Origin of the sequence: Candidatus Enterococcus ikei (genome assembly GCF_017316105.1) — a bacterium.
GTDB classification, from domain to species: domain Bacteria; phylum Bacillota; class Bacilli; order Lactobacillales; family Enterococcaceae; genus Enterococcus_L; species Enterococcus_L ikei.
Window position 1 is genome coordinate 57,672 of record NZ_JAFLWD010000015.1, and the last position, 108,086, is coordinate 165,757.

A 108,086-nucleotide genomic window follows, 5' to 3' on the forward strand; every position below is an offset into this window, starting at 1 on the left:
CAACCGCATTCATTACTGCACTTTTTGCATCTTTGCCCCAAGTGAATGGTCCATGTCCATGAAGTAAAACGCCTGGAATTTCCAACGGCTTAATATTTCGTTCATTAAAGGTTTCAACGATCACATTACCTGTTTCAGCTTCATAACCTTTGTTGATTTCTTCCTGACTTAAAAATCGTGTACAGGGAATTGATCCGTAAAAAGTATCTGCATGAGTCGTCCCCATTGCAGGTACATCCAAGCCAGCTTGCGCCCAAATCGTTGCCCAGGTCGAATGAGTATGAACGATTCCACCGATTTCTGGAAAGTTTTGATATAATACTGCATGTGTGGCTGTATCAGATGACGGATTTAGTTTTCCTTCGACAACTTGTCCCTTCAAATCACAAACAACCATATCTTCAGCGGTTAATGTTTCATAGTCAACGCCGCTTGGTTTGATCACAAAAAGTTCTTGTTCATGATCGATCGCACTAACATTTCCCCAAGTGTATTTGATTAATCCATGTTTCGGTAATTCGAGATTTGCTTGAAAAACTTCTTCTTTAAGCTGTTCTAACAAAATAATTCCCTCTCTTTCTACTGCAAAAACTCAACAGCTGCTTGTTCGATAGGCAGACCTTTTTTGTATCGTTCAATAAAATGCTCAAAACCGACAACTTCCGCTTCAATCGGAACGGCTGTGGCTTCTTTTATATTGTTGAATACTTTTTGTGTGAGAAAATCTACTAATGTCTCATCTACTGATTTTTCTCTCATAAAAGCTGCTAACAGTGCAATCCCCCACGCTCCGCCTTCTCCTGCATTTTCCATCACAGAAACAGGTGTATTCATTACCGAAGCAACGGCTTTTTGTCCAACGTCTTTGGTCTTAAACAAACCACCATGACCAACAATACTATCGATCTGCACTGCTTCCTCTTTTAACAGAATATCCATACCAATTTTCAAGGCACCAAAAGCTGAATACAAATAAACCCGCATAAAATTTGCAAGATTGAACCTACTTTCTGGTGTGCGGACAAACAACGGACGCCCTTCTTTGATATCTGTAATATTTTCTCCAGAATAATAACCATAAGAAAGCAATCCACCACAATCGGGGTCACCCTCAAGTGATTTCAAAAATAAAGTTTCAAATAAATCTGCGGTCGTGATTGGAATCCCCATTGTTTCAGCAAATTCTTTAAATAATTGGACCCAAGCATTAATATCCGATGAACAATTATTCGCATGAACCATTGCAACCAAATTACCTGACGGAGTTGTTACAATATCGATTTGAGGATAGACTTTTGTCAACGGTTTATCCAAAACGATCATGGCAAAAACAGATGTCCCAGCTGAAATATTCCCTGTATGTTCAGCTACACTGTTAGTGGCAACCATACCAGTTCCTGCATCTCCTTCTGGTGGACACATTGGAATGCCGGCTTGAAGTACACCACTACTATCAAGTAACATGGCTCCTGCTTCTGTTAATTGCCCAGCTTCAGCACCAGCTAAAGCTATTTCTGGTAAAATTTCGGTAATGTCCCACGGGTAATTTTTATCCAGAATCGCTTCATCGAATTGTTTCATCATCTGCCTGTCATAATTTTTTACGACCGCATCAATTGGAAACATCCCTGATGCATCCCCGATCCCTATAACTTTTTTGCCAGTCAATTGCCAATGAATGTAGCCAGACAATGTTGTTACATAAGCAATGTCTGCAACATGCTTTTCATTATTCAAAATAGCCTGATATAAGTGTGCAATACTCCATCTTTGAGGAATATTGTGATCAAATAAAGTCGTTAGCATTTTTTCCGCTTGTTCCGTTGAAGCATTTCTCCATGTCCGAAAAGGAACTAACAACTCTCCAGTTTTATCAAAGGCTAAATACCCATGCATCATCCCGCTAAAGCCGATCGAACCAATTGTTTTGAGTACTTCATCAAATTTTTCTGACACTTCTTTAGCCATTATTCGATAACTTTCTTGCAACCCTAACCAGATAGCTTCAATTGAATATGTCCAATTGCCCGCTTCCAATTGATTTTCCCATTCAGAACTGCCTGAAGCGATTACTGTATAATCGGAGCCGATCAAAACAGCTTTGATTCGAGTCGATCCAAATTCAATTCCTAGCGAGGTGCGGCCGTTTCTAATGTCCGCTTTGATGCTGTTATTCTTATCATCCACATTAACCCCTCCAATATTATTATTTCATTATTGATTTAACGAACTGGTTCTCCAAATACTGGAAATCCTTTCTCATCCCATTCAAAAAGTTGCGCTCTAGCATGACGGTTTGGATTATTCAAAGGATCGCCTGCCTTGTTGGGCTCTGGTCTGGCATGATAAACGATCACATCTTGTTTTCCATCTTCGCTTATAGTAAATGAATTATGTCCTGGCCCAAATTGTTGGTTTTCAAGAGAACTTTTAAATACAGGTTCCACCGCTTTATTCCAAGAAAAACCATTCAACAAATCGCTATTTTCATCTGCCCATAATAAACCCATTGCATAATTTTCATCCGTTGCACTACCTGAATACGTAATAAAGACTTTGCCATTTCGAATAATAGCTGCCGCTCCTTCATTGACAGAAAAACCAATTTTTTCCCAAGCATATTCTGGTACAGATAATAGGGTTTGTTTGCCTTTTAAAGTCCACGGATTTTCCATCTCTGAAATGTATAGGTTAGAATTACCTGGAATGACAGGATCTTGCTGCGCCCAAACGTAATACAGTCGATCTTGATGTTCAAACATAGTACCGTCCAGGCTAAAACTTTCAAACTGAGTCTTGATTTGCCCTTTTTCTACCCAATTTGTATTCATAGGATCTTCACTTGAATTTTCAATGACAAACATCCGATGATGATGGTTTTCATTGCGAATTTCCTCGTTGTCACTTGCGGCAAAATAGATATACCATTTCCCACGTACAAAGTGGATTTCAGGTGCCCAGATCAAACAACTCATTGGTCCTGTTTTTGGTGCATGCCAAACGGTTACTCTTTCTCCTTTTTCTAACTCATTCAGTGCTTTAGCCCGGCGTAGCTCAATTGATTTATAACCTGGTACTGAACCAGTAAAATAATAATAACCATCATGATGCTTATAGACCCAAGGATCGGCTCTTTCTAAAACAATTGGATTTGAATAGTTTTCTTGCGGATTTTTTCCTGACATAGACATTGACTCCCTTATTTTCCAACTCTGATCGTATTCCAAGAATAAGGTGCGATAGTAAGCTTGATTTGTTGATCTGATAAGCTGACGCGTCCTTTCACTTCTTTCGGTTGAACACAAGTTGGATTCTCTCTTGTATTTTTATCTTCCAAATTTTCACTGGATAACTCTGAGTGACTAATCACTCCTGAAAAATCAATTGGTGTATTCAAGACAATACGCTCTTCTTCACATGAACGATTCACAATAAAACAAATCAATTCAGTCTGCGAATCAACAACTACTGCATCGATATAAGGTACATTTTGATATTCGTCTGTATTATAAGTAGCGCCCGTTGTAACATTTTGCAGGACGGTTCCTTTAGCTAGATTACTCAAATCTTTCATCACAAAATACGTTGGATTACACCACGACTGTCCCATGGCGTCAGTCAATATCAAAGGAATCGTATTAACTAATAAAGACTGACATGTGATTTTGATTCGATCTGCTCTTCTTAAAATTGCCAAACCCATTGAAGCAAATAGTAACGTATCTTCCATTGAAAAATGACACCAATCAACTGGGCTCCCCAGTTCAAAATTCCGATGCTCTTTTTCTGGAAAATTATGAACATTCCATTCATCAAATGCCAAATACATCGTTTTTTCGCTACGAACTAGCGCTTTAACATAATCACAAGTGGCAATCACAGCCTCAATTTGTTTATCAAATTCAATCGAACGGGCTAAGTAAGTTGGCGTATTATCAGATTCTCGCGGCATTTTTTTACTTAAATCTTCATCTTGACAGCGATCAATATAATTATGCAGCGCTAAATAATCAACGGTCTCATAGGCTTGCTCCAAGCTCACTCGATCCCATTCTGGATAGGAATCTAATTTTGGTGTGGAACTACCGACTAAAACGGTTTCAATCGAATCATCGACTAATTTCATTGCTTTTGACGCCTCATTTGCTAGACGTCCGTATTCATAAGCTGTTTTTCTCCCGACTTGCCAAGGTCCATCCAGTTCATTCCCTAAACACCAGACTTTGACATCATGTGGTTTCTCAATCCCATGAGATTTTCGTAGATCACTCCAATAAGTTCCTTCAGGAAAATTACAATATTCAACAATATTACGGGCATCATCAATTCCTTTTGTCCCAAGATTGATCGTCATCATCGGTTCAGAACCAACTAATTTGAGCCATTGAAAAAATTCATTTAAGCCAAATGTATTCGGTTCGATTCCCCGCCAAGCTAGTTCCAATTTCGTTTTCCGATTTTCTATTGGTCCGATCGTATCAGTCCAGTCATAACCAGAAGTAAAATTTCCACCAGGATAACGGATGATTCCAAGATTTAAGGCTTTGATTTTATTTAACACATCTAAACGAAAACCATGTTCATCTGCATCTGGGTGTTCTGGCTCATAAATACCTGTGTAAACTACACTTCCCATATGTTCGATAAAAGAACCAAATAATCTTGGACTGATTTCCCCCACTTTAAATTGCTTATTTATTTCGATGGTTGTTGCCATGCTTTGCCTCCTCCAAATTTAATTGATATGGATCAATATTTTCTTTTTACTACTTAATTTATAGATCCCTATTGCAGATATGATCGGAGTAAAAAAGACAGTTACAGGTAATAAAAAGATTAGGAAACAATTACTTAAAATGAGCAAAAGAATCAGTAAATCAACAAGAAAATTCGTGTATAAACTGATTACTGCTCCCTTAAACAGCTCAACTATATTTGCTCCTTTTGTTACCCCATCGATAAAGCTCATATTGACAAAAAGCAACGCCATTATTAAACCTGTCACAATCAAACCAATAACGACTATTTTATCGTCTGAAAACATGCTGGATAATAGTGAAAAGTCAAAATAAATCACACCGAAGCTAAGTAAAAATAAGCAAGAAATCAGGATTCTACTGATGAACTTTTCTTTGAATTTAGTAAAAAACAAACGCATGATACTGCCAGATTCTCCACATTGCCATTGATCGATTACATTAATTAGCGAAACCGATGCGCCATACAGCGTAATCAGTGGAAAAGAACAGATCAACCACAGTAAACCTAGTAACAAATAATCCGTAATCACCATCATCGCCCCATAAAAACGACTGTTGATCAATTTCATGTTCTCACTCCTATTCTTTCATCCCAGACATTGCTGTACTTTGTACAAAGTATTTTTGAGCAAACATGTAGATGATCAGTAAAGGCAGCATAGAAATAACCGTTCCAGCCATGACTGGACCATAGAATGAAATGTTTTGACCCGTAAATAAAGCTAACCCAGCTGGTAGCGTTCTCATCTTAGAACTACTTGTTAAAATCAACGGATACAATAAATCATTCCAACTATTCATCAATGTGAAAATCGCTAAAGATAACATCGTTGGTTTGCTCAATGGCAACATGATTTTTAAAAATATTTTGAATTCATTCAAACCGTCTACACGAGCAGCTTCTTCTAAATCCTTCGGTAAAGTTACAAAGAATGAGCGCATCATAAATATCCCAAAGGCACTTGTCATTTTAGGAATGATCAGTCCAGCATAGGTATCAAGTAAACCCAGTTTATTGATTTCAATAAATAAGGGAATCATAAATACTTGAAAGGGAATCATCATCGTTAATAAAACAAAATAGAAGAGAACCGATTTTCCCTTGAAATTCATACGGGCAAATGCATACCCAGCTAATGAATCAAAGAAAACAGACGTCAACACAACGCCACCTGAGAAAATAACCGTATTTTTGATATAATCTAATAACGGAATTGTTGACCAAACTTTGATATAGTTTTCAAAAGTATACTTATCAGCAAGAATTTTAGGTGGAAAAGAAATAATGTCTTTTTCATATTTAAATGATGAAATAACTAGCCAAATAAAGGGAAAAGCAATAATTACTAAAATGATCGTCATCGCAATTTTTGTAAAAATCGAATTTTTATCCTTTTTTTTCGGCGACTTCCTAAATTTTTTAGCAGGACTTCGATCAAGTGTTGCAGTAGGTTCTACAAGTTCTGTCATTTTTTTCATCTCCTATTTCATTTGACGTTCTTTTCGTGTCATGTAGACATTTGCCGTAATAGCGATAACTGCGACTAATACAAACAACACGGAAGATAATGATGAAGCATAACCTAGCTCATAAGGGGCAGAAAATCCACGGCTATAAATATATTGAACAGCTGTTTCTGTTTTAAACTGAGGTCCCCCGCCTGTCGCTACATATACTTGGTCAAAGACTTGCATCGAACCGATCAAATTAGTCAAAATACAAAAACCTAATGAAGGTACGATTTGCGGTAATGTAATATTGAAAAATTGTTCTTTTTTGGTTGCGCCGTCCATTTCAGCTGATTCATATAATGAAGGCGAAATTCCTTGAATACTTGTTAAAAGAATCGTCATTGTCACACCAAAGTTTTTCCAAACCGTCATAAAAGCAACAGTTGGCATTGCTAACGTTGGATCTCTGAAAAATTGCGGGATCGGCATTCCTAATTGAGAAAGTACGTAAGGAATAGCACCAATATTTGGATCTAACAACATTGAAAATATAATAGCGATTGATGTCAGTGAACAGATAACTGGAATATAAAACGTTGACCGACAAAAGCGATTGAATCTGGTGTTCTTTGATAATAAAACCGCAAATAATAGTCCTACGATGATCTGAGCTGGCGTTTCAAGTAGAGTAAAATAAAGCGTATGGATCAATGATCGAACAGCCCGCTCATCTTGAAATACACGGATAAAATTATCAAAACCAGTAAAGGTCGTATTCGTAAAAAAGATATTGATTTTAAAAAAGCTAAGTGCAAATGTGCCAATCAGTGGAATCACCGTAAAAAACAGTAATACCAAGATTGAAGGTGCGAGAAAAAGATACCCCGCTCGACTTGGTTTATTCCAATAAGTTGAAAGTGATGTCCTATAGTTCTTCATCTTTTTTTCATCCCCTTTTGCGAGTATGTAGTGAAACGATTAAGCGAAAACACACTCATTTTTTCCTCTTTATATGAGTGTGTTATTCGCAAGTTGTATTTAATTGTTTGCTAACATATCATTAATTGCTTTATCTGCATCTTTCATTAATTTTTCAGGATCGTCGCCAGCTAATAATTTTTCAATCAAAGGATTCATGATATCATTATTGATAGAAGGAAGTTGATCGAATCCAGGTAAAAATGGTTTAGCAAATGTAATTTGTTTTCCTAATTCTGATACGATTGGGTCAGCTTTCACTTCAGCATCTTCACTAACAGATTTTAAGTAAGGTGGGAAGCCATTTTCCATGCTCCATTTTTTACCGATTTCTGTTGTATTCCAGTATTTAATGAACTCGTAGATCGCATCTTTCTTAGAATCATCTGTGCTGGCAGGAATACCAAAGCCGACACCATCTAAAATTGCATGTTCATCTTTACCTGCAATAAGTTGAGGAATGGTCGTAACACCATAATTGATTTCATTTTTCTTCAATCCATTGTTCAACCAAGGACCATTTAATTCGATTGCTAATTGTCCAGCGTTCATCAAGTTATCCATTTCAGCACCAGAAATCGATTCTGGACCAGTTTTATCCGTATGAATCATTGTTTGAATTTTTTTCAGTACTTCTAATGTTTTAGGTGAGGCAAATTCTGATTTTGTGTAATCATCGTTTACTAATTTTCCACCATTAGCTAAAATCCAGTTATATAAAGGAGCAGTACCATCTTTATTAAAAACAAAACCAGAAACATTTTTAGAAGCATCGGTTAATTTAGGTGCCATTTCAGTTAACTCGTCCCAAGTTTTAGGTGGTTTGTTCTCATCTAACCCAGCAGCTTTGAACAAATCTTTGTTCCAATAAGTGTACATTCCTTGAACTTGCATCGGAATATAATATTGCTGTTCATCGATCGTTCCTAATTCCAAAGCTGTTTTTGTGAAGTCAGATTTGTCCACACCTTTATAATCCCAAAAATCATCTAATGGTTGAACTGCACCATTTTTAACATATTGAGCAAAGTCGCCGTAGTTCAGCAACATAAAATCAGGACCTGTTTTTGATGAAATTGCAGGAGGAAGCTTTTCATTTAAGTTCGCCCAAGTCATGACATCCATTTCGATTGTGATCCCTTTGTCATTTTCTTTGTTAAAATCATTTACGATTCCTTGAAGTATCTCCCCATCAGATGCTGTAAAACCATTCCAGAATGTCAATTTCGTTTTTCCGTCGGCAGATCCAGAAGCTTTTTTATCGCTGCCTCCTCCACAAGCACTTAACAATAGTAGACTGCATCCTAACACAAGTGACGTTCCTAAAATTTTCTTCCATGCTTTCATCTTTTTCTCTCTCCCTAGTTAATTTAGTAGTTAAACCTTAGCCAAAATCATTAACTGAAACCTAAACTTACCTCCTTCGTTTCATTTACAACTAAATAATATACCTAATTGCAAACGCTGTCAATAATAATAATGCGAATAAAAAAACTAATATTCAAATATGATTAATATTTATATTAAACATTTACAAAGTATAGTTCAGATGTTACCATGTACATAAATAAAACTATGAATAGGTGGGGTTGTATGCAACTAGATATTTCAGATGAATCTTTATTAACGTATGAAGCGTTAGCAAGTTCAGTCAGATTACACATCATTCGTTTGCTTTCAGAGAAAAAAATGAACAACAAAGAACTAGCCAAGGAATTAAATCTAAGCAGCGCAATTGTAACAATGCACATCAATAAACTAGAAGAAGCCCGTTTAATCAAAACTGAACGCGTTGGTCAGCAAAAAATTTCTAGTTTAAAAGTTGATAACATTGAAATCAGTTTTCCTGAAAAAATCTTTCATGCTTTCGATACATATGAAACGTCGATCCCTGTTGGTCTCTACACCAACTACCAAGTAAAACCGACCTGTGGCTTGGCTACAGAAACACACCGGATCGGTATTTTTGATGAACCTAAATACTTTATGGACCCAGAAAGAATGAACGCTAAAATTTTATGGTTTACCGAAGGTTTTGTGGAATACCAGATCACCAATTTTTTACAACCAGAAGACACCTTGGAGATGCTGGAAATTTCTTTTGAGATTTCTTCAGAGTTTCCATTTGCCAATAACGAATGGCCTTCTGATATTACTTTTACGTTGAATGATGTTGAACTTGGGACTTGGACTAGTCCAGGAGATTTCTACGATGCTAGAGGAAAATTCACGCCTGACTGGTGGGAGGACCACCTCAATCAATATGGCCTGCTAAAAACGATCCGAATTACTAATCACGGGACAAATGTAGATAGCAATATCCTTTCAGAAGTCAAAATAGCAGATATCAAAAGTGAAATGGATACATGGAAATTAAAAATAGAAGTTAAGGAAGATGCAGAAAATATGGGTGGCTGTACTTTGTTTGGTCGCGGGTTCGGTAATCACGATCAAGATATCAAAGTCAAGATGTATTATCGCTAAAAAAGCGTTTGATTACTAAAAAAATGAGTGAGACATAACTCTTCGAGTCATATCCCACTCACGTGAAATCCGGATAAACGATGGAGCAGAAGCAAACCCGAGAAATAAGCTTCTGCCCCAACCTCTTTTTTTAGTCAATTGATCAGGAATCTATCACCAATAACCAACAGGACAGTTCTTATCTGCTAAACTAGCACGAAATTCAAAAAAACAACCGCATTTTGAACATGTATGAGCAACTCTAAAAGGGCATGTCTCACATAATTTTATTCGTTTTTCTTTCGTTTGTTCTTCAGCCAAGTTCTTTTCAACAAGTAATTGTTCCTCAATCAGCTGCTGTACATCCAGATTTGCAGCAGATTCTTTGATTTCACAACCAATACAACCCATCAGCTATTCAACTACAAGCGTAACAACAGACATCGGTGGAACTATAGCTCTAAGTGTTGTCCCCGTTATCGATAGGTCCTCAAATATTTTAATCGCAATCGTTTCTGGGTGATCAAAATCATTGTGAGCATCCATTGTTTCTGCTGTAATATAACTTGCATCTACCAGCGTTAAATCAGTGTTTCCGTCAAAAGAAAGTTCTTCTGATTCCGTTAATGAAAAATTACAGATAGAAATTGTCAATTTATCTGCTTTTTTAGAAATTGTATAAGAGATTGATTCCTTTTCATCTCCATAACTATCAATCAATTCTCCATCTTGATGATTTTTATACAAATCAAACACATGATAAGTTGGTGTTTTAACCATTTGATCTCCGTCTGTTACTAACATTGCTTGAAGTACATTGACCGTTTGTGCGATATTAGCCATGTGTACACGGTCAGCATGTTTATGAAAAATATTCAATGTGACCGCCGCAACCATTGCATCTCTGATCGTATTTTGTTGATAAAGAAAACCTGGGTTTGTTCCTGGTTCTACCGCTAACCAAGAACCCCACTCATCTACAATCAAACCAATACGTTTTTCAGGGTCATATTTATCCATAATCGTGCTATGCTTCGTAATCAATTCATCCATTTTTTGAGCACTAGCGATCAATGACCACCATTGTTCCTCTGGAAAATTTAATGCTGGACCTTTATCTTCCCAAGCACCTGTTAAAGCATAATGATGCAAACTAATTCCGTCCATAAAAGGCGAAGCAATTTTCATTACTTGCTCCATCCAATTGTAATCATCAATATTAGGTCCACAAGCAATTTTATAGATTTTATCTTCACCGTATTGTCTGACATATGTTTGATAGCGACGATACAGATCCGCATAATATTCAGGCCGCATATTTCCACCACAGCCCCAGCTTTCATTTCCTACACCGAAAAAAGCAACTTTCCAAGGCTGTTCCTGATGATTTTCTTTTCTTAAATTGGCCATAGGTGACTCACCATCCATAGTCATATATTCAACCCATTCTTGCATTTCTTGAACGGTGCCACTACCTACATTGCCGTTGATGTACACTTCACAACCTAGTTGTTCCACCAACTCGAAAAACTCGTGTGTCCCAAAATGATTATTTTCTGTCAATCCGCCCCAATGGGTATTGACCATTTTCTTACGCGTTTTTTTTGGTCCGATACCGTCTTTCCAATGATATTCATCAGCAAAACACCCTCCTGGCCAACGTAAAACTGGTACTTGAATATTTTTTAGTGCAGCTACTACATCTGTTCTTATCCCATGTTTATTTGGAATTGGTGAACCTTCCCCTACCCAAATCCCTTCATAAATACAGCGACCTAAATGTTCGGCAAATTGACCATAAATATACTTGCTGATTTTAGTGCCTGATTTATTGGGTGTCATGATAATCTTCATTTTATTCATCCTTTGCATTGGCTTTATTTTTTACTGCCCCAAATTGTTTCGTTATTATTGCCGATTGCTGAAAAAGTCACAACAATTTTAGCATTGGCGCTCTCATCGTTTTGTTTCGTCAAAATGCCTGTATAGGTTACACCATTGATCAATAACTGAATACCCGACCTTGCTGAAGTTTGCTTCCATGTTCCATTGACAGCACCCGTTATTTTCCCATCTGCCGTTAATTGGATCATTTTTGTTGGTAAAACGATTGTACCGTTATCGGTTCCATGCTGAATAAACTGATAGGAACCAGCAATTTCTGAAGCAGCAACGGTTCTTGATTCCCCTTTTCGATATTCGTAAGGTGTAACGACTGGCCAGCCAGCTTCATTCATATACATGGTATGAATCCTCACCTCATGATTTTCCGCTCCTGTATTAAATCTTGTGTGATAAGCTAAATACCATTGCCCATTTTGACTGATGATCGCTGAATTGTGTCCTTGTGCTTTGTATGCCGTTGACAGTTGTTCAAATTGGTAATTACCCATTACTTTTACACCATAATTGCTGTTAATTGAATCTTTTGTGAAAATCGGTGTATTTCCTTTGGCATCAACATATGGCCCATCTGGATTTTTAGAACGGAATAAACGCATATTATACCCTCCGTCAGCAAATAATCCGCCGTAGGTTTCAAATAAATAATAATAACCAACAGATCGATCATACACAATAAAAGGTCCCTCACCAGATTGGTGATAGCCTCCTGCTAATTTCACACCAAAATAACGATCGATCGGCTGTCCTGATGTTTTAACAGAATCCTTGCCAGGATATATTGGATTACCTGTTTTTTGATCGATTTCTAACAGAAAAATCCCGCCTGACCATGAACCGTACGTCATCCACAATTTTCCATTTTGATCATGGAAAAGAGCTGGATCGATCGCATTTGGCGCATAATCAGTATTGTATGTTAGACCGTTATCTTTGCTCCAATTTTGACTAAATCCAGAGACTTTGCCATTGTTAATCAACTGACTCACGTTGGTATTTTGATAATTTGTATTACGAGTACTGCCATCGGTGGAATCTTTTTCGGTAAAACCAGAATAAACAATCGTATTCCCATACGTATAAGGTCCTTCAATCGTTTTAGAAACAGCATATCCAATACAAGAACGGCGCCATGTAGAAGAAGTTGAATAATAATACATATATGCACCTTTATCACCATTTGACCATTCGTACTTTTCATTCCATATCACATCAGGTGCCCAAATCGCATAACCGCCTTTTGAATTTGCATCATCATAGCCAGCCCATTTGAATGATTCTTTCAAGTTTTCTTTTAAATTCCCCAACATCAAATTATTACTTGGATTTTCATATTCCGTCGTAAAAGGAATATCCCAAGTTTGAAAATTGGTCGTTTTCGCTTGAGCTAAGTGACTGCCAAAAATATAAAAGGTTTCTTTACCATCTTTAACGATGGAAGTAATCGATGGATCGTGTACAGAAACTCTACCAGCAGAGTGCGTTTGCCATGCTTGAGCGGATGCTTCACTTACTCGCCAAGCACTCAAGATAAGCCCACTTAGAGCAACAAAAATCACGCCAAATACCATTTTTTTCATTTGAATTCCTTCTTTCCTTTTTAGTTAGCACATGATTGTTGTTGAATCATCATGCGAATTGCTTTATTTTTTGAACAATACAACACACTTGCAACTAAATAAAAAACAAGACCGATCAAGTCAAAAGATAGCACTTGAATACCTGTCACGATCCATAGCCAAACAATGACCTTTTGATCGATTTGATTTCCCTTCAAACTTTTCGCAACAAATAGATTAATGACCCCAATCATTAACATAAGTAATCCAAAAATCATGATCACTTTGGTAATGGAATCCACCATCGTACTGTTAACATAGGTTAGCTGGTGATTTTTTTCTAAAGCTTGGATGCCAGACTTTTTAAACCAGGAAGAATAGCCTACAATCGTACAACTAGCTGTAAAAATATTCCAAATAGCACCACAATACACTAGTATTTTCTCTATATTTCTGTTCATCTGAATATTCACCTAGCCCTTCACACCAGCGTTTAAATTCATAGACTGGACAAAATACTTTTGAGCAAATAAAAACAATAGCATCGTTGGAATAATCGCTAAAAATGCCGAGCCCATCAATTGACCGATCATTCGATAATTTCCATAAATATCCTGCAACAATAATAAACCCGCTGTGATCGGCATTTTTTCAACATCGCTATAAACGATCACCGGCCATAAAAAATCATTCCAAGAACCTGTGAAAGAAAATAATCCCGTCACGATCAATACAGGTTTGATCATTGGCAAAATGATACGAGAATAAATTGTAAATTCTCCTGCCCCATCGACTCGTGCAGATTCATCAAATTCTTTTGGAATCCCTTTCATAAATTGTCTAACTAAAAAGATATTCCCCATCCCAGCAAGTCCAGGAATGATCATCGCTAAAGGCGAATTGACCCAACCAAAAGTTTCGATGATTTTATATGATGGAATCAAATTCACAACACCTGGAAACATTGAAATGCCTAACAATAAAAAGAATAGCTGATCGCGATATTTAAACCGTAACCTTGAATAGCCATATGCTGTTAAAGAAACAACGATCACAACTAAAATCGTATGGCTAACTGCTATGAACAGCGAATTACCTAACCATTGTAAAATCGGAGCTGTCGAAGTATTTTCTAAAATCGCTATGTAATTATCCACGATCCAGTCAACTGGCAACAAACGAAACCCAGAAGAAACTACCTCACTTTGAGAACGAAATGACGTCATCAAACCAAAAATAATCGGCACGATCCAAATAACACAAAGAACACTTAAAAATAGATAGGCGAGCCATTTGCTGATAGTTCCATTTTTTTTCATTTCTTTCCCCTCCTAATCCGCATTTTTGTTCATGATGTAATATTGAAAACCGGAAATAACTAAAATGATCAAGCCTAAAAGCACCGCCATCGCAGAGGCCATCCCAGCAATTGATTCACCATGCCCAAACGCAAGTGTGCGAATATACATCATCAAGACATGTGTACTTTGTTTAGGTCCACCTTTGGTCATCATCAGCGGTTGGGCAAAAACATTAAAACACCCAGCTGTTGTCATGACTAACGTATAAATCAAAGGAAACTTGATCGATGGCAATGTGATATTCACAAATTTTCGAAAAGAACCAGCTCCATCGATTTCAGCGGACTCATATAAATCCGGAGAAATTCCAGCAATCGCTGCCCGATAAATGATCATATTTCCACCAATACCCCCCCATAAACTCACGATGATAACTAAAAACCAAGCAAATGGCTGCTCAGAGGCCCACGAAATATTTAACCCAAATAAATTATTGGCGATCCCAAGTTTTGAATGAAACATCAACGACCAAATCAGCGCAGCAGCTGAGATCGAAACAAGTCCTGGAATATACAAAATCCCTTGAAACACACTTTTGAAGTGAACGTTTTTATTTTCTAATGCAACAGAAATCAACAAAGGGATCAGAATCAGCAACGGCACCATTAAAATTACGTACAACAAAGTATTTTTTAATCCATTAGTAAATTGAAAATGAAACGTAGAGGACTCATCAAACAGAATTGTTTTGTAATTATCTAAACCAACCCACTGCGGATCTCCAACTAAATTCCATTTTGTAAAAGAGGCATAAATCCCATAAATGGTTGGTAGACAAATAAAAACAAAAAATAATAACAAATGTGGTCCAATATATAAAATCGGCTTTAGATTCGCCTTTTTTTTCATAGTAAAAATACTCCTTTCTTTGAGAAAAGATAGAAAAGCAACTCTTAAAAACGACTAGAAAAAATCAAGAGCTGCTCCATTTTTTAGATACCAGTTTAGTTCATACAATAAATAAACTTATTTCCCTTCACTACTATCACCTTCAGCAATCTTATCTTCTACAAATTTCTGCATTGTTGTTAAACCTTCATCGATGCTTGTTTCACCATAAATAATATCTAATCCATACGTATCAAGCGCTTCTTGAATATACGGATAATATTCATAGGTAAAAATATGCAGCGAATCTAGTTCTTTTGGATTTGAAGTAAAGTAAGATTGCTTATAGTCTTTAAATTCTGGGCTTTCAACAACTTCTTTACTCGCCACGATTTGTCCTGCTTTCGCCCATTCGATTGAATGCTCACGAACATATTCCAAAAACTCTGCGATGCCTTTTTCTTTTTCATCTGTTCTTGCTTCATTTTTAAGCATTGAAAACATATGTGAAGAGGCTCTGTTAGTGAATTTATCAGGAGAAAAAGCATAAATATTGGTTACGCCGTAATTCAACCCATCCACTTCATCATGAGCTGTTGAGGTCCAAGTTCCATCTGTCGAAAACAAGACATTTCCTGATTGAAACATTAAATACCCATCTTCGCCATTTGGTGTCATCAGTCCTGCATCGACAATTTTTTTGATTGACTCCAATGCTTGTTTCATTTCAGGTGTATCAACTGCTGGTTGACCATCTTTTTGAATATCACCGTTCAAATTGATTACCTCAGCTAAAATCACCCAAGAAAGCAAGGCATTATTTACTAGATAATCCCCTTCATCTAGCTTGCCTTTTAACGACATCATTTCATCAAAGGTTACGACATCATCATCTAAGAAATGCTCAGCGCCATATTTTTTTAATAAATCCTTGTTATAATACATCGCACTTGAATGAATATCTAAAGGCACTGTATATTGAATATTTTCTACGGAACCAGCCGACCAAGCTTGGGGAAGATAATTTTCAGCTTTGATTTCTTTCTTTTCTTTTAGGACATCAGTCATTGGTTCTAACATATCTGCTTTGACAAAACCTGGCACACGATCTGCATGGATCAACGTTAAGTCTGGAACATCTTTTTTAGAATTCAGTACAGTATAAATTTTCGTATACATATCAGATGTGACTACTGACTTCACAGGAAATTCAGGTTCAGTTTTATTATAGGCTTTGACCATGTTATCCATGTAAGCCCCATCGTCTCCTGTCAAAGGATTCCAAAAAACGATTGTATTAGGATCTTCCTTTTCCCCACAAGCTACTAACAATATACTAGCTGACAAAGCAATGACACCTAAACGAATCCATTTTTTTAAGTTCATCTTTATCTCTCCTTTTTTTAGACTTCACAACGGATCATATTCCAAGAAAGTGGGGCAAGTTCGATTGATAGCTTATCATTAGCCAATTCATAATGCTCTGATTGTTTTGGTTTGATCCGCTCTTGATCAGCTGTATTGGTTTCTTTAATGTCAAAACCAGTCATTTCTGTAAACTCAATTATTTTCTTGATTGCAAAATCGGTTGTTTCAACAGAGAAATCCATTTTTTCTTGGCTTCTATTTACAGCAAATAGGATGACTTCCTTTTTTTCTTTATTTAAAACAGCAATTGTTTCTAAATATGGTACTGCATCAAAGTCTTTTGTCTTATATGTTGGTGCTTCAATGATTGGGGTCAAAACGGTTCCACGTCCATAATTTGATACTTGCATAAAAGGATAAAAAATCGTTTGTCGCCAAGCTTTTCCATCAGCTTCTGTCATGATTGGCGCAATGACATTGACTAATTGAGCAAGACAGGCAATTTTTACTCGATCAGAATGTTTTAACAATGTGATAAGCAAACAGCCTAGTAGTAAAGCATCTTCAAAATTATAATGATCTTCCAATAAGGGCGGTGCTACTTGCCAAGGTTTTACTTGTTCATCGTGTTCATTTGAGTGATACCAAATATTCCATTCATCAAAAGATAAATTGATTTGCTTTTTACTGTGTTTTTTTGCTTTCACCGAATCACAGATTGCAACGACTCCTTGAATAAATTCATCCATATCTAGTGAACGAGCGAGATAATTTTCCAAGTCATCATCTGGATTTCCGTAATATTGGTGTAATGACAAGTAGTCGATCTGTTCATACGCATGATCTAAAACAGTTAATTCCCATTCACCAAAAGTCGGCATATGACTATTAGAACTGCCGCAAAGAACAAGTTCAATCGAATCATCGACTAATTTCATCGCTTTTCCAGCTTCTTCTGCCAAACGGCCATACTCATCAGCTGTCTTATGTCCAATCTGCCAAGGTCCGTCCATTTCGTTCCCTAAACACCATGTCTTGATTCCAAATGGTTTTTCTTGTCCATTTTGTTTACGCCTTTCACTCCAATAGGTGCCACCTTCAAAATTGCAATATTCCACAAGGTTTCGTGCTTCATCGATTCCTCTGGTTCCTAAATTGACAGCCATATTGATTTTGGAATCAACTAATTCCATCCAGTCAGCAAATTCATGCATCCCTACTTCATTTGTTTCTAAAGAACGCCAAGCTAAATCTAATCGTTTAGGTCGCTGTTCTTTCGGTCCAACACCATCTTCCCAGTTATAACCAGAAAGAAAGTTTCCTCCAGGATAGCGAATCAAAGGAATATTCAACTCTTTTACTAATTCAATCACATCCTGACGAAATCCTTGTTCATTTGCACTGGGATGTCCCGGCTGATAGATTCCCTCATAGACCGCTCTGCCCATATGCTCAATAAAAGAACCGTAGATTCGTGGATCGATATCAGAAACTTCAAATCGCCTCGAAATTATTAATTTACTTTCCATTTCATCACCTCATTATTTATTTACAAACAAATAATAATCCATTTTGAAATCGCTGTCAACGATATTAATGTTAATAACTATTTGAAAAATCAAGATATAAATTAATGTTATTATTAATAACGAGTAATAATAAGTTTACCTGTTTACACATATTTCCATATATGTTAATATATATATAAATATAAAATGGTGGTGGTTACTATGCAACTAGAGATTTCTGAAGAAGCATTACCCGTTTATGAAGCATTGGCTAGTTCTGTCCGTATCCGGATCATCAAACTACTCGCCAAACAAAAAATGAATATCAAAGAAATCGCACATGAACTCGGATTAAGTAGTGCAATCGTCACTATGCATATAAAAAAATTAGAAGACGCTAATATCATCAAGACCGAGAAAATAGGCCAACAAAAGATTTCAAGCCTACGCGTCGATAACATTGAAATTCACTTTCCTGAAAAAATCTTTAACGCTTTTGATACTTTAGAAACAACGATTCCTGTCGGTCATTATACCAACTACTCTGTTGAACCGACCTGTGGGTTAGCAACGGCTACTCACTTCATTGGAAAAGTAGATGAACCAAAATATTTTATGGATCCCAGCCGAATGGAAGCTCAAATTTTGTGGTTTACCAAAGGCTACTTAGAATACCAAACACCAAATTTTCTGACGTCTGACCAAAAATTAGAAATGATCGAACTTTCTATGGAAATTTCTTCTGAGTTTCCCTTTTCTAATGACAATTGGCCTTCTGACATTACCTTTTCTCTAAATGGTATCGAGCTTGGGACCTGGACCAGTCCAGGAGACTTTGCAGATATACGGGGCAAGTATACACCGGATTGGTATCCTGATAATCTTAATCAGTATGGGTTATTAAAAACGATCCGTATCATGAATCATGGCACTTACATGGAAGGTGAGCCTCTCTCAGATGTAAAATTAGCTGATATCGACGAACGAACGGATACATGGCAATTACGCATCGAAGTCAAAAATGACGCTGAAAACATCGGTGGCTGTACGTTATTTGGTAAAGATTTTGGGAATTACAATCAAGATATTAAAGTAAAAATGTACTATAGTTAACCACAGGCTTAACTCAATAAAAAGAAGCAATCAAGATAGTTTTCTTATCCTGATCGCTTCTTTTTTATGAATACTCTAACTCTTTTTTTGCTAATGCCAGACAACCAATCGTTCCAGGGTCATCTTCTAGTTTTGGTGTCACAATATATTGTTCTAATGGTGGTGTTTTCACATAACCATTGATCAGCTTTTCAAACTCATGATGGACTTTCGCTAACATATGGCGCTGCTTCATCACTCCTCCACCAAAAATAATCACGTCTGGCGCCAGAATTAACGTGGTATTATAGGCTGCTTGGGCAATATAATAGGCTTCAATAGCCCAAATTGGATCTTCTTCTGTTAATTCTTGCCCTTTTTTCCCAGCTCTTTTTTCAATCGCAGGTCCAGCCGCCATTCCTTCTAAACAATCACTATGAAACGTACAGCTTCCTTCAAATTGATCTTCTGGATGACGCTTCACGACCATATGACCCATTTCAGGATGGCTAAATCCTTCGATAAAATACCCATTCTGAATAGCTCCCGCTCCCACACCAGTTCCAATCGTATAATACACACAGCTAGACAATCCTTTGGCACTACCAGCCACATATTCTCCATATGCCGCCGCATTCACATCCGTTGTAAAAGCAATCGGCACATCAAATTCTTTTTTCATAGCGCCAACAATATCATAGTCCTGCCAAGCCAGTTTTGGAGTAGAAGTAATATGTCCGTAAGTAGCTGAATTTTTATGGATATTGATTGGTCCAAATGAACCGATTCCAATTGCTTTTAAGTTATATTTCTTAAAAAAGCTAATCACCAAAGCCATTGTTTCCTCAGGTGTCGTTGTAGGAAAACTAACTCTTTCAATAATTTCAAGTTGATCATTACCTATGCCGCATACAAATTTTGTGCCGCCAGCTTCAATGCTGCCTAAAAACATCTCTGTCATTTGTGTCACTCCTAAGTATATTTTATCCATCAATTACGTAAAATCATAAATGCTTTACTTGATTTTAAAAATTGTTCGACTTTGGTATGGCCCATCTGGATATAATTCAATATTGCCAAAACCTTCAAATTCAACCGCTCCAGGACTAACTTGAGTTTCTAACGTAATCCCACCATGATTGGCTAATTTTTGTCCGCGAACTTCTGGACCTTCGTCGCCAAACTGCGCTGTAAAAATGACAACTGCTGGTCGATCAGTATACATCTCAACTGTAAGATCCTTTTCTGGCGCTGTAATAATTGCTTGAGGAGCTTCAAAACCTGTTTGATTCAGCATAAAGGGATGATCCAATCCATCAACTAAACTATTTTGCTCATAAGTCGTCTGAAACACCTGCTCCACGCTCTTTGTTCCCCTGAAATCGAAAGGTGTCTCTTCAACTGAGCGTAACTCACCTGTAACTGTCGTATCTTCATCTACCACAGCAAATCGGTCAGCATCTACAAATAACTCATGCTCCCCAACCGATTGTGTCATATCTCCTGTCAAATTAAAATAAACATGATTTGTTGGATTGTACAACGTTGGTTGATCTGTTTCAGCTTGATAATCAATGATCCATTCATTTTCATTTGTTAACGAATAACTGACATAAGCTTTTAATTCTCCTGGAAAACTATTTTCGCCATCAGGACTCACATAAGAAAAGGTCACAGAAACTTGGTTGGTTGTTTCTTCTATTTCAGCATCCCAAAGTTTTGTCTCAAAACTTTCCGTTCCGCCGTGCAAAGTATGTCCATTTTCGGGACTAACTGGTAATTGATAGCTCTTACCATCTAGTGAAAATGATCCATGTTTAATTCTTCCCGCAACACGTCCAATTGTTGCGCCAAAATAGATATCTTTTGTTAGATATTCTTCCGCAGATTCAAATCCTAAAACAATATTCCGCTCTTCTCCATTAACAGGTACGATCAAATCAACGATTCTGGCTCCTAAATTTGTAACATTCATTGTCAGACCATTATCGTTAGTAAGCGAATACAAAATAGCTGTTTCTCCAAATTCTTGTTTATTGATTTTCAATACTTTCATCTCTCTTCCATTTGAAGTCGATTTTTTCAACTGAGTGAACTAAAACTATTTTATCATCTTTCACAGCATTTTTTTCTTCAAACTTCATTTTAAACTACTTTTGTTTATATTTACAATTTTTTTGTCAGGTTGCACTTCCTAAAAAAGCTATTCGCTATTGGTAACGTAACCGTTTTTTTGTTAAATAAAAAAAGGGTGTTCCGTTTTGACTAAACAGAACACCTCGTTAATTTTTTTCGATTACTATAATTTTTTCAGTTTTCGTGTGATTAGTTTTTCAATCTCTACAACTACAAAGACAACAATTCCTGAAAGTAACGCCAATTTTATATAAGGCCAGCCAATAGCTGCTGTTCCTAAAGCAAGATGCATGATCGGCGTGTAAATCAACAATCCTTGTAAAATCAATAAAACCAGCAAAGACAACCATAAAACTTTGTTTGAGAGTATACTTTTATTGATTGAAAATTGATAAATTTCTCGACAATTAATCATATAAAAGACTTGACCAAACACGATCGTTGTAATCAATGTCGTCTGCATAACTGCTTCAGATGCGTTACGACCCGCTAAAAATCCATTGACTAAAAATCCTAAGGCTGCTAACAAGAGAGAAACGTAGACAATACGGAAAACAGCATATCGATCTAAAATATTTTCTTTCGGATTACGAGGCGGCTGATCCATTCCATTTTTTGCTAACGGTTCAAAACCTAAAGCAAAGGATAACGTAATCGTTGTTACCATGTTCAGCCACAAAATCTGTACAGAAGTTAACGGTAACGGTCTATCTAACAATAAGGAAACAACCACTAATAACCCTTGTGCAAAAGCCGTCGGTAAAGAGAAGTAAATTGTTTTTTTTAAGTTCTCATAAACGCGTCTACCTTCTTTGATCGCAACTGTGATGGTCGCAAAATTATCATCTGCCAAGACCATGTCCGCCGCATCTTTGGTCACCTCAGTCCCTTTGATTCCCATGGCAATACCAATATCAGCTTGTTTAAGTGCTGGTGCATCATTGACTCCATCCCCAGTCATTCCAACGATTTGCCCATTTTTTTGAATAGCATGAACTAAACGCAGCTTATGCTCTGGCGTTGTTCTAGCATAAACATCATTCGTTAAGACAACATTTGCCAGTTCGTCATCACTAAGTTGTTCAATATCTTTTCCTACCAAGGCATTTTTATAATTTTCAAGACCAATTTCCTTTGCGATTGCCACCGCAGTATCTTTGTGATCCCCTGTAATCATTTTTACTGAGATACCTGCTTTGCGGCTGATTCGAACTGCTTCAATTGCTTCTTTTTTCGGAGGATCGATAATGCCAAACAAACCAGCAAGGATCATCCCACTTTGTAGATCTTCGTGAGCAAGCGTCGTTTGAGCTTTCGTTACTTCTTTAAAAGCTGCGGCTAAAATCCGTTGTCCCTTAGTCGCTTGTTGGCTGATTTTTTGTTGCCAATAAGGTTCATCGAAAGTTTCTGATCTTTCATCCGTTAGCTGATAGTCAACCATATTTAATAAAACATCTGGCGCGCCTTTTAGATAAATATAGCGTTTATCTTCTATATCTACTAATGTAGCCATGTATTTATACGATGAATCAAAAGGAATCTTGCTGATATCATGCTCGTCTTCCACAAGGGACGTATGATTGGCCCAATCCAGTAAAGCACCTTCAGTTGGATTACCAATCACTTCTCTTACACCATTTTTATAAGTGATTTTGGTGTCATTACAATAAGAGGCAATTTCTGCCATTTTCCTTACCGTATCATCATGTTCGACTTGGCGAATAGATTCTGAGTCTGTATCTTTTACTGTTGTATCAATTGTTTCCTTTGACGTAACCAGTGCTACAACTTCCATTTCGTTTTTTGTTAACGTTCCAGTCTTATCAGAACAAATAACACCCATGCTGCCTAACGTTTCCACAGCTGGCATTTTCTTGATAATTGCGTGCTGACGCGCCATTCGTGTCACACCAACTGACAAAATAATAGATAAAACGGCTGGCAATCCTTCTGGCACTGCCGAAACAGCTAACGCAATCATAGAAGAAAGTAATTCACTTGCCGATAAATCGCGGAAAAATAAACTAAATAGAACAAGAAAGAGAATCAAAGCCATTAAAAATAGAAAAATTTGTTTATTCAATTGTTTCATCTTTTTGATTAATGGTGTTTCATTACTACCTACGTTTTTCAAATGCTGATTGATCTTGCCAATCTCTGTTTCATCACCGATTTGAACGACGATTCCTTTACCAGTTCCACTATTGACCAATGTACCAGAGTAAGCCATATTTATGTGATCACCCAAATCAGCTTCTTCTTCAAGCGTGCGATTACTTTTCTCTACTGGGGTTGATTCACCTGTTAAAATAGCTTCATCGATCACTAAATTATACGCTTCGATCACACGAAGGTCTGCTGGAACGATATCTCCTGGACTTAAATAGACAATATCTCCTGGAACTAAAGATTCGGCTTTAACGGTTTCCTTTTCACCTTCTACCAAAACAACTGCTTCTGAGCTCATCATAGAGGTAAGGCTTTCTAAAGAGTCAGTAGCTTTTGCTTCTTGTACGTAACCGATAACTGCATTGATGATCACCACAAATAAAATAATCGTCATATCTACAAATTGCCCGCTAAAGCCTTTTAACACAGCTGATACAATCAATACATAAATCAACAAGTCATGAAAATGATGAAAAAACTTTTGCAGCTTACTCGCTTCTTTTTCTTTGGAAAGAGCGTTACTGCCTTCTTCTTGTTTCGCTTTTCTTAGAGTTCTGTCGAGTCCATTTAGACCAGATTGTAATGCTTTTAGCACTTGTTCTGTTGTCATTTTATACCATATCATAACGACTCCTCCTCAATAATTACTTCATACTTTATTAAAGTGTACAAAACTAGAAAACTAATTCATAGTAAAAAGCTTTTTAACTAAAAAAAATAAGACCCAACTCATAAATGAGCTGTGCCTTATAAACATTGCTGCTTGAATTAAGCTTCTGGGTTTGCATTGGTATCTTTGATACCATACTTTTTGTTGAAACGGTCCACACGTCCGTCTGCTTGTGTAAATTTTTGACGTCCAGTGTAAAATGGATGAGAGTCAGATGTAACTTCGACACGGATTACTGGGTAAGTATTTCCGTCTTCCCACTCAACTGTTTCGTCAGAATACTTAGTAGAACCTGACAAGAATTTAAAACCAGTTGTTGAGTCCATAAAAATAACTGGGTGATATTCTGGATGGATATCTTGTTTCATAGTCTTTTCGCTCCTTTGCCCTGATCCATTTGCTGCATCAGAGTTTATTTGTCGGTATACAACAGTACTATAATAGCATGATTCGTTTATCGATGCAATTATCTTTTAATATTTTTTTTCGCTTGTCTACCAAAAGAGACATCATGGAAATCTTCAAAGAATTTTTGATTGCTTTTCGTTTTACGTAAAAATTTAACGAATTGTTCCGTATATTCTAAAGAATCACCTGTCATATGATTACGCAGTTTCCATGTTTCTTCTAACTGCTCTGCTGACATTAGTAAATCTTCTTTACGCGTACCAGATTTTTTGATATCGATCGCAGGGAAAATACGACGGTCAGCCAAGTCACGTGATAAGTGCAGCTCCATATTTCCTGTTCCTTTGAATTCTTCGAAAATAACGTCATCCATTCGACTTCCCGTATCCACTAAAGCTGTGGCAAGAATCGTTAAACTCCCGCCTTCTTCGATATTTCTAGCTGCTCCAAAGAAACGCTTAGGTTTGTAAAAAGCTGCAGGGTCAATCCCACCGCTCAGTGTACGACCACTAGCTGGAATCACTAAGTTATACGCACGAGCTAAACGAGTAATACTATCCATTAAAATCACGACATCTCGTTTGTCTTCAACTAAGCGCATCGCGCGCTCTAAAACCAATTCAGAAACACGTGTGTGATTTTGTGGTTGCTGATCAAAGGTTGAAGAAACCACATCGCCATTAACACTGCGTTCTAGATCCGTCACTTCTTCTGGTCGTTCATCGATCAAAAGAAGAATCAATTCTACATCAGGATAATTTTCTGAAATACCGTTAGCAATCTCTTTCAACACGCTTGTCTTACCTGCTTTAGGCGGCGCTACGATCAAGCCACGCTGACCAAAACCAACAGGAGAAAAAATATCGATCATGCGTGTCGATAATCTGCCGGGAGTTGTTTCTAATTTGATTTGTTTTTCGGGGTAAAGCGGTGTTAATGCTGGGAAATGCGGACGTTCTTTTGCCTCTTCAGGGTCTTTCCCGTTGACACTTTCAACATGCATCAAACCATAATAGCGTTCTGATTCTTTTGGAGGACGCGCTTTTCCAGCGACTTTGTCTCCATTACGTAGACCAAATCGGCGGATTTGAGAGGAAGAAATATAAATATCTTCTGCGCTAGGTCCATAATTGATCGGACGTAAAAAACCATAGCCGTCTTGAGAAACAATATCCAAAATTCCTTCCATGAAGAAAAATCCTTGTTTCTCAGCTTGTGCTCTGATTACAGCTAAAGATAGCTCTTTTTTATTCATTTGACTATAATAAGGGATTTTGAACTCTTTAGCATAAGAATAAATATCCTTTAATGTACTATTTTCAAGTTCCGCCATCGTTAAATAGTCACTCATTTAGCCACCTCGATTTCTTCTTCCGTTTCGATCATTTGAATATCTGCACCCAGTGCTGTTAATTTTTCGATAATGTGGTCATAGCCACGTAAAATGTATTCAACATTGTAAATCGTTGTTGTACCAGTCGCCATTAAGCCAGCTATCACTAAGCAAGCACCCGCTCTAAGATCAGATGCAACAACTTCTGCTCCATGTAATTGCGTTGGACCATTGATTACGATCATATTGCCTTCAATCGATGCATCTGCACCCATTCGTACAAGTTCTGGAATATGTTTTGTCCGTTGTGCATAGATACTATCAATAACCTCACCTGTACCTTTGGCTTTTAACATTAATGGTGTGATCGGTTGTTGTAAATCTGTTGCAAAACCTGGATAAGGATAGGTTTTAACTGTCGTCATTTTCAAATCATGAGATGGGTGTACTTCGATCATATCTTCTTCGATCGTCATTTTAACGCCCATTTCTTGTAATTTAGCAATAAAACTTTCTAGATGCTCATATATCACATTGCGAACTTTTACACCCTCACCCATTGCTGCAGCTAAGGCTAAATAAGTACCAGCTTCAATTCGATCTGGAATGATCGAATGACGGCAGCCATGTAATTTTTCGACGCCTTCGATTCTAATAATATCTGTTCCAGCACCTCGAATGTTTGCTCCCATATTATTCAATAACGTTGCTACATCGATGATTTCCGGTTCACGAGCCGCGTTCTCAATAATCGTTTTCCCTTCTGCTTTTACGGCAGCTAACATGACATTGATTGTTGCGCCGATCGAAACCATATCCATAAAGATTCTAGTTCCATGAAGCCCGTCTTTCGTTCTTAAATACATAGCACCATGCTCATTTGTTACATCGGCGCCTAGCGCTTCAAAGCCTTTGATATGAAGATCAATTGGACGAGGACCCAAATAACAGCCACCAGGAAGTCCAACAACACCTTCGCCAAATTTACCAAGTAATGAGCCCATAAAGTAATAAGAAGCACGAAGACTATTGATTTTGCCTTTAGGCATTGGAACAGAAACGATTTCTGTTGGATCAATGACTAGTGTATTATCAGTAAAGGTTGTTTTAGCACCCATAATTTCTAAAATTTCTATTAATGAATGAACATCTTGAATATCAGGCACACCATCTAATGTTACTGGTGAATCGGCTAAGATAGCCGCTGGAATCAATGCAACTGCACTATTTTTTGCTCCGCTGATACATACTTCTCCTGTTAATGGACGATTGCCATTGATTACGATTTTTTTCATTTATTATTCTCACCTATCTATGTAAAACAAATAGTTTTATTTTTTTGTAATATACCCAAACTATTCTAACACATTCAGAGACAATAAAAAAGCTAACAGCTGATGCATTTGGTAAGTTTTTCATAATTCAATTCTTTTTTCTCGATTTTTTGAACATTATTGAACAAAATAAAAAGGACAGAACAAAAGTAAAAATACTTTTATTCCGTCCTTTTTAATGATTATAGAATTGAATTATGCTTTGTTAGCAGAACCGAACCATTCGATACGTTGTTCTACTAATTCAGTAACAGCTTTTGTTCCTGGTGCTAATAATTTACGAGGGTCAAAGCCTTTACCTTCAAGGTCTTTACCTTCTTCGATGTATTTACGTGTTGCAGCTGCAAATACTTCTTGACACTCAGTGTTCACGTTGATTTTAGAAACACCCATAGAGATTGCTTTTTGAACTTGCTCTAAAGGAATACCTGATCCACCGTGTAATACTAATGGAATGTCACCAACAGCGTCAGCGATTTCTTGTAAGTGGTCAAATGCTAATCCAGTCCAGTTATCTGGGTATGAACCGTGGATGTTACCGATTCCGCAAGCTAGGTAATCAATACCAGTTGCTACCATTTGTACACATTCTTGAACGTCAGCTAATTCGCCAGAACCGATGATTCCGTCTTCTTCGCCGCCGATTGAACCAACTTCACATTCTACAGAAACGCCTTTAGCGTGTGCTTTAGCAACAACGTCTTTCGCTTTTTCGATATTTTCTTCGAATGGTAAATGAGAACCATCAAACATTACTGAAGTGTAGCCGATTTCGATACATTCTAATGCATCTTCATATTCACCATGATCTAAGTGAAGAGCTACAGGTACAGTAATACCCATTGAATCGATCAAGTCTTTCACTAAATCGTAACATACTTGGTATCCGCCCATGTATTTAGCAGCACCCATAGAAGTTTGGATCAATACTGGCGCTTTTTTAGCTTCTGCAGCTTCAAGAATCGCTTTTGTCCATTCTAGGTTGTTTGTGTTGAATCCGCCAACACCGTAGCCGCTTTTACGAGCTGCTTTAAGAAATTCTGTTCCTGATACTAATGGCATAATAAAATTCCTCCTAAGTTTTAAAAAAACTTTATTTGTTAAGGGTATCCCTTAACCAACAGTTATATTTTAGCAGACTTTTTAGTACTTTTCTACTAAAATTAACTTTTTCAGAAAATTTTTGTCCAGACTTTCACAAAAGTGTAGACACTTGCTGCTTTTTGTCCAAAAAATGGGCGAATTACTGATAAATAAAGCCCTCACATACTAAACATTACAATGATCAAACAATATCTTACTCATTATTGTTAAATTAACTACAAAAAACTATATTTTTTTAGTAACTTTTTCGTCTAATCTATACTACATGAAACAAAGAGGAATAAATAATACGCATCACAATTTTGTAAATAACTTTTATTTCCCCTTAGTTGCCTTGTTTAAAGCTACCTAAAAAAACTGCCTGAATTGCAAGAAAGTACTTCTCACAACTCAGACAGATTATTTACTTTTTTTATGTTTTTTTAATTCTGGAAAGCTCCCAGTACGTTTAAAAATCCGTTGTTCATCTTCATTCGCAAATCTTCCCAATACGGAATGCGTAGGAATTATATTCATAAAAGCATTCTCATCCACTTCATAGACAATTTGCTCTAAATCATAGAGTTCATAACGCGTGATCACGATCATGATCATTCGTCCTTCTACACCAGAATAGCCACCCATAGACGGTAACAATGTCATTCCTCGAACCATTTGTTTTGAAATTGCTTGAGTAACAATTTCTGGATTTACCGTCACGATCATAGCAGTAACTTTTTGATGACTTGTATGAATCATATCGACTACTTGAGTCATACAATAAATCGAAATAATTGTATACAATGCACTTTCCCAATCAAAAACAAAACCCGCAATCACAACAATGATCCCATTTAGCATAAACATATAATTTCCAACCGTTTTACCAGTCGTTTTAGATAAAACCAGCGAGATAATATCCATACCACCCGTAGTAAACCCCATTTTAAGCGATAATCCTGCACCAATCCCTATCAGAACTCCACCCGCAATCGCGTTCATCAACGGATTCGTTGTGATCACTTCAATTGGAATCAAAATCGTTGTCAACGAAACCCATGCCACATTTAAAAAACTATAAATTGTTGATACTTTTCCTAATTTTAAAAACCCTAGAACAAAAATTGGAATATTTAATAACAAAATAAAAAGACCAGTATCAATCGTGATCCCAAGATTTGTATGCAATAACGTTGCAATAATCTGTGCCACACCATTCATTCCAGCAGAAAAAACTTTGGCCGGAATCAAAAAAAAGTTTAAACTAATCGCTACTAAAATACCCGTAACGAAAATAACAGCAAATTTTTTCAACGTTTCACTTTGTTTATATGAAATAACCCACTTACTCAATTAGATCCTCCTCTTTAAGAAAAGCTGAACAGTCGTTCCAGCTTTGATCCATCACTTATTTAACAGTAAAATTCTCCTGAATTAGAATAACAGCTCGCTGTAAAAAAGAAAAGAAAAATTGATTAAAATGAGGATTATTTTATTCTACTTTGGGCTCACAACATCACTTGATTCCTCTATTCTTCAAAAATTGTTTTTCTACTTGTTTCTTCGCTATTTAATGGTACTATAAAAGTAAGAAATAATGAGAGGAGCAATTTTAATGGCAGCAAAAGAAGCAAGTTTCGATGTAACATCTGAAATGAACATGGAAGAAGTCAAAAATTCGATCCAAATCGCATTGAAAGAAATCAAAAATCGTTTTGACTTTAAAGGTTCAATTGCAGATATAAAATTAGAAAACAATAAATTAGTGGTAGTTGCAGAAGATGACTACAAAATCGAACAGGTCAAAGACGTTTTGTTCAGCAAGTTAGTCAAACGAGAAGTTCCTATTAAAAATATCCACTTCTCAACAAGTGAAAAAGCGCTTGGTGGTTCTGCCCGCCAATACGGTGATTTGATTAGCGGAATCGATAAAGATAACGCTAAAAAAATCAATGTAGCAATCAAAAATTCTGGTATAAAAGTCAAATCACAAATCCAAGAAGATCAAATCAGAGTAACTGGAAAAAGCCGTGATGACTTGCAAAAAGTGATTACTTTGCTTAGAAATTTAGATTTACCAGTAGAATTACAATTTACCAATTTTCGCTAATATAAACGCATAAGCCGCTGGAGGAAATTTCCCCGCTACTTATGCGTTTTTCTACAACTGCTTGTTGTTATTTTTCCAGATAATCCATTACTACTGCCCTCACATAAATCCGCAATATCTTTCCCCATTTTGTGTTCTTGAAAAGATAGTTCAGATATTAATGACGGTAATTGCTGATTTCCATTCTGTTTCATTTATCTATTCACTCAAAAACTCTGACAACTCTTGCTGATTTTTACCACTGTTTAAACCAACGATCAAGCGAATACGTGCTTTTGGTCCATTTAGCCCTCTAGAAAAAATAATCCCCATTTTCTTCAGATTAACTCCGCCGCCTTCATAGTCATAAATATCTTCAGCAATTCCATTAGAACAACGAGAAACTAAAACAATTGGAATCTTTCTTGTTAAAAGTCTTTCTATTGCAGGCAGTGTTTCTGGTGGAAGATTGCCTGCCCCTAAAGCTTCAATCACAATCCCGTTGGTTTGGTCATTATCAACCAAATCAAATAAACTACCGTCCATGCCAGCATACGCTTTAATAACGTAAACTTCTCCAGTAACACTATGAATATCACAAACTTCTTGAGGACGAACCTCACTGGCAAAAAACGTTCGCTCCTTAGCGATCATACCAATAGGTCCAAATGTCGGCGTACGGAAGGTCGCAACATTTGTGGTATGCGTTTTTGTTACATAACGAGCGGTGTGAATCTCATCGTTCATCACAACAAGCACACCTTTTCCATAAGAATCATCAGAACACGCTGTCCAAACGGCACTAATAAAATTATATAAACCATCTGTCCCGATTTCATTACTTGAACGCATGGCACCAGTTAGCACAACAGGAATTTTACGTTCCAAGGTAATATCTAAAAAATAAGCAGTTTCTTCTAATGTATCTGTTCCGTGAGTGATTACAACGCCATCAACATCTTCTGAATAAGCCTTCTGGATACGTTGTTTTAATTCTAGCATTCGTTCCAAAGTCATGTGAGGTGAAGGGATATTGAAAATCGGTTCTACAACCAAATTGACTTTTCCTGCTAATAGTTCTTCTTGATCAAGCAATGGATTCATATGATTGGTCGTAACATTTCCATCTGCCTCTTTTGACATGGAAATTGTGCCGCCTGTATGCAAAACTAATATTGTTTTCATTTTTAGTCCCCTTATGATTATTTTGTTTATGCAGACTTAAGGTCTACTACTCAAAAAAGAGCCGATAATCAGAAATTCGGCTTTTTCTATACTAATTATATTTACACAAAAACATTTTTTTATCTCTCAATACTTCTGTTAGTATACCAGTAAGTGTCGTTTTTTTCTATTGACATTATTCAATTCAACTGCCAAAATCGCTGCATCAACTGCTTCGTCTGTTCAGGTGAGTAACTGGTTTGAACCACATTCCAATGTGGTGGAAATAAACGTTGAACAGGCGCTGATGAAAAACGTTGATCCAAAAGTAAAACTACTCCTTGATCTGCTGCATCTCTAATTACGCGACCTGCCGCTTGTAACACTTTATTCATCCCAGGAATCTGGTAAGCAAATTGGAACCCTAGATGTTTTTCTAGATCATAATAACCTTTGATCAATTCTTGTTCATGATTGATTTGCGGTAAACCGACACCCACAATTGCAGTCCCAATCAAACGGCTTCCTTTTAAATCAATTCCCTCTGAAAAGATACCGCCTAATACGCAAAAAGCAACCAATGTTTCTTTGGGCTCTGAAACAAAATCAGCTAAAAAATTTTCCCGTTCCGCTTCATTCATCATCGTTGCCTGAATTTTTGTTTTGACTGTAGGATTTTTTTGTCGGAACATTTCATAAATAATATCCATATAAGAATAAGATGGAAAGAAGACAAAATAATTTCCCTTTTTTTGTTGGATCATATTAGTCAAGCTTTCGATAATTTTGTTATAACTTTTCTCTCGTTCTTTATAGGTTGTCTGAATGTACTTTTCGATCACCAATAATTGATTTTCTTTTGGAAAAGGACTGGGAATTCGATAGCGCAAACTTTCTTCCCCACCACCTAAAACCTCCTGATAGTAATCCAATGGCGTTAAACTCGCTGAAAATAAAATACTTGCTTTTCCTTTATCCAATTTTTGCTGTAAAAGGTACGATGGATCGATACAAAATTGCTTAACACTAATATCGTAGTTTTGACAATTTACATAGGTACAATAATGATCATCATAGCTATCACTTATTTTCGTATAATTCAGTAAGTCAAAGTAAATAGTCAACACTTGATTCAGCTCAGTATGGTCTTGATTTTCCGGCAGCCATTCTTTTATTTTTTCAGCTAACGAATAGGCAACTTTGACCAGAGAATCGATAGGTTCTTTTTGGTGTAAAAATTCTGTAGCTTCATCTTCACAAACTTGTTTGATACGATCAAACTCTTTTTCAATTTTGCTAATCCCTCGGATCAATTTAGTTTGTTTTTTATCAAGCAGTGCTTTTAGTGTAGACAGTTTACTTTTAGACAAAACCGCTGAGTACATTTCCCGTGAACGATTAACTAAATTATGGACCTCATCCACTAAGAAGATATTTTCTTTCACTTCTGTTTGCTCTTCAAAGAAACGTCTTAGATAAACGACAGGATCAAATAAATAGTTATAATCACAAATCACTAGATCGCACCATAAACTAACATCTAAAGACAATTCAAACGGACATAAGGTGTGTTTACGTGCATATAATTCAATCACTTCACGTGTAAATTGATTTTCATTATTCAACAGGTCCCAAAGTCCTTCATTTAATCGATCATAGTAACCGTTCGCAAATGGACAAGCTTCTGGTGTGCAATTTCTTTCTGTTAAAAAACAAATTTTATCCTTTGCGGTTAATGTAACACTCTTTAACTTCAAGTCTTTTTGTTTCATGGCTTCTACTGCATCTTCTGCCACTTGTCGCGTGATCGTTTTAGCTGTTAGGTAAAAAACTCTTTCTGCTTGCTCTTCACCAATCGCCTTTAATGTTGGAAATAAGGTAGAGATCGTTTTGCCTGTCCCAGTTGGTGCTTCAACAAATAGTTTTTGGTCGCTTAAAATCGTTTTATAAACAGCGACTGCTAATTCTCTTTGTCCTGCCCGATAATCTCCATATGGAAAAGGCAGTTTTTTTAATGATTGATTTCGAATCGTTCGCCAGTTTGCTTTAAAAATCAACCATTGTTCATATCTTTGTGTCAGGTCATCAAAAAAAACTTTTAGTTCTTCCTTAGTAAATTCCTTTTTTTGTCGAGTGATTTCTTCTGTTGTTGTTTGATAATAGGTCAATTGTAAGGTGATCATATCCAACTCTTCCTGCTGGCAATAAATATGTCCATAACACATTACCTGATACCAAAACATATCTATTTGCTCATCCAACAACTCTGAAAATGCAGGTTCAGATGTTTTGATTTCATCGATTACGGTTCTTTCTTGCTCATCAATAAAAATCCCGTCTGCACGACCTTCGATTATGTATGTTTGTTGGTTTAATTCTATGTCAATTGCTAGTTTGATTTCTTTTTGATATGAATCTCCGGCTGCTTTTTGAAGCTTCCGATGGATTTTAGCTCCTTCTAACGCTGTATGTTCACTTGTATTTGTATATCTAGCATCAATGCTACCTCTGCGTAAAATAAACTCCACTAATTTGCGGACTGCGATTCTTTGAGTATTCGGCATGTTCCATCCCACCTATCATTTATTTATTATAGAACATACATTCGCAAAATGAAAGAGGAGCGAACAAAACTTTTTCAGTCCTGCTCACTCCTCTTTCAAAAACATAGTGACATGCTTCGATTCTGATAGGATAAGATATCACTACGTCGAATAATCACTATTTATTTTGACATATTCATAACTCAAATCACAGCCAATTACCTCAAAGCTTTCTGATCCTTGATGAAGATCTACCGTTAAATAGATATCTTCATTTTGTTCAATGTACGCTGCAATCTGACTGACGTTTTGCTTTTCTTCATTATTATTTGAAAAAATAGGATACTTGCCATAATAGATTTCTACTTTATTCTGGTCAAAAATCAAACCCTCTGTTTTTCCAAGCGCCATTGCGATACGGCCCCAATTGGGATCATTGCCAAATAAAGCAGTTTTTACTAACGGCGAGTTGATGATTGATTTTCCAGCTTTTTTAGCTTGTTCCTGACTTTCAGCATTCTTAACTGTGACAAACATGGTTTTCGAAGCACCTTCAGCATCCTTTACAACATCTAAAGCGAGTTCTTTACAAATTTGATTTAGTCCTGCTTGCAAGTCTGTTTTTTCAACTTCATAATGACCACTAGCTAAAAAAGCGACCGTATCACTTGTGCTTGTGTCCGTATCAATACTAATTGTATTAAAAGACTGATCGACTGCTGTTTTTAGCATCGGATAAATGGCCTCTTTACTTATTTTAGCATCCGTTAAAATATACGCCAACATCGTCGCCATATTTGGTTCAATCATTCCAGAGCCCTTAACGATACCTAAAATCGTTCCATCATTGACTTTGATACTGCGAACCTTGATTCGTTGATCCGTTGTTAAAATAGCTTGTGCAAAATTCTCGTAAGTACTTTCCAATGCAAGCGAATTATTCTCCAAAAAATCTTCGATCAGTTCGATTGGCAATTGAGGCCCGATCAAGCCTGTTGAAGAAGGCAAAATAGTTTCCTTTTTAATTTGTAGCTTACTGGATAATTGTTCTAAAATCTTATATTCATTTTCTCTACCAATTTTCCCAGTGGCTACATTAGCTATGCCACTAGTCACAACAACTGCCTGCAATTCAGCATTTTTTACATGCTCTTTACCGATCGGTATACATTCACCGCAAAACGTATTCTTGGTAAAGACAGCTGCCCCATGACACAGCTCGTCTGCTACGATCAAGCCAAAGTCTTTTTTTCTTTTTTTTATCCCAACATGTGTGCCATAAAATTTAAATCCTTTTGGTATTTTTTCATACTCTTCCATTTTTTACACCATCCCGTAGATTATTAACTGAACATTAGTAAATCTATATATATTTCTAATTTTATAAAAGTATAAATCAAAGAGAACGGATAGTCAATGGATTTTTAATCAAAAAAATACCTTTAAAAAGAATTTTAATACAAAATATAACCGATTTTCGTATAAAAATCTATATCACGCATAAAAAAACAGTATTCAGATTTCTCTGAATACTGCTCAATCAAACTCTTTAATTAATTATTTTTACCAAAAATACGTAAAAATGCTAAGAACAAGTTAATAAAATCAAGATATAATTGTAATGCGAAGAATACAGCTATTCCTGTTCCTGCTTGTCCGCCTGTTTCATTGTATACTTGACGAATTCTTTGATTATCATATGCGGTAATCCCAGCAAAAATCAAAACCATCAAAATCGAAATGAAAAATGACACTGCACTACTGCGTAGGAAAAAGAAATTAATGACCATTGCAATAATAATACCGATCAAGGCACTATAAGCCGCATGTCCCATTGCTGATAAATCTTTTTTCGTAAACATTCCAACTAATGACATCGCCCCAAAAGTTGCGGCAGCGCTGATAAAAGCACTGACTACTGTTGCTTGAGCGTACATTAGTAAAGTAGCAGAAATCGTCACACCATTTATAATGGAATATGCTATGAAACCACTGATTGCCAAACTAGGATTCTTCTGTGCTTTAAACCCTAAAAATAAAACCAAGCCGATCTCCACAAGCCATAAACCAAAAAATAAACCTGGGGACTTTAATAGTGCAACTAAAACTCCTGGAAAAGCAGTCAATATTAGATATGACACAAGAGCACTTACACCAATTCCCATCGCTAAAAATGCATAGATTTTTGAATAAAACTTGTTTATTCCCGCATTTACAACTGCTCCATTATTCATTTATATTACCTTCTTTCTCTTCTAATTCAGCTAATGTGACCTGAGGCGGCTGAACCATTACGACCGCATCAAGAACACGATCCTCTTCCTCATTGACCACTTCAATCGAAATTGTCACCACATCTTTCATCTTATCCACCTTAATGACTTCAAACTGAAAAGTCAGTGTCTCATAATGAAAAACTGGTTCAACAAAATTCACCGAAAAATTGACTACATGTGAGCCTGGTCCTGGTAAATGTTTTGAAATCGCGCTAGTGATAATTCCCATCAGCATGATTGATGGTACGATTGGTTTGCCATATTCTGTTTTTTGGGCATAATCATGTTGGATATATAAAGGATTGGCGTCGTTGGTTAAGCCCAAATAAAGAAGTAGATCTTTATCTTCGATCGATTCGGTTAAAGACAGCGAATCGCCTTCCTCAATATCTTCGATGGTTTTGCCTAATTTTCTCGGTTTTCCGATATTCAAATTAGTACACCTCCACTAATGATAAGATAATTGTACCAAAATGACAGTAAAAGGCAAGTTAAAAAGAAGAAGCTTCAACAAATCACAAAATGTGTCGTTGAAACTTTTCCATCAAACGATCTTGATCAATCATTTAGTTTATAAAACACTTCTAGTTGTATTACTTAATAGGGTTTCGTAAGCTTGTTCAAATTTTTGAACATCTCCTGCTCCCATAAAGACCATTACGGCATTTTCATGATCTAAAAGAGGAGATACATTCTCTTCTTTGATAACTTGTCCACCTTTTTTAATTTTATTGCCTAAATCTTCAATTTTGACATCGCCTTGTTGTTCTCTTGCTGAGCCGAAAATATCACAAAGATAAACAGCGTCAGCAAGGTCCAATGCTTCCGCGAACTCATCCATCAATGCAATCGTCCGTGTAAATGTGTGCGGTTGGAAAACAGCAATAATTTCTTTATCTGGGTATTTTTGGCGAGCACCATCAATCGTTGCAATGATTTCAGTTGGATGATGTGCATAATCATCTACGATGATCATGTCAGAAACTTTCTTTTCGGTAAAGCGACGTTTTACCCCTTCAAAAGTCAACATTTCATCTGCAACTTTTTTCATATCTAATTTTTCAAAGTAAGCTACCGCAATCACACCTAAGGCATTCATAATATTATGTTGCCCAAAAGCAGGTAAAACAAAGTGCCCCACCAAGTTCTCATCATGATAAACATCAAAAGACGAGCCTTGTGTTGTTCGTTGGATATTTTTAGCCTGGATGTCATCGTCATCTGCTAATCCGTAGTAATAAACAGGTACCTCTGTTTTCAATTGGCGTAAGTATTTGTCATCTCCATAAGCAAAGATAGCTTTTTTCACTTGTTCAGCCATTGTTTGAAAAGCAGAAAAAACATCTTCAATGCTCTTAAAATAATCTGGATGATCAAAATCAATATTCGTCATAATCGCATAATCAGGAGAATAAGCGAGAAAATGACGGCGATATTCACACGCCTCAAAAGCAAAAAATTCAGCATTGGGATCTCCGTGTCCAGTACCATCACCTATCAAATAACTAGTTGGTGCAATCCCTGTTAAAATATGAGAAAGTAAACCTGTTGTACTTGTTTTCCCATGAGAACCAGTTACTGCAATGCTTGTATAAGGTTGAATAAAACGGCTAATAAAATCATGATAACGAATAATTTCAGCACCTAATTCTTTGGCACGAACTAATTCTTCATGCGTGTCTGGGAATGCATTGCCTGCAATAATAATCATATCTTTCGTAACGTTATCAGCATTGAAAGGTAAAATCGTAATACCAGATTTTTCCAAATCACGTTGTGTAAAAAAGTATTCTTTCACATCTGAGCCCTGTACCTTATAGCCTTTTTCAAATAATACCAAAGCTAATGAACTCATTCCTGAACCTTTTATCCCAACAAAATGATGTAACTTATTCTCTAAATTGCTCATTCTAATCCTCTTTTCTTATTCCCTATATAAAACAATTAATTCGCTATTTTATTAAAATCATACTTTTCCAATTATCGTATAAAATCTAAAAATAATCAACCCAAAATGATCGAACATTAAAGGATATAAAAAATGATCCTTAAAAAAAAAGAAAATCAAAAATTCAGAAAATTATCCGCAGTATTTTTCTTATCTCACCTACTTTTTAACTATTTAATTCACAGAAAAAAAGATAAGAGCCAAAAGTAAACATTACTTTTATCTCTTATCTTAAATAAATGGTAGAAGCAAAACGAATTCCTTCTTACTCTCTGGAAATCAAGCTTGTTTCACCCATTCTCTTTTCATTATTTCCTATGATTCGATCCAATGTTTGACTGTATGGTATTTGATCGAACCATCCAAAAATGTTATGGCGCATCCTCAATAATCCACATAATTTCGCTGTTGTAATCTGTATCTGCTCGTACACTTCCTGGTAAAACTTTCAATAGAATTTGTGGTCCCTCCTGTTGATTCAACGTCACTTTGACGTCTCTATTTGAGTCTATTTTTTTTTCTTCATAAAGTACTACAGTATCTTTCGTCGTAATCGGTAGCAGTTGATCTTCATCTTTATAAACCAACCCTGTAGTAGTTGATTCATCCTTGTTATTCTGAAATGGACGTTTCAGTTTCGTTACTAAACGCCAAGAACTTCTTTGAAATCGACTATCCTTCATCGTTAAATCAATTCCTAATTTGCTTGTTACATATTGAGTATTTGATTTAATGATTGGTTCTCCAAAAGAAACTTGTGTAGGAATTTTTTCAAGAGTTAATTCTCCTTTTAATAACTCAACATGGATCGTTTTCTTCAACTGGTTTCCGCTAATTGTAACAGAGTAAACCCCCGGTTCACTTTTTAATGATCCAACTTCAATTTGAAACGTCGTTTCTTTTACTGACCAATCCTCTTTATCCCATACGGTAGCCTTACTTTTATCTAAAATGTATTTTTTTTGATCCTCTAAGTCTTTTGGAAAATCAATCGCCAAAACAGAAAAGTCCTCTGCAAAGAAAATATCTTGATCATTTTCGATTATTCCCTCTGTATAAACAAAGATCGGTACAGTGACAACTAATTTATTTTTGGCTTTATCTGTCAGAGTGATTTCGACTTGTGTTGCCCCTACCTTTGATAGATCCGCTTCTTTGGTAATTGTCATTGTCAATTGATCGACTCCAGCATTATCATCAATGTCTGTCAATAATTCAGTAATCTCCGGCAACGGATCGCCTAGTTTAATTCGTTGCTTTACTGGTGTTGCTTTAGGTGGAAGTGTATCTTTTACTTCTTGTATATCTGATTTTTCGCTCACATTTTTTCCTGCATCGGTTGCAGTAACATAATACCGCTTGTAAGGTTTATATCCGTCTGGTACGGTTAGTGTGAATTGATCGCCCGTTTTTCCTTTCACGGAAGTGATTTCTTTATCATCAGAGGCATCATAGAGTTTAACGGTAGCATCGGTTTCAGCACTTCCTGAAATTTCCGTATCGGTATCTTTCAACGGATTCAACGTAGGTTTAAATGGAGCAACCTTGTCAGTTACTGTCTTTGAGACAGTCTCTTCCTTTCCATTCAAAGCACTTATAATCGTAATTACTTGTCCTCCTCTAAAGTAGTTTCCTTTAGTAAGCTTAAACTCAAAAGCGCCTTTGCTATCAGCTCGAATTAAATATTTTCTTTTATCATCAACCACCCCAGATGAAAGCGTTCCTTCTGTAATTCCCTCATGCCCTGAAAAATACAGAAAAGCTTCTGGGTAAGTTGTCCCCTTAATAGTTTGACTGGATAAGGTTGTTCGATCATCTGTTAATTCTTCTACAGTTAATTTTAATTGTATTTTATCCATCAAATTTTGGGCCTTGGTGATTTCTGCTAATAATGCCGTTTTCGTTTTTTCGTCAAATAATTCTTCTACTCTTGCTTTTGCCTTATCAATTATTGCTTGTGTAGTACTTAACTTGATTGAATTATGAGTTGTATCCGTAAATAAATCCTCTACTAATTTTTTAGATTCAACGATACCATTTTCAAAATCAATAAATGATATATCAGACCAATAAGCCCCATTCGCATTTATCTGATCGTTACTTAGAGCAGAGAGTTCAATTGTCGTTTTATCCGATTTCGCTTTAAATGTTACTCGATCGGTTCTATCCTTCCCCTTGGCCGCATCGCTCTCCGTAAAAGAATTGTTTACCCGAGTATATTCCACAGGAATAAGTGAAGTTTGATCTCCCTCAGATATTCCACCATCTAAAATATCAAATCCATCGGCAGCTTTGTAAGTTTTGCCAGTTGTTTTGATGACTGCAGATTTTGTTTTAACTGAAAATTGATAAGAACGTCCTTTAACAGTTGCTATCTGTTGTCTTACTCCCATGTTCACTCTCGCGTCTATTGATTGTTCAATCGCGACCGTATTCTTTTCACGATTATATAGAAATTTTGCAGAATTTTTCTCTCCATCCCCTTTATACATTACTTGTGGTTCCGTTAAAACAGGAATTGTGGAGATTTTTTTTCTAGCAGACATGGGACTCCATTGATCCCCTTTTAAAAGTGAGTATTTCATCAATGTTTCATCATCTTTTACAATAGTATAATTCTCAGTTTGATTTGTTTCATTTGCTAAACTAGTATTTATATCTTTCAAAAAAACGATACTAACTATCCCAAAAATGAAAAAAGACCAAAAAATTTTTTTCCTCAAATTCCTCATATCCTCTTATAGTTATTTTTTAAAATACGCTTAACTATAGTATACTCAAAGAACGTTTTCAGAAAAAATCAATCTGTGGTCATATTATTAACCAGCTTAGGATAATGAAAGAAATAATTAACTATACTTTTTATTGACCAAGTCCTCTTCACTATAATGATGATATGCAATATCAGGCTTTTATATACATGAATTATTGATATAAAAACAAGGGACTGAGCCATAACTCTTCGAGTTATGGCTCAGTCCCTTAAATTCCAAATAAACGTTAGTAAAAAAGTAGTGACTTTGGAAATAAGATTATTCTACTATCCAAATCAGAATCTAGATTTAATAGCAATTATTTTCAAACCTAACTATTTCTAACCTAATTTTAGTGTAACATTATACAAAATACTTACTATTTTTCAATTCATCACTAGAATCTTCAATAATGCCACTTAATGATTTATCTAAAATTCCACGTTTTTTCTCTTGCTCCGCTTCAGCTACTTTTTGTCCATAGGCTGTTTGACTTTTTGCGTTTTCTTTTGCCGTCTTCAACTCTTTTCTAGAGCGAGGCAAAGTGTGACTAATATCCTCTTCTTTACCAAATCGCTCCATCTCAGGTTTGATTTGTTGGTACTGTCGTCTAGTTACCGGGATTTCAGGTGACTCTTTAGGAATATTAAATTTTTGAACCGTTGGATCTTCATTCCCCTTTGCTTGAAATGCAGCTGGTTCATCGTCAAAGAGTAAATAGGAACTTTTTTCTTTTTTCATAGCTGCAGCTAGTTCTTGCTCTGTCAAAACCGGAGCAGTTGTTTCAGGAATAACCGATGCTGGAATATACTTAGGTACGAAATATGAGCGTGTATCATAAGTAAAATCCTTAGAAAAAGCCGCTTTATTTTTGTTTGGCATTTGTTGAGAACCAAAACCATATGAGCTTTTTTTAGGCATATTGCCGAAGAGATTCGTTTTTTGCTTGGTTGTGCTTGGTTTATTATGAGTCATCATATAATTGGGCAAATTAGATTTGTGGCGTGCTAATTCTTCCATCTGCTCTTGACTATGAGTAACATGTTGATTATTTGTTTGCGTCGGCTGTTTAGACAACACTGGTTGAACCGTTATCGGATCAATCACTGGTGCACTATGATTTTGTGTTATTTGTGTCGTCGTGTTTGTCATTACTGGTTCATCTTGAAATAATGTACGTTTATTTTCAGAAACTAATTTCACGCCTAATTCATCGTCATAGGCTGGAAAACGAAAATGTTTTCTTTTAACTTGTGTTGGGTTTTCCATTCGAGTCATTCCTTTATTCTACTTTCTGTCAATTTTACCATAAAAAAATGGAATTCTAAACAATTTACTTTATCTTTTCTAATTTTGTATTGATATTTTATCTGAAACATTCATTCTCAATAAAAAAACAGTCGTTGAAGCAAAATACGTCACTTCAACGACTAACTGTATGATTATTTCTATGGATAGATACGATTTAATAAACGTGGGAATGGGCTTGCTTCACGAACATGTTCGATTCCAGCCAACCAAGTAACTGTACGCTCTAAACCTAAACCAAATCCTGAATGTGGTACAGAACCGTAACGACGTAAATCTAAATACCAAGAGTATTCTTTTTCGTCTAAATTGTGGTTACGAATTTGTTCTAATAAGTAATCATGGTCAATGGCTCTTTCAGAACCACCGATGATTTCTCCATACCCTTCTGGAGCGATCATATCAGCACAAATCACTACGTCATCACGAGTTGGGTGTGGTTTCATATAAAATGCTTTGATTGCTTTTGGATAGTTTAAAATAAAGACTGGGCGGTCAAATGAATTGGCAATAAATGTTTCGTGTGGTGAACCAAAATCATCACCCCACTCGATATCATCAAATCCATTTTTCTTCAATAGCTCAACTGCTTCATCATAAGAAATACGTGGGAATGGTAATTGTGTATATTTCTTCAAGACTTCTTTATCGCGTTCTAATACATCTAAAGCTTGGTCACAATTGTCCAGCACGCTTTGCACAAGGAAAGCTACATATTGCTCTTGAACTTCTAAGCTTTCTTCTTGATGCATGAAAGCCATCTCAGGCTCGATCATCCAAAATTCAATCAAATGACGGCGTGTTTTCGATTTTTCTGCTCTAAATGTTGGTCCAAATGAGAACACTTTACCAAACGCTAAAGCAGCAGCTTCCATATATAATTGTCCACTTTGAGATAAGTAAGCTTTTTGATCAAAATAATTTGTTTCAAATAAATCAGTTGTTCCTTCAGCTGTGCTGGCTGTTAGAATCGGTGGATCAATCTTAACAAAGTTATTGTTATTGAAAAATTCATAGGTCGCACGAATAATTTCGTTACGGATTTGCATGATTGCATGTTGACGAGAAGAACGTAACCATAAGTGACGGTGATCCATCAAAAAATCTGTTCCGTGTTCTTTTGGTGTGATTGGATAATCATGACTTTCCCCGATGACTTCGATTCCTGTTACACCGATCTCGTAACCAAATTTTGAACGGCTGTCTTCTCTGATTTCCCCAATGATCCAAACTGATGTTTCTTGATTTAGACCTTTAGCCAATTGGAAAGTTTCTTCCGGTACTTCACTTTTAACTACAACTCCTTGAAAATATGCTGTTCCATCGCGTAATTGTAAAAAAGCGATTTTACCGCTTGAGCGTTTATTAGCAATCCATGCACCTATTTTTACTGTTTCGCCTACATGATTTTTTGAATCGATAATTTGAATTTGTTCCACAATCGTCTCTCCGTTCATTTCTTTTTTGCCTATCCCGAATTAAGTGTTTTATCTAATTGATTTTTTTTCGATGAATGCTTTGATTCGTTTGACCGCTTCTTCTAATGTTGCAAGATCTGTCGCATAACTGATCCGAACATTCTCAGGAGCGCCAAAGCCTGCACCTGTAACTAAAGCTACTTGGGCTTCTTCTAGTAAGTCATTCACCCATTTTGTTACATCTGTATATCCGCAAATAGTTAATGTTTCTTTGATGTTAGGAAACAGATAAAAGGCCCCGTGTGGTTTTTGCAGGTTAAATCCTGGTAAAGCGGCAAATTTAGGATAAACCTTGTTCAAACGCTCTTCAAAAGCTTGACGCATGACTTCTACGGTTTCTTGATCTCCATTTAACGCTTCTAGTGCTGCATATTGACTGACAGCTGTGGGATTACTTGTTGACTGAGAAGCGATGTCATTCATCGCAGCAATGATCGTTTCATCTCCAACGGCATACCCGATACGCCAACCAGTCATCGCATAACTTTTAGACACACCATTAATGATGATCGTCTGTTTGCTGATCGCTTCAGAAATTGTTGCTATCGGTGTAAATGTAGCGCCATTATATACCAATCTACCATAAATATCATCAGATACAATCAAGATATCATTTAAAACTGCCCATTCGCCGATTTTACGTAATTCTTCTTTTGAATAAATCATTCCGGTTGGATTAGAGGGAGAATTTAAAATTAAGAGTTTTGTTTTTTCCGTTCTGGCTTGTTCTAATTGTTCCACCGTTACTTTAAACTCTTTTTCTTGGTTACACGAAATGAACACAGGCACACCCTCAGCCAGTTTAACTTGCTCACCATAACTTACCCAGTAAGGGACTGGAATGATGACTTCATCAGCTGGATCAAGGACTGCTTGAAAAAGTAGATACAAGGCAAATTTGGCTCCATCTGTCACAATGACATTCTTTGTCTGATAGCTTAATTGATAATAGCGAGCAATATAGTCGACAACAGCTTCTTTTAACTCTTTGATTCCACCAGATGGCGTATAATAGCTAGCTTTACCATTTTCGATCGCTTTGATTGCTGCTTGCTGAATATTTTTCGGCGTGGTGAAGTCTGGTTCACCAACCGTTAAACTTAATACATCTTTTCCTTCTGCTTTTAACGCATTTGCTTTCGCTGATGCAGCTAGGGTCACAGAAGGTTCTAGTTTTTGGGCACGTTTTGATAATTCCATACTATTCCCTCCATTTATTTTTTGCCTTGTTACATCAAATATATTAATTTGTCTCGTCAGACATTTTTAATGATCATGATTTCTTCGGCCTTTTCAAATGACAACAGATAATAACTTAGTAAGCCGTCATCATTTTTTGTCACTATCTCCCAGGTAGGTTTGTCATTATACAAGCCTAAACTGATTTTTTGAATATTTTTTTCTTTGTACTCTGTTTCAATAATTTGGCGAATGTGTCCTTCTTCCACGCCGTCTTTTTGGTTGAGTACAGTGACTTTTTTTCCTGATTTTGGGATGATTACAACTAGGTCTTCCCCTTTATCATTTTTCCCAGTCACACTAAAGTAGGTTTCCTTTCTGGTAAACCAATAAAACTTATCAACTGATTCCAGATGTGCGTATTCTTTTGCAATCTCAGTTGCTTCTTTTTTCGCTTGTGTTCTTGGATGTGTTGAGCGAACATAGAAAATAGTGATCATCACAATAATTGCTAATAATATTGCGATTATACTTAAAAGAATCTTCGTTTTTCTTGTTTCAATTTGATCTTCTTGCACTCGACTCGCCCTTTCCAAACTTACTGGCTATCATTATAGCAGAAAATCAGTTTGATTTAATAGATAGCAGGCAAATTTATTTCATTTATTTGTTTAAAAATTCGTTTAGTTCGGAAGTTATCTCCTTTAGTGATTCTTCTTTGATCGGCAAATTTTTAGGCAATGCTTTTAACATCCTCTTACCGTACTTAGCTGTCACTAAACGTCTGTCTAATACAATCAAAGCTCCTTTATCGCCATCAGAGCGGATCAAACGCCCTAAAGCTTGGCGTAAACGTAGAGCTGCTTTAGGCAATGCTTCATGAGTGAAAGGATTAATTCCTTTTTCTTCGAGGTAATCATAACGAGCTTTGACAAAGGGCCGTTTCGGGTTTTCAAATGGCAAGCGTGTCACAATCAAAATCGACAGCGCTTCTCCTGGCAGATCTACACCTTCCCAAAAGCTGTCAGCACCTAATAAGATACTATTTTTAGAATGAGCAAACCGTTTTAAGATTTTTTCCCGGCTGCCGCTGATTCCCTGAGCTAAGAGCTCTCTACCAGCATTTAGAAACTGCGGATGCAGACGGTAATAAACACTGGATAAAATCTCATGTGATGTGAATAAAACTAGCATAGAACGATTCTGGCTTTCTGACAACTCTTTGATCACAGAAGCAATATAAGCCGAAAATTCTGCAGCGTCAGCTTGACTGATTGCAACCGCTTCTGTCGGAATATATAAGCTGGCATTTTGTTCGTAGTCATAGGGATCAGGCAGCGTTTTAAACAAAACATCGGTCAATCCTAATTTATTGGGCAAGTATTTTTTATCATTACCAAATTTCAAAGTGCCGCCCGTATATAAGATTCGCTGATAACGGTCATACCAAGTTGTTTCAGGTAAAATACTTGCTTCTAAATCATTGATGGCAAGTAAGCCATAGCCTTGAGGAGTAAGACTATATTCTTTGATCCAACGCGGATGCCATTCATTGACATAAATATCAAAACACTCGTAAACATATGCGATTCGTTCAAAGAATTGCAGTAAACTAACAAATACGATCCGCTGAGAGGCTGTATATTTTTCCAACTCATCGACAAGCGATCGTTGCAATCTATTTTGAATTTCCTGCATCTCCGTTAAAAGAATCTCGATTTTTTGAATTGACGTCTCTCCGTTTAATGACAAATGATCAAATAATGGTTTCGTTAACAACACAGCTTCAGCAGTCCGCTGCTTATCATTTTTAAACAGCTGGTTGATCTCATAAAACAAATCGCTAAATTCTTCAACTAAATCATTCAGTGCTTTAGAATAAATACGCAATAATCGCTGTACTTGTGTTTCTGATTCAAATATTTGGTTCACCTGATCAAACAACTGATCTTCTTCTAAATACAGACTTGCCTGCTTTTTAAATGAAGCATAATTAAATTGACGATTAGCAATCTTTCCAGCAATATCCGGCAAATGATGCGCTTCATCAATGATCAGATACGAGCTTTTAGGAAGAAGTGGGACTTCTCTAAGGGTTTCTTGTGCTAAAAAAGCATGATTAACAATCAATACATTACTTTGTTTAACTTTCTTATATAAAAATCGTACAAAATCTTCTTGATACAACGGATCTTGTTCGGATAAAAAATCGATGCCACGATGAGCAACATTGCGCCAAAAAACATGGTTGAAATTCGTTAATTGTAATTCATCAAGGTCACCAGTCTTTGTTTCTACTAGCCAAACGAGGACTCCCATTTGATACAATGCATATTGTTTTTGCTGGATTGGATTTTTCAGCGTAGCTTTAAACCGCTGTAAATCAATATAATGGCGATGACTTTTAATGATCGTTGCTTGTAACGGTTTAGGACAAACCTGATTTGCTAGCGGAATATCTTTTTCAGTTAATTGATTTTGTAACACGATAGAAACTGTACTGATAATAACAGGGTTCTCTGGTGTTGCCAAATAACTCAACGGAAATAAATAGCCTAAGGTTTTTCCTGTTCCCGTAGCTGCTTCAATAAATAAATTTTTGTTCTCATCATTCGTAAAATGATCATAAACTAAATTCATCATCCGACTTTGCTCTGAACGATAGCCGATTTTTTCTGCAAAAACTTTTTCTTTGGCTTTCTTCTTTTGCGGAAAAATCGATTTTCCATATAACTTTTCTTCGTATAGTGGAATTTCTTTTTTTCTCAAAGCAATTCCAGACACAACATGCTGGTCTTTTGCTAAAGGTTGAATATCCTGCTTCATTTCTTTATATATATGATGAATATAAGAGCTCGTATCCATCCCTGTTTGCTGACTTAAACGGTCGATTACTTCCATTGTAATCAGCGGCAATCGTCGCATTTTTTCTTCAATCAAAAGCAGAAGTTCAGCCGTCACCTGTGCATCACTATCCGCTTGGTGAGGATTATCATGGATCAGTCCTAAACTTTCAGACAAATCACCTAAACGGAAACTCTTTTCAGTCGGCAAGAAAATCTGAGCTAATTCGACTGTGTCAATTCCAGGTATTTTCAACTTAGGCGTGCCACATCGTACCAACTCCTGCGTTAAAAAGGAATAATCAAAATAAATATTATGAGCAACAAAAACCGTATCAGCCAATAAATTATAAATTGTAAGTGCAACATCTTCAAAATAAGGTGCTTTTTGTACACGTGCATTACTAATACCAGTAAGTTGCTGAATTTGTTTAGAAATAGCTTGATTGGGATTGATGTCAGTAGCAAAACGGGAAATGATCTCCCCTTTTTGAACCAGCACACAGCCGAATTGAATGATCCGGTCTACGCTTGGATCTGTTCCTGTTGTTTCTATATCAACGACTGCATAGGTCTGACTTTTATTCATTGACTTCCCACCTTTCCCCTATCCTTGAAAATTATACTACAAAATCAACTTTTTTTTTAGTGTTAGTTTGAAAGGTTGTAAGATGAAGGGGATTTAGTTGTTTTTGAGGCTCTTCTTGTTCTATTTAAGTTGGGAGTTTGATTCTTTTTCTGCTTAATAAAAAAGGAATCATTCGCAGTAGGTTCGCAGAATGATTCCTTTGATTTTATAAAGTTTTTCTTTTTTGTTACACCAACTACAGATTCAATTTCCCCAATTTGGATTATGGAATCCAATTAAATAATGCAGAGTTAAAAAAATAAACCACAGCATAATAAGTGTCATTATGATAGCTCTAAAAATTTTATTTCCTCCTTTTATAAATACACACATAAATATGATTATACAAGGTACGCTATAATTCAAAAGTATATCACTAAAAGAAACAGCATATTTTCTATTTACCAAAAAACTTATCGGAACTACACTAACTAATATTAAGTAAAATACTACTTTTGATTTAGTGATCATTAAATCACTCCTCTTCATATCCCATACATCTTCTTTCTAATTACTGATTCTTCTTGGAAAATTATTTCCAGAAAAAGTTTTGTTCTTTTAGGTATTTTAAATTAGTCATTTGCCATTTAGAAGTCAGTACCACTTGTGGTGTTTTAATTAGCAATTTTATATCATCGGACTTAAAAGTAATTTTTTTCTGCATTAGTCCATTCTTGCATTTAAATATTGAAAACAGCCCATCCCTCAGGCCTTATTTGATTGAGTTCTATGAGTTTATACACCTTTTGCACATTCACTTTACTCCAGAGGCTATTAGACTTGCGTGGAGTAAAACGAATTTTATAGCTATCTTCATCAACCGTTTTTCGTATCCCATCAATCCAACCAAACGACAGTGCACAATCTACTGATTCAGGCCAAGTAAGACTTGCTTTATTGGTCTTTTTCTTAAAAAAACGACCCAAATTTCACTAGCTGTTTGGTGATGAATAGTCAACCAATTAATAAATTCTGTTTGATTACTAAAAAATAGAACTTCACTCATTTTTTCAGCCATTCTAAAATTATTTGATTGAGCTCAACTGGTCTTTCTTCTTGAATCCAATGACCAGCATTTAAACTCTTAATGTCTATATTAGGGACAAAATCTTTGATATTTGGAAGCGGCGGAATAATATCTTTCTCACCGTAAACCATCAATGTTGGCTGATGAAGGACAGGCGATACATCAGCTAATAAATGCCAATTACGATTTAAATTTCTGTACCAATTAATGCTTGGAGTAAATCCTGTCTTATTGAAGGCTGTGATATAAACAGCAATATCCTCATCGCTCATAACAGGTTCACCTAATGGTTTGGTTGCTTTAGCTAGACGAATCATTTCCATTCCTTCACTAGGACCTTGTGCTGGCACATTTTTGCGATATAAGTTATGAAGAAATTGTGAGGCATTTTCGTCCAAGATAGCATCTGCAACACCTGGTTTTTTGTTGAAATGAACAAAATAGTAATCATCTCCAAAAACTTCTTCCATAAAATCAATCCAAGGTTTCTCTCCACGAACTTGGTAGGGCAAGCATAAGTTAATCATTTTACGAACACGTTCTGGATGTAGCAAAGCCATACTCCAAACAACACTTGCACCCCAATCATGCCCCATAAAAATGGCGTCTTTGTATTGGTAGTGATCCAACAGAGCAACAAGATCACCCGTTAAATATTCAATATCATATTGTCCGACTTCTTTTGGACAAGAAGATTTCCCGTAACCTCGTTGATTAGGAATAATCACGTGATAACCTGCTTCTACAAGTGGAGTCACTTGATGTCTCCAAGAATAGGCATGCTCTGGCCAGCCATGACACAGAACGATAGGTTGCCCCAAATTTTGTTGTCCAGCTTCAAAAACCTCTAGCTCTACTCCATTCACTGAGATAAGTGTTGGTGTTAGAAATTCATTATTATTTTTCATTTGATATCCTCCTAATTTAGATAAAACTGTCTTACAAGAACAATAGTATCATGGAGGTTTGACAACAGTCTGTCAGCTTTGAGAAACGTACTTAATGATATTTTTCAGCCATCAATTTGAGTTTGGTAGCCATTTTTTGGCGCATTTCTTCTGGCGCTAAGATTTCTATATGCTCTCCAAAACTAAATCTGAGAGAGAACAACCATTCTTTTTCGGGGAATGTAGCAGTAACCAGAAATTCACCCGTGTCTAACACTGCTACATCTTCTTTATTAAAAACATCCTCCACACGAGACTTCATATTAGAAGAAATTTTCAAGACAATGGTGGTCATTGTTGTTTGCTCATTTAATAATGCCGTAATCTCGTGATAGGATTTTTCTCGGCGTTCAAATGTTTGGTTTTCAATGTGAAAATCACTGATACGGGTAACTCTAAATATTCGAAAGTCTTCTTTTAAAAGACAATAAGCAAATAAATACCAAGTGTAATTTTTAAATACAAGAGACATAGGTTCAACTTGTCTTTTGCTGACGATATGATCATAATTTCTGTAGTCAATCGTCAGTAACTGAGTCTGTGTAATAGCTTTTCTTAGCGTCTTAACTAATACTTTTTGATCTGGAGAGTCTCCATAAGGATGGACATCAATGATGATTTGCTCCATATGCAACTTTAGATAATCTGTCTTGTTTTTAGGGATGATATTTTGTAGTTTTTCTATAGATGATTCTAACTCAATGTCTGCAACTGTAGCATTAATATCCTTAAGAACAGAAAGAAGGTAGGACAAATTATTAAGAGTCAGTACTTGATGATTTAACTTATAACTCTCATAAATACTGAATCCACCGTTGTTTCCAGAATGGGAGATGATTGGGATTCCTGCTAGATTGATTGTTTCGATATCTCGGTAAATAGTCTGGACTGACACTTCAAATTTCTCAGCCAATTCATTTGCTGTTATACGATTTCTATTAAGTAACATCACAATAATGGTTAGCATACGTTCTATTTTTATCTTGTTCTCCTTAAAAATGTACTTCTTTTATATAGTAAGAGCAATTAATCAAATGTTTTGTTTTAGCGTTGTTAGGATTCTTCTTGGTTGCCTTAAAGGTTCTATACGGATTTTATACAACAACTATTTCAAATAATTTTATTTAAGTCTCGAAGCTACCTATATCGTTCCACCTGTAATTATAAAACTCAGCAAGATTAATATAACACTTTTAAAGCTTCTGTTGCAAAGCTTTCCCAAAAAGGTATACATTGAGTTATAGCTATTTTTCAGAAATCCTTCGTGAACGCAGAAATGCCCGATTTTATTCAGTCAATACATTTAAATTTGATAAAAAAACAAAAAAGACAATCAATTAAGATTATCCTTTCTGTTTTATTTTTGTTCACTTTTGAACATTAATTCAAAAAACCACCATGAATAATTTTAAAACTATCTTCCTCTTTTTCTAAAATCCAATAAAAATTTTTATAAACCGATAACGGAGATAACGAATCTGAAAATAGGTTTGTTCTGATATCAGAATCTAAAACAATTAAATCTTTTTTTAGGTCAACTGAATAATCTTTAAGAACTCTATCAGATGTTTCTTGATTCAATGTTAAAACTATTGGTCTACCAACAGATAAAAACTCTTTATACTCTTTTTCCACTACAGATATTGCATTTTCTATATCTTTTTTTGAGTAATCATCTGATTCACCTATATTCTCTTCTATTGGAAAAGAACAAGCCGTTAAAATTATAAATGGGAACAATAAAAATATCCGTTTTATATGATTCATAGACTGTATCCTATCATAACAAAACCTTCACCCTTTTATTATTAATACGAATTGTACTAATAATAAACAAATACCATCGATATTACAATATGTTTTTTATAAATGCTTCATCGTAATCATCAACTATTGATGAGATGTGAACTATAGATTGTTTCATAATAGAAAGCTCCTTTTCAGTTTAAAATTTTCTAATTCATTCTTTTAAGCTGATCCGTTTTCCTAAGCTCTATTTTGATTTCTTACTAGAATTTTGTACTGCGTCAAACAGGGTTTTAAATTGCCCTTTAAACGTCATTGTTTGCTCAAAAATGTCTTCTCCATCGTTTAACATTTTGACAGTAACCCAACCAAGCGTTTCTGTAATCGTGCTGGCAACAGTCGCATTGATGGCAGCACCCGCAACGGTTCCTACTCCGGGAATAAATTTTATTATATTGCCCACTGCACTTTTGCCTAATCCAACAACGACAATTTCTTTCCCTATACTTTTGCCCATACTTTCAGACCAAGATTGCCCAAATATTTTATGCAAACGAGCCATCATTGTTAACTGAATAGGAACAAGTAGAAATGCATCTGAAAAAGGAATTGGTGAACAGCCTACGATTGCAGCTGTTAAGGACGCTGCATGAACCGTTTTGTGGCATTTTTTACGAGTATCGTCATCTACGCCTTTCAAAAATTCATCGAAGATACTACCGAATTGATTTTTACTTTTAGCCATGATTTTTTCAGCACGTTCTTTTGATTTTCCATAACTGTTAAGGATAATTGATGATGTTTTCTCAGGAAATTTTTTTATTACTTCAGAGAAAAATGATTCAAATTCTTTTTCATCTGCTTCATTATCCATATTTACGCTCTTGTTTTCTTTTAGTTTGTCACTTTTTCCAGCTTTTTTTAAGGGTGAGTTTTTTTCGTCTGCAGTTTTTTTCTTAAAAAATTTCTTCATATTATTTACCTCCACTATGATTAACTATTATAGGCTATGTATAATCCTATTAAGATTGTGCTGTATTCTAATCATACATTAGAAGTCATATTTAACCAATTAACAGCACTTTACTCTAAATTATATATCTATCAAAAATAGACTAAAGCAAAGCTTATAAAGCTTTACCTTAGTCTATTAAAAGTCCATTCACTTTTTTATCATGCCAACTATTCTTCAACTGGCATCAAACTTAAATTTTGCATATATTGGTCCATTAAAATATACCCATCTAAACGGCGCAATAGGTCAACAGAACAGCGAACTTTTTTACCAAATAATGAACGGCTATACGCAATTGCTCGCATTTCTTTTAAAAATTCGTCTAAAGATGCGACTAAACCACCACAACTTAAGCGACCGCAAATCAAGACATCTTCTTTACGTTGTCTTAATACTTGCCCCCAAGAATAATTTAAATATTCTGCTTGACTAATTTGAGCTAGCAATTCCGAACGTAAGACTCTTTTTTTCTGTACATGACTTTTCTTCGTTGCTAAACGCATCCGCTTGTTCATAAAACATAAATAGATTTCGTCTTCTAAATTTTCCATTTCACTCTTAGTAAAACTAGGGACTTTTTCTGGTGCTTCAATTGTTTTGCTTGCTTTTAACAGCCTTGAAAAACGGGGCCAGTTACTTGGTGTTGTTTTTTTCGTTGCTTTTTGATCCAATACCAAGCGTGTAATATCTACTGGCTCAGGCGCTGTTACTTCTTGTTCCGTATCTTCTTTCACAGCCTTAGATTTTGTAGTCTGCTCTGCTTGTTCACGTTCTAACTGTTTTCGTTTTAATCTTAGTGAAGTGCGTGCTTGTTTTACTGGTCTATCTTGATTTGATTCATTGTTATCTTCTTGTTCCAGATTTAGATAATCTATAGGTTCTTCTTCTGCTTGGAAATCGTCTTGAATTGGTTTTTTCGCCAATTCCTTCTCCAACTTTTTTCCTATCGCTTGACCGTCTTCTTCCTTTGTTTCTATTGATTCATCTATTTTTTCTGATGTCATTTCTGGCACAACATCGTGCTTGTCATCGGCAAAAAGTTCAACTTCTATATCAGCTGTAGTGGAGTCAGTCACTTCTGTCCTTTTATTTTCTTCGACCATTAAAGGATGGGCTCTTTTCAGATGAATAGTCTGAATGCTTCTAGAAATGATTGGATTACTCTTAGCTATAAACATCTCGTTTTTCTCATGTTTGATCGTTTCAGTTAAGTCACTGATCATTTTGCGTAAACGAAAAATCTCATTTGACGTTTCAAGCATCTGCTTCATCATTCTTTGAACTTCCCCAGAATTCAATGTGTTTTCTCCACGAGAAACCAGTGCACGATCTTGTTTTTCAAGAGTAATTCCTTCGAGCCATTGTTTCAGGTTCATGCGAAGGGCTCGTCTAGTTGGTTCAAAACTTCCCATAAATAATGTGTAATAGATTATCTCTGTCTCAACATACATATAAATCTTTTTAACTACTAGCTCTTCAAACTCTTCTATTTCATCCCAGCTATCACAGATTGCATCGAAAAATGCTTCCCCTTCAGCAAGATTTTGGTAATCTTTTGCTAGATTCAACTTTCGAACTAAATAAAATGTATATGGAGTATCAACATCATCCGCGTAAATCTCACGGCCTAGATAATCGGGGTCAACTTCTTTACAAAGATACGTTAATCTTTCTTCTTTTTCTGATTGATGTTGTCGCTTACTAATTGTTCTCACTTCCTCAATTTTTTTCCTGTATAAATCGTATCATTTTTTTAGAAAAAAGAACAGACTTCTCCTTCTATTATACCGATAAAAAGGAAGAAATGTTCTCATTTTTTTAGAAATATTCTAAATTAAAAGAAAAACATCAAGTGAAATATATTTTTAAACCACAATAATCCAAACATACTAAATATTTGATTAATAATACTAGTTAGAAAAGCCATAACTAAAGACAGCAATAAAAAAGTTGACTAGTCCCCTATAGATAAAAAGAGAGAAAAACACTCATAGTGAGCATTTTTCTCTCTGCTATTAATTAACTTGTGCTTTCTTCTTATCACGACGAGCAAGCGCTGGTAAAATCATACCTAATAAAATCAACACAACTGGTGTAATAATATTAGATGCTAATTGGAAAAACCAAGCTTGAGGATCTGTCGTAAAATCAACCTTTGGTACCATTCCTAAAATACAAGCGAAAGCTGTAAATAGGAAACACCATAATCCGAAACCAAAAGCAATCTTTGGATTTTTGATAAACTTATATTCTGACGTATAATTTTTATACGCTTTATTTAGCATCATATATGCGAAGAATACCCATAGATAACGCATTGGCATTACAACTGAATTCAAGTTAGTCAACCATTTGACCAATTCTTTGATATTGTCTATACCAAACATTGGTAATACGATGATAATACTTACTAAAATACCTGTTAACAAGTAACCATTGACCAAAGTTCCTTTTTTACTTCTTTTACGAAGAGCTGCTGGAATATAATCAGGATCAGCATCAGCTAAAAGAATTTGAAGTGGCGCATCGATTGAAAAGGCTAAAGCTGAAATTTGTCCAATTCCGTTTGTAATTGCGTAAATGATCATCAGCAAGTTACCCACACCATAATATTCACCTAATAGTTGGAATGCTGTGTATGCACCATTAGCCATCAAATCTTCTGGAATATTATTACTTGCAAATAACATCCCCATAGCAAATGAGCCTAAAACTGCTGAAACGCCAACCATTGCTGCTAGGAAAATCATTCCTTTTGGAAATTCTTTCGCTGGATTTCTCATTGAATTTACATATGGCGAAATTTTTTCCGCACCGCCAACGGCAAAGACCAGCATTGAAACCGTCGTAAAGTAACTAAAATCAAATTTAGGTATATACGTACTGATTTTATCCATATGAGGTGTAGCAAATTCAAATGTAGAATTCATCATTGGTGCGCCAACTGCCAATAAGATAAACAGCATAGACATCACAAAAATCGCCGTTCCAGCCATTCCACCAATAACTTTTAAAGTCATCAAACCTTTTGTCGATAAAAGCAAGAATACTAAGAAAATAGCTAAGGAAATCAAGGTAATTCCTACAACTGAGAAGTTATTGACAATGTCTCCATTTCCTTGGATCGCCCAGCCAAAAGCAATCAGAACTAATTGCGGCTTTTGAGCTAAGTACGGAATATGCACAACCCAATATGTCCACGCAGCATAATAAGCTAAACGTTTTGTACTTGTGTTTTGAACCCACGAACTAACTCCTCCGCTGCTGTCTTTGAAGGTTGAACCAAGTTGTCCCACGATCAACGCGTAGGGAATAAAATATAAGACCAAAATCAAAACCCATGATGTCACAACTGAAATTCCTTGTTGTGCATAGTTATTCACGACGTTACCTAAGCCCCAGACCATGTTGAAAGCGATCAGACCTACGGTAAACCATCGTAGTTGCTTTTGTTCCATCAAAACACTCCAATCATAATTAAGTATAAAATATCTTTTTAATCATAATCATTTTTAAGTATTTAGACAAGCTTTCACATGCATAAATATTGATTTTATCAGCAATTTATTAGATAAAAAACGAAACTATTCATTTTCTCTAATAAAACATTTTTATCATTATAAAAACAAAGACCAAAACCTTGTTAAGACAAAGTTTCGATCTTGTTTTCTATTTTACACAATAGTTTATTTTTCTCATTTAACATTAAATTATAACTAGTAATGATAAGAAAAGGTTAGCTCAATGACACATCTCTCTTCTTAAATAACAGTTGCATCACTAGATAAATAATGAAACTATAGACTAAAATCCCAGCAGTCATTTGCCAAAAATTCAAGTAACCAGGATAATTGTTAGCTGCTTCACCATTTTCCATGATTGTATTTTTAATATTCAACATATTAAACGGATTCCATTTCAACCATTGATGTTCAGTGATTACAACATTTAAAAATGAATTAATAATGCTGCTGCCAAACAAAACTCCTAAACCAACACCAACAGCTAAACTTTGTGAACGAATGGCTGCAGATATAAATAAAGTAATTGTGATATACAAAAGAATCAGAAGTAAGTTCGCACCAGCGTATGCGCCAGCCACTGTCAGTGCATTCCAGCCATGATAGCCTTTGACAACAGCGAATGGTGATTGGGCACCTAGTAACAAGTTCGCAGAAATCAGACTGCTACCATACAAAATCACTGTACCGATCACACTGTAAATCAAACAAGCGACAAATTTTGAAAATAGAATCTGGCTTCTCGTATATGGGCGAATCAATAAGAATTTGATAGTACCTCGACTGAACTCTTCTGCAACTATCGATGCAGCAACTACTACTATAAATAAATTGAGAAATGAGGTCATTTCAGTCAAACTAGCAAATAGATCATTAGCCTTCATCATGACTTCGCCACTTTGATTTTTGACCGTTGATTTTACTAGCAACGTAATCCCAAATGTCATCGCAGCTAATAGAATCCACATAATCCAAGATGATTTTTTCTTGATCAACTTTAACCATTCATTTTTTATCAGTACGCTCATATTATAATCCTCCATCTTCTGTCCAGCGCAAGAAGTTCTCTTCTAAAGAATCTACATGTACTTTCAGCTCTTTAATCCCTATACCTAAGTCGACCAATTGTTTTACTAGGGTTGTTCTGGTGTCTTCAGCCAGTTCAATTTTCAGATAACTACCGTCAATAACCGCAACATATCCTTGTTCCTTTAAATATGCCAAAGCTTGTTGCTGCTGATCAGTTTCAAGTAATAAAACCAGTTTATTTTCTTCTTCTGGATTATTCATAGGTCCAACGTAAGTGATTGACCCTTTTTGAACAATTACTAAATCATCACATAATAACTCCATATCGCTTAATTGATGACTTGAAATCAGCACACCGACACCTTTATTTTTCAATGCTTGGATCATCTCCCGAAACTCACGCATTCCTTTCGGGTCCAAACCATTCATCGGCTCGTCTAAAAGTAATAGATCTGGTTGGTGTAAAATTGCTTGCGCTACACCTAGTCTTTGGCGCATACCTAAAGAGTAAGTTTTGACCTTTTGATCTATGTTGTTTTCCAAATGAACACTGCGGATCACTTGATATAATTCTTCATCACTGACTTGTTTAGGAGACATGCGGACATATTGTTTTAAATTCTCCATGCCAGTCATATAATTATATAACTCTGGATTTTCGACGATAGCGCCGACATGAGTCATAGCCTCTTTAAAATTCGTCGAAAGTGACTGACCATTGATTTGAATGGAGCCTTCATCGTGGCTCATCAATCCAACCAGCATGCGAATGATCGTTGTTTTACCTGCACCGTTTGGTCCTAATAAACCAGTTACTTTCCCACTTTTAACGATAAATGATGCGTCTTTGATGATTGTTTTTTTGCCTACACGTTTTGAAATATTTTTTACTTCTAATACTTGCTTATTTTCCATGATTTACCTTCTTTCTGCTTCGATATATTTTTTCAAAATGAAAATACTAGCCACGCTACTTATCACAAGTAAAAATCCATCAAAAATTAGATCTTCTAAATACAACGGAACATATCCTACAGTGATTTTAAACTGATGACTCTCAATGAATGCAATTTTTTTGTACCCGTTTAGTAGTTGATCGCTGATTACTACTTCTGCCACAAACAAGATTAGAAAAAGTACATATTTTGATACTCTTTGCAATCTGATTGGCGCATTCATGCTAATCAAACTACTTAATAAATAAACCAACTGAACATAGATTGATGTTGAAAAGAAAAAGTAGCTAGCAATCAAAAGATGTTTCCAATACTCTTGAAAATTCGCCATATCTACTTGTTTATCCAAAAGAAAAACCAGCCCGACAAGACACAAATAGTAACAAGTCATAAAGAGTGTGGTCGTAATCCAGCTAAACAGAATATTACTGAAATAAAATTTAGCTTCACTAATTGGTAACAAGCGATACTGACTTTTTTTCCAAACTTTGATTTGCCGATACATTTCATAAATAAAATGAGCAAACAAGAAGAAAAATACCATAATTAAAACAAATTGAGAAATCCCTTGAAAATGTATTTGTTGAAATCCTAAATTATACACCATAAACCCACTGAGAATTAGAAACGAACAACCACTAAACAGCCATAATAAACGGCTCTCTTTCCTATATTCATTCCATAACAGCCACATTTATTTATCCCCCGCTTCCACAAACCGATTGATCACCCAGATGCTTAGGTTAAAATAAAGACAAGCGGTTACTACTTGTAAAATTACACGAAAATAGATTTCTTGCTTCATACCAAAAGTATCTATCACAAATCCTTTTATAATGCCCAGATCAAATCCCGAAAAACGATCCATTAAAATCATAAAGAGTACGAATAATGCTATCTCCGAAATCCAACGAAATCTCTTTTGAATAAATTGCTTACTCGCAGAGTATATACAAACTAAAAATTGTACCACTAAAAATAAAACAACTACATCAACAATAGCAGCGACACCATCGATCCAAGATATACTTATATCCAGCGGTATATTAATTATTGTATAATTTATCAGCACTCCAATAATCGCATTTCCTATAAAAAAACTAAAACCTACGATTGTACTGAAAATCACATTACAAAAATACAATTTTCTTGTACTAATTGGCAGTAATCGATAATCGGTATCTCGAAAAAATTGATAAATACGATTTGATTCTAGTACAAAAAAGAGCAGAAAAAAAATCATAATTGAAAAAGATAAAAATGCCGCACTGAAATCAGCCGATTGCTGCTTTACGTTGTATACATTTATAAACCCTAGTAAGATTGTCAAAATCCAAGTAACGCTATAAACTAAAATAAGTGTCTTTGAAAAAAATAATCGAAATAGCTTGATCATATCTCATACACCTCACGATACAAGTCTTCTAAATCCTTGTGTTTGACTTCTTTGATCGTTTCCAATGATTCATGAAGAATGATCTGTCCATCGCGTAAAAATAATACTTCATCAATAATCGTTTCAATTTCCCTTAATTGATGTGTAGTGATGATAATCGTACTTTCCTCGTCAAACCACTGCAACAATGATTGAATGATCTTTTCTCTTGATAATAAATCTACTCCGCTCAATGGTTCATCTAATAAATATAATTTTGCTCTTCTAGCCAAAGTCATACTCAAAGCAAATTTTTCAGCATTTCCTTTTGATAAGTTTCCTAGTTTTTCTGACTCACTCAAATTCATAAAACGCAATAATTCGTATGCTCTTCGTTTATCAAAATCTGAATAAAAGCGCGCATAAAATGAGATGACTTCTTCTAATTGCTGATTCGGTTGAAAATTATTTTGATCTTCTAGGTAGGCCACAAATGATTTTGTTTTTGTCCCAACGACGCTCCCATCAATCAAAATCTGCCCTTTCCAATTTAAAGCTAAACCGGAAAGTAGACGCATGATCGTTGTTTTTCCAGAACCATTTTCGCCGATCAACGCAATGATTTTCCCAGATGAAACAGAAAAACTCAACTCATTAAAAATTTGCTTCATTCCTTTGCGGTAACTCAATTGTTCGACCTTCACTAAATCTGCCATTATTACTTCTCCCTTTCGATATACACTTCCAGCAAATCCTTTGCTTCTTCTTGTGACCAACCGAAATTTTTCATTTCAGCTAAAAAATTTTCGATTACTTGGCCAACTACTTGATTTTGTAAGTCGCTGATTTTTTCAATATCTTCTGTTACGAAGCGTCCCAATCCACGTTTAGAAAATAAAATATCTTCACGTTCCAATTCTTGTAAAGCTCGTTGAACAGTATTTGGATTTGTGGCTAATTCGACCGCCATCTCTCTTACAGCTTTAACTTTTTCTCCTGGCTCAAGCTTTCCAGAAACAATTTGCTGAATGATAAAGTCCATAATTTGTAAATAAATCGGCCGATCTGTATGGAAATCCATGACTTTACCTCCAATTGATTTTAACCTTCACTAGTGTTCTAGTTAAATAGTACACTAGTTGTAAAAAAAGTTCAATATATTTTTGATCTAAGGAGGATGTAAATTAAAAGCGTATAAAATCAGCAGACTTGATTTTATACGCTCTTACTTTGCATAACTAAGACTATTGCTTTAATTGTTTGATAAAAAAACAATTTATAGAGTCGAGTCGTTGTATTCTATTTTATTGGTGACCGGTTTAAACTATTTTTTACTGCTGGATTTCTTCTATTGGAATGTTCAAAGCCTTAGCAACTCTTGAACCATATTCTTGATCCGCTTGATAAAATTGTTTGATTTCTAAAACCTGAATTTCTCGATTATCAACCTGACCTAAGTTGTTCTTAATAGTTTGGACTAAGCGTTCTTTTTCATCTTCTGGAATCAAACGGTACAGATCGCCTGCTTGAGAATAGTGATCTGGACCATATTCATAAGTTCCCGCCTGCCCTTCTATATCGAATGGTGTAATCGCTGCAGACTCATCCTGTACTGGTCCATCTTGACTATTTGGTTCATAATTAACTGCTCCACCTGGATTATTTCCTTGCATGAAACCATCTCGTTCATAATTATTGACTTCATTGATTGGTTTATTGACAGGTAATTGATCGTAATTCACACCTAAACGATAGCGCGCCGCATCTTTATAGGCGAATAATCTTCCTTGTAGTAACTTGTCAGGTGATACTTCGATTCCTGGCACCAAGTTAGCAGGTGAAAAAGCAATTTCTTCCACATCTGTAAAATAGTTTTGTGGGTTTTCATTCAATGTCATTTTGCCAACTTCGATCAACGGATAATCCTTTTGTGAAACAACTTTAGTTACATCAAATAAATCATATTTATAGTTCAAGCCTTCTTCATATGGAATGATTTGCACACAAAGTGTCCATGAAGGAAAATCACCTTTTTCAATCGCTTGAAATAATTCATCTGTTAGATATTCTGTATTTTCAGAAGCAATCTGAGCAGCAACATCATCTGTTAGATTTTTTACACCTTGGTTTGTTCTAAAATGATACTTCACCCAAAAAACTTCTCCTTGATTATTGACCCATTTAAACGTGTGGCTGCCGTAACCATGCATCGTACGATAACTTGCAGGGATACCTCGATCAGCCATTAAAATCGTGACTTGATGAACAGATTCTGGTGAACGGGACCAAAAATCCCATTGCATATAAGGATCTCGTAAATGTGTTTTGGGATCACGCTTTTGAGAATGGATAAAATCAGGAAATTTTAACGGATCATTAACAAAAAATACGGGTGTATTATTACCGACAATATCATAATTTCCTTCTTCTGTATAAAACTTGACTGCAAACCCTCTAACATCGCGGTACGTATCGATGTAACCCGATTCACCAGCTACTTGAGAAAAACGAATCGCTACTCTCGTCTTTTTTCCTACGCCATTAAAAAGTTCAGCTTTTGTATAGTGGCTCATGTCATTAGTCAGCTCAAACTCGCCAAAAGCACCAGCTCCTTTAGCATGAACTACTCTTTCTGGAATTCTTTCGCGGTTAAAATGAGCTAATTTTTCCAAAAGATGAACATCTTGAATCAATACTGGTCCTCTTTTACCAGCTGTTTGCGAATGTTGATTATTGGCTACGGGTTGTCCTTCACTTGTGGTCATTTTTTTACTCATATTTTCACCTTCCCATAAATATATTCTTTACAAATCAATAGTAACTCTAATAAAGTGATTATTCAAATAAAAAAGAACCCAACGAAACGATATACGTTTCGTTCGGCTCTTTAATGCTTCTCATCCATCACTTCTTTTTTCTCTTCCCTAACAGCATGAAGTCCTGATTTTATCTCTCGTCTCTTTTGAATCAAGACATAAATAAACCCAATCAGAAATGGCAAAACGAAGCTGCCAAAGCGGTACAATAATAAAGATGATACTGCATCAACTGTTCCTACTAAAGGTTTAAACAGTAATAAATAAACAAATTCAAACGGTCCAATTCCTGCAGGTGTCGGAAAAACACCTGATAAAATCACTGAAAAACTGGTAAACGAAAGAACCAAAAGGAAGTCGATATTTGGATGATTTTCAACCAAGACCACATAAGGAATCACATACCAAAAAAGTAACTTCGCAACATTCCAGCCAAAAATCCGAATCATCGCTGAACGGTCTTTGGTAATCGTTTGAACCGTTTCTCTTAAAGAATAGATTTGCAAATTGCATTTATCTACCCAATCCCGTAATTTTTTTCGCTTAAAGTGCTTATTTGTCCAGCTTATTAAAAGCACTTGAAGATTGATACTACTTGAAAGAATCAATAGTGAAAAAATCAGCACAAACGTCAAGCCGACCCCGACTAAAATAAAAGGAATCATTTTTGGTGAACGCTCATAAAATAAAGAAAACTGGAAAATCAAACCTAATGTAGATAAAAAAATAACTGCAACTTTATACATGATCATATGCAGAGCTGTTACACCAACACCTTGAGAAACTGCCAGTCCTTTTTTCTTATAAAAATAAATTTCAGAAAGCAACGTACCTGTTCCAAAAGAAATCACACGATAAAAGGCAACATAACAAGAGGTGAAAAAACCATCTTTAGTCGTGAAATCTTTTTGAAAGTACGAGGCAATTTCTTTGATGGAACGCCCTTCAACGATTTGATAAACAACACCTAACAAAACGACAAGAGCAGCAACGATCCAGCTTGTTTTCATTAATTGAGCAAATATATCGCTAAGTGAATTATCCATCACATAGATGATCACACCGATAAAAATCGCTAACAAGCCAATATTTAGGAAAACTTTTGTTTTAGAATTGCTTTTCATGGTTTCTCCCCACTAAATTTGTCTTCATTCTTATTTTTTATAGCTAAAATAAAGAATTGCAATAGCTACAAGTGTACCAAAAATAAAGGAAAAATAAAAGCGTAATTTTCTTGTTTTGTGATGAAACAGTTGCTGAGAAAGTAAACCGCCGATTCCTCCACCGATCAAGCCAACAAGTAACAAATCAAATTCAGGTATACGCCATTTTTTACGTTTAGCCCGTTGTTTATCAATATACATTGCAAAAAATTCAACAACATTTATTATGAGTAAATATACCCATGGTAAATGTTTCAATAAATCTGCCATTCATTTCCCTCCAACCCTCATCCTCTTAATAAGGTACTTTGCAATAAAAATCAAATCTAAGATTTTGGAACAAAAACAGTCAAACCATGCTTAACAACGTTCATTTGAATCGGTAAATCCTCACTTGGGTCTCCATCAACACGTGTCCCAACTTTTTTTTCGTTCAAGCTTTTGATATCTATCTCAGCTGCCGTTATATACTTGATATCAGGAAGTTCATAGATTTTTCCTGCAATAATTTTCGGTAGATAAAAAGCCAATTTGAAAAAGTTTAATTTTGGTAAGATCGTTAAATGAAACAAACCATCATCTGGAGATGCTGAATCATCAAAATTCGTATACCCACCAACCGAATTCGTCATGGTCACAGTCACTAACTGTGTCTTTCCTTGCCACTGCTCTTTTTCTGTTTTAATTTCTAAACGATAACGTTTTTTCTTAGCGAGCAATTTGAAAAAGTTTTTCACAAAAATAAGTTTACCGTATTTTTGTTTATCTTCTTGACTGATCCGAGCCGCTGTATCTGCTAAAATACCGATCGTCATTGTACTAACGATCACTTTTTCGTTAATCATACCATAATCGATTTTTCTAGTAGCTCCGCCCAGAATGATATCGGCTGCCGCTTCAAATTTCATTGGAATTTCTAAAACTCTAGCCATGTTATTAACCGTTCCACCAGGCAGTAAACCAACTTTTAGATGCGGTAACTCTTCTTTGAAATCTTCTACATTATGATTGATCGTGCCATCTCCACCAATAAAAATCAGCGTATCGATATTTTCAGTCTTCGCCTTTTCAACTGTTTTTTTACTATCATAATCTGGGCCAACTTGTTCTAATAGAAAATGGGTAGTTGTTTGTCCATGATCTTTTGCATACTCTACAAACTGTTCTGCTAATTCTTTGCCTTTGTCTTTACCCGATGTTTCATTAAAAAGAATCATTACATTTTCCATTGTCATCACGTTTCCTTCCAATTTAAAACTGAACATGCTTATCTAGCTTTGACAGAAAAACAGGAAGTAAGTCACTACCTGTAACGTTACTCCCTCTTTTTGAATTTTAGTGCTATTATCAATAGTTACAAACTTTATTTAGCGTTAGATTCCGCAATTTTCACGATTACATCAGTCGCTTTTTCCATTGCTTGTAATGAAACGAATTCAAAGCGTCCATGCATATTTTCGCCACCAGCAAAAATATTTGGCGTTGGAATACCTAGATAAGAAATCTTAGAACCATCTGTTCCGCCACGGACAGGCTCAATCAAAGGTTCAATATCAAGCTCGATCATCGCATTTTTAGCTAATTCAATAATGCTCATATCTTTTTCGATTACTTCACCCATATTATAATATTGATCAAATAAATCGATTTGAACACGTTCTTGGTCAAATGGTTGATTGATGATTTCTTGAATTTTAAGAATCAAGGCTTTACGCGCTTCAAATTTTTCACGATCATGATCACGGATGATATACGTCATTTTTGCTTCTTCTGGTGTTCCTTCCATTTGTGCTAAGTGGAAGAATCCTTCGTAACCATCGGTTTTTTCAGGTACTTCATTTTGCGGTAATTGATTTTGAAAATCGATTGCCAACTGTAATGCATTGATCATTGTATTTTTCGCTGTTCCAGGATGAACATTTTTCCCTTGGATCGTTACTTCTGCTTGAGCTGCGTTGAATGTTTCATATTGTAATTCTCCGACTGGACCGCCATCCATTGTATAAGCAAAATCTACGTTGAATTGCTCTACGTCAAATTTATCTGCACCAACACCAATTTCTTCATCTGGTCCAAAAGCCACACGAATCGTTCCATGTTTGATTGATGGATCTTTGATCAAGATTTCCATAGCCGTCATGATTTCAGCGATTCCTGACTTATCGTCTGCACCTAAAAGCGTTGTACCATCTGTTGTAATCAATGTTTGATTCGCATAATTTTTTAGGTTAGGAAAATCTGTTGTGTTTAGAGTGAATTTTCCTTCGCTATCTAATTTGATCGTTGACTCGCCATCATAATTTTCAATAATTTGTGGATTCACATCGACAGCGTTGAAATCTGCCGTATCCATATGAGCGATAAAGCCGATTGAACGAACTTCTTTATCTATATTGCTTGGTAACGTCGCAATCACAAAACCATTTGTTTCATTATATACTACATCACTCATCCCAATTTCTTCTAATTCTTTTTTCAAAGTTTTGGCAAAAGCAACTTGTGTTTGCGTTGAAGGTGTTGTTTCACTTTTTGGATTCGAGCGCGTTTCTGTTTTTACATAGCGTAAAAAACGTGGTAATAAATTTTCATACATCATTTAGGTCCTTCTTTCTACTTTATTTAAATTTGAATGGATTCGTATTTACCTCTGATTCAATAAATGTTATATCCCAATTATAGTCTTTTTTCCATTGATTGAATAGTTCAACCAACTTTGGTTTACATAATTGTTCGATATAATGTCCCGGATCAATCACAGACAAACCTTCTGTCAACATATCATGTCCAGTGTGATAATAAACATCTCCTGTGATGTAAACGTCAGCTTGTTTTTTGATTGCATCTGGGTAAAACTTTTCACCGCTGCCACCGCAAATAGCAACACGCTGGATCATTTTTGTTTCGTCTTCTGCTACGATTCGCAAGCCATCTAAAGCAAATTTTTCTTTGATGATAGTTACAAAATCTTTTAGCGGCAAAGCTTTTACTAAATTTCCAATACGTCCTAACCCGTAATCTTTAGTGATGTTTTCTATTTGATAAACATCATACGCTGGTTCTTCGTATGGATGAGCCGTCAACATTGCTTGAATCACATTTGCTTGGATCGTTTCTGGGAAAATAACTTCGATTTTAGCCTCTTGAACAGATTCTTCTTCACCGATCGTTCCAATAGCTGGGTTAGCACCAGCAGCTGGCGTAAATCGGCCAGTCCCAATCAAAGAGTAGCTTGTATTTGTATAATCACCTTGCATGCCGGCACCTGCTTGTCCAAGAACTTTACGCATATTGACTGCATCATCGATCGGTACAAAAACAGCTAATTTCTTGTAAGAAATTGTATGTGTTTTTGTTAAGTAAGTCGTATCGTTGATCTCTAGCAATTCACAAAACCAGTCATTTAAGCCGTTATCAATAATATCCATATTCGTATGTGCTGCAAAAACGGCAATATCATGTTTCAATAAATCAGCATACATTTTTGTCTGAAAATTATCCGTATCCAAACGCTTTACTGCTCTAAAAATAGGCGGATGTTTAGCAATGATCAGGTCAACCTTTTTTTCGATTGCTTCAGCGACAACTTCTGGTCGAACATCCAATGTAACTAAAACTCGATTTAACTTTTTATTCAGTGTCCCGATATGTAACCCTACAGGATCTCCAGCTTCGGCTAGCCATTGAGGACAGTATGTTTCAAAACGTTCAATAAATACGTTCCCATCAAGACTCATTTGACAAGACCTCCTGAATTTCAGTGATTTCTTTTTCAATTTGTTGGATTCTTGCTTGTTGATCACCAGCGGCTTTGGCTAGTTGAGCTAAAATCGTTTCACGTTGTTTTAATTCACCTTGCCACTTTTTTTGAAAAATAGGTGATTGTTTTTTTAGTAAAATAGGACCAAAAAGGCGTTCTTTTTCTGAATAAGCCACTCTCATTTTTTCTCTAGCAGCCACGATGATTTCGTAAATCTTATTATTTTCTTCTAAAATATCTTCTTCAAGAATCGTATAGCCATGTTCTGTCAACCAATCACGCAACGGTTTTTCACCAATATTTGGTTGTAAAACTAAGCGTTCGTTTCCTTGAAGACGCTGATTACGCCAGCCCGCATCCAAAATATCCCGAATCAAAACGCCGCCCATACCGCAAATAGTTACTGCATTAACGTTATCTGATGCTTCTACAGCATCTAATCCGTTAGCTAAGCGAACAACGATTTGTTCAGTCAACCCATTTTTTCTAACTTGTTTTTTGGCAGCTTCAAAAGGTCCGTTGACCACTTCACCAGCTACCGCAAACTCAATTTTATTTTGTAAAACTAACGCTACAGGTAAATAGGCATGATCGGAACCGATATCTGCTACACGGCTTCTTTCAGGGACTAATTCACCCACACGTTTTAAACGTTCTGATAATTGATTTTCATTCATTCGATATATTCCTCCATGGTTATTATACCATTGAAAAAAGGGCTTGAAAACTTTGAAAGAAGGAAATTATTGACAATGTTTTCCATTTATAAAATAAACAACTAACCAAAATGCAGAACAATCATCCGTCCATTTCTGACGATTGTTCTGCTTACTTCTTGCGTCCGACTACAATAACGATCACTTAATCGTCTCTTTTTGCCTGTCTTTCTTGCATTTCTTTTCTTAATTTTTTGTGCGCTTTTTTTGACCCTCTTTCAAGATCTCTATTCCTCTTGCGGTCATGATAATGTTCAAATAAAGAATCTAGATCATAATTTGGCGGATATAGCTCTTTGGCGCTACAATCTAATTTCAATTGCCGTTTATGAACCGTTATTTTTTCGTTGTCCACGTAAATTATCACATCATCTGTCATTTCTATGGACTCATATACCAAACCAATTTTCTTTTTTTCTGTCCAAAATACACAGTCACCTTTTTCATAATTTGGAAAAACCGTTTGTTCTTTTTGTTTTCTGACCTTTTGCAGTGAGTCTGCTTTTTTAGTTGAATAGTTGCGGTCATGTAAATAGTTTTGCGCCAGCTTAACCACTTGTTTGTCCAAGTTCATCTTATTGGCAATCCAAAACGCATTACTCTCACCAGTTTCGCCTAAAATCAATTGATATTTTGGCATGAGGTTTTCTGAATCAAACGCCATTGCTGCGGTTAGAAAATCTTCATGTTGTTCGGAAAATCGTTTGATTTCACCGTAGTGAGTCGTTGTAATAAGGATGCTTCCTTTTTTATAAAAAGCTTCCATGATCGCAATTGCTAAAGCCGCTCCTTCGTTTGGCTCTGTCCCGCTACCAATTTCATCTAATAAAATCAAACTGTTTTGCTTGGTTTTAGCAAGGATTTCAGAAATATTTTGCATATGACCAGAAAAAGTACTTAATGCATTTTCGATACTTTGCTGATCACCGATATCAACGAAAATCTGATCAAAAATAGCAACGTTTGTGCCAGAGTCAGCGATAATTTGTACACCAATCATCGTTTGCAAGGAAATCAATCCGACGGTTTTCAGTACGACTGTTTTTCCTCCAGCATTCGGTCCAGTAATCGTCAAACCGCGGTATTCTTTTCCTAATGACACATTCAAAGGAACTGCTTCTTTACCCAGAAGGGTATGCTTTACGTTCACAAATTGAATGATTCCCTCTTGATTGATTTCAGGTTCGATACCGTTGATCTCTCTGCTGTATTTCGCTTTGGCAAAGATCATGTCATATTGCGCGATTACTTCTATATTTGAGTGAATTGCTATCATTTGTTCCGCAATCAAACCAGTCAATGTCGATAAAATTTGATAAACTTCTGCTACTTCTTCCATTTTCAGCTGATATAATTTATCATTCAACTTCGTTATCGTTGCCGGCTCAATAAAAACAGTCGTTCCTTTAGATGATGCATCCACAACCGTTCCTGAAATTTGGTTTTTGTACGTTGCTTTGATCGGTACTGTGAAACGATCATTTTTCTTCACAATGATTGCTTCTTGAATTTTAGGTTTATTTTGCGTATTTCTAAGAAATGATTGGAGTTTCATTTCAATTTCTTTTTCGCATTCTTGAATGGCTCTACGAATTTTACGTAACTCTCGGCTAGCATCATTTTCCACTTGATTGTTACGAATTACATGATAGATTTCGTCCTCAATAGTTGAAAATAGTTGTAGCGATTCGCTGTATCTAGCTAAAAGTGGTGCAATAAAGTGATTTTTTTGCATAAAACTTTGGATCAATCGGCAGCTTCTAAGAAAATCTGCATAGCTGACTAACTCACTTGGTTCTAAAATAAAGCCTTTTTCCACTTGACTCGTCAGATGTTCAATGTTGTTTAAGCCCATAAATGGAACATGCAGATTGGCCATAAGCAACGCTTTTGCTTCTGAAGTTTCTTGCAGGCGTTTTTTGACTACCTCTATGCGACTACTTGGTTCTAATACTTGGATTCTTGCTTTTCCGTAAGAACTAATTGCATAGGTCATCAATTTTTCTTTAATTGTATTGAATTGGGTTTTATTATACGTTTCTTGATTCATGTTGTATCTCCTTCTTTTTTCAGAGATACCTATCTTCTTTTGAATAGGTCAAAGAGTTTCCTTTTCTGCTTGTGATCCATTTTATTGTTCGAGTGAAAATACAAAAAAGAGACGAAGATTTCCTTCATCCCTCACTAATCAATAAATAAAGATAGATATACAGCAGTCTATCGGATATTTTTTATGAGTTAAGATAGGTATCAAACATAGGTATGCTAAAGAAGCCATCTAAAAATGGTTGTTTATTCTTCAGCTATTCATTTCCTTAGGTTAGATACTCACACTCACAAAAACACCTCTATGGCTTTCTTTGACTATTCATTTCTCGCTAAAAGTATACCGCAGTTTTTTTGGTTGGTCAATAAAAGAAGTTACAGCTTCCCAGAAATAAAACAACAGTCATAAGCTGCAATTTCTAATTCATCTAAAATCGTTTCGATTTTTTCATCAGTCAACGGACAACTTTTAGTAAAGCTGAAATCAGCAACATTGATTTTTTTTGCGCAGTTGTTTGGGTTTAATACATATAGTGCATAGTTGCTTGAATCATAGCGCAAGATTCCCAATAATTCTTCCGTATAAAAAGGAATAAACGCACCATATTTTAACACTTCTGTTTTCTTGCGAACGTTAATCCAATGTCTAAAGCCTTTTTCCATTGTTTGATCTTTGTTATCCCACGGAAAATACTTTCGATTTTCAGGGTCCTTTCCTCCTGTTAACCCAGCTTCATCGCCATAATACACACAAGGAATTCCAGGTAACACAGTCAGTAGCGAAAACGCACTTAACGCTTTTGTTTTATTCCCGTCCATCATTGTTAATAAACGTTCCGTATCGTGAGTTCCTAAATTATTAAGGTTGTTATAAAAAATGTCAGTAGGATAATTTTCTTCTAATGTCGTTATATTTTTAGTCGCTTTTTCAGGTGTCATTTCTCCTCTAAGCAACGCCAAAATCGTCGTGCGAAAAGGGTAATTCATCACACCATGTAAACTATCGCCAAGGATATACTGCCGTCGTTCATCATAGGCTATTTTATTTGATGCATCTTCCCAAACTTCTCCCAGTAAAATTTTGTCAGAATACTGATTTAGATTTTGACGAATCCCTTCGATAAAAAAATCGGGTAGTTCATCAGCAACATCTAAACGCCAGCCATCAATTCCAAAACGATTCCATTTTGCCAATACACTGTCTGATTCTCCATAAATAAACGCTTGAAACAGACGATTTTTTTTGTTGATTTCCGGCAAATCATCAAATCCCCACCAAGATTCATAAGTCTTCGGATAATCAGTAAAGGTAAACCAAGGATAATAAGGACTTTCTGGATCTCTATAGGCCCCCGTTTTTTCTCCATAACTGCCATCATAATTAAAGTACATACTATTTTTCCCCACATGATTAAACACGCCATCTAAAATCACATGCATATCATTTTCATGTAACAAATCTACAAGTGCCCTAAATTCAGTTTCATCACCCAACATGCCATCGATTGCTAGATAATTTGCTGTATCATAACGATGATTGCTAACTGATTCAAAAATAGGATTCAAATAAATAGCAGTCACGCCCAGCTCTTTTAGATATGGAATTTTTTCGATGATTCCTTTAAAATTTCCCCCTTGAAAATCCCAACGGACGATGTTGCCCGTCTCATCTTTGATATACATTGGCTCATCAGTATGTCTGCCATAAATAAATGAATTTTTCTTTGGATGATCGATCAGATTATGTGCATTACCATTATGAAAACGATCTGGAAATATTTGATAAAAAACCGCTTCTCGATACCATTTAGGCGCATGATCTGCTTGAGAAAAACAAGTAATTTGATAAGGTACAACTGAATATTCGCTTTCATAAAGTTGTCCTTCCCCACCAAGCTCTTTCGTTGCTCCGTAGAAAAAGGAATCCTTTTTTTTATGACCTACAAAATAATAAAAATAAAGTCCTTTTCCTTGATCAAATACGTAAGAACATTGGTAATTACCTGCTGCATCACTTTCCATTTTTATATAATCACTTTTTTGACCACTATTTTCTTTATGAATCACAAAATAAACATCCTCGATCTCATTGCTTTGAATAAAAATTGAAAACTTCATTTGTCCGTTTTGTTCAATTGCTCCAAAAAGATCTTTATGTTGTTTTAGCCATGAATTATAATAAATAGTTGTCATTTTTTCACCTACAATTTATGATGATTGATCCATCTCTTGATAGAGATCCAAATATACTTGGGCCGATTTTTTCCAGCTGAAATCTTTTTTCATAGCCATTTGGATCAGCTGCTGCCAAGTTTGTTGATCGTCCCGATACAGATCCGTCGCAACAAGTATACTGTACATCAAATAATAAGAACTAAATTCAGAAAAACCAAAGCCTGTTCCACTTTTGGTAATCGGATCAAATGGAATTACCGTATCTTTTAATCCGCCTACTTCATGAACGATTGGTAAGGTTCCATAACGCATCGCAATCATTTGAGATAAGCCACAAGGTTCTGTGGCTGAGGGCATCAAGAATAAATCTGAGCCTGCATAAATCAACTGTGCCAAAGAAACATCGAAGGTAATGTTCGCACTAAGCTTGTCTGGATAACGACTGGAAAAATAACGGAAAGAATTTTCGATTCCTGTATCTCCTGTTCCTAATAAAACGACTTGTACATCTTTTTCCAGCACATTCACTAATTCATCCAAGATTAAATGAAATCCTTTTTGGAAGGTTAAACGACTGACAATTCCGATTAGCGGTACATCCTTTCGCAGAGGCAAATTCATTTTTTTCTGTAACGCTTGCTTGTTTTGCTCTTTGCCTGACCGATCTTCTAATGAATAATTGAATGGAATCAACTTATCTGTTTCTGGGTCATTCATTTCATAATCGATTCCATTCAAAATCCCACTTAATTTTCCTTGTTCTAAACGTAAAATCCCATCTAAACCAAAGCCAAATTCAGGCGTTTTGATTTCCTCTGCATAAGTAGGACTGACAGTATTCACTCGATCTGCATACATAATACCGGCTTTTAAATAATTGATACCATCCCCAAAACGAGCAGCCCCGTCATAAAATCGATCGATCCCCATTCCAAACAAATCAGGCAGCAAATCTTTACTGTAAGCACCTTGAAACTCAATATTGTGAATCGTTAAAATCGATTTGATTGTGTGATAAGTGTCGATTTCTTGGTATTTTTCCTTTAACAAAAAAGGAATCATCGCTGTATGAAAATCATTGACATGAATCACATCAGGAATAAAATTAATTTTTTCCAACATTTCAATGATAGCTAAAGAAAAGAAGGCAAAACGTTCCCCATCATCGTAGTAACCGTAAAGATTTTCACGGTCAAAATAATACAAATTATCAATGAAATAATAGGTAACACCATTTAATTGTAGTCGTTTAATCCCGCAGTATTGATGCCGCCAACCAACATCTACATAAAAATCAATGACGTCTTCACATTGATTTTTATATAGATCAGGCATTTTCGTAAAATAGGGTAAAACAACTGAAATCTCCACACCTTTTTTGGCTAACTCTTTAGGCAAAGCACCAGCTACATCACCCAAACCTCCTGTTTTAAAAAAAGGCGCACATTCTGCTGATGCAAATAATACTCTCATGACTCTCCTCCATAAATATCAGTGGAAACAACTTGGTTCTTTTTGATCACAATTGGTTTTTCAACAGTGCCGGAGATTTTGACTCCTGCTTCAACCGTTACATTTTTATCTAGTATGGCGTATTTGATTATTGCATCTTCAGCAATTTTCGCATTAGCCATCACGATCGAATGTTTGATTTTTGCGCCATTTTTTACTGTTGTTCGTCTAGAGATCAAGCTATTTTCCAAACTTCCTTCGATAATACAGCCTGTTGCGCATTGACTATTTTTTACATGTGAAGATTCGGAATAATAAGTGGGTACTTCATTTTTAAGTTTGGTATAAATTTTTTGTTTTGAATACATTAATGAATTGAATTTATTAGAATCCAGCATATCCATATTCGCACGATAATAAGAAGTAACATCGTGAATATTACTTAAATATCCTGTGTATTCATAAGCCGTCGTTGGTTCTTCCGCTATTTTATTTTGAAGAAATGTGTGCATACTTGGTGAGCTATCATTTTTTTGACCGTTTTTCAATTGATCGATCAACCATTCGGTTTGAATAATATAAATATTCATACACAGGTTTAAGCGTTCAGCTTTTTCTGCTGCACCTTTAAACCCATGAATTCCCGTAGCATTGCCGTCTTCATTGACTTGAATAATACCTTCATCTAATGATATTTTTTCACGTTCCATTCGTTTGTATACAACTGTCATTTGATTTTTTTGGTTTAGATGACTTCTTAACACTGCACGTAAATCAATATTGCATAACATATTGCTGCCCATAAAAACAGTAAACTCTGATTCTGATTTCTCAAGATAATCGATCACTGAATCAAAATAGGGAAGTCCTTGTGCTTTTTCTTTTAAGAATTCCTGATAAAAGTAAACGAAATATCGATTTTGCAATGAATCTAAATTCCATTCTTTTCCCCCACCGATATGATCAAAGACTGAACGAGTTTCACCTTCGTTGAATACCATGAAAATCGAATTAATATTTGCATTTGCGATACTAGAAAGTGGAAAGTCGATCAATCGATATTTACAATCAAAAGGCAACGTATCTAAAGGTCGATTTTCAGTTAATGGTAATAATTTTTGGAACCTTGATTCATTTCCTAAAATGGCACACATTTTTTTAGTCTTCATCACTTTGCACCCCTATTACTTCAGAATAACCGATCACTTCAATGTCATTTTCGTTATAAACCACTGCGTTATCACCGATGATCGCATTTTCGCCAATGATTGCATTTTTAATACGTACGTTTTTGCCAATCGTTGCACCAGGCATGATTACGCTACTTTCAATTGTTGAGCCACTTTTTAATTGAACATCTGTTGAAAGAATACTATCTTTGACTGTCCCCGCTACATAGCAACCGTCAACGATCAATGAATTACTGACGGAAGCTGTATCCGTAATAAAATGAGGCGGTGAAATTGTATTTTTTGAAAACATCCGCCAGCTTTTATCTCGCATGTTCAACTCATTTTCCAAGCGGATAAATTCCATATTAGCTTCCCACAAAGAATCAATTGTTCCAACATCTTTCCAATATCCGTCAAAACGGTAAGCATACACATTTTCTCCAGCCTCTAAATAAGAAGGAATCACATGTTTCCCAAAATCAAGCATTTGACCGTCTTTAGAATAACTATTTAATAAAACATTGCGTAAGCGACCCCAGTTAAAAATGTAAATCCCCATAGATGCTAAATTACTTTTAGGTTCAGCTGGTTTTTCATCAAACTCAATGATTCGATCATTTTCATCCGTATTCATGATACCAAATCGTGAAGCTTCTTTAATCGGTACTTCGATAACTGCCACACTCAATGAAGCATTATTGGTAATATGTTCTTCTAACATTGCTTCGTAATTCATTTTATAAATGTGATCTCCAGATAAAATCAATACATATTGAGGGTCCATTTGATCGATATAGGAAATATTTTGATAAATGGCATGTGCGGTTCCTTCAAACCATTTTTCACCATCAGAACTGGAATAAGGTTGTAAAATGGTTACGCCAGAATCAATACCATCTAACCCCCAACTTGCGCCATTTCCAATATGGTTGTTCAACGCAAGCGGTTGATATTGAGTAACGATCCCAACATTTTTAATTCCCGAGTTGATACAATTGCTTAACGTAAAATCAATAATTCGATATCTGCCTCCAAAAGGTACAGCAGGTTTTGCGATATTTTTTGTTAATTTTCCTAATCGAGTACCTTGTCCTCCGGCTAAAATCATTGCTAGCATTTCTGTTCTCATCTGCAACGGGTGAAATTTCACCCTGCCTCCTTTCAAAAACATCCATTCTTTTAAAATCATATTTTTAGACTTCGTTTGGAAATTGGTTTATTGCTTTATCGCTTTACGTACTGATTTGTTTTGGTTTCAAAATAATTGCCCCCAAAGAAGGAACAATCGTTTTGATCTGATAATCAAATTGTTTAAAAGGCTCCTTAATTGTTTCACTTGTTTGGTTGTGAGCGGTCCAAGTACCGCCATATTCTTTCATCTCCGTATTTAGGACTTCTTCATACGTTCCAGAAAAAGGTACTCCAACCACGAAGTTCTGCCTTTCTAGTGGAGAATAGTTTAAGATGACAATTAAAAAATCTTTTTTTGTTACTCCTTTGCGGATAAAACTCAAGACAGTTTCTTCGTTATTATCTGCGTCAATAATCTCAATCGTTTCTGGGCAATGATCCGAAATCCACAAAGCTTTTTCATTTTTATAAAACGTATTAAGTGTCTTTGTAAAATGCTGCATGCTTTGGTTCATCTCATCATCAAGGTCGATCCATTCCAAACGTTTATCAGACTTCCACTCTAAAAACTGCCCCCATTCACTGCCCATAAATAACAGCTTCTTTCCAGGGTGAGTCATCAAATAGACGTAAAGATTACGAAGTTGTGCGAATTGTTTATAGCGATCACCCCACATTTTATGCATCAGACTTCTTTTCCCGTGGACTACCTCATCGTGGGATAATGATAAAATGTAATTTTCATTCATCATATACATAAAAGAAAAGGTCAGCAGACGGAAATTATATTTCCGAAACGCAGCATCCATTTCATAAAAACGCAACGTATCGTTCATCCAGCCTAAATTCCATTTATAATCAAATCCTAAAGCCCCGCTTTCGACAGTTCCAGTTATTTTAGTCTCCGAGGAACTCTCTTCTGCAATCATGATCACATTGGGATGATTCAATTTAACAACAGCATTTAGCTTCTGCAAAAAGTAAAACCCATCCCAATTACGGTTACCGCCTTCTTGATCAACAACTACAGGCCCCTCATCATAATCAAGATAAAGCATATTAGAAACGGCATCCACACGTATGCCGTCAATATGAAACATTTCGATCCAATACAACGCACTGGAAATCAAAAAGCTCTGTACTTGAGGTTTACTTAAGTCAAAATTAAGCGACCCCCAACGAACATTTTTCGCTCTAATTGGATCGTTATACTCAAACTGAGGTGTTCCATCATAATGAGCCAACGCATCATCATTAATGCAAAAATGTCCTGGTACCCAATCAATCAACACACCAATATCATTTAAATGACACTCTTCTACAAAATCCTGAAACTCCTCTGGTCGTCCATAATAAGAGCTCAGAGCAAAATATCCAATCAACTGATATCCCCAAGATGTTCCTAACGGATGTTCCATCAAAGGCATAAATTCAATATGAGAAAAGCCCATTTCTTTGACATAGGGAATCAATGTCTCCTTTAATTTTTTAAACGTATACGGTGTCCCGTCCTCTTCAGTTTGCCAGGAACTTGCATGGACTTCATAAATGTTTAATGGTCGTTTAAAATGATCGGTCTGTTTACTACGGTTTTGCCAAAGTCCGTCATGCCAGTTTTTTTGAGGAATTGTGTGGATCACCGCTGCATTGTCAGGACGTTTTTCAAAAACAACTGCAAAAGGATCGGTCTTGTAAACTTCTCTGCCATCTACTTGTTTCACTAAGTATTTATAAAAATCGCCTTCTTTTGGACTAGCCGTAAAAATTTCCCAGACACCAAATTCTTCCGCTTTTTTCATAGGTAAAGACTGGTCCCAATGGTTAAAGTCACCCACTAACCATATTGCCTGCGCATTCGGTGCCCATACTCGAAAAAAGAACCCTTCTTGCTTCTCATGAAGCGCTTGATGAGAACCAAAGTACTGTTGACTATAGAAATTTTCACCTGTTTCAAAACGTTCTATCGAGCTTTTTTCATTAGGCATTTGCTTAGCCTCACTCTCTTTTATTAACGTATTTAGCCTTCTTTTTTACTTATCACAATTAAAATAACAAGAATTTTTTTCAAGGTAGCCAAAAAAGTTACAGAAAATATTCTTTTCTTTCTGAATTTTTCAAAAGAAAACGCAATAAAATTTCTGAAACTATAACTGATTTTAAGAATCTACAGGTAGAAATGTTCACCGATAAGCAAACTTATGTAGTATTTTATTCAGCCATTGTGACAGTTATTCATACTTCTAACTGATTATGATTAGACTAGGCTGAGTAAGCTTATCTTAAATCTAACAACAAAATGAAAAAAAAGAAAGAAATATACTTTCAAATTTATTGCTATTCAATCTAGATTTGCGCTGTTATTCGTTCATCTATCTCGCTTAAAATTTTACTTTTAACCAATCTGATGATATATTTAATTCAAAAAGAAAAATATTATTTTAAAGGAGCATTTCAACGTGAATATTTCATTTGAAGGAAAAGTAGTCATTGTAACTGGATCAACCTCAGGTATAGGTGCGGCAACAGCAGAAGCTTTTGCTCAAGCAGGAGCACAGGTTATCGTTTGTGGGCGAAGAATTGACAAAGGTGAAGCTATCGTCGCTCAAATCGTGGAAAGTGGTGGCAAGGCTTCATTTATTCAAACTGACGTAAGTGATGATTCTAGTATGGAAAATTTAGTTGCAAATGTCATCAGGGACTATGGGCAAATAGATGTCCTCGTCAATAATGCAGGCGTGTATAAGTCTTTTGCTTTTGAAAATATCAATATGGAAAAAGAATATGAAGAAGTTTTCAATGTCAATGTTAGAAGCTACATCTATTTGTCTAAACTGGTTTTACATTACATGTTGGATCGAAAAGAAGGCAATATCATAAATATTGCCTCAGTCGGTGGATTAAACGGTGGGCCTGGAATTGCAACTTATTGTGCGTCCAAAGGAGCCATTTTACAATTGACTCGTTCAATGTCTAAAGAATTTGGGGGACGTGGCATTCGCGTAAATAGTGTATTACCTGGTTTGATCCACACTGAAATGATGCCAGAAGATGGACCAATGGATCAAATTATAGATACCATGATCCCATTAAAACGAGCTGGTGAAAGTCAAGAAATTGCTCAACCGATTCTTTTTTTGTGTAGTCCATACGCCTCCTTTATCAATGGGGCATCTATTGTGATCGATGGCGGACAAAGTGCCTAAAATTAATAAAAGGGAGAACAAAGCCATCTCAGCTTTGTTCTCCCTTTTATTTTTGGTACTCTTATTTATTTTGCTAACCAATTTGCTACTTCAGTTAAAGCATCACTGATTCCAGTCGGATTTTTACCGCCAGCTTGTGCCATATCTGGACGGCCACCACCGCCACCGCCGACTTTTGGTGCTATTGTTTTGATTAAGTCGCCAGCTTTTAATCCTTTTTCATTTGCGGTTTTAGTCATAGCTGCTAATAAGCTGACCTTATCCTCTTGAGCTGTTGCTAAAACTAAAACATCTGACAACTCTTTTTGTTTCCATTGGTCTGCTAATTGACGTAATTGATTCATATCTTTTACGTTCACTTGTGCAGCGATATAAGTTGTTCCATTGATTTCTTTGATATCTTTGAAAATATCACCTGCTTGTTGATTGGCTAATTTGCCTGCAAGTTGTTCGTTTTCTTTTTGTAAATCACGTAATTGTTGTTGTAACTGTTCTGTTTTTGACACAACTTCTTTCAATTGAGGTGATTTAACAATTCCTGCAATTGCTTTTAATTGTTTTTCTTCTTCGTTCATTAACTCGTACGCTTCTTTGCTCGTTACAGCTTCAATCCGACGAACGCCTGCACCGATTCCTGATTCAGAAACAATTTTGAAAATACCGATATCTTCTGTATTTGTTACGTGTGTTCCACCACAAAGTTCGATTGAATAGCCACCGATATTGACAACACGGACTTCTTTACCGTATTTTTCTCCAAATAAAGCCATTGCTCCCATGTTTTTCGCTGTATCGATATCTGTTTCAACTGTTTCAACTGGAATTGCTTCCCAGATTTTTTCATTAACGATCGCTTCCATTTGAACTAATTCTTCTGCTGTAACTTGACCAAAATGAGTAAAGTCAAAACGTAAGTGTCCTGGAGCGACTAATGAACCCGCTTGATTGGCATGGTCGCCTAAAATGTCTTTCAATGCGCGGTGTAGTAAATGAGTTGCTGTATGGTTTTTCAAGATACGATTACGCATTTTTTCGTCTACATGTAATTCGTAAGTTGCACCTTCAACTAATTTTCCAGTAACTTGAACTGTGTGTAAAAATTGACCATTTGGAGCTTTTAAGACATTTTCTACATGAGCAACAATTGTTCCATTTTGATCTTTGATAGTTCCGTGATCAGCTACTTGTCCACCCATTTCAGCGTAGAAAGGTGTTTCAGAGAAGATCAATTGTGCTGTACCTTCTGAAAGTTCACTAAGAATTTCTTCGTCTTTTAAAATAATCAAAAGTTTGCTTGTAGCTTCTAAGTTCGTATAGCCGACAAATTTACTTTCAACTTTAATGTCAGTCAAAACAGCTGATTGAACGCCCATTGATGTTGCTTTACTACGAGCAGAACGAGCACGTTCTCTTTGGGCTTCCATTTCTTTTTCAAAACCTGCATGATCAACTTTTAAGCCAGAATCTTCGGCAACTTCTTCTGTTAATTCAACAGGAAAACCATACGTATCATATAATTTAAAGATTTCTTTTCCGTTCAAGGTATCTTCATTGGCTGCTTTTACTTTTGTGATCAATTCATTTAAAATATCTAAACCTTCATTGATTGTTTCATGGAAACGTTCTTCTTCTGTACGAACTACTTTTTCGATAAATTCTTTTTGTTGCAGAACTTCTGGATAATAACTAACCATTACGTCACCAACAACTGGAACTAATTTGTATAAGAAAGCTTCATTGATTCCTAATTTTTTCCCATGCATAACCGCACGACGTAATAAACGACGTAACACATAGCCACGACCTTCATTTGAAGGTAACGCGCCATCTCCAATTGCAAAAGATAAGGCACGAATATGGTCCGCAATCACTTTAAACGAAATATCTGTTTGCGGTGATTGACCATATGTTACTTGTCCGCTTAATTTTTCTACTGCATGAATAATCGGCATGAATAAATCTGTTTCAAAGTTAGTTGGTGCATTTTGAACGATAGAAACCATACGCTCTAAGCCCATGCCCGTATCAATGTTTTTATGAGGTAGTGGCTCATAAGTATCATCTGCTTGGTGGTTAAACTCGGAAAATACTAAGTTCCAAATTTCTAAATAGCGTTCATTTTCGCCACCAGGATAGTTTTCTGGATCATCTTCTGCGACATCGTTGAAAGACTCACCACGATCATAGAAAATTTCTGAATCTGGACCACAAGGACCCGCACCGATATCCCAGAAGTTATCTTCGATATCAATGATATGATCCATCGATAACCCAACTTCTTCATGCCAAATACGTTTTGCTTCAGTATCTTTTGGATAAACTGTGACATATAATTTTTCAGGATCAAAAGCCATCCATTCAGGAGAGGTTAAAAATTCCCACGCCCAGTGAATTGCTTCTTTTTTAAAGTAATCACCGATCGAAAAGTTTCCTAACATTTCAAACATAGTATGGTGACGTGCTGTTTTCCCGACATTTTCGATATCATTCGTACGAATCGATTTTTGAGCATTAGTAATTCTTGGATTTTCGGGAACGACAGATCCGTCAAAGTATTTCTTTAATGTCGCCACACCTGAGTTGATCCATAACAAAGTTGGATCGTTTACTGGAACTAATGATGCACTTGGTTCTACTGAGTGTCCTTTTGATTTGAAGAAGTCTAAATACATTTGACGAACTTGACTACTTGATAATTGTTTCATTGTTCGATTCCTACTTTCTAAAATAAGTGATTGGTATTGGATTTTGTGCAACAAAAAAGCGGCATTCACTGCAACACAAGGACGACAAATCGCGGTACCACCTTGTTTGCAATGAAGTCGCTTGACATACATTCATTACCTCTTAAACTCGCTAACGCTGAGTGACGTTGGTATTTCTACCAAAATTTAGTTAAAGGGAGCAATTACGTTTTTGCGTTATTCTTCTTTCAGCACTGAAGAACTTTCTGTAAACACTAAAAAACGAATCATATCCTTTAATCTCCTTACAAATTATAATGAAATTTCCAAAAAAAGTCAATGGGTTCCATTTCTTGCTAATCATTAGTTCTTTCATGATTGATTTGACAATATGGATCTCCAATATAATCAGACAACGTTCCTTTTTCAAAGTCACAATCATGGCTTATATTTTCACTCTCAATGAACAAAAAAAATTAATCAATGTCTTTTTATTTTTTTAAATTATCTTAATTATGTTATAGAAAACTTACACGTCACATGGTATACTCAATTAGTTACAAATATTATTTAAGTAAAAGGAGATTTTTAATGAAAAAAAAGGGTTTATTAACAGTTGGGGTTGGTCTCTTGTTATTAGCAGGATGTAATTCTTCAAAAACGGCAGACACTAGTAAATCTAGTGAACCAAACGTATCAACAGAAATTAGTAGCTCATCAAAAGAAGATGATCAGGATGAATCAACATCAAGCGAAAGCTCTACAGAAATAACTTTTTCAAGTTCTAAAGAAGAAACAAAAGCCTCAGAAAAAATTGAATCTACAGCGTTTCAGCCTACTGATGTATCAGATGAAACAATAAAATCAATCAAAACCTACGAAGATTACTTAACTATGTATCAGTCAATAATCAATAATTACTTGGCTGATTACGAAAGTGCAATCAAAGATACAGTATTATACGACCAAGCCGCTTTTGAAGCGCAAAAGCAACAATACGAACTGTCTTTTGAAACTCAGAAAAAACAATATGGCGACTATGGAAACAAGATACTGGTTGGGAAAGATTCATTAGTTGAATTTCTGATCAGCTATCGTGATGGCCTTGCTGAAACAACAAATAACCTAAAAAATTCATTACAATAAAAACATACTAAAAAAAAGTGGAGAGTCATCATAGAATGATTCTCTACTTTTTTAGTCAATGAATCCAAGCAAAAATTTCCAGCTTTCCATATCCATCTTCTTTTTTTAAAAGTTATTCTATTTGTTAAAAGACTTCATCGCTCAACTTTAATCACTTTTCGGTACAGATATTCGTTTGGCTGCAATTTTTGATCGATAGAAACCGTATGTGATGGATGAAAATAAGTTGATAAAGGTAACATCTTCTCAATCAAATACTTTTTTTCCACCAACTGCTTCATTAATTTAACACTTGAACGATCATCCGTCAGCTCAAAACGATTTTGTTCTGTATCAATCATTAAACCGAACATATTGGCGCCATCCATTTTATTTTTGATTTGCCTGCCAGACTCATTTTCTTGAAGTAATAACTCATTGCCCCAGCGGAATAATCGTCGAGTGCCACCACCAACCGCATACTCCCACTGATCTTCTGACAATAAATCAAATCCTTGTCGCTTGATTGCTCGTTTCAATTCTTCATGGGTAAAATCAAGATGGCTATAGACGAAATAATAATCAGATTCAGGTAAAAATTCTAAATAAACTTTATTTTTCATTAACAGGTTTTTAGGAAATGACCAGTTAAAACTTTCTTCCGCTGTCAACTCTGGAAAAAGCTGCTCGCAAATGAGCGTTTCATAAGGAACAAACTGTTCAACTTCACCTTCAAATGTGCCAGTCACCGTATCAAGAATGCCTAAAAATTCTGTGCCAGCTGGCAGTGCATATTTTTGAACAAACATCGCAGGAATCGCTACTTTTCTTAAATTCGTTGTGTGATCGTTTATATAATCTGAAATGCCTTCTAGCGATGTGAAATCATATTTCACATCCTCTTCTTCAATCCACTCAGAATTAGGCTGTATTGCTTCATTGGTTAACGTTGTTTTAAAGGTATTTTTTTCTAAACACTCCGCATCGAACCCTAATAATTCATGAGACCGTAAACCTTCTGCTCCCAAATCCCAACCAAGGATCGCTTCACTGTTTCCAGGAACAAAAACAAATAGCTCACCATCTAGTTCTAATTCAAATGTGCGACATTTAATTCCGTACAATTCAAAATTTACTAATTCGATCGTATTAACTTCCACAGTTGGCGGAACAAAATACATTAATAGTTGATGTAAAAGTACTTCTTTTTCAGGATCTTTCAAATTTTTCCAATTTGCCCATTCAACTTGTTCAAATAGGTCCACAATATCCCTCCTCGTGTGTTTCAAAAATATCTGTTATGATTAAGTATACCATTGAATGATTCTTTCATTAAGAAAATTATCTGGAGGACAAACATGCATATCCATTTTGGAAATGAACCTTGGCACCGTGCTGCTGCTTTCGCTTTACGTTACGAGGTTTTTGTATTAGAACAAGAAATTTCGCTACAAGAGGAGTTCGATGAATTAGACACTGATCAACGAAACTATTTTGTCGCCTATGATCAACGCCTTGCTCTTGGAACGATTCGTTATCAGAGCATTGATGCTACTTCTATCCAACCAGATCGACTTTGTGTAAAAAAGGAGTATCGCCAAAAAGGAATCGGGAAGCAATTACTTTTATTATTAGAAGAAAAAGCGCTAGCAGAAGGCTATGAGTTTAGTATTCTATCTGCTGAAAAAACAGCTTTGTCTTTTTACGAAGGATTAGGTTACCGTGTGACTTCTGAAGAATTTTTAGAAGATGGTATTCCGTGTGTGAAAATGAGCAAAAAAATACGTGAGCGAGACATAACTCTTTGAGTCATCTCTCGCTCACGTGAAATTTGGACAAAAGCTAGGCCCACAAGTAATTTACTCTGTCCCATCTCTTACTTCTATTTATAGCTATTTTTTTTAGATTTTTTCGCTGTCCGCGTTTGCTGACGACGTTCAACTTTACGTTTTTGTTTGTTGCTAGCTGAAATAGCCCATTCGATTTTCTTTTTGTAGCCTGGTTTGATTTTTTTCTTTTTCTTTTTCACCAAACCAATTAAAGTCGGATCTTCTAAAGCATCTTTTGATTTTTCACGTTTTGTTCGGCGATTGCGATCATACGTATCAATCATTTCACCGTTTTTGATTTCCTTGGGATGAAACTCGATGCCTAACTGTTCCACTTCAGAAATCGCTTCTTCATCTGCTGGTGAATAAAGAGTGATCGCTGTTCCATCTAAGCCATTTCTTCCAGTTCTACCAACACGGTGAATAAAGAAGTCTAAATCACTTGGTACTTCCGCATTGATGACATGAGAAACACCTTCGATATCAATTCCTCGTGCAGCTAAATCAGTTGCTACTACATATTGAAATTCAAGATCTTGAACTTGGCGCATCACACGTTTACGTTCTCTTGGAGAAATATCCCCATGAATTTTTGCGACTTTCAAGCCTTGATCTTTTAAATAATCAGTGATTTCATCTACCCGTTGTTTCGTATTTGCAAATACGATCACTAGATATGGATGACCAATTGTCAACAGCTGATAAATCAAACGGTTTTTATCTTTTCCTTTAGTAGAAATCAACCAATTATCGATAGTTTCGGAAATAATATTTTTCGGTTTGATATGCTCAATCACAGGATTTTCCATATATTTTTTTAGGAAAGGTTTTAATTTTTCTGGAATTGTTGCAGAGAAAACTAGCATTTGCAATTTATCAGGCAAACGTCCAGCGATCTGATCAACTTCTTCTAAAAAGCCCATATCCAAAGTCATATCCGCTTCATCGACAACAAATGCAAAAGCTGTATGTGCTTTAAGCGCTTGTTCGTTCATCAAATCTAAAATTCGTCCTGGTGTTCCAATTACTACATGTGGTTGCTGATGTTTTAGTTTGGCAATTTGACGTTGCTTATCTGTTCCGCCAACAAAGTTCGTCACACGCATTTCAGGTTGACTGAATTTGGCAATTTGATTCGCTTCTTGATAAATTTGATTCGCTAACTCTCGACTAGGTGCCGTGATCAGAATTTGTACTTCATCCAATTGAGGATTTACTTTATTCATCAATGGTAATAAAAATGTATGGGTCTTTCCGCTTCCGGTTTGAGATTGCCCGATAACACTTTTGCCTTTTTTAATGACAGGAATCAATTTTTCTTGTACTTCTGTTGGTTGTTCAAACCCTTTATCCGCTAATGCTTCCATGATAAAATCGTTGAATTGAAATTGTTTAAATGAACTCATTTACCTCACCTCTTTCAAACTTGTTGTGTAAGTCCTCATGCATTATACCACAAAAAGTGCAAACCCTTATTGATTTTCTGTATTTTTCTCTCTTTTTATTGTACTGATTGTATAGGTATGACTCGCTTTTTCATAAAATAGCCGACGTTTTTTTCTGATTAGTACATATAAAATGTTGATGAAAAACAGCAACAATAAAAATGAACAAAACATAAATAACATAAAACTGACTAGCTGCAGCATCCGATTATCCGAATTCAACAAATCGGCTGGACTTGTCATGTATGAACTAATCAGACCATAAACAAAATACAAATACCCGTACCGAATAAATAGAGCCTTAAAACGAATTTTTTCATGCCCTTCTTCCACTACTTGAATACGCACAACTTTCTTGCCGATCGTTTCGCCATTCGTAATTTTCGGCAGTAACATAAACACTAAGAATACCATAATGAAAAACCAAACTTGTCCTTCTAATGCAGGATATCCTGCAAACCATTGTTTGTATTGAGGAATTAGATTTAGAAGAAACATTACAATTGTCTGAATGATTGAAATCACAAACCAATCAATCAAAAAAGCCACAAAACGCCTGAACAAACTGACGGATTGTCCTTTTTCATAAGCCACTTCATCCAATTCATCTCTTGTTGGAAATAAAAACGTCAGCATCGGTGTTATCGCATAGCCCACCATTCCGCCAAAGGTATTATTGATCAAATCATTGACATCGGCTAAACGATAAGGTCTCGGATAAATGAAATACAATCCGCTCAATTGGGTCAACTCGAAAAATAGCGACAAGAGAAAACTTGCTAAAACAACTTTTTTAAATGAAAATTTATAATAATAACGTAAGTACACACCAAACGGTACTAACAACAAAATATTGAAAAAGGGTTCCAACACAACACCTTGTTTAAGCGCTGGCACAAAAGTACTCGGATCATGAACATTTAGCACCGTTTCCTGTAAAAATCGACTGACAAAATAAAATGGCCGCAATTCCAAATACTGACTAGTATATTGCGCTACCTCAGCTCGAGATGGTAATGGTAAAATAATTAAAAAATATGCACATAATAAATAGAAAACAAATGAATAAAGAATAAGTGCTCTTCTGAATAAAAAGGTCCCATATTTTCGGTATTCACGAATAACAAGAACAAATGAAATCGCAAACGCTAAAAAAGGAAAGACAATTAACGCTGTTTTGATTGGTGCTGCATATACTGACATGGTAGTTCACTCCTTCTTCTTTAGTGTAGTAGAAAACAAGAGCTTTGTCATTTCTAACAACTACAGCTTTAAGAAAAAATATATTTTGCAAATTGGAAAAATTGCAGTATGATTGAATTATAGAGCTATAATCAATAGTACTTCTAACTAATTTTATTAGTCAATTTTTACATACGGAGGCTTTTTTATGTTAAATCCATACTTTGCTTTTGGCGTTCCTATCTTTTTACTTTTTTTATACGTTGCATTTGCTATTATTCGGAAAAAAAGTAAGATCCATTATATTGGGTTTGTGCTTTTATTGATTGCTACTTTTATGATGGCGTTTAGCTTTCAAGTGCTCCAAGGATTGTGGACTTTAGAGGAAAATCATTCCACTGAGCAACTAAACAATTTGAATTATTCACCAGAATTATTATGGGCCCCACTTATTTTAGGCGGTGTTTTAGCTGTTGTGAATCTTTGGCGTGGTGTTAAGAGAGTGCAGTCATTTCGAGATGATTCCAACTAGCCACAATATTAGAGAATAAAATGATGGCTAGAAAATTTTTCTTCTAGCTATCGTTTTTTTTATTACTGTATCAACTAAAATTTCCGTTATTTTAATCGAATCATAAAAAACAGGGTGCCTGAAGTAAAATTCAGACACCCTCTAAAAATTAATACCTTATATTTCGTAGACCTAAGCTTTAATTCTTCTTCACAAACTCAGATTTTAACTTCATTGGACCAAAGCCTTCAACTTTACAATCAATATTATGTCCATCAGCTGCATCAACGACTAAACGAATGCCTTTGACTTTTGTTCCTTGTTTGATTGCACCGCTTGCGCCTTTGACTTTCAAGTCTTTAATAACCGTTACATTATCGCCATCAGCTAAGACATTCCCATTGGAATCCTTGATAACTGCTGCTGTGTCTTCTGCTACATCTGTCGGTGACCATTCGTGTCCGCATTCAGGGCAAATCATCATGCCGCGATCCTCATAAGTGTAAGTTGAGCTACATTGTGGGCAACTTGGTAAATTTTCCATTTAAATTCTCCTTTTAATAGATCTGATAGCTATTATTCCTACTAAGTAAAAATAACAGCTTTCCTTCAAATTGTTGTCAATTCATTTTATCGTACTTCCACAGGAAAGGAAAGACCCATTTTATAAGGGAATTTTATGACTGATACTTTTGGAAGATTATTTACTTTCTTTGCCTTTTTCTACATAGGAAAGATCATTTACGCTATCAACTGTATATTTACCATCTCTGTACGTTACTTTTGAGACACTCGCGTTTTTCAATCCGCCATCTGGCAAATCTGCATTTTCATCTAATTCACCTAATAACGTAATAATACTCATTCCGTGAGACACAACTAAGACATTGCTTGCGCCTTCTTTTTCGGCATCTTTCACGAGATCATCTAGCCCAGCTGTTAAACGAGCAACGATTGTTTTACTATCTTCTGCTGGCCAGTTCACGCCTTCTTCAACATTTTTCTTATCTAAATCAGATAAGACATCAGCAAAATCGATGATTCCTTTATAAAAACCGACTTCTTTCATCCACTCATTATATTCTTCATATGTTTTGCCTTGTTCTTTAGCAACTGCTGTTAACATTTCTTCATTCATTAAGCCTTCATAGGTGCCAAAATTATATTCTCTTAAACGTTTGTCTTTTGTCATTTCTTTCGTTAATTTTTCTTGTCCGTTATTTTTTAATACCAGTTCAGCTGTTTCGATTGCTCGTCCACTATCACTCGTAACTACTTTATCAAATTTAACATCAGATAATCCTTTACCTAACTGTTCAGCAACTTCAACGCCTGCAGGAGTTAGTGGCGCATCGATCCAACCTTGAGACCGATCGACAGTATTCAACATTGTTTTCCCATGTCTGGCAAGATAAATCACCACTTCAGTATTATCTTTCTTAGCTGTATCAGTGTTCTTTTCTTCTTTTGCGGTTTCATTACTACCACACCCCGCTAAAACCATCGATAACATCGCCACACCAACAAACATTTTTTTAAATTTCATCATTCTCTCTCCTTTTTTAATTATCCATATTTTCTTTTTTTTGCTAACTAGTGAACAATTTTTTCTCATTAAAAAAGAAAAAACCCAACTACACCAAATAAAAAGATTTGGCATAATTAGGTTTAGCTTGTATTAAAACAATCACTATCCACTATTTAACTGACCCTAGTATAACGGATTTTCAAATGAATGTAAATGCTTTCAGTTGTTATTTTTTAAATTTTTCGCAAAGTGTTTGAATTTCATTATAAATTTCGTTTATTTCTTCTATGTCTTTAGCATTGGCCCCACTTGCTAACGGATGCCCACCACCATGATGTTTTTTGGCTAACTCATTGATTACAGGCCCTTTTGAGCGTAAGCGTACTCGGTAATAACCTTCTGGCTGCTCTACAAAAATGCCCCATGCTAATACTTCATCGATCACACCAGGTAAAGAGACAATTGCAGCCGTCTCTGAATCAACGATGCCGTATTCATCAAGTAAAGATTGAGGCAGAATCACCATAGCTGCTCCATGCTCGTCTACTTTAATATTTTGATACACATATCCAGCTAATTTCGCTACACTCATAGGAATTTGTTCCAATTCACGATTTAGTTCTGCTACGTTAAATTCATATCTCATCAATTTAGCTGCTACTTCTAAAGTATGCGGCGTTGTTGACGGGTATAAAAATCTACCCGTATCGCCAATGATTCCAGCATATAGTAAACGTGCGGCATTATCATTCATGATCAGCTCATCTTGATTAAGATCATAAAAATCTGCAATAATCTCACTACAGCTGCTTGCTTTCGTATTGACCCAAACTAACTCCCCATAAGGTTCATCGTTAGGATGGTGATCGATTTTGATTAATTCAGCGCCTAATTGATAACGATCATCACTGATTCTAGGAGAATTAGCTGTGTCAGTAACAATAACTAAAGCATTTTGATACGTCTCATCTGAGACTGTATCCATTTCAGCTAAAAATTCCAAGCCTTCAACAGGACCGCCTGCTTGATAAATATTTTTATCTGGAAAGCTCGCTCTCAAAATTTCTGCTAAGCCTACTTGGGAACCAATCGCATCTGGATCTGGTCGTTGATGACGATGAATAATGATTGTTTGATACGCTTTGATTTTCGTTAAAATTTCTTTTACAACATCCATGCTCTATTTCCTCCTAAGTGCGCTCCATTACTTGACACACAACAATTGCTTTAGCAACAAGCGCATTTTCCAAATAAACTTCAATGTCTAATTTTGCTGAACGACGCCCAATCTCTAACACTTTCGGACGGATATCCAACTCACTTTCTAATTGAATCAAACGCAAATAATGCAAACTCATTTGTTCGATCAAGACATTTCTTCTTTGATTAGTGATCATCGTACGCTGAGTTACATTTGCAATAATTTCACTCAATACTCCAAAAGAAATCGTCCCCACACTGTTGACCATTTGCGGTGCAACAGAAAACTTAAATTGAGGTGCTTCTCCTTTATTACCATCTTCGATGGGCATTACTTCACCGGAAATTTGATCAGAAATCGTATCTGCAATTTGTGGTTGCCGCTGAACTAGCTGCATGGCTTTCATCACATCTTGTCTAGACACAAAACCAACTAAAGATAAATCATCTTCAACGACTGGCATTACTTCCAAGCCATCCCAAATCATTTGATGACTAACACTGGCTACACTCATCATTTTTTTCACAACGATCGGATCTTTGGTCATGACTTTATCCATCGTTAACGTTTCCGCTTTACCTAAAACATCTTTAGCCGTAACAATTCCAACTAAACGCAGACTTTTATTGACCACTGGAAAACGTGAATGATGGGTATTTTCTGATAGTTCTTGGTAATCGGCAATTGTATTCGTTGAATATAGATAATTGGTTTTTTCTAAGCTCGTATATATATCGCTGACCAACATAATGTCTTTTTTGATCAATTGATCACTCAACGCTCGGTTGATCATTGTCGCTACCGTAAATGTATCATAGGTTGTTCTTAATACAGGCATTTCTAGCTCATCAGCAAGCTCAGCAATTTCGATTTCTGTATCAAATCCACCCGTAATTAAAACTGCTGCCCCATTTTCCAACGCTAATTTTTGAACTCCTTGACGGTTACCAACAATCATCAATGAGCCTGGTGTAATATATCTTGTCATCGCCTTTTCAGTCATTGCACCAATCACAAACTTATTTAAGACTTTGTCCAAACCAGATGAGCCACCTAAAACATCGCCTTCGATGATTCGAACAACTTCGCCAAATGTCAGTTTTTCAATATGTTTTTTTAATTTCCGTTCAATTCTGATCGTTCCTACACGCTGGATCGTTGACACTAAACCAATATTTTCAGCATCTTTGATTGCTCGATAAGCCGTTCCTTCACTAACACCAAGATTTTTTGCGATGCTTCGAACGGAAATACGATCGCCAATCGGCAATCCTTCAATATATTTTAATATTTGATCATGTTTCGTAGCCATAATATCCTCCTCAATTAAAAGTGTTGTGGGACAATTTGTATCACTAGATTAATCATCTATATTCTTAAGCATCTATGCATTTGTTCTAATTTCTATAATCATTGCTTATTAATAAAAATCAGAAAAGATCTGTTTCTGGACAACTGATCTGTTTTAATCCAAGGAAATCATCTACTGAAACAGTTATAACTTCCTTGCTGATTGACTTCACTTAAAAAGTATACCAAAAATTTCTACATTTTAGTACAGTTATTCTTTTTTTATTGTAACAGAAGTAAAAAATAAACAAATACATTTCTATCTCTATTTACGATCAATCACTCAAAATTCAATGAAATTGTCCTCATTATTTTTTTACTGACATTTTTTCAGAAAAAGGAGTATGATATATGATGGAATCTGAAACGATTACTACGTTTTGTTTCGATCGTATAAAATGTTCTACGCGTTTGTACCTATTCTTATGAAGTACAGATAAACGATAGAAGCAAATGAGATAAACTATTTACATTTTTAAAGGAGATGGATAGATGGAAACAGTGAATAGTTTTCAAGAAAATACAGAAGTGCAAAAAAATCGTTGGTGGATTTTAGTTTCGGTGGCAATGTTCACTTTCATGTCCACATTAGATGCCAGCATTGTAAATATAGCATTGCCGACGATTTCCAAAGATATGAATGTGCCGATGAATCAATCAGAATGGATCGTTTCAATTTATCTGATGATCGTCTGTGCTTGTTTATTACTTTTTGGGAAAATCGGAGATAGTTTTGGTAAGATCAAAGTATATCGGATTGGTACGGTTATTTTTACGATTGGTTCATTACTTTGCGGATTCAATCAGTCGCTGGCTTTTCTTTTATTTGCTCGAATTGTTCAGGGAATTGGTTCAAGCATGACCATGGCTACAAATTCAGGGATCATCACAGAAGTTTTTCCCTTTAAGGAACGTGGTCGAGCGTTAGGTTCGATTGGCGCCTTTGTCTCTCTTGGGTCAATTGCAGGACCTGGAATCGGCGGATTGATTCTTTCTCATTTTTCATGGCCTTATATCTTTTGGATCAATGTTCCTGTAGGAATCATTACTATTTTGATTGGTGAAAAGTTCTTACCAAAAGATATTATTAAAAGCGGCAAAAAAGTTGATATGCTTGGATTTAGTTTGTTTGCAGTATTTATTATGACTTTCTTTGGTGCAATTTTTATCGGTCAGGAAATTGGTTTTAATGCTGTTTTATCTATTGTATTGTTTGCTTTAGCATTGCTTTCATTCATTATTTTCTTGAAAATAGAAAAACAAGTCAGTCATCCTTTGATCACGTTTTCGATATTTAAGAACAAAATCTTTACAATGAGTTTGATTACAGCTGTTTTAATCTTTTCATCCAATTTTTTTGTTAATGTCGTGATTCCATTTTATTTACAAAATGCTCGTGGATTACCTGCTAGTAAAGCTGGTATGTTGATGATGGTCTTTCCTTTATTAATGGTTGTAGGAGCGCCTATCAGCGGCTTTTTGACAGACAAGATCGGGACGAAAATTTTAACTTTAGCCGGATTAGTTTTGTTATCGATTACGTCTTTGATGTATATGTTTTTAAACCAAGGAACCCCGCTTTGGTATTATATTTTAGCCACTGCCATCATGGGTTTAGGAAATGCGCTGTTTCAATCGCCGAACAACACAACGGTCATGAGCAGTGTTGCCAAAGAAGATTTGGGTGTTGCTGGAAGTATGAATTCTTTTGCCCGTAATTTGGGAATGGTTTTAGGAATTGCTTTGGCTACAACGATTTTATATAATGCGATGAGTGCGGTTTATGGTCAACGTGTGACTACCTTTATCAGTACACGGCCAGATATCTTTATTTTTGGTATGAGAATTACTTTCCTAGGTTCTTTTATTTTGTGTTTAACAGCTTTAGGACTGACTTTGTACCGCTCATTTAAGGCTAGAAAAATATAAAAAAAATGAAACTGTCGTAGAATAATCTATGCGCAGTTTCATTTTTTTATACACGCAGTAATTCTACTTGCGTTTAATCTTCTTCTTTGCCACTTTTGATACTCTTGATAAAGTCTTCAAACAATTCTGTTCCGATTCCCATTTTTTTATAATTTTCAAGAATCGATTTCAATTCCATCAACAGATAGCCTACGTATAAAACATAAATCAATCCAACTCCTGCACCTCCAGGAATCAACGGTGCCAAGGGAATAAAAAACATCAACAGCACCATACTTGCTACTTTGCGTAAAATTCCGTTAATACCGACTTTACTTAAAAAGTTTATTTTTGGATTGATTTTTGCTGCTAGGCTGCCGCTTAAAAAATCAATGATCATAGCAATACAAATCAACGTTAACACATAAATTGCTTTGTGATCCGCATCTACTAAAAAACGATCTAAATACTCAAACATCTTCATAATTACCACCTTTTTCATTATTTAGCTAAAATATTTGTTTTATCCATGTATCCGCTAGTTTAATTTAAATGCCTCGTATCAATGTTGGTTGAACACTTTTTAACTAGCGGTATGTTTATAGTCTATGCTATTTTCGAGTTGGCAAACTACCGGATTTCTCCCATAATAATGTCACTTTTCTATCAATAATTTCCCACTTTCATATGATTCAGCGAAACAAATCATTGCCTTATCTAACTCTCGATAAAATTTACTTTCACTCATATGATGCTTCATGTAAATTGCAATATTGGTAGTAAAATTTCGGTCCATATATTTGTCGTATAATAGCTGTCTATCATATGCATCCAGTTGATTGATGGCATCTATAATCTTTACTAATTCAACTTCAGCAAGATATTTTCGGTCGATTGTGTTTTCATTTTTTTGTATGAATCGTCCGTCTGTTTTGTTCATCTCAAAAGTGTAAGCAGCAGTTATTTTGGGTGAATGTTTCTCACCAGCCATTCGGACTAACGCACGATATGTTTGTAGTAAATCATGAACATTTTTCTTGGTTTTCTTTCGATCAATTTCGGGAAATAGTAGCATCTTTTATCCTCTCCTTTTTTATTCACTGTTTTATTGAACTTTTGATTTTAATAATTCTTCTGGTCTTCTTAACTATTTGTCTGTCTGCTAAATTTAACTAATAAGGTAAAATTTTTTGTTTTTGGGTAGATATTATTCTTTACTCCTTTCTTTTTATCGTTCCTTTTTAGTGAATTAGCTAATATATAATAAAATCGTTGACTAAAAATAGCATTTACGCTATCATATAAGTATAGTTAAATAAGCTCTGTTCTATTTCCGCCGCTTTCTTTCTTAGAGAACGATCGCTAGAATGGCCTTGCTTAACTATTCACTGATAAATTAGCTTGTAAGAACATAATAATAGTTTATAAGCTAATTGTCAACAAAAAATAGCTTAAAGGCTAATATTTTCCTCATATAAGCTTATGAAAGGTTGAAAAACATGAGTTTAACTTACAGAATCAAAGAATTGGCTGATAAGAAAAAAGTGACTTTTGCTGAAATCGAACGAAATGTCGGGATATCTAATGGTCAAATTCGCCGCTGGGATAGTTCTTCGCCCAAAATTGAAAATATCCAAAAAGTAGCTGATTATTTTGACGTTTCTACGGATTATTTATTAGGAAGATCGAATGTTTCTTCTATTGAAGAAACGGCTCAAGAAGAAAAGCTTTCTTCTCAAATCATGTTTCGGATGAACACAGAGGGTTTGTCTGAAGATGAAGTAGATGAATTGAAAGATGAAGTGGATCGTTTTCTTCGTTTTAGAAGATCTGAAATCGAACGTGAACGAGAATTAAAACAAGACGACAAGGCGTGATTGGATGACAGAGCAAATTGATGAATATCTTAGTTTTTCAGATAAAATAAACGATTATATCTCAGCGATAATGGTCGCAAATAATATCGGTTATGAAAATTACGACTGTTCTTATCTTTGGGATTTCGTAAAATCTAAGGGAGTTTCAATGCGCAGTTTTCCATTTGATGGTGTCGCAAGAGATCGTATTTCTGGTATGATCGTTAAGGACTCTTTAGAAACAACGATTGGCTATAATCAAAATATGAGCGAAAAAAGAAAGAATTTTACGATCAGTCATGAGATCACTCACTATTTGTTTCATATGACTGAAAATGAGACGATTTTTACTGATACAGATCGTAGTTTGCACTATTCGTATAATGAAGTGCTTCATGAGTTTCAAGCAAATATTGGTGCTTCTGCAATTCTTATTCCAGATGTCGTTTTGTTTCGTTTTCTAAAAGAAGGCTGGAATTTATCTCAACTTTCAACCCATTTTAGAATCTCAGAAAGCGCCCTTTATATTCGTTTGATCCATACGATGCAGGCTAATTTTGGCGTTTCTTATATTGCAGCTAAAACAAATGCGGATGCTATTCGGTATAAGTTTAGCGGTAAAGGGCAACATGCGGCTGTTGAATTGGGAACAAATTTAGAAGCACGGTTATTTCGAACGAATCGGTTTATTGAGGCGTTGTGATAAAAAAAAGAGAGTGAAACTAAAATCAGATGTTTTATGCTGATCGTTTCCCTCTCTTTTTGTGTAGTTAGCTATATTTTATACAAAAAAACCACCACGACCGTCGTCTGTGGTGGAAATGAAGGTTGTTATTTACTCTTGGTAGGAGTAAGTATGAAAAACCAATTCGGGATAATTGGCATGAGGACATATTAGCATCTCTATTTAAAATAAAAATGAACCTCTATTTTGTATTTCATAAAAAAACCATGAGGAATTACTCATAGAACAACATTTTACGTTTCCCTTTAGATAGTATTTTTCCAAACCATATTAGTTCCAACATTTATATGCCTGTGCTACACTTTTATTAGTAGCAATAAAATGTTTCATTACAGGAGGAATGTATTATGTTAGACCAAGAAAAAGACAATTTATCTGTTCTATTCTCTGACGAAGTTCAAGGTCCCTTTGTAACATTTATTCTAAATACTCATGTCGCTCATCAAGATGTCGAAAAAGATTCTTTATCGTTCAAAAATTTTGCGAAAGCTGCGAAAGTCCGTTTCGAAAAAAAATATACCGATTTATCTTGGGCACCATTCCAAGATAAAATCGATGCTTTACTTGCCGATTCTTCTTTTTGGCGAAATGCCACAAAAAGCGTATCAATCATCATAAGTGAGAAAGATATTTTCATTCACCGCTTAAATGTACTTGTCGACAACCAATATTATGTTGACGATCGTCCTTATCTTTTAGGCATCATTAAAAACAATCAATTTAACTATCGTTATTATTTAATGGCTTTAAATCGTGATTCTATGCAACTTTATTTCGTTGAAAATAATCGAGTACAAGCTGTTGATTTACCTGCTGATGCACCGACTGATTTAGTTAGTACTTTAGGTGATGAACTAACTGGCGGCAGTATGAACTACTCTATTCAAGGCGGTACTGGTTATAACGGTTCGTCTAAAGAAGGCGTTGCTTATCACGGAGTCAATACAAAAGATGAGGAAGTAAAAATTGACTGGACAAACTATTATCAAGCAATCGATAATTATTTAAAAGACACATTTGTCAACTCCGATAACTTGCCAATTCGTCTATACGCTTTACCAGAAAATCAAACATTATTTAAAAAAATAGCTAAAAATCCTTATCTAATAACAGATGCGTCAGTCCCTCTTTCTCCTGCACAAGTTTCTTTTCAGGATATCGAAAAAGGCGCACATAAAATCAATCAAGAATTAGAAACAATCGAAACAACCGCTTATAATCAGCTATTAGACAAAAAATTTGTCGATCAGCTTGTTGATATCGTCCCTGCATCTGATGAAGGAAAAGTATCTCATTTCTTCATATCTACTGCTAATTTTGTGAACGAAACAACTGAAATGTCGACAGAAGAATTTGACCGTCGAAAAGTGTTGAATAAAGTAACAGACAACGTTCTTAGAACTGGTGGAAAAGTGTTTGTATTAGATCAAAAAGCTTCACCAGATGAAAAAACATTGTTAGCTGTCCTACGTTATTAACCGATTAATGGACAAGAGCCGCTCAACAGATACGTTGAGCGGCACTTTAATTAAGTGGATTAAATATTTTCTTAGCTATAAACCATGTGTAAACTATCTATTAGTAAGGATAACCTTATTCTCATCTAAACAATCTGAACCCTTCCTACTTTCAAATCTATGCAGCTCCAAGGCTGCGCCTTCGGAATAGATTTCTACGATATAAATCTATCATTACTTTCATATCTAACGCTTAATACTTCTATACTATAACAGAAATAAATTTTTTTTGACAATTAATCTTCATTTCTTAACAAATTTTTATTTTTAAGAGAGATATCACTAGTCAAGAGTGCTAAAATATGCTATTATAAGAGAGTAGTTTTTGGTCGGTAATATATGTGTAGCTGTTTCAAATAAACATCTTCCACATTTTCACCTTTCAAGTAATTGCAAAATATGTGTTTAACACAAGGAGGATTTTTATTATGGAAACAGGTACAGTAAAATGGTTTAACTCAGACAAAGGTTTTGGATTTATCACTGCAGAAAACGGTAACGATGTATTCGTACATTTCTCAGCTATCCAAGGCGACGGATTCAAAACTTTAGAAGAAGGTCAAGCAGTGACTTTCGACGTTGAAGAAGGCCAACGTGGTCCTCAAGCTACTAACGTTAACAAAGCGTAATTAACTTAACTTTAGTAAATTCAAAACCTGACGAATAATCGTCAGGTTTTTTTATACAAAAAAATGTGTGTGGGACAAAAGTAACCTCGATAAATAAGAAGTTAAACACTTCTGTCCCATCCACATTTTTAATTACTTTCAATCAGTCTAATTAACTCTTCTCCAAATCTCGAACAGCTCAATAAAGTTGCTCCTTGCATTTGATCTGCAAAATCTTTAGTCACAGTTTTATTTACTATCGCTTCTTCAATGCTTTTAGTAATCAACTGAGTGACCTCTGACCAGCCTAAGTAATCAAACATCAATGCACCCGATAATAATAACGATGAAGGATTCAATTGATCTAATCCAGCGAACTCTGGCGCTGTTCCATGAGTCGCTTCAAAAATACCATGTCCCGTTTCCAAATTCAAGTTTGCCCCAGGTGCAATCCCCACACCCCCAACTTGTGCTGCTAGAGCATCTGAAATATAATCTCCATTTAAATTAAGCGTAGCAATCACATCATACTGTTCAGGATGCAATAAAATATCTTGTAAAAAGATATCTGCGATTCGATCTTTAATAATCAATTTCCCTGCGCTCTCTGCTTCTTGTAACTGCTGATCTGCTTGTGCTTTACCTACTTCATTTTTTATTTGCAAATAGTTTTTCCAAGTGAAAACTTTATCTCCAAATTCTTTTTCAGCTAGAGCATACCCCCAGCTTTTAAATCCGCCTTCGGTGAACTTCATGATATTACCTTTATGGACCAACGTTACTGATTTACGTTTATTTTTTAGCGCATGTTCAATGGCGCCTCGAACTAAGCGTTCCGTTCCTTCTTTAGAAACAGGTTTAATACCAATTGCTGAGGTCTCTGGAAAGCGAATTTTATTTACACCAAATTCTGTTTTTAAATAAGCAATTATTTTTTCAGCTTCTGGGCTTTGAGCTGGAAATTCAATACCTGCATAGATATCTTCCGTATTTTCTCGAAAAATCATCATATCGGTCGTTTCTGGATGCTTTAATGGTGAAGGTACCCCTTCAAAATATCGGACTGGTCGGTAGCAAATGTATAAATCTAATTCTTGTCTCAACGCTACATTTAATGATCGGAAACCTCCACCAATCGGTGTCGTCAACGGACCTTTGATTGCTACAAGATGCGTTTTGATCGTTTCTAATGTTTCATCTGGCAACCAGCTTCCTGTTTCGTTAAATGCTTTCTCTCCTGCTAAAACTTCATGCCAGACCACTTTTCGGGTTCCTTTATAAGCTTTATCTACAGCTGTATCAAACACTTTTTTTGCAGCTTGCCAAATTTCTGGACCAATCCCATCCCCTTCAATAAAAGGAATAATTGGAAAGTTAGGAACCTCTAGTTTTCCGTTTTCCAACACAACTTTCTCTCCATTTTTCATGCTTCCATGCCTCCCGAATGTAATGTCGTGTTCAAATCACTATATTTCAACTGCTTTGGACCAATATAATGTGAGCGTGGTCGTATTAGGCAATCTTCTTTTTTCTGTTCATCAATGTGGCCTAACCAGCCAGAAACTCGACTCATCGCAAAAATCAACGTAAACAAATCACTATCAATATTCAGGCAATGATAAACCGTAGCAGAATAAAAATCGACATTTGGAATCAAGCCTTTGGTCTCTTTTAAATAGCGTTCAACTTGGCAAGATAAAAAATACCACTGCTCTTTTTGGGTCAAAGTAGTTAGTTCTTTTGCCAATTTTTTTAAATGTTTTTTTCTTGGATCTTCAGTTTTGTATACCCGATGACCAAAGCCCATAACTTTTTCTTTACGATCTAACTTTTGATTTAGATACTCTTCCACATTTAAATTTTCAGAATCAATTTCCTTTAACATGTCAAATACTTTTTCGTTGGCACCGCCATGTAGCGGTCCTTTTAAAGAACCAATCGCAGCAGTAATGCATGAATAAACATCTGACAACGTAGAAGCACAGACTCGAGCCGCAAAAGTGCTGGCATTTAAATCATGATCCGCATGTAGCACTAACGCTTGATTCATTGCCGCAACTTGTACTTCATCCGCTTCAACTCCTGTTAACATATAAAGAAAATTTGCCGCCATTGACAAATCACTTCTCGGAGGAATTGGATCAAGCCCTTTTCTCAAACGTGCATACGCTGCAATGATTGTCGGCATTTTCGCTTGTAAAGAAATGCTTTGCTGATACGCCGATCGTTCATCTGTCTCTTCTGCATTCGGATCAAACACACCTAATAATGAAATCGTTGATCGCAAAACACTCATTGGGTGAAGATTCTGACGTGTTTGAATTTTTAAACAAGTAATGATCGTCTCTGCTATTGGCATTTGAGCAGATAAGTCTCGTTTAAATTTCTGTAATTCTTGATTTGTCGGTATTTTCAAATACCATAAGAGATAAATAACTTCTTCAAACTGAACATTTTCAGCTACTAAATCATCAATATTATAGCCTGCAAACAACAGCTGATTCTCTACGATCGAGCTGATTTTTGTTTCAGAAACAACAACACCTTCTAAGCCTTTGTGAATCTCCATCCAAGTACCTCCTTATTTTAGGGATCGTTCTGTCTCGACTGAAATATAGGAACTGATGACTGAGGTAAAGAGCACCTCAGTCATCAGTTATCTTTTTTCCGAAAGACTAGCCCATCTAGCTAGAGATAAGTAAAATAACAACCTTCATGTCACTTTATCTCATATTTTTTTTCTTAGTTAAAATTAACTTTGAAGTTTCTTACGAATCACCATCGGCAAAATTCCACCGTTCTGGTAATACGTGATATCAACCGCTGAATCAAAACGAAGAATCGTTTCAAATTGAATTTTTTCTCCATTTTGTTTAGTCGCAGTGACTGTTACATTATCTAAAATGCCTTTTGTTTCATCAATATCAATGTCGAATGACTCAGTTCCTGTTAGTCCTAAGCTATCCGCATCTTCACCTGATTTGAATTGTAACGGCAAGACACCCATCATCACTAAATTAGAACGATGAATCCGCTCATAACTTTTGGCAATTACAGCTTCCACACCAAGCAACTGCACGCCTTTAGCTGCCCAGTCTCTTGATGAACCCATACCGTAATCATCACCCGCAAGAATGACTAATTTAGTGCCTTGTTTCTGGTAGTTCATCGCAGCATCATAAATCGCCATTTTTTCTTTTGTTGGAGCAAATACAGTATATCCGCCTTCTGTACCTGGAACTAACTGATTACGAATCCGAATATTGGCTAGTGTTCCTCTCATCATCACTTCATGGTGACCACGTCTGGCTCCATAAGAGTTAAATTCGCGAACTTCAACACCTCGTTCAATCAGATATTGACCTGCTGGACTATTTTTTTGAATACTTCCTGCTGGTGAAATATGATCTGTTGTAACCGAATCACCAAATTTTGCTAACACAGCTAATTGTTTTAAAGGCTTTCTCGGTTCTCTTTCTTTCGTCATTCCTTCAAAATAAGGCGGATTTGCAATATAGGTAGATGTTTCTTCCCAAGCATATAAAGCTTCAGCATCTGTTTCAATCTGATTCCATTCTTCATTATCACTAAAAACCCGTGCATATTCTTGTTTATACAATTCAGGTGTGACACATTGATCGATCAACGCTTGAATTTCGTCTCTAGTCGGCCATAAATCATTAAAATAAATTGGAATATCATTTTCGCCAATTCCAATCGGTTCGTTAAACACATCAATATCCACAGTTCCTGCTAAAGCGTATAAAACAACTAAGGGCGGAGAAGCTAAATAATTAGCTTTAACTAGTGGATGGATACGTCCTTCAAAATTACGATTTCCGCTTAAGACACCTGATGTTAGCAAATCATTTTCTTTGATGGCTGCTTCAACTTCAGGTTTTAATGCTCCTGAATTTCCAATACAAGTCGTACAACCGTAGCCAACTAAATGGAAACCTAATTGTTCTAAATAAGGCAATAAACCTGCTTTTTCTAAATACGCTGTCACAACTTTTGACCCTGGAGCTAAGGAAGTTTTTACATAGTTTGGTACATTCAAGCCTAGAATTGCAGCTTTTTTAGCTACTAAACCTGCGCTTAACATCACGAATGGATTAGAGGTATTCGTACAAGATGTGATTGCTGCGATTGCCAGGGCACCTGGTTTTAATTGATGATGAACGTCGTCCAAATCTAAACTGATGCTTTGTTTCTGCTGCTCTTCAGAAAGACCAAATCCTTGTAATCCTTCTGGCGCTTTCACAGCTTGTTCAAACGCTGTTTTCATTTTTGACAAAGGAATCAAATCCTGTGGTCTTTTGGGTCCTGCTAGGTTTGCTTCGATCATACTTAGATCGATTTCGATCACTTTTGTATAATTAGGTTCTTGATCGTTTATCGGATCATAGAACAATTGATTTTCTTTTAGATAGCGCTCAGCTATTGCTACAGCTTGATCTTCCCTTCCTGTTAGTCGCAGATAACGAATCGTCTCATCATCTACAGGGAAAAAGCCACATGTTGCTCCATATTCTGGCGCCATATTTGCTACTGTCGCCCGATCAGCTAAACTTAAATGAACTAATCCTGCGCCAAAGAATTCGACAAATTTCCCGACAACTTTTTGTTCTCTTAATACTTGAGTCACTTTTAAAGCTAAGTCTGTTGCTGTCGCTCCTTGGGATAGTTCATTGATGAAACGGACGCCAACAACTTCTGGAATAGGAAAATAAGACGGCTCACCCAGCATACTGGCTTCAGCTTCAATTCCACCAACACCCCATCCCAAAACACCTAGTGCGTTGACCATTGTTGTATGAGAATCTGTCCCAACTAGTGTGTCAGGATAAAGTAAAATTGTGCCATCTTCTTGTTTATTTTGCGTAACAACAGATGCTAAATATTCAATATTAACTTGATGAACGATCCCAGTTGCAGGAGGTACGACACGATAATTATCAAAGACTTTTTGTGCCCAACTTAAAAAACGGTAACGTTCTTGATTGCGTTGAAATTCCATTTTCATGTTTAATTGTAGCGCTTGTTTCACCCCAGCAACATCCACTTGAACTGAGTGATCGACCACTAAATCAACTGGGACTTCTGGATTTATTTTAGTGGGATCTCCGCCGAAATCAGCAATTGTTTTTCGTAATGAGGCTAGATCAACGATTGCTGGAACTCCCGTAAAATCTTGTAGAATCACTCGAGCTGGTTTGAATGGGACTTCACCTTTATTTGGCTGATTTGGAGACCATTGCGCTAGTTGATCAATATGTTCTTTTGTGATCCCGTTATGATTTATCTGCCTCAACAACGATTCTAATAGCACACGAATACTGTATGGCAATTTATTTATGTATTGCTGTCCAGAGCTTTCCAATGATGAAAGTGCATAATAGTAATATTTTTGATGATTCATTTCAAAATACGTTTTTGCTGTTTGTGTTTTGGTGGTCAAAACCATCCCTCCCTGATTTAATCTTTTTTGATACCGTCAATGCTGTATTTCCGCAATTATACCTACATAATTAGGAAATGTAAATATATCGACTTGTAAATCAAGTTACATTAACTGACATCATAAAGTGATATCTATGTCAGATTGAAAACATCTACATAAAGAGGTTTATTTTGAAAAACTAATTTATTCCTATACAAAAATTAGTTGTTACACATATTTAATACATTTTATTTTAATCATAATGCAATCGTTTTATTTTGAAAATGCATATAACATTTAACAGGAAATTACTTACTTATTACAGTGAGTTTTTTTAGTTATTTACCGTTTTCATGTTAGTTGAATTTTTATTTTATTTTTCTATGAATGGTTAGTATAATCTTTGATATAAAAAATGTTACATGATTTAGTGGTTGTTCACTAATCATGTAACAATTTTTATGAATTACCTCTATAAAAATTTATTTCTTTTCACTCAACTAAATATTATTTTAAAAATACTTAGTCTTCAATATATGGAGATTCAATATTTTCCAGGTACAATCCAGATTTTTTAATTAACTGGTTTGTTTTTGGTAAACTACTTTTCACTCCAATATACATATAATAATCATAACCAAAATGGATAAAAAGATTTTCACTAACAAGTTTACACCAAATTGTTTCTCTAAGAATCAATTTTAACAACATGCTAATTTGTGAACTAGAGACAATTAAATCATTTTTTAAAGAATTGTATAATGACTCTAACTCATTCTCCGTATTTTTATAATGTTCTTTAAATCCAATCTTTTCTAATTCTTTAATTCTTAATGTCTCAATTTTTAATTCGCTCATTGCAGATAATACAATTTGTGTGTAGGCATTTTCTATAGCTAAATACATGTCCATAGTCAATTGAACACCATTAAATTCTTTTCCAATATCCGTAATTGATGTCCACTCATCTTTCAAATAAACACCTTTACTATTTCTATATTTTGGATTATACTTTGTTACTCTCCAACTGTTGTACATTTTAATCTCCTATTCTTTTCAAATCTTTATCATAAGTTCCACTTCTAGTTTTTTTACTGCCTAGTCCTTCTAAAGTATCTGCACCTTTCCAAACGCCTCCATTATGAGAATCAACATCTGGAGTGATATATTTGGGATTATTTTTTTTATTTTTAAAAACTGGTTGCCCATGTGATTTTTCATTTATCTTATCATATCCTAAAGCCTTCGCTGCATCACTTGCTTCTTTTGAAGTTACTTTTGATATACTAGGATCCCACTGATGTCCATTACTCATATTCTTAGCCGCAGAAATAACCATTGCACTACCTTGTACAGCCGCTGCTACTGTGACAGTAGTACTGACAGCACATATCGTCAAACTTGCGCCGCCTGTAAATGGTGCTCCGGCAATCCCCATTAAGTTTCCGCCTACTAAAAACATTCCCGCACCAACTAGCGTGACTGCTCCTTGAACGAGACTGATTGCATCTCCTACATATAATCCTAGCACATATTCTTTACTTTTTCCTTGCCAATCTTTCAGATAGCCTGTCCGATCTGTTCCAAAGAGTGCATCTAAGATTTGCACCCCACCTGTATTGATTGTCCATTCTGTTACTAAACCTTTCATAAAATCTAGAACTGAGAAAGAGCCCGGTAAGAGTAGGGAGCGAGCGCCAAATCGTTTATAAAAGAATTGTGTTAATTCGGGACTAGCTACTCCGTTTAGATGAACTTGCATACTCATTCCCACTTGAACTAATTCAATCTGATTTTCGTTTCTCTGTACTGTATCGATCAAGAGCTTATATTTTGTTGCTGACTTACTGGCTATTTTTATATAGTACATACCGGGTAGGAATGTTCCACTTACTTTATGATTTGTTGTTTCCCAAGTTTTACCAATCATCTTTTTGTGATTTTGATCATAAACTTCGATTGTTGTGGGGGCTGAATGGGCTAAATAAAATTCTAGTTTTTGTACGTCAGATACTTGGAATTTATAGTATTGGGCGCCTTTTACATCTGACAAATCATCCTGCATAGTTTCATTTAAGGGTAAGTTTATGGCGTCTTCAAATGCATCTTCGCCAGTAAAACTCACTTGATAGCTGCCACGAACATTGGCATTTTTTCCACGAGCTTTAACATAATAGATACCTGGGGTTAATTTTTTCGTTAGAGTATTTTTAAAGTCTCCACTGATTGATTCTTCCTGATCATTATATAACTGTCCAATGACCTCTGTATCACCAGATAACTGAATGTTATATTTTCCATGCTCATAACTTGGAATAAAGATTTTAAAATAATCTTCGTCTCCTGCATACTTAGAAACCTCACCAAAATCAATTGTATCAGTGATTTTTTATTAGCAACTTAGCTTCTTTAAAATTTCTGTTACTGTCATTAGAAATATTTTGTTCATTGATTTTAAAAGAAAAGTTTCCTTGTGTTTTTACTTCTAAATAATACTTTCCTACTTGAAGCTCTTTGAGTATTTTTGAATCTAGTGCTTGTCCATTATGATTTAATGTGGTAATATTTTTTTGATTCTCATCTAATAGCGTCATTGTTCCGAATAAATCTGATTTGAATTAGAATTCATGTTCACGGAAGACAGTGCCTTGTGGTTTATCCCATACAAAGAATTCATATCGTTTGATTTGCTCTTTATCTGTGGCCCCTATTGATCCAGAATATGAACCTGTTGAATTGATACGGATTGGTTTTTGTTTTAATGTTTCTTCTGTGTCTATTCGAACAGAATAAGAACCTACTTTACTGTCCGCATAACCTTTGACTTCTAAATAGTATATTCCTGGTCTCAAATTTTCTTTAGTTATCTTAAAATTTCTATTACCATTACTATCATCATCACTTGCCACTACCTCACCTTCACTGGTGTATAGTGTACCGTAATTATCAAAATCACCGGTTGCATACATTGTATATTTATCATAGCTTGTTCCTGTTTGGCGTTCTGGCACTTCAATTCTGTAATAATCTTTGTCTCCTTTAAAGTCGATTCCTGCAGGATAATCTTTGTTTATTGGTAGAAGTGCCGCTGTTCCATGATCGTAATTCTCATCTTGTCCTAACTCTCTATCTACTCTAACCACATATGAACCCGTGCCTGTATTCCTAAGCTCTCGTACTTCTAAATAATATATCCCAGATTGTAAATCTTCTTTGATTATTTTGAAATCTCTATTACCATTTCCATCATCGTTGCTTTCTATTACTTTTCCTTCGCTATCATATAATGTCCCG

At 35.7% G+C, this 108,086-nt stretch carries 92 protein-coding genes (1 of these 92 only partly in view); 12 read left to right on the forward strand and 80 right to left on the reverse strand.

Going from position 1 to position 108,086, the window contains the following annotated elements; all coding sequences use genetic code 11:
- The 8 genes from JZO69_RS07130 to JZO69_RS07165 form a co-directional block, all read right to left on the reverse strand.
- Positions 1 to 562, reverse strand: partial view of an L-ribulose-5-phosphate 4-epimerase gene (locus tag JZO69_RS07130; protein WP_207112202.1) — the 5' portion only. Its footprint begins 134 nt before the window's first position; 562 of the gene's 696 nt are visible here — the first part of the coding sequence; its start codon is at positions 560 to 562; the stop codon falls past the left edge of the window.
- A gap of 17 nt (positions 563 to 579) precedes the next feature.
- Positions 580 to 2,187, reverse strand: a complete 1,608-nt coding sequence (locus tag JZO69_RS07135) for an FGGY-family carbohydrate kinase (protein WP_207112203.1) — start codon at positions 2,185 to 2,187, stop codon at positions 580 to 582.
- Positions 2,188 to 2,222: 35 nt separating this feature from the next.
- Positions 2,223 to 3,185, reverse strand: a complete 963-nt coding sequence (locus JZO69_RS07140) for a glycoside hydrolase family 43 protein (protein ID WP_207112204.1) — start codon at positions 3,183 to 3,185, stop codon at positions 2,223 to 2,225.
- 14 nt (positions 3,186 to 3,199) lie between these two features.
- Positions 3,200 to 4,717: an alpha-N-arabinofuranosidase gene (locus tag JZO69_RS07145; RefSeq protein ID WP_207112205.1), complete on the reverse strand. Its 1,518-nt coding sequence runs from the start codon at positions 4,715 to 4,717 to the stop codon at positions 3,200 to 3,202.
- Positions 4,718 to 4,735: 18 nt separating this feature from the next.
- A complete protein-coding gene (locus JZO69_RS07150) occupies positions 4,736 to 5,329 on the reverse strand; it encodes a DUF624 domain-containing protein (protein ID WP_207112206.1) in 594 nt (197 codons plus the stop codon).
- A 10-nt stretch (positions 5,330 to 5,339) separates the two neighbouring features.
- Positions 5,340 to 6,230, reverse strand: coding sequence for a carbohydrate ABC transporter permease (locus JZO69_RS07155; protein ID WP_207112207.1), 891 nt, complete (start codon positions 6,228 to 6,230; stop codon positions 5,340 to 5,342).
- 12 nt (positions 6,231 to 6,242) lie between these two features.
- Entirely contained in the window at positions 6,243 to 7,151 is a 909-nt protein-coding gene (locus JZO69_RS07160) for a carbohydrate ABC transporter permease (protein WP_207112208.1), read from the reverse strand.
- Between the two features lie 99 nt (positions 7,152 to 7,250).
- Positions 7,251 to 8,537, reverse strand: a complete 1,287-nt coding sequence (locus JZO69_RS07165; RefSeq protein ID WP_207112209.1) for an ABC transporter substrate-binding protein — start codon at positions 8,535 to 8,537, stop codon at positions 7,251 to 7,253.
- Positions 8,538 to 8,783: 246 nt separating this feature from the next.
- Between JZO69_RS07165 and JZO69_RS07170 the strand changes: the two genes are divergently transcribed.
- Positions 8,784 to 9,674 carry an ArsR/SmtB family transcription factor gene (locus JZO69_RS07170; RefSeq protein WP_207112210.1) on the forward strand — a complete coding sequence of 297 codons (891 nt, stop codon included), beginning with the start codon at positions 8,784 to 8,786 and terminating at the stop codon, positions 9,672 to 9,674.
- 153 nt (positions 9,675 to 9,827) lie between these two features.
- On the opposite strand, the gene JZO69_RS07175 is transcribed toward JZO69_RS07170, so the two are convergent.
- The 8 genes from JZO69_RS07175 to arfA all read right to left on the reverse strand — a co-directional run bounded on the left by JZO69_RS07175 (position 9,828) and on the right by arfA (position 18,200).
- A complete protein-coding gene (locus JZO69_RS07175; protein WP_207112211.1) occupies positions 9,828 to 10,064 on the reverse strand; it encodes a DUF6171 family protein in 237 nt (78 codons plus the stop codon).
- A 3-nt stretch (positions 10,065 to 10,067) separates the two neighbouring features.
- Entirely contained in the window at positions 10,068 to 11,507 is a 1,440-nt protein-coding gene (locus tag JZO69_RS07180) for an alpha-N-arabinofuranosidase (protein WP_207112212.1), read from the reverse strand.
- A 23-nt stretch (positions 11,508 to 11,530) separates the two neighbouring features.
- The gene (locus JZO69_RS07185) at positions 11,531 to 13,135 is read right to left on the reverse strand and encodes a glycoside hydrolase family 43 protein (protein WP_207112213.1); all 1,605 of its coding nucleotides are present in this window, start codon (positions 13,133 to 13,135) and stop codon (positions 11,531 to 11,533) included.
- A 20-nt stretch (positions 13,136 to 13,155) separates the two neighbouring features.
- The gene (locus JZO69_RS07190; protein WP_207112214.1) at positions 13,156 to 13,575 is read right to left on the reverse strand and encodes a hypothetical protein; all 420 of its coding nucleotides are present in this window, start codon (positions 13,573 to 13,575) and stop codon (positions 13,156 to 13,158) included.
- Between the two features lie 12 nt (positions 13,576 to 13,587).
- On the reverse strand, positions 13,588 to 14,433 hold the full coding sequence (locus JZO69_RS07195) for a carbohydrate ABC transporter permease (RefSeq protein ID WP_207112215.1): 846 nt from the start codon (positions 14,431 to 14,433) through the stop codon (positions 13,588 to 13,590).
- Positions 14,434 to 14,445: 12 nt separating this feature from the next.
- Positions 14,446 to 15,324 carry a carbohydrate ABC transporter permease gene (locus tag JZO69_RS07200; protein WP_207112216.1) on the reverse strand — a complete coding sequence of 293 codons (879 nt, stop codon included), beginning with the start codon at positions 15,322 to 15,324 and terminating at the stop codon, positions 14,446 to 14,448.
- 117 nt (positions 15,325 to 15,441) lie between these two features.
- Positions 15,442 to 16,689: an extracellular solute-binding protein gene (locus tag JZO69_RS07205; RefSeq protein ID WP_207112217.1), complete on the reverse strand. Its 1,248-nt coding sequence runs from the start codon at positions 16,687 to 16,689 to the stop codon at positions 15,442 to 15,444.
- A gap of 17 nt (positions 16,690 to 16,706) precedes the next feature.
- Positions 16,707 to 18,200, reverse strand: a complete 1,494-nt coding sequence (arfA, locus tag JZO69_RS07210) for an arabinosylfuranosidase ArfA (protein WP_207112218.1) — start codon at positions 18,198 to 18,200, stop codon at positions 16,707 to 16,709.
- 201 nt (positions 18,201 to 18,401) lie between these two features.
- Here arfA and JZO69_RS07215 point away from each other — a divergent pair, with 201 nt between their 5' ends.
- Positions 18,402 to 19,292, forward strand: coding sequence for an ArsR/SmtB family transcription factor (locus JZO69_RS07215; RefSeq protein ID WP_207112219.1), 891 nt, complete (start codon positions 18,402 to 18,404; stop codon positions 19,290 to 19,292).
- Between the two features lie 64 nt (positions 19,293 to 19,356).
- On the opposite strand, the gene scrK is transcribed toward JZO69_RS07215, so the two are convergent.
- The 8 genes from scrK to JZO69_RS07255 form a co-directional block, all read right to left on the reverse strand.
- Entirely contained in the window at positions 19,357 to 20,223 is an 867-nt protein-coding gene (gene scrK / locus JZO69_RS07220; RefSeq protein WP_207112285.1) for a fructokinase ScrK, read from the reverse strand.
- Between the two features lie 63 nt (positions 20,224 to 20,286).
- Positions 20,287 to 21,327, reverse strand: coding sequence for an aldose epimerase family protein (locus tag JZO69_RS07225; RefSeq protein ID WP_207112220.1), 1,041 nt, complete (start codon positions 21,325 to 21,327; stop codon positions 20,287 to 20,289).
- A 243-nt stretch (positions 21,328 to 21,570) separates the two neighbouring features.
- Positions 21,571 to 24,201 carry an HAD-IC family P-type ATPase gene (locus JZO69_RS07230; RefSeq protein WP_207112221.1) on the reverse strand — a complete coding sequence of 877 codons (2,631 nt, stop codon included), beginning with the start codon at positions 24,199 to 24,201 and terminating at the stop codon, positions 21,571 to 21,573.
- A 143-nt stretch (positions 24,202 to 24,344) separates the two neighbouring features.
- Positions 24,345 to 24,614, reverse strand: coding sequence for a type B 50S ribosomal protein L31 (locus tag JZO69_RS07235; RefSeq protein WP_207112222.1), 270 nt, complete (start codon positions 24,612 to 24,614; stop codon positions 24,345 to 24,347).
- 98 nt (positions 24,615 to 24,712) lie between these two features.
- Positions 24,713 to 26,005: a transcription termination factor Rho gene (gene rho / locus JZO69_RS07240; protein WP_207112223.1), complete on the reverse strand. Its 1,293-nt coding sequence runs from the start codon at positions 26,003 to 26,005 to the stop codon at positions 24,713 to 24,715.
- Positions 26,002 to 27,282, reverse strand: coding sequence for a UDP-N-acetylglucosamine 1-carboxyvinyltransferase (gene murA, locus JZO69_RS07245; RefSeq protein WP_071876343.1), 1,281 nt, complete (start codon positions 27,280 to 27,282; stop codon positions 26,002 to 26,004). The genes rho and murA overlap by 4 nt, the downstream gene beginning before the upstream one ends.
- Positions 27,283 to 27,516: 234 nt before the next feature.
- A complete protein-coding gene (locus JZO69_RS07250) occupies positions 27,517 to 28,383 on the reverse strand; it encodes a class II fructose-bisphosphate aldolase (RefSeq protein WP_086346816.1) in 867 nt (288 codons plus the stop codon).
- Between the two features lie 441 nt (positions 28,384 to 28,824).
- A complete protein-coding gene (locus tag JZO69_RS07255) occupies positions 28,825 to 29,757 on the reverse strand; it encodes a YitT family protein (RefSeq protein WP_207112224.1) in 933 nt (310 codons plus the stop codon).
- Between the two features lie 262 nt (positions 29,758 to 30,019).
- Between JZO69_RS07255 and JZO69_RS07260 the strand changes: the two genes are divergently transcribed.
- Entirely contained in the window at positions 30,020 to 30,514 is a 495-nt protein-coding gene (locus tag JZO69_RS07260; RefSeq protein WP_207112225.1) for a YajQ family cyclic di-GMP-binding protein, read from the forward strand.
- Between the two features lie 35 nt (positions 30,515 to 30,549).
- Here JZO69_RS07260 and JZO69_RS07265 read toward each other — a convergent pair whose 3' ends face one another.
- The 39 genes from JZO69_RS07265 to glgB form a co-directional block, all read right to left on the reverse strand.
- A complete protein-coding gene (locus JZO69_RS07265; RefSeq protein WP_207112226.1) occupies positions 30,550 to 30,708 on the reverse strand; it encodes a hypothetical protein in 159 nt (52 codons plus the stop codon).
- 4 nt (positions 30,709 to 30,712) lie between these two features.
- Entirely contained in the window at positions 30,713 to 31,678 is a 966-nt protein-coding gene (locus tag JZO69_RS07270) for an asparaginase (RefSeq protein ID WP_207112227.1), read from the reverse strand.
- Positions 31,679 to 31,857: 179 nt separating this feature from the next.
- Positions 31,858 to 34,221 carry an ATP-dependent DNA helicase gene (locus JZO69_RS07275; protein ID WP_207112228.1) on the reverse strand — a complete coding sequence of 788 codons (2,364 nt, stop codon included), beginning with the start codon at positions 34,219 to 34,221 and terminating at the stop codon, positions 31,858 to 31,860.
- A 141-nt stretch (positions 34,222 to 34,362) separates the two neighbouring features.
- Positions 34,363 to 35,520 carry a bifunctional glutamate N-acetyltransferase/amino-acid acetyltransferase ArgJ gene (argJ, locus tag JZO69_RS07280; protein WP_207112229.1) on the reverse strand — a complete coding sequence of 386 codons (1,158 nt, stop codon included), beginning with the start codon at positions 35,518 to 35,520 and terminating at the stop codon, positions 34,363 to 34,365.
- A gap of 233 nt (positions 35,521 to 35,753) precedes the next feature.
- The gene (locus JZO69_RS07285; protein WP_207112230.1) at positions 35,754 to 36,434 is read right to left on the reverse strand and encodes a Bax inhibitor-1/YccA family protein; all 681 of its coding nucleotides are present in this window, start codon (positions 36,432 to 36,434) and stop codon (positions 35,754 to 35,756) included.
- Positions 36,427 to 36,909, reverse strand: a complete 483-nt coding sequence (locus tag JZO69_RS07290; RefSeq protein WP_207112231.1) for a MaoC family dehydratase — start codon at positions 36,907 to 36,909, stop codon at positions 36,427 to 36,429. The genes JZO69_RS07285 and JZO69_RS07290 overlap by 8 nt, the downstream gene beginning before the upstream one ends.
- A 138-nt stretch (positions 36,910 to 37,047) precedes the next feature.
- On the reverse strand, positions 37,048 to 38,385 hold the full coding sequence (gene murC / locus JZO69_RS07295; protein WP_207112232.1) for a UDP-N-acetylmuramate--L-alanine ligase: 1,338 nt from the start codon (positions 38,383 to 38,385) through the stop codon (positions 37,048 to 37,050).
- Positions 38,386 to 38,795: 410 nt separating this feature from the next.
- The gene (locus JZO69_RS07300) at positions 38,796 to 41,090 is read right to left on the reverse strand and encodes a toxin Cry1Ac domain D-VI-related protein (RefSeq protein WP_207112233.1); all 2,295 of its coding nucleotides are present in this window, start codon (positions 41,088 to 41,090) and stop codon (positions 38,796 to 38,798) included.
- Between the two features lie 450 nt (positions 41,091 to 41,540).
- Positions 41,541 to 42,455, reverse strand: coding sequence for a hypothetical protein (locus JZO69_RS07305; RefSeq protein ID WP_430733254.1), 915 nt, complete (start codon positions 42,453 to 42,455; stop codon positions 41,541 to 41,543).
- 170 nt (positions 42,456 to 42,625) lie between these two features.
- Positions 42,626 to 43,924, reverse strand: a complete 1,299-nt coding sequence (gene asnS, locus JZO69_RS07310; protein WP_207112235.1) for an asparagine--tRNA ligase — start codon at positions 43,922 to 43,924, stop codon at positions 42,626 to 42,628.
- A gap of 48 nt (positions 43,925 to 43,972) precedes the next feature.
- Entirely contained in the window at positions 43,973 to 45,163 is a 1,191-nt protein-coding gene (locus JZO69_RS07315) for a pyridoxal phosphate-dependent aminotransferase (RefSeq protein WP_207112236.1), read from the reverse strand.
- 56 nt (positions 45,164 to 45,219) lie between these two features.
- Positions 45,220 to 45,720 carry a cell wall elongation regulator TseB-like domain-containing protein gene (locus tag JZO69_RS07320; RefSeq protein WP_207112237.1) on the reverse strand — a complete coding sequence of 167 codons (501 nt, stop codon included), beginning with the start codon at positions 45,718 to 45,720 and terminating at the stop codon, positions 45,220 to 45,222.
- Between the two features lie 85 nt (positions 45,721 to 45,805).
- Positions 45,806 to 48,574, reverse strand: coding sequence for a helicase C-terminal domain-containing protein (locus JZO69_RS07325; protein WP_207112238.1), 2,769 nt, complete (start codon positions 48,572 to 48,574; stop codon positions 45,806 to 45,808).
- A 719-nt stretch (positions 48,575 to 49,293) separates the two neighbouring features.
- Positions 49,294 to 49,539 carry a YdeI/OmpD-associated family protein gene (locus JZO69_RS16910; RefSeq protein ID WP_488349979.1) on the reverse strand — a complete coding sequence of 82 codons (246 nt, stop codon included), beginning with the start codon at positions 49,537 to 49,539 and terminating at the stop codon, positions 49,294 to 49,296.
- A gap of 76 nt (positions 49,540 to 49,615) precedes the next feature.
- The gene (locus JZO69_RS07330; RefSeq protein ID WP_207112239.1) at positions 49,616 to 50,548 is read right to left on the reverse strand and encodes an alpha/beta fold hydrolase; all 933 of its coding nucleotides are present in this window, start codon (positions 50,546 to 50,548) and stop codon (positions 49,616 to 49,618) included.
- A gap of 91 nt (positions 50,549 to 50,639) precedes the next feature.
- Entirely contained in the window at positions 50,640 to 51,554 is a 915-nt protein-coding gene (locus JZO69_RS07335; protein ID WP_242586623.1) for a helix-turn-helix transcriptional regulator, read from the reverse strand.
- Between the two features lie 413 nt (positions 51,555 to 51,967).
- Positions 51,968 to 52,354: a hypothetical protein gene (locus JZO69_RS07340; protein WP_207112240.1), complete on the reverse strand. Its 387-nt coding sequence runs from the start codon at positions 52,352 to 52,354 to the stop codon at positions 51,968 to 51,970.
- 226 nt (positions 52,355 to 52,580) lie between these two features.
- A complete protein-coding gene (locus JZO69_RS07345) occupies positions 52,581 to 53,306 on the reverse strand; it encodes a YcjF family protein (protein ID WP_207112241.1) in 726 nt (241 codons plus the stop codon).
- 209 nt (positions 53,307 to 53,515) lie between these two features.
- The gene (locus tag JZO69_RS07350) at positions 53,516 to 55,063 is read right to left on the reverse strand and encodes a hypothetical protein (protein WP_207112242.1); all 1,548 of its coding nucleotides are present in this window, start codon (positions 55,061 to 55,063) and stop codon (positions 53,516 to 53,518) included.
- A 300-nt stretch (positions 55,064 to 55,363) separates the two neighbouring features.
- Positions 55,364 to 56,806, reverse strand: a complete 1,443-nt coding sequence (locus tag JZO69_RS07355; RefSeq protein WP_207112243.1) for an amino acid permease — start codon at positions 56,804 to 56,806, stop codon at positions 55,364 to 55,366.
- Positions 56,807 to 57,084: 278 nt separating this feature from the next.
- A complete protein-coding gene (locus JZO69_RS07360; RefSeq protein WP_207112244.1) occupies positions 57,085 to 57,897 on the reverse strand; it encodes an ABC transporter permease in 813 nt (270 codons plus the stop codon).
- A gap of 1 nt (position 57,898) precedes the next feature.
- A complete protein-coding gene (locus tag JZO69_RS07365) occupies positions 57,899 to 58,813 on the reverse strand; it encodes an ABC transporter ATP-binding protein (protein WP_207112245.1) in 915 nt (304 codons plus the stop codon).
- A gap of 3 nt (positions 58,814 to 58,816) precedes the next feature.
- Positions 58,817 to 59,548 carry a hypothetical protein gene (locus JZO69_RS07370; protein ID WP_207112246.1) on the reverse strand — a complete coding sequence of 244 codons (732 nt, stop codon included), beginning with the start codon at positions 59,546 to 59,548 and terminating at the stop codon, positions 58,817 to 58,819.
- A complete protein-coding gene (locus JZO69_RS07375) occupies positions 59,549 to 60,250 on the reverse strand; it encodes a hypothetical protein (RefSeq protein ID WP_207112247.1) in 702 nt (233 codons plus the stop codon). It lies immediately after the preceding gene.
- Positions 60,247 to 60,945, reverse strand: coding sequence for an ABC transporter ATP-binding protein (locus tag JZO69_RS07380; RefSeq protein WP_207112248.1), 699 nt, complete (start codon positions 60,943 to 60,945; stop codon positions 60,247 to 60,249). Before JZO69_RS07380 ends, JZO69_RS07375 begins: the two co-directional genes overlap by 4 nt.
- A gap of 2 nt (positions 60,946 to 60,947) precedes the next feature.
- Positions 60,948 to 61,310 (reverse strand): GntR family transcriptional regulator, encoded by a 363-nt coding sequence (locus tag JZO69_RS07385; RefSeq protein ID WP_207112249.1) that lies wholly within the window; start codon positions 61,308 to 61,310, stop codon positions 60,948 to 60,950.
- Positions 61,311 to 61,560: 250 nt separating this feature from the next.
- Positions 61,561 to 63,006 carry a catalase gene (locus JZO69_RS07390; RefSeq protein WP_207112250.1) on the reverse strand — a complete coding sequence of 482 codons (1,446 nt, stop codon included), beginning with the start codon at positions 63,004 to 63,006 and terminating at the stop codon, positions 61,561 to 61,563.
- A 110-nt stretch (positions 63,007 to 63,116) separates the two neighbouring features.
- Entirely contained in the window at positions 63,117 to 64,169 is a 1,053-nt protein-coding gene (locus JZO69_RS07395; RefSeq protein WP_207112251.1) for a lysylphosphatidylglycerol synthase transmembrane domain-containing protein, read from the reverse strand.
- A 30-nt stretch (positions 64,170 to 64,199) separates the two neighbouring features.
- The gene (locus JZO69_RS07400) at positions 64,200 to 64,478 is read right to left on the reverse strand and encodes a DUF1294 domain-containing protein (RefSeq protein WP_207112252.1); all 279 of its coding nucleotides are present in this window, start codon (positions 64,476 to 64,478) and stop codon (positions 64,200 to 64,202) included.
- A 56-nt stretch (positions 64,479 to 64,534) separates the two neighbouring features.
- A complete protein-coding gene (locus JZO69_RS07405) occupies positions 64,535 to 65,437 on the reverse strand; it encodes a diacylglycerol/lipid kinase family protein (protein WP_207112287.1) in 903 nt (300 codons plus the stop codon).
- Between the two features lie 134 nt (positions 65,438 to 65,571).
- Entirely contained in the window at positions 65,572 to 66,801 is a 1,230-nt protein-coding gene (gene pepT / locus JZO69_RS07410) for a peptidase T (protein WP_207112288.1), read from the reverse strand.
- A gap of 22 nt (positions 66,802 to 66,823) precedes the next feature.
- Positions 66,824 to 67,942, reverse strand: coding sequence for a Nif3-like dinuclear metal center hexameric protein (locus JZO69_RS07415; protein ID WP_207112253.1), 1,119 nt, complete (start codon positions 67,940 to 67,942; stop codon positions 66,824 to 66,826).
- On the reverse strand, positions 67,932 to 68,642 hold the full coding sequence (locus JZO69_RS07420) for a tRNA (adenine(22)-N(1))-methyltransferase (RefSeq protein ID WP_207112254.1): 711 nt from the start codon (positions 68,640 to 68,642) through the stop codon (positions 67,932 to 67,934). Before JZO69_RS07420 ends, JZO69_RS07415 begins: the two co-directional genes overlap by 11 nt.
- Before the next feature lie 184 nt (positions 68,643 to 68,826).
- Positions 68,827 to 70,731 (reverse strand): endonuclease MutS2, encoded by a 1,905-nt coding sequence (locus JZO69_RS07425; RefSeq protein ID WP_207112255.1) that lies wholly within the window; start codon positions 70,729 to 70,731, stop codon positions 68,827 to 68,829.
- 371 nt (positions 70,732 to 71,102) lie between these two features.
- Positions 71,103 to 72,920, reverse strand: coding sequence for a glycoside hydrolase family 13 protein (locus JZO69_RS07430; protein WP_207112256.1), 1,818 nt, complete (start codon positions 72,918 to 72,920; stop codon positions 71,103 to 71,105).
- Between the two features lie 15 nt (positions 72,921 to 72,935).
- The gene (glgA, locus tag JZO69_RS07435) at positions 72,936 to 74,375 is read right to left on the reverse strand and encodes a glycogen synthase GlgA (protein ID WP_207112257.1); all 1,440 of its coding nucleotides are present in this window, start codon (positions 74,373 to 74,375) and stop codon (positions 72,936 to 72,938) included.
- Entirely contained in the window at positions 74,372 to 75,523 is a 1,152-nt protein-coding gene (glgD, locus tag JZO69_RS07440) for a glucose-1-phosphate adenylyltransferase subunit GlgD (RefSeq protein WP_207112258.1), read from the reverse strand. The genes glgA and glgD overlap by 4 nt, the downstream gene beginning before the upstream one ends.
- Entirely contained in the window at positions 75,513 to 76,655 is a 1,143-nt protein-coding gene (locus JZO69_RS07445) for a glucose-1-phosphate adenylyltransferase (protein WP_207112289.1), read from the reverse strand. The genes glgD and JZO69_RS07445 overlap by 11 nt, the downstream gene beginning before the upstream one ends.
- 103 nt (positions 76,656 to 76,758) lie before the next feature.
- A complete protein-coding gene (glgB, locus tag JZO69_RS07450) occupies positions 76,759 to 78,642 on the reverse strand; it encodes a 1,4-alpha-glucan branching protein GlgB (RefSeq protein ID WP_207112259.1) in 1,884 nt (627 codons plus the stop codon).
- A gap of 471 nt (positions 78,643 to 79,113) precedes the next feature.
- On the opposite strand from glgB, the gene JZO69_RS07455 reads away from it, so the two are divergent.
- Positions 79,114 to 79,860, forward strand: a complete 747-nt coding sequence (locus JZO69_RS07455; RefSeq protein ID WP_207112260.1) for a glucose 1-dehydrogenase — start codon at positions 79,114 to 79,116, stop codon at positions 79,858 to 79,860.
- Positions 79,861 to 79,925: 65 nt separating this feature from the next.
- On the opposite strand, the gene alaS is transcribed toward JZO69_RS07455, so the two are convergent.
- Complete coding sequence (gene alaS / locus JZO69_RS07460; protein ID WP_207112290.1) at positions 79,926 to 82,565, reverse strand: alanine--tRNA ligase; 2,640 nt, start codon at positions 82,563 to 82,565, stop codon at positions 79,926 to 79,928.
- A 570-nt stretch (positions 82,566 to 83,135) separates the two neighbouring features.
- On the opposite strand from alaS, the gene JZO69_RS07465 reads away from it, so the two are divergent.
- Positions 83,136 to 83,690 carry a hypothetical protein gene (locus JZO69_RS07465; protein WP_207112261.1) on the forward strand — a complete coding sequence of 185 codons (555 nt, stop codon included), beginning with the start codon at positions 83,136 to 83,138 and terminating at the stop codon, positions 83,688 to 83,690.
- A 134-nt stretch (positions 83,691 to 83,824) separates the two neighbouring features.
- On the opposite strand, the gene JZO69_RS07470 is transcribed toward JZO69_RS07465, so the two are convergent.
- Entirely contained in the window at positions 83,825 to 84,934 is a 1,110-nt protein-coding gene (locus JZO69_RS07470; RefSeq protein ID WP_207112262.1) for a DUF7278 family profilin-like fold-containing protein, read from the reverse strand.
- Positions 84,935 to 85,027: 93 nt separating this feature from the next.
- On the opposite strand from JZO69_RS07470, the gene JZO69_RS07475 reads away from it, so the two are divergent.
- Positions 85,028 to 85,477 carry a GNAT family N-acetyltransferase gene (locus JZO69_RS07475; RefSeq protein WP_207112263.1) on the forward strand — a complete coding sequence of 150 codons (450 nt, stop codon included), beginning with the start codon at positions 85,028 to 85,030 and terminating at the stop codon, positions 85,475 to 85,477.
- A gap of 74 nt (positions 85,478 to 85,551) precedes the next feature.
- On the opposite strand, the gene JZO69_RS07480 is transcribed toward JZO69_RS07475, so the two are convergent.
- On the reverse strand, positions 85,552 to 86,904 hold the full coding sequence (locus tag JZO69_RS07480) for a DEAD/DEAH box helicase (protein WP_207112264.1): 1,353 nt from the start codon (positions 86,902 to 86,904) through the stop codon (positions 85,552 to 85,554).
- A gap of 66 nt (positions 86,905 to 86,970) precedes the next feature.
- The gene (locus JZO69_RS07485) at positions 86,971 to 88,146 is read right to left on the reverse strand and encodes a VanZ family protein (protein ID WP_207112265.1); all 1,176 of its coding nucleotides are present in this window, start codon (positions 88,144 to 88,146) and stop codon (positions 86,971 to 86,973) included.
- Between the two features lie 187 nt (positions 88,147 to 88,333).
- Here JZO69_RS07485 and JZO69_RS07490 point away from each other — a divergent pair, with 187 nt between their 5' ends.
- Positions 88,334 to 88,657, forward strand: coding sequence for a hypothetical protein (locus JZO69_RS07490; protein WP_207112266.1), 324 nt, complete (start codon positions 88,334 to 88,336; stop codon positions 88,655 to 88,657).
- A gap of 178 nt (positions 88,658 to 88,835) precedes the next feature.
- Here the strand turns inward: JZO69_RS07490 and JZO69_RS07495 are convergent, their stop codons facing one another.
- The 4 genes from JZO69_RS07495 to JZO69_RS07510 all read right to left on the reverse strand — a co-directional run bounded on the left by JZO69_RS07495 (position 88,836) and on the right by JZO69_RS07510 (position 92,677).
- Positions 88,836 to 89,180, reverse strand: coding sequence for a zinc ribbon domain-containing protein YjdM (locus tag JZO69_RS07495; protein WP_207112267.1), 345 nt, complete (start codon positions 89,178 to 89,180; stop codon positions 88,836 to 88,838).
- A 156-nt stretch (positions 89,181 to 89,336) separates the two neighbouring features.
- Positions 89,337 to 90,182 carry a histidine phosphatase family protein gene (locus JZO69_RS07500; protein ID WP_207112268.1) on the reverse strand — a complete coding sequence of 282 codons (846 nt, stop codon included), beginning with the start codon at positions 90,180 to 90,182 and terminating at the stop codon, positions 89,337 to 89,339.
- A 208-nt stretch (positions 90,183 to 90,390) separates the two neighbouring features.
- Entirely contained in the window at positions 90,391 to 91,341 is a 951-nt protein-coding gene (locus tag JZO69_RS07505; protein ID WP_207112269.1) for a DHH family phosphoesterase, read from the reverse strand.
- Positions 91,342 to 91,354: 13 nt separating this feature from the next.
- Positions 91,355 to 92,677 (reverse strand): DRTGG domain-containing protein, encoded by a 1,323-nt coding sequence (locus JZO69_RS07510; protein WP_207112270.1) that lies wholly within the window; start codon positions 92,675 to 92,677, stop codon positions 91,355 to 91,357.
- 530 nt (positions 92,678 to 93,207) lie between these two features.
- Between JZO69_RS07510 and JZO69_RS07515 the strand changes: the two genes are divergently transcribed.
- Positions 93,208 to 94,644: an MFS transporter gene (locus JZO69_RS07515; protein ID WP_207112271.1), complete on the forward strand. Its 1,437-nt coding sequence runs from the start codon at positions 93,208 to 93,210 to the stop codon at positions 94,642 to 94,644.
- 73 nt (positions 94,645 to 94,717) lie between these two features.
- On the opposite strand, the gene JZO69_RS07520 is transcribed toward JZO69_RS07515, so the two are convergent.
- Both JZO69_RS07520 and JZO69_RS07525 read right to left on the reverse strand, forming a co-directional pair.
- Positions 94,718 to 95,101 carry a phage holin family protein gene (locus JZO69_RS07520; RefSeq protein WP_430733255.1) on the reverse strand — a complete coding sequence of 128 codons (384 nt, stop codon included), beginning with the start codon at positions 95,099 to 95,101 and terminating at the stop codon, positions 94,718 to 94,720.
- Between the two features lie 177 nt (positions 95,102 to 95,278).
- Positions 95,279 to 95,698, reverse strand: coding sequence for an ArpU family phage packaging/lysis transcriptional regulator (locus JZO69_RS07525; RefSeq protein WP_207112273.1), 420 nt, complete (start codon positions 95,696 to 95,698; stop codon positions 95,279 to 95,281).
- 424 nt (positions 95,699 to 96,122) lie between these two features.
- Here JZO69_RS07525 and JZO69_RS07530 point away from each other — a divergent pair, with 424 nt between their 5' ends.
- The 4 genes from JZO69_RS07530 (at position 96,123) to JZO69_RS07545 (ending at position 99,370) form a co-directional block, all read left to right on the forward strand.
- A complete protein-coding gene (locus JZO69_RS07530) occupies positions 96,123 to 96,500 on the forward strand; it encodes a helix-turn-helix domain-containing protein (protein WP_207112274.1) in 378 nt (125 codons plus the stop codon).
- 4 nt (positions 96,501 to 96,504) lie between these two features.
- The gene (locus JZO69_RS07535) at positions 96,505 to 97,182 is read left to right on the forward strand and encodes an ImmA/IrrE family metallo-endopeptidase (RefSeq protein ID WP_207112275.1); all 678 of its coding nucleotides are present in this window, start codon (positions 96,505 to 96,507) and stop codon (positions 97,180 to 97,182) included.
- Between the two features lie 389 nt (positions 97,183 to 97,571).
- A complete protein-coding gene (locus JZO69_RS07540) occupies positions 97,572 to 98,702 on the forward strand; it encodes a baeRF6 domain-containing protein (RefSeq protein ID WP_207112276.1) in 1,131 nt (376 codons plus the stop codon).
- 467 nt (positions 98,703 to 99,169) lie between these two features.
- Positions 99,170 to 99,370: a cold-shock protein gene (locus JZO69_RS07545; protein ID WP_010760878.1), complete on the forward strand. Its 201-nt coding sequence runs from the start codon at positions 99,170 to 99,172 to the stop codon at positions 99,368 to 99,370.
- A gap of 128 nt (positions 99,371 to 99,498) precedes the next feature.
- Here the strand turns inward: JZO69_RS07545 and icd are convergent, their stop codons facing one another.
- The 7 genes from icd to JZO69_RS07580 form a co-directional block, all read right to left on the reverse strand.
- The gene (icd, locus tag JZO69_RS07550; protein WP_207112277.1) at positions 99,499 to 100,776 is read right to left on the reverse strand and encodes an NADP-dependent isocitrate dehydrogenase; all 1,278 of its coding nucleotides are present in this window, start codon (positions 100,774 to 100,776) and stop codon (positions 99,499 to 99,501) included.
- Entirely contained in the window at positions 100,773 to 101,918 is a 1,146-nt protein-coding gene (locus JZO69_RS07555) for a citrate synthase (protein ID WP_207112278.1), read from the reverse strand. Before JZO69_RS07555 ends, icd begins: the two co-directional genes overlap by 4 nt.
- Positions 101,919 to 102,101: 183 nt before the next feature.
- Positions 102,102 to 104,810 carry an aconitate hydratase AcnA gene (gene acnA, locus JZO69_RS07560; RefSeq protein WP_207112279.1) on the reverse strand — a complete coding sequence of 903 codons (2,709 nt, stop codon included), beginning with the start codon at positions 104,808 to 104,810 and terminating at the stop codon, positions 102,102 to 102,104.
- Positions 104,811 to 105,314: 504 nt separating this feature from the next.
- Positions 105,315 to 105,830, reverse strand: a complete 516-nt coding sequence (locus tag JZO69_RS07565; RefSeq protein WP_207112280.1) for a hypothetical protein — start codon at positions 105,828 to 105,830, stop codon at positions 105,315 to 105,317.
- A gap of 1 nt (position 105,831) precedes the next feature.
- Positions 105,832 to 106,917, reverse strand: coding sequence for a toxin C-terminal domain-containing protein (locus JZO69_RS16615; protein ID WP_347401578.1), 1,086 nt, complete (start codon positions 106,915 to 106,917; stop codon positions 105,832 to 105,834).
- A 253-nt stretch (positions 106,918 to 107,170) separates the two neighbouring features.
- Complete coding sequence (locus tag JZO69_RS07575) at positions 107,171 to 107,386, reverse strand: hypothetical protein (protein WP_207112281.1); 216 nt, start codon at positions 107,384 to 107,386, stop codon at positions 107,171 to 107,173.
- Positions 107,387 to 107,410: 24 nt separating this feature from the next.
- Positions 107,411 to 108,086 (reverse strand): T9SS type A sorting domain-containing protein (locus JZO69_RS07580; RefSeq protein WP_207112282.1); only part of this gene is annotated, 676 nt, incomplete at its 5' end.

Coding starts and splice junctions, on each gene's coding strand:
- JZO69_RS07140 (WP_207112204.1), bottom strand. CDS start 3,185: ATGTCAGGAAAAAATCCGCAAGAAAACTATTCAAATCCAATTGTTTTA.
- JZO69_RS07145 (WP_207112205.1), bottom strand. CDS start 4,717: ATGGCAACAACCATCGAAATAAATAAGCAATTTAAAGTGGGGGAAATC.
- JZO69_RS07150 (WP_207112206.1), bottom strand. CDS start 5,329: ATGAAATTGATCAACAGTCGTTTTTATGGGGCGATGATGGTGATTACG.
- JZO69_RS07155 (WP_207112207.1), bottom strand. CDS start 6,230: ATGACAGAACTTGTAGAACCTACTGCAACACTTGATCGAAGTCCTGCT.
- JZO69_RS07160 (WP_207112208.1), bottom strand. CDS start 7,151: ATGAAGAACTATAGGACATCACTTTCAACTTATTGGAATAAACCAAGT.
- JZO69_RS07165 (WP_207112209.1), bottom strand. CDS start 8,537: ATGAAAGCATGGAAGAAAATTTTAGGAACGTCACTTGTGTTAGGATGC.
- JZO69_RS07170 (WP_207112210.1), top strand. CDS start 8,784: ATGCAACTAGATATTTCAGATGAATCTTTATTAACGTATGAAGCGTTA.
- JZO69_RS07175 (WP_207112211.1), bottom strand. CDS start 10,064: ATGGGTTGTATTGGTTGTGAAATCAAAGAATCTGCTGCAAATCTGGAT.
- JZO69_RS07180 (WP_207112212.1), bottom strand. CDS start 11,507: ATGAAGATTATCATGACACCCAATAAATCAGGCACTAAAATCAGCAAG.
- JZO69_RS07185 (WP_207112213.1), bottom strand. CDS start 13,135: ATGAAAAAAATGGTATTTGGCGTGATTTTTGTTGCTCTAAGTGGGCTT.
- JZO69_RS07190 (WP_207112214.1), bottom strand. CDS start 13,575: ATGAACAGAAATATAGAGAAAATACTAGTGTATTGTGGTGCTATTTGG.
- JZO69_RS07195 (WP_207112215.1), bottom strand. CDS start 14,433: ATGAAAAAAAATGGAACTATCAGCAAATGGCTCGCCTATCTATTTTTA.
- JZO69_RS07200 (WP_207112216.1), bottom strand. CDS start 15,324: ATGAAAAAAAAGGCGAATCTAAAGCCGATTTTATATATTGGACCACAT.
- JZO69_RS07205 (WP_207112217.1), bottom strand. CDS start 16,689: ATGAACTTAAAAAAATGGATTCGTTTAGGTGTCATTGCTTTGTCAGCT.
- arfA (WP_207112218.1), bottom strand. CDS start 18,200: ATGGAAAGTAAATTAATAATTTCGAGGCGATTTGAAGTTTCTGATATC.
- JZO69_RS07215 (WP_207112219.1), top strand. CDS start 18,402: ATGCAACTAGAGATTTCTGAAGAAGCATTACCCGTTTATGAAGCATTG.
- scrK (WP_207112285.1), bottom strand. CDS start 20,223: ATGTTTTTAGGCAGCATTGAAGCTGGCGGCACAAAATTTGTATGCGGC.
- JZO69_RS07225 (WP_207112220.1), bottom strand. CDS start 21,327: ATGAAAGTATTGAAAATCAATAAACAAGAATTTGGAGAAACAGCTATT.
- JZO69_RS07230 (WP_207112221.1), bottom strand. CDS start 24,201: ATGATATGGTATAAAATGACAACAGAACAAGTGCTAAAAGCATTACAA.
- JZO69_RS07235 (WP_207112222.1), bottom strand. CDS start 24,614: ATGAAACAAGATATCCATCCAGAATATCACCCAGTTATTTTTATGGAC.
- rho (WP_207112223.1), bottom strand. CDS start 26,005: ATGAGTGACTATTTAACGATGGCGGAACTTGAAAATAGTACATTAAAG.
- murA (WP_071876343.1), bottom strand. CDS start 27,282: ATGAAAAAAATCGTAATCAATGGCAATCGTCCATTAACAGGAGAAGTA.
- JZO69_RS07250 (WP_086346816.1), bottom strand. CDS start 28,383: ATGCCATTAGTATCAGGAACAGAATTTCTTAAAGCAGCTCGTAAAAGC.
- JZO69_RS07260 (WP_207112225.1), top strand. CDS start 30,020: ATGGCAGCAAAAGAAGCAAGTTTCGATGTAACATCTGAAATGAACATG.
- JZO69_RS07265 (WP_207112226.1), bottom strand. CDS start 30,708: ATGAAACAGAATGGAAATCAGCAATTACCGTCATTAATATCTGAACTA.
- JZO69_RS07270 (WP_207112227.1), bottom strand. CDS start 31,678: ATGAAAACAATATTAGTTTTGCATACAGGCGGCACAATTTCCATGTCA.
- JZO69_RS07275 (WP_207112228.1), bottom strand. CDS start 34,221: ATGCCGAATACTCAAAGAATCGCAGTCCGCAAATTAGTGGAGTTTATT.
- argJ (WP_207112229.1), bottom strand. CDS start 35,520: ATGGAAGAGTATGAAAAAATACCAAAAGGATTTAAATTTTATGGCACA.
- JZO69_RS07285 (WP_207112230.1), bottom strand. CDS start 36,434: ATGAATAATGGAGCAGTTGTAAATGCGGGAATAAACAAGTTTTATTCA.
- murC (WP_207112232.1), bottom strand. CDS start 38,385: ATGAGCAATTTAGAGAATAAGTTACATCATTTTGTTGGGATAAAAGGT.
- JZO69_RS07305 (WP_430733254.1), bottom strand. CDS start 42,455: ATGACTCGAATGGAAAACCCAACACAAGTTAAAAGAAAACATTTTCGT.
- JZO69_RS07315 (WP_207112236.1), bottom strand. CDS start 45,163: ATGGAATTATCAAAACGTGCCCAAAAACTAGAACCTTCTGTGACCCTA.
- JZO69_RS07325 (WP_207112238.1), bottom strand. CDS start 48,574: ATGAATAAAAGTCAGACCTATGCAGTCGTTGATATAGAAACAACAGGA.
- JZO69_RS07330 (WP_207112239.1), bottom strand. CDS start 50,548: ATGAAAAATAATAATGAATTTCTAACACCAACACTTATCTCAGTGAAT.
- JZO69_RS07335 (WP_242586623.1), bottom strand. CDS start 51,554: ATGCTAACCATTATTGTGATGTTACTTAATAGAAATCGTATAACAGCA.
- JZO69_RS07340 (WP_207112240.1), bottom strand. CDS start 52,354: ATGAATCATATAAAACGGATATTTTTATTGTTCCCATTTATAATTTTA.
- JZO69_RS07345 (WP_207112241.1), bottom strand. CDS start 53,306: ATGAAGAAATTTTTTAAGAAAAAAACTGCAGACGAAAAAAACTCACCC.
- JZO69_RS07355 (WP_207112243.1), bottom strand. CDS start 56,806: ATGGAACAAAAGCAACTACGATGGTTTACCGTAGGTCTGATCGCTTTC.
- JZO69_RS07360 (WP_207112244.1), bottom strand. CDS start 57,897: ATGAGCGTACTGATAAAAAATGAATGGTTAAAGTTGATCAAGAAAAAA.
- JZO69_RS07365 (WP_207112245.1), bottom strand. CDS start 58,813: ATGGAAAATAAGCAAGTATTAGAAGTAAAAAATATTTCAAAACGTGTA.
- JZO69_RS07370 (WP_207112246.1), bottom strand. CDS start 59,548: ATGTGGCTGTTATGGAATGAATATAGGAAAGAGAGCCGTTTATTATGG.
- JZO69_RS07375 (WP_207112247.1), bottom strand. CDS start 60,250: ATGATCAAGCTATTTCGATTATTTTTTTCAAAGACACTTATTTTAGTT.
- JZO69_RS07380 (WP_207112248.1), bottom strand. CDS start 60,945: ATGGCAGATTTAGTGAAGGTCGAACAATTGAGTTACCGCAAAGGAATG.
- JZO69_RS07385 (WP_207112249.1), bottom strand. CDS start 61,310: ATGGATTTCCATACAGATCGGCCGATTTATTTACAAATTATGGACTTT.
- JZO69_RS07390 (WP_207112250.1), bottom strand. CDS start 63,006: ATGAGTAAAAAAATGACCACAAGTGAAGGACAACCCGTAGCCAATAAT.
- JZO69_RS07395 (WP_207112251.1), bottom strand. CDS start 64,169: ATGAAAAGCAATTCTAAAACAAAAGTTTTCCTAAATATTGGCTTGTTA.
- JZO69_RS07400 (WP_207112252.1), bottom strand. CDS start 64,478: ATGGCAGATTTATTGAAACATTTACCATGGGTATATTTACTCATAATA.
- JZO69_RS07405 (WP_207112287.1), bottom strand. CDS start 65,437: ATGGAAAATGTAATGATTCTTTTTAATGAAACATCGGGTAAAGACAAA.
- pepT (WP_207112288.1), bottom strand. CDS start 66,801: ATGTATGAAAATTTATTACCACGTTTTTTACGCTATGTAAAAACAGAA.
- JZO69_RS07415 (WP_207112253.1), bottom strand. CDS start 67,942: ATGAGTCTTGATGGGAACGTATTTATTGAACGTTTTGAAACATACTGT.
- JZO69_RS07420 (WP_207112254.1), bottom strand. CDS start 68,642: ATGAATGAAAATCAATTATCAGAACGTTTAAAACGTGTGGGTGAATTA.
- JZO69_RS07425 (WP_207112255.1), bottom strand. CDS start 70,731: ATGAATCAAGAAACGTATAATAAAACCCAATTCAATACAATTAAAGAA.
- JZO69_RS07430 (WP_207112256.1), bottom strand. CDS start 72,920: ATGACAACTATTTATTATAATTCATGGCTAAAACAACATAAAGATCTT.
- glgA (WP_207112257.1), bottom strand. CDS start 74,375: ATGAGAGTATTATTTGCATCAGCAGAATGTGCGCCTTTTTTTAAAACA.
- glgD (WP_207112258.1), bottom strand. CDS start 75,523: ATGAAGACTAAAAAAATGTGTGCCATTTTAGGAAATGAATCAAGGTTC.
- JZO69_RS07445 (WP_207112289.1), bottom strand. CDS start 76,655: ATGAGAACAGAAATGCTAGCAATGATTTTAGCCGGAGGACAAGGTACT.
- glgB (WP_207112259.1), bottom strand. CDS start 78,642: ATGCCTAATGAAAAAAGCTCGATAGAACGTTTTGAAACAGGTGAAAAT.
- alaS (WP_207112290.1), bottom strand. CDS start 82,565: ATGAAACAATTATCAAGTAGTCAAGTTCGTCAAATGTATTTAGACTTC.
- JZO69_RS07465 (WP_207112261.1), top strand. CDS start 83,136: ATGAAAAAAAAGGGTTTATTAACAGTTGGGGTTGGTCTCTTGTTATTA.
- JZO69_RS07475 (WP_207112263.1), top strand. CDS start 85,028: ATGCATATCCATTTTGGAAATGAACCTTGGCACCGTGCTGCTGCTTTC.
- JZO69_RS07480 (WP_207112264.1), bottom strand. CDS start 86,904: ATGAGTTCATTTAAACAATTTCAATTCAACGATTTTATCATGGAAGCA.
- JZO69_RS07485 (WP_207112265.1), bottom strand. CDS start 88,146: ATGTCAGTATATGCAGCACCAATCAAAACAGCGTTAATTGTCTTTCCT.
- JZO69_RS07490 (WP_207112266.1), top strand. CDS start 88,334: ATGTTAAATCCATACTTTGCTTTTGGCGTTCCTATCTTTTTACTTTTT.
- JZO69_RS07495 (WP_207112267.1), bottom strand. CDS start 89,180: ATGGAAAATTTACCAAGTTGCCCACAATGTAGCTCAACTTACACTTAT.
- JZO69_RS07500 (WP_207112268.1), bottom strand. CDS start 90,182: ATGAAATTTAAAAAAATGTTTGTTGGTGTGGCGATGTTATCGATGGTT.
- JZO69_RS07505 (WP_207112269.1), bottom strand. CDS start 91,341: ATGGATGTTGTAAAAGAAATTTTAACGAAAATCAAAGCGTATCAAACA.
- JZO69_RS07510 (WP_207112270.1), bottom strand. CDS start 92,677: ATGGCTACGAAACATGATCAAATATTAAAATATATTGAAGGATTGCCG.
- JZO69_RS07515 (WP_207112271.1), top strand. CDS start 93,208: ATGGAAACAGTGAATAGTTTTCAAGAAAATACAGAAGTGCAAAAAAAT.
- JZO69_RS07520 (WP_430733255.1), bottom strand. CDS start 95,101: ATGTTTGAGTATTTAGATCGTTTTTTAGTAGATGCGGATCACAAAGCA.
- JZO69_RS07525 (WP_207112273.1), bottom strand. CDS start 95,698: ATGCTACTATTTCCCGAAATTGATCGAAAGAAAACCAAGAAAAATGTT.
- JZO69_RS07530 (WP_207112274.1), top strand. CDS start 96,123: ATGAGTTTAACTTACAGAATCAAAGAATTGGCTGATAAGAAAAAAGTG.
- JZO69_RS07535 (WP_207112275.1), top strand. CDS start 96,505: ATGACAGAGCAAATTGATGAATATCTTAGTTTTTCAGATAAAATAAAC.
- JZO69_RS07540 (WP_207112276.1), top strand. CDS start 97,572: ATGTTAGACCAAGAAAAAGACAATTTATCTGTTCTATTCTCTGACGAA.
- JZO69_RS07545 (WP_010760878.1), top strand. CDS start 99,170: ATGGAAACAGGTACAGTAAAATGGTTTAACTCAGACAAAGGTTTTGGA.
- icd (WP_207112277.1), bottom strand. CDS start 100,776: ATGAAAAATGGAGAGAAAGTTGTGTTGGAAAACGGAAAACTAGAGGTT.
- JZO69_RS07555 (WP_207112278.1), bottom strand. CDS start 101,918: ATGGAGATTCACAAAGGCTTAGAAGGTGTTGTTGTTTCTGAAACAAAA.
- JZO69_RS07565 (WP_207112280.1), bottom strand. CDS start 105,830: ATGTACAACAGTTGGAGAGTAACAAAGTATAATCCAAAATATAGAAAT.
- JZO69_RS07575 (WP_207112281.1), bottom strand. CDS start 107,386: ATGACGCTATTAGATGAGAATCAAAAAAATATTACCACATTAAATCAT.